Origin of the sequence: Coprococcus sp. AF38-1 (assembly GCF_003603945.1) — a bacterium.
Lineage (GTDB): Bacteria > Bacillota > Clostridia > Lachnospirales > Lachnospiraceae > Coprococcus > Coprococcus aceti.
On sequence record NZ_QVGO01000009.1, the window covers coordinates 57,672 to 173,014 of the forward strand.

The following is a 115,343-nucleotide window of genomic DNA, read 5'->3' on the forward strand; positions in this document are numbered from 1 at the left end:
GGCAACATTTGATGTAAATGATGAGAATAATTATGATTACGAAACTTTAATTGAAAGGGGAATCTTAAAACAATTGTTTTATAAGATAGATTCAAATAAGATTCCTCAAAGTAGATATAGAAAGATAAAGAATATATATTGGAGACAATATTTTATTATAATTACAATGACAGTAGTGTTATTATTGGCTGGTGTTATATTTTGTTATCCAGATGTAATTGATAAAGTATTAAACTTTTTTAATTATATTAGTCAATACTATGAAATATCTAAAATTTATGTAAGCGTGATCGTGATTATGTTCAGTTTATTATTTATTGCTGTGATTTCACATATATTGAAATGGTGTATTTCTAAATTTAGAATTGCAGAGATAAGTATTGCTGATAAAGCAAAGTTTACTGATGAGAAAAATGAAGATTCAATTTTTGATAAGGCTCTAGATGAAATAATATATTTCTTTGAAATGACTAAATATAATGTTGTTTTTATAGAAGATGTAGATAGGTTTAATACATCAGAAATTTTTGTGAAGTTACGTGAACTTAACACTTTATTGAATAACTATGATCTTATAAAAAGGAGAATAGTTTTTGTATATGCTATAAAGGATGATATGTTTAATGATCAAGATAGAACCAAGTTTTTTGATTTTATTATTCCTATTATCCCAATTATTAATTCAACAAATTCTGGTGAAAAATTACTAGAAAAACTTAAATTCGAGAAAAAAGAAGATGGTACAGAAAAAAGTACAATGTATGATATTTCTTCAAAATATATAAATTTAATATCTCCATTCATTGAGGATATGAGATTGTTAACAAATATTTGTAATGAGTTTTCAATATATAAACAAACGTTAGATAGCATAAAGCTACGTGATGAAGCCATGTTCTCAATGATGGTTTTTAAAAGTTTATATCCAAGGGAATTTTCAAAAGCGGAGGCAGAAAAGGGAATTATAAAACAGGCTTTTGAAGATAAGATAAAATTTGTAGAAACAAAGAAGAACGAATTAGATAATGATAAAGAAAAATTTGTAAAAATTCTACAGAATATAGAAAAGGATGTATTAGAAAATGAACAGGAAGTTAAGGCAGCTCTTATTCATTATTTAGAAGGAAATAATGGACAATTTAGATACTTTAATATTGGAAGATATAGCTATGATTATCAAGAAATAATGGATGATAGTTTTGATTTGAATTTACTAAAAAAAGATACTCAAATAGATATTTATTGTTATAATAACAACTGGCGAAGCATAGAAAGTATGAAAAATGATAAGAGTATTCAAAGGTATTTGAGTAGACTTAATTATATAAAATATAATAAAGACAGAGAAAACATTCAAAAAAATATAGATGATATAAACACGGTAATAGAGGAAATACATGCATTTTCTTTGCGAGAATTAATAGACAAATATGGTAGTGATATTATTTTCTCTGATGAAGTTCAAAATAATAAATTTTTGATATTTCTATTGAGTAAAGGTTTTATAAATGAAGACTATGCTGATTATATAAATTATTTCCATCCAAATAGTATTACTAAGGATGAAATGAATTTTATAAGAAAAGTTCGGATGCAGGAGACTGGAGAAGATTGGACACAAACAATTAAAAATGTTGCACAGGTGTGCGCGCGTATAGAAGACTATGAATTTAAACAAATACAAATATTAAATTTTGATATTGTTGACTATATTATAACTAAACAAAAAGATTCGGATAAATGTAGATTTTTGTTTGAAGGATTTTTAAATGGAAATAAAAAATACTATGAATTCGCTAAAAAATATATAGAACGAAATAAAAATATAGAAATTTTTGTTCCTCTGATTTGTTCTAAAAATTGTAAATTATGGCATGAGATTGTTAATGACAATTTGTTGACTAATGATAAGAAATTTGAATATTTAGCCTTAATTTTTGAATATGCTGATATGGAAGATATTTCACTGCAAAATAGCAATTCATATATTGATAAAAATAAGCTAATCATAGATGAAAATGGCACTCTTGCTGAACCTGAAAAAAGAGGTATAGCTGAGTTTATAGAAAATAATAAAAATGCATTAGTGAAATTATCAAGCGTTCCACAGGATATTATGAAAGCATTTATTAAAGAACAAAAAGTTTGTTTTTCAAATATAGAAATTGAGGATGCAGATAAAAATGTTTTAGATTATATATTTAACAATAATTATTATGAGTTAAATATGGATATGTTAATAAGTTTGTTTATGTTATATTTCCCAGATAGATTAAACACGTTTAAAACAGCAAATTATACAACCATAAAAGAGACCAATTTTATACCTTTGATTGATAGATTAGCGGGAAATGCTGAATTTAATTCATATGTAAGAAAATTTGTGGTAGAACAAAATGAAAACATACGTGAGAGTATTGAATCGGTAGAAGAAATTTTAAAAAGGGAGTTTGTTAATGATAATGAATTATGCAAAGCAGTAATAGATCATGAAAATATAATTTGGAAAGATTTTACTGGATGCTGTGTATGTGAAGAGAAATATAAGCAAGAAAGAAAACAAATCTGGGATTATATATTGGAAAAAGATAAAATAATGAATACATGGGAAACATTTGTCGGATATTACATGGAATATTCAATAACAAATGAATTATTAGAGTGGACTGAAAAAAATATAGCAGAATTAATAAAATACGATAGGCCTGATAACCTAACAGATATAATCATCAAAGACTTAATAATTAAAAATATTTCCTATGAAACATTTTCTTTGATTATTAGTACATACAATGTAGAATGCTTTGATTTGGATCTAGCTAAGTTTGAGTATGATAGAATAGAAGTCCTTGTAAATAATAGATATGTGCCATATTCACATGAATATTTAAAATCTATGTATAAAGTTGCGCCAGAGCAGGTCGTGAATTATCTTATATATAATAAGAACGAATTTATAAATGATATTGAAAATGTAGATTTAGAAATTGAGACAGTGAGTGCATTGATAGCTAGAAACTGTTTTAATGAATTAGAAATAAATAGTTTGTTGAGGCAGGTACCTATATCTAATGTGGATGAGGCACTTGCGATGGAAATTCGAAAATTGAATATTCCTGTAGAAAAAAGAATCGTTGATAGGGCCTGGGAATTGTTAAAAGTAGAGAATCGTTATCAGCTATTATTAAATCAAATAGATATATTTACTATTCAGGAAATATCAGAGAAATTGCATTCATTAGCTTTTGAATATAAACAACTAGCTGATATTTCGAGAAGACATAAAGAGTTTTTGCCTATTGATAAATATGGTTATAATGAAAAATTGCTAAAAAAGTTGTGGAATCTAGATTATATTTCTAGTTATCGGATTGACGAATATTATATAGAAGACACCCAAAAGCATGAGAAAATCAAAAAAACACGTTATGAAGTGTGGATAAGAAAAAAAGTAGCTTAGAAGCATGCTGTGGAAATTGAGCAAGATAACTTATAGGGGGAATAAATGGGATTATTCGAAATACTAAAAGGTGAACAGCCAGGCATAATAACCTCACTCCTGCATTACAGAAATGTAGGGCAGTACGGTGAGTATTTAACAGAATATGCACTTACACATGACAACATAGCTGGTGATCTTGTTGTCCTCAAGAATGTTTATGTTCCGACAGGCAGCAAGACTACGGAAATAGATATGTTGATGATACATGAGAAGGGCATATTTGTAATCGAGAGTAAGAATTACAGCGGGTGGATATTTGGCGATTACAATCAGTTGAACTGGACACAGAGCTTTCCGAATGGAGAGAAACATAAATTTTATAATCCAATAAAGCAGAACAGGACACATATAAAGGCGTTGGCAGAATATCTGGGAAAACCAGCGTCAGAATTTATGTCTTACATAGTATTTTCTGAGAGGTGCACATTGAAGAAAGTACCGCCAGATACATCGGATGTTATAATAGTGCGTAGACCACATATGCTTAATAGATTACGATCTCAGCTTAACGGTATGTCAGTTAAGTATACTCATGATGAGATAGTGGCGATGAAGGACAAGCTGACAAATCTGACCAATAAGAGCACCGCTGAAAAGAAACAGCATATTGAAAATATCAAGACAAAGTGTCCGTTTTGTGGTAGTGAACTTGTGAAAAGAAATGGTAAATATGGCATGTTCTGGGGATGTAGTGCATATCCAAAGTGCAAATTTACAAGACCAATAGACAAATAACATTTATTGCCTTGGATATGGAGATATTTATCCAGTTACAGTATTCGGTAAGCTGGTAAGTATGGTATCATCTATAGTGGGGATAGCAGTAGTGGCTTTGCCTGCAGAAGTTATAACTGGTGGATATATTGACGTGATAAAGAGCGAAAAAGGCAATGATGATGTATGTAGGGAGAAAGAAATATGAATGAAAAGACAAATACTCTAAAATCAGCCATCTACGGTCTCGCCGTAGGTGATGCGTTGGGCGTTCCGTATGAATTTAAATTCAGGGGCGCATTTGAATGTACAGATATGATAGGCTATGGTACGCACAATCAGCCGGAGGGAACCTGGTCGGATGATACCAGTATGGCGCTAGCCACTTGCGCCAGTATCAAAGCGTGTGGCAGAGTTGACGTGGATGATATCAGAGACAGATTCCGCAGATGGCTAAAAGAAGGAGCATATACACCGTTTGGAGAAGTGTTTGACTGTGGAAATACGTGCGCTGCGGCTATCAGATCTGGAAGAGGTTGTGATGACGAGTGGTCCAATGGCAATGGTTCGCTTATGAGGATCATTCCATTGGCATTTGTTGAAGGGATAACGGACGCGGAGATAGAGGCTGTGTCAGCTATAACACATGCACACAGCTTGTCAAAGCTTGCCTGTGTGTGTTATGTCAGGATTGCCATTGATCTTGTAAATGGTGTGCCGCTTGCAGAGTCGATAAAGAGACATGTGCCGGGCAATTCAAAGTTGTCGGGAGCTATCGGTATTGAAAATGTGTTGAGAAGTGATGGCATGGGATCTTCAGGCTATGTGGTTGATACGTTTGTGGCGGCTATGTGGTGCCTGCTTACGACTGATAACTACAGGGATTGCGTGCTTAAGGCGGTGAATCTGGGCAGCGATACGGATACGACCGCAGCGGTAGCCGGAGGACTTGCGGGAATCATGTATGGACTTGAAGGCATACCGGCTGAGTGGTTGTCGAAGATGAAGTCAATGGACATGATAGATCAAGAATTGTTTTCTTTGCTCCAATAATTGTAATCCCACGTCTCTGAGGATATAGCATCATTGAAAAGCCTCATAAAAACAGATATAATGATTAACAACGGCCCATCACATCAAACAAAGTAGTTGTGACGGGCTTTATCTTTAAAGGATAAAGGAGATACATAGAAAATGGCAGATTTTAAATACGAAATAGTAGAGCACATAGGAGTGATCTCGGAAAGTGCAAAGGGATGGACTAAGGAACTTAATAAGATATCGTGGAATGGTGGCACACCAAAGTATGATATCAGAGAGTGGGCACCAGAGCATGAGAAGATGGGTAAGGGTGTGACACTTACAGAAGAGGAGGCGTCTAAATTAAAGGCGTTGCTGTAGAGACAGCACGAGAAAGGACTAGGTCAATGAAGATATTTGTTGATGCTGATGCGTGTCCGGTGATTGATATAGTTGAAGACATAGCAACAAAATACAACATCCCAGTAACGCTTCTATGCGATACGAACCATGTCCTCACATCTGATTACAGTGAGGTTATCGTGGTCGGTGCCGGGGCGGATGCCGTGGATTACAAGTTGATAAGCATTTGTCACAGGGGCGACATAGTGGTTACTCAGGACTATGGCGTGGCTGCAATGGCGCTTGGCAAAGGTGCGTATGCGATCCATCAGTCGGGCAAATGGTATACGGATGAGAATATCGATCAGATGCTTATGGAGAGACATTTGAATAAAAAGGCGAGAAGGGCATCGAGCAGGAATCATATCAAAGGGCCGAGGAAGAGGACAGAAGAGGATGACCAGAGATTTGCGGAGTCTTTTGAGAAGCTGCTGCGAAAGGCAAATAATCTGTAGATACATATGAAAGTGGAGGGGGATTCGAACTCTCACCACATATGAACTGGAAGAGGTCAGATTTTAATGGATGATAAAAATACAAACAGAACAATAGAATACTACAACAAATATGCTGACAGATATTCCGAGGTAACCAGAAATGCTGACATGTCGGATATTTACAAGCGCTTTGAGGAAAATCTCAAGCCGGGCTGCAGGATACTTGATCTTGGCTGCGGCAGTGGCCGTGACAGCAAATATTTTCTGGACAAGGGATATAAGGTTGTGTCTCTGGACGCGTCTGAGGCGATGTGCAGGAAAACTCAGGAGCTGACGGGAAAAGCGGCTGTACATATGCGCATTGAGGACATGAATTATGAGAATGAATTTGACGCTGTGTGGGCATGTGCTTCACTGCTCCATGTTGCCAAGAGCGATATGCACAAGATCCTTGAGAAGGCTATGAAGGCGCTCAGGGTCGGCGGGGTATTGTATGCTTCGTGGAAGTACGGCAAGAGTGAACGGACGCGGGATGATGGAAGGACATTTGCCAATTATACTGAGGCCCGGGTTTGCGATATGGTGGCGTTGGTTTCAGGCGCATCGCTTGAGGATGTATGGACGAGTCAGGATGTCAGGCTTGACAGGATAGGTCAGGGACATTTGTGGGTAAATGTTCTGGTGAAGAAGACCAGAGTTGTCATAACTGAGAAGGAATTTCTGAACATTTTCTGGAAGCAATACCAGATCATTGAGAAGGATGTCAGGATCAGTTCGGAGTATGTGGACATTCACAAGAGCAACTTCCCGACATTTTCAAGCAGATACATAAATATGTTTCTGAACATCTGCAGCAATATTGATTCTCTGATTGAGATATATTGCAAGATGGTAGAGGAGGACGATTACAGGAAGAAGTACAATATACATGACAGGCTTACTCCTGTGCTTAGGAAATTCCCGGCTATCAGGCTTGACGCAGTGAGGACGATAGACACATTTGAAGATATCGAGTTGAAGCCGTTCAGCGCATTTGTGGATGGCAGGATCGCGGATTGGTGGAATGACTATAACCTGGTAAAACATGCCAGAAGCGAGAAGAATGAGAAGACGGGAAAGTACAATTTCCAGAGCGCAAATCAGAAGAATGTGCTGACTGCCCTGGCTGCGTATTTTATCGTGTGCAACCGCATATACGAGGAGATATGCGAGATCTCGGCAACGCCGAAGAAGCTGCTCAAGTCGAAATTATTCCTGTACGTGAAGAATGGTGAGTAGATAAGGAAAGGTAATAGACCATGGTAAAACAGATAGTAAGAGATCAGATGTTTCTCAGCCAGAAGTCATCTCCGATGACGACTATGGATGCGGGGATCATAGCAGATATGCAGGACACATTAGCGGCAAATCAGGCGAGGTGCGTCGGCATGGCGGGCAACATGATCGGATATAAGAAGAGGATAATCATCGTCAGTATGGGATTTGCCAATGTTGTCATGCTGAATCCGGTACTCCTGTCAAAGTCGGGGGCTTACGAGACAGAGGAGGGATGTCTGTCTCTGGACGGCACGAGAAAGGTGACAAGGTATAGAGACATAGAAGTAGAGTTTCAGGATGCATCATTTGCAAAAAAGCGTATGAAGTTCAACGGATATATAGCCCAGATAGTGCTCCATGAGATGGATCACCTTGAGGGGCGAATAATTTAGGAGAGTTTATGGAATCAAAAGACGGAACATGGATTATGTATGGCGTTTCAGAGGATGATCCGGAGTGCCTGCACACGGTGGACGAACTTATCGGATATATAGAGGAAGTGGGATTCCTGCCTCTTTTCCGCAATGAGATACCTGGATTTTCGGTGGAAGAGCGAACCACGGAGAAGTATTGGTGGAGTGAAGACCCGCAGAGGGATCCTTGGGTGTGGCGTGAGATCATAGCCAGAAGAGGCGACATCGCATACGGCAAATTTTTCCACAATAAGGCGGGATTTATCTCAAAGAAATGGTTCCCGTATTTTGCAAATTATAGAAGAGCTGGATATGATTTCGATGCCAGATGGGATGATGAGCTTGCATCATTCAGGCAGAAGAAGATCATGGATCTGTTCATGGATGACCGGATAGACGAGGAGAGCGATGCGGAATTTGCGGCAGAAAAGCTGGATAGTATGTACAATACAGAACTTTTTTCATTCGATATAAAGAAGCTTGCCGGATTTGGCAAGGGCGGAGAGAAAGGCTTTGAGGGTACGATGACACAGCTCCAGATGCAGACCTATCTGTGTGCATGTGACTTCAGAAAACGGTTGAACAAGAAGGGCGCGGAATACGGCTGGAATGTGGCTGTGTATTCCATGCCGGAGAAGCTGTGGGGATATGACCATGTGACGTCCGCATATGGTGAGAGCCCTGAGGAATCGTGGAAGAGGATAGTGAAGCATATGGATGATATTTACCCGATAGCTACAGAGAAACAGATAAAGAAAGTCTTAAAGTAGAGACTTATGGTGTGCATTATTTCGAAAACTCACATCAAAAAAGGTTTACATCAAAAGTTTACATATAACATTACATATATATTTACATATGTGTTTACATATGTTATGTTTATATGCAAGTCAGGTTATAAAGAATAATATGATGCCTACTTGAAGAGGAGAAATGATGAACACTGTATATGATGTTATTATTGTGGGAACTGGCGCTGCAGGCTTGTTCTGTGCGTTGAATTTTCCAGAGACAAAAAAGGTCTGTATTATCACAAAAAGACGGGCTGATGAGTCCGACTCTTTTTTGGCCCAGGGCGGCATATGTATGCTGCGGGGTGAGGAAGACTACGAAGATTATTTTGAAGACACCATGAGAGCCGGTCATTATGAGAACAATAAAAAGACAGTCGATCTGATGATCAGATCATCGAATCTTGTTATCAGAGAATTGATAAGGCTTGGAGTTAGATTTGAGAGAGATGAGAGCGGAAAGCTTGCCTTCACCAAGGAGGGAGCTCACAGCCAGCCAAGAATATTGTTCCACGAGGACATTACCGGCAAAGAGATTACATCCACTTTGCTGGAGTGTGCAAAGAAAAAATCCAATATCGAGATATATGAGTATACGACTATGCTCGACATCATCTGCAATGACAATGCCTGTGGTGGAGTGGTTATAGCTGATGAGGCCAAGAACATAAGCATACTTAGATCCAACAATGTTGTATTGGCGTGTGGTGGAATCGGAGGTATATATAAGAACTCAACGAATTTTGCCCATATAACAGGTGATGCCATAGCAATTGCTTTAAAACATGGTGTAGAGGTAGAGAATCTGAATTATGTACAGATCCACCCGACAACATTGTTTAGCCGGAATAAGGGAAGAAGATTTTTGATATCTGAATCTGTGAGAGGCGAAGGCGCATGGCTTCTTAACAAGGCGGGAGAAAGGTTTACAGATGAACTGCAGCCTCGTGATGTAGTCAGCCATGCAATATGGAAACAGATGGAGATAGATGGAACGGAGCATGTGTGGGAAGATCTGAGACCGCTTGGAAGAGATGTGATCTTGCAGCATTTTCCACATATATACAAGCAGTGCAAGGATGAGGGGTATGATGTGCTTGTTGAACCAATACCGGTTGTGCCGGCTCAGCATTACCACATGGGCGGAGTGAAGGCAGATCTCGCCGGAAGGACATCCATGGAAGGATTGTATGCGGTAGGAGAAGCTGGATGTAATGGAGTGCATGGCAGAAACAGACTGGCAAGCAATTCGTTACTTGAGTCGCTTGTATTTGCACAGAGGGCAGCAGATGATATCATGTTCAGCAGAGAGCACAGAGGCTGTGGAGAAGACAACATAGATCTGTCTGAATATGAAGATATAGATGGTTTGTTTAGAGAATATAAGAATATAGTTTTGACAGAAACGGAAAGAAGAGGCTGAGAATGAATCAGATAACAATGAAATTGAATGCGGACAAGCTTATAATGATGGCTTTACAGGAGGATATCACAAGTGAGGATGTATCCACAAATGCGGTGATGCCAAAGGCACAGAAAGGAAAAGTAGACCTGATATGCAAGCAGGATGGAATCATTGCAGGACTTGATGTATATGCAAGAGTATTTACACTCTTAGATGACAGCACTGAGGTTGAGTTCTTCTGCAAAGATGGCGATGAGGTGAAGGCTGGCCAGCTTATGGGAATTGTGACTGGTGATATCAGGGTTCTTCTCTCTGGCGAGAGGGTTGCGCTTAATTACCTGCAGCGTATGAGTGGTATAGCTACATATACCCATGAGGTTGCAGAACTTCTTAAAGGAAGCAAGACTACTCTGCTGGATACCAGAAAGACTACGCCTAATTGTCGGATATTTGAGAAGTATGCAGTCAGAGTCGGCGGAGGCTGCAATCACAGATACAATTTGTCGGATGGAGTATTGCTTAAGGATAATCATATAGGCGCTGCGGGAAGTATAAGCAATGCAGTGAGAATGGCAAAGGAGTATGCGCCATTTGTCCGCAAGATAGAGGTTGAAGTTGAGACACTGGATCAGGTAAAAGAGGCTGTTGAAGCGGGAGCCGATATCATTATGCTTGACAATATGACAACGGATCAGATGAGAGCTGCGATTGATTTGATCGATGGACGTGCGGAGACAGAATGTTCAGGCAATGTTACAAAAGAGAACATAGAGAGACTGATATCATTGGGAGTGGATTATATATCAAGCGGTGCGCTTACACACAGCTCACCTATAATGGATATATCGATGAAAAATCTTCATGCGGAGGAATAAAGTGAAGGCAAAAGAGAGAAGGGAAAGGATACTTGACATTGTGAAGAATTCAGATGTCCCTGTTCCGGCAAATAAGCTTGCGTCAGAATTCGATGTCAGTAGACAGATAATAGTGCAGGACATTGCAGTGATCAGGGCGGCTGATGATGGCATAATTGCAACTAACAGGGGTTATATATACAAGAATGAATCAAAATGTCAGAGAGAGTTTAAAGTAAAACACGGTTATGACAGGACTGAGGAAGAACTCACGATCATAGTTGATTATGGCGGTGTTGTAAAGAATGTAAGTATAAGTCATACGGTGTACAATCGTGTTACTGCAAAGATGAATATTGCTTCCAGATACGACGTGGCAAAATTTATGAAAAAATTGGAAAACAGCCAGTCGTCCCTGCTTGGAAATGCTACGAACGGATATCATTACCATCTGATAGAGGCTCCAAGTGAAGAGATCCTGGACAACATAGAGCAGAAGCTCGATGAGACAGGCTTCCTTGTTCCGTGGCAGGAGTGGGAGAAATAATACAAAATGATTTGGAGAGAATAAAATGACGATAAAAGAGATACAGGAAGAGATAATCAGACTGAAGAAAGAGAAAGATTTCTGCATACTGGCACATGCTTATCAGGGACATGAGATTCTTGAAGTTGCAGATTATATGGGAGATTCATATGGACTTAGCGTAGAGGCGAGCAAGGATTCCCGCAAAAATATAATAATGTGTGGTGTGCGTTTTATGGCAGAGACATGTAAGATATTGTCCCCTGATAAGAATGTGTATCTGCCTAACCCTGAAGCCGGATGTCCGATGGCTGAGCAGATGAATCTTGAAATGCTGGATGAGATGAAGAAGAAGTATCCGGGATATGCGGTTGTCGCCTATATAAATACGACATCTGAATTGAAAACTGCCTGTGATGTATGTGTGACATCCTCATCAGCAGTGCAGATCTGCAGCAAGCTTGATAACGACAAGATTCTTTTTATTCCAGATCCGAATCTTGGAAACTATGTTCAAAAGCAGATGCCGGAAAAGGAATTTGCATTTTTTAACGGCGGATGTCCTAGACATCTTGCGGTTACCCTAGATGATGCTTTGAAGGCAAAAGAGTTACATCCACATGCGGAACTTCTTGTCCATCCTGAGTGCAGGCCGGATGTAGTTGCAGAGGCTGATTATGTAGGTTCAACCACAGGAATTATGGCATATGCCAGAAAGTCAGAGAAAAAAGAATTTATCATCGGTACAGAGCACAGTATTGTGGAGCATCTTCAGTATGAGTGCCCTGACAAAATGTTCTATCCAATTTCTTCAAAGCTGATGTGCCATAATATGAAACTTACTACCCTGGTTGACATATTGAATGTATTAAAGGGCACAGGTGGCGAAGAGATAGTCCTTTCTGATGAGGTGATGGAGGGAGCTTCCCGCTGCATCAACAGAATGATCGCGCTTGGATAACGAGGTGCGGATGCCGAGAAACAGTATATAAAATACGGTTGCTTATTAGTTCATTAAGCGACCGTATTTTTTTGTACCTGTGTTATAATGTTATAAAAGTGTATAATATTATTTGCAAATTATGATCAGCCAGACTGGCTGGAGTATAGGAGGACATGATGGGTATTGTTGAATTAAAAAATGATAAGATCGCTATAAAGGTGAATACTCACGGCGCTGAGCTTGTGAGCCTGAAGAGTATCGAGACAGACAGAGAATACATGTGGTGCGGTGATGCTGAGTATTGGGGAAGAGTTTCTCCTGTGCTGTTTCCATTTGTGGGAAAGCTCGAAGGACAGCGTTACAGACATAACGGGGTGGTTTATGAGAATATACCTCAGCACGGATTTGCAAGGGACAGCGAGTTTGTAGTGGCTGGCCAGACTGGTGATACACTGCTGTTTGTGCTTGAGAAGAATGATACATGGCAGAAGAGCTATCCGTTTGATTTCAGTCTTTGTATAGGATACAGACTTGAAGGTTCATCTGTACATGTTATGTGGACCGTTGTGAATGAGGGAACTGACACGATTCATTTTTCTATCGGTGCTCATCCTGCATTTGCATGTGAGGGAGGCATCGGCGGTTATTCTCTGGATATGCACACAGGTAAGAACGAGATTGAATGTGGTCTTTTGACAGCAAATGGAGTTCTTGGAGATAGAACAGTTACGCACAGACTGACAGATGGAGTCTTAAAGCTGCGTGATGAGATGTTTGATGAGGATGCCCTGATCATGGATGGTAAGGGTATAAATACGATTACATTAAGGAACTCATCTGATGCGCCGGTTTTGCAGTTGAGATTTGATGTGCCGCAGATAGGCATATGGTCTCCTGCAAAGAAACATGCGCCATTTGTCTGCATAGAGCCTTGGTTTGGCAGGTGTGACCGCGAGGGATATGACGGAGATCTGGCGGACCGTGAGTATTCAAACAGTCTTGAGGCTGGCCATTCGTTCAGCAAGGAGTATGTCATCGACATACTATAATGGAAAACATATCATGTGTCAGATTAAGATATAGCAGAATATAATTTGTAAGCAGGGCGGGACATCCCATTGGTGGGATGTCCCGCCCTGTTTGTTATGTTTCATATACATTAATGTAAAATCTATGTAAAAGGTGCCTGACCCCATTGTTGTTCCTTTTTGTAGAGTGCTGAAAATACTACTTGACACACAATACTATGTGATGTATAGTATATCACGTTAGGAGGTATAGCGATGGATATACAATTAAAAAGAGGAATGCTCGATGTATGTGTGCTTGCGGCCATCAAGGACGAGGATTCCTATGGATATCAGATCATCAAAGATATGAAGCCGTATGTGACGATATCAGAGTCCACACTCTATCCTATCCTCAGAAGACTTGAGGCGGGAGCACTGCTCACGGTTCATTCCGTGGAGCACAACGGAAGACTCAGAAAGTATTATCATATTACGGATGCCGGAAGAGCCAGGATAGAAGAGTTCAAGGAAGAGTGGAAGGAACTGGAATCCATATACAGATTTATTGTGAAGGAGGAAGTCAGAGATGAACAAACAGGAATATCTTGAGTCGATAAGAAGCAGGATCAGTGCGATGCCGGCCGATGATGTGAACAGGTTTATGGATTATTACAGTGAGATGATAGATGACCGTGTGGAGGACGGCCTTTCCGAGGAGGAGGCTGTGGCGGATATGGGATCTCCGGAGGCTGCTGTGGAGCAGATACTTGAGGAGATGCCGCTCACGAAGCTTGTGAAGGAGAAGATCAAGCCAAAGCACGAGCTCAAGGCATGGGAGGTCATACTCATAGTACTTGGTTCTCCGGTGTGGATACCACTTCTCATTACAGCGGCGGTATTGTTGCTCACACTGTGGATAGTTGCATTTGCACTTCTTATATCATTCTATGCGGTAGTGCTCAGCTTTGTGGTTGCGGGAATAGGCGGATTGATATGTACCATACCTCTGTTCGTGGCCCACAGCCCTTATACAGCAGTTCTCATGCTCGGAGCAGCACTCATAGGAGTTGGTATAGCGATATTGTTTGTTGTATCGGTTAAACCTGTTACGGTTGGTATATTTAAGGTCTGCAAGGCCAGTGTGAATGGTATAAAGAGAATGTTTGTAAAGGAGAAATAGTCATGAGTAGAACAAAGAAAGCTGTTATTGTTGCATCGGTCATGATCGTGGCAGGCATTATCACTGTGATCTCAGCACTTGCTGTAAATGGATTCAGATGGCCAAATGTGACTGTGAATCTGGCACACATGACATCGGAGCCGGTTAATTACGTAAAGAAGACTGTTGATATAAAAGATAAATTCACTGCAATTGATGTAAAAAGCGCATCAGATGTGGATGTTGCCGTGAAGAAGGCGAGTGGAGATACAAGTTATGTGGAGTATTATGACTGCGAGAATCTGGCACATCATGTAGATATATCAGATGGCGTGCTCAGGATAACCGCAGACGACAGCAGGAACGCAGCATTTAACATTTCCATTGGTGTGTATTCTGGAGCATGGCCATCCGTGACGGTGTATCTGGCTGGTACGGAGTACGATGATCTGAAGATTGTGACCAGCAGTGGTGACGTGGATATGGAATATTATCTGGCAATAGGCAATATCGATATAGAGGCCGCCAGCGGCGATGTGATCGTAAAGGGGGTAAATGCAGATGCTCTGACAGTGGCGACCAGCAGTGGTGACATTAAGCTTGACAGTGTATCGTCAAAGGATACAAGAATATCAGCAAACAGTGGTGACGTCAGTCTTGGTGATGTGGTGATGGATAATATTGATCTGAAGACCGCCAGTGGCAATATCACATCTGGCAGTATAAAGACAAAACGTATAAACGGTCGTGCGTCAAGTGGTGACGTAATGATTAGAGACTGTGATGCTTCTGAGATCAATGTCGTGACAACCAGTGGTGATGTATCGATCGGTATTGGCTCAGAAATGAAGTATGAATACAATACAAAGACATCCAGCGGTGATGTAAATGTACCGGACTCGGTTGAGGGAGCAGATGGAAAGTGCAATATTGAGACTAGTAGCGGAGATATTGATGTCACACAGTAAGTCGTAACTGAATACATTTGAAAATTGGTTCAAGGCAGGTCTTCTGAAATGGAATGACCTGCCTTGAGTTGTATTTAGGCTAAATTAAAGTTAATTAATGAAATAAAATGTCGGTAAAGGCCTCTGCTTATTGTGGATTCACGCTAAAAATGGTATCTTTAATATGTATATATATCTATACGGAAGAAAATATCAGGGAGAGTAAAGGATGAGTGCATTTGCATTGAGACTTGCAGTATTACCTTCGGTGTTACTGCTGTTATTTGTAGTCAGAAGAAATAAGAATAGCAGGGATCCAATGAGTCTGCTAGTATGGCTTGCGGTTCTGGGAGCTGTCAGCACGATACCGGCAGTAGTCGTGGAGCTGGTTGGGGGCGTATTGTTATACTATATGGGATTGGAATCCGGAACGGCGGTTTATGAGCTGGTCAACTGCTTCTTTATAGTGGCGATGATCGAGGAACTGGGCAAATTCCTTGGAATGTTAATACTTACATGGAAAAATAAGAACTTTGACCACAGCTATGACGGCGTTATATATGGCGTGTGCTCGTCGCTCGGATTTGCAACACTGGAGAATATCCTGTATGTATTCCAGGGTGGAATAGGACTCGGAATCCTGAGGGCTGTGACAGCAATCCCACTTCACTGCTCATGCGGCGTTATCATGGGATATTTCTACTCAAAGGCGAGAGAGAATGCGAACAAGGGCGAGGGTGCCGCAGGCAATATGCTGATAGCGTATTTTAGCACCATGGGAATACACGGACTGTATGATTTTGTGTTGTCGATTGATGACACCAGCGTGATCCTGTGCATACTGGTTCTGATCCTGTCTGTGGTTTTGATGTTCCTGCTCATATCCCATGCGGCAAAGAACGATCATATCATAGCGGTAAATCCTATATGGGTGAATCCGTATAATTTCAGATATATACCTATGCGTGGATACAATCAGCCAAATATGTACGGGCAGAACATGCAGTACAATCAGCCAAATATGTACGGGCAGAACATGCAGTACAATCAGTCAAATGTATATGGCCAGAGGCAGAACACCATACGGACAAATGCATACGGCCAGACGGGACAGTACAATAATCAGCAGAGTGGCTACGGTCAGCAGACCCGGTATGGTCAGCAGTATAATCCGCAGAGCAGATACAGTCAGCAGAGCGGTTACGGTCAGCGGCCGGGGCAGTACAATCAGCCGGGCAGCTATACTCAACAGCCAGGACAGTACAATCAGCCGTCAAGTGGCTACAGTCAGCCACAGCGGTACGATCAGCAGAATGGCTACAGCCAGCAGACCCAGTATGGCTGGCAGTCACAGCAGAATAATCAGTATAGCGGCTACGGTCAGCAGCCACATTACGGTCAGTCATCACAGTATGATCCGCAGAACACATACAGACAGTAATAAAATATTTATATAGAGGAGAACAGGCAAATGTTATTGATAAAGAATGGAAGAGTCGTTGATCCGGTCACCCATACAGACGAGGTCATGGATGTGCTCATCGACGGCAATCACATAGTTAAGACAGGATACGATCTGGAGGCAGAGGGTGCGGAGGGCATCGATGCAGATGGACTTGTAGTTGCACCGGGACTGGTAGACACACATGTACACTTCCGCGATCCGGGATTTACGTACAAGGAAGACATCGAGACAGGTGCCGCCGCCGCTGCAAGAGGAGGCTTCACGATGGTGGTATGTATGGCGAATACAAAGCCGGCGGTGGATAACCTTGAGACTCTCAAGTATATACAGGATAAAGGTGCAAAGACCGGAATACATGTAGTTCAGACAGCCACAGTCACAAAGGGCCTTGCTGGCAAGGAACTCGTGGACATGGACAGTCTTGCGGCTGCAGGTGCAGCAGGATTTACCGATGACGGAATCCCAATCATGGATGAGAAGCTTCTTCTTGAGGCTATGGAGAAGGCAAGGGATCTTGATCTTCCGGTGAGTCTTCATGAAGAGGATCCGCTGTTCATTGTACAGCCGGGAGTGAATCAAGGAAAAGTATCAGAAAAGCTTGGATACGGCGGTGCATCCCGCACAGCGGAGGATATTATGGTTGCAAGGGACTGCGTCCTTGCACTTCACACAGGTGCATCAGTGTGCATACAGCATATAAGCTCAGGCAATTCCGTGGATATAGTGAGAACTGCAAAGAAGCTTGGAGCGGACGTACATGCGGAGGCAACTCCACATCATTTCACCCTTATAGAGGATGCTGTGCTGAAGTACGGAACCATGGCGCGTATGAATCCTCCACTCAGAACTGAGAAAGACAGAAGACAGATCATAGAGGGAATACAGGATGGCACAATAGATATGATAGTGACGGATCACGCTCCGCACAGCAGTGAGGAGAAGGCGAGAGCGTTTGACAAGGCGCCAAGTGGAATAACAGGGCTTGAGACATCTCTTGCCCTTGGAATATATTCCCTTGTACAGCCTGGATATATCTCACTCATGAAGCTCATGGAACTAATGAGCAGGAATCCTGCAGAATTTTACCGCATGGAACCGGGCAAGATAGCAGAGGGAGCTCCTGCGGATATAGTCATATTTGGCGAGAATGAGCAGTGGACAGTGAACAGCTTTGCGTCAAAGGCATCCAACAGTCCATTTGCCGGATGGACTCTCCCGGGAAGGGTTCACTATACAATCTGTGGTGGAAATATCGTGTATGACGCAGAAAAGTACGATGCTGAACATGATGTGTAAGATGCGGGCAGCAGGATATAAAATGTAAGATATGAGAAGATCATAACAGAGATGGGACATATAGATATGGACAAGATAAGACGACATTATACATTCAGAGGAAGAGTGCAGGGAGTTGGCTTCAGATACAGGGCGAGCTATGCTGCATCCATGTACGGAGTCACCGGCTGGGTGTGCAACAGATATGATGATTCTGTTGAGATGGAGGCTCAGGGGCTGCCTGAGGCTATAGACAAGGTGATAGCAGTTCTCAGAAATGACAGATATATATTTATAGAGGATATGGATGTCAGGGAGATACCTCTGGAGAATGACAGCGGATTTCATGTGAGATCAAGCTGGTAACGCGCGTAGATAAGGAGAGTGGACATATGGTAAAGATAGATTTGATAACGGGCTTTCTGGGCTCAGGCAAGACGACATTTATTAAGAAGTATGTGAGCTACCTTGTTGGCAAAGGATATAATGTCGGAATCCTTGAAAATGATTATGGTGCAGTCAACGTGGACATGATGCTTCTTCAGGATGTGATGGGCGAGAACTGTCATGCTGAGATGGTGGCAGGTGGCTGCGGCGAGGACTGTCACAAGAGAAGGTTCAAGACAAAGCTCATAGCGATGGGGATGAGCGGCTATGACAGAGTCATTGTTGAGCCGTCCGGAATATTTGATGTGGATGAATTCTTTGACGTCCTCCACGAGGAGCCACTTGACAGATGGTATGAGGTGGGAAGCATCATTTCCATAGTCGATGCCGGACTTGACCGGGACATGAGCAGACAGTCCAGATATGTGCTTGCGTCTGAGGTTGCGAACTGTGGAACTCTGGTGATGAGCAAGGTTCAGGATGCATCGGAGGATGAGAAGAGGAGCACAATAGAATATATCAATGAAGTGCTCACCGAATTTCAGTGTAAGCGTCAGTTCTGCGATGATGTTCTGGAGAAGAACTGGGATGATTTCACGGACGATGACTTTGAAGGTTTTATGTCAACCGGATACAAATTAAACGACTATGTAAAATTATGGTTCAAACAAAGTGATGTGTTTAACTCGGTATATATCATGAATAAGGTCATGCCTCAGGAGCGGCTTGAGACGATAGTCAGGGATATATTTGCGGATAAGGAATGCGGAGATGTCTTTAGAATCAAGGGTTTTCTCCCTGTAAATGACACCGGATGGATAGAGCTCAACGCCACGGCAAAAAAGACCGAGGTGAGACCTATAGAGAACGGGCAGGAGATCATAATTGTGATCGGCTCGAATTTGGTGGAGGACAAAATAAAACGGTACTTTGAGTAAAGAGGCTGATGGACAGGAGCGGATTTTCATGACAGACAGGGCTAAGAAATTGAACAGAGAAGAGAAGCTTCAACTTCAGGCTGAAAAGCTGAAAGAACAGGCACAGATAGATCTTGAGGGATACGTTATGTGCCGTTCTGCACTCAGGGCGACCAGAACGGATCTTCATGAGGAGTCGGAACGGTATGACAGACTTAGGGAAGAATATGAAGAGCTGAAGAACAGACGCGCACCGTACAAGGTGCTGTTCTATAAACGCAGAAGGATCAGAAAGTGTAAAAAGCACATAAAGGAGCTGGGAAGGGCGAAGAAACGTCTGCGCAAACAGATGAAGGAACATCGAGAGGGTGTCAGACGAAGAACTGTTACCAACACATTTGCATTTGTTGCAGCGCTTGCGATGTTCGCCATGATGGCGTGGAGGATATGGCAGCTCGCACAGGGTGTGTACTATATGGCATTTTACAGAAATGGTGAGGCCCTTGAGATAACTGCTGTTGCTGTGCTCAGGCAGCTCCTGCTTGTGGCGTGCATCGTATATGGCCTTGTGGTTGTATGGCAGTCACTGCAGGTGTGGGGCATGAAGCGGGAAGGCTGGAATGGCGTAATAAGAATTAAGGTGAAACAGAAGGCCTACTGGATTATGATAATAGGCGTACCGCTTCAGATAGTCAGCCATGGAGATATGCTGACGAATGCCATGATGCTTATAACGATTATCAGTCAGATGGTCATGGCGGCACTTTTGTCGACGGTCCAGTCGAGAAGGATACTTGTGAAGATATTTGCATGGTGCTATGTCGGGGGAATCTGTGTGATATGGCTGTATGGCGGAGTGTACTGCAGAAACTTCGAGATATCGGGAAATGATTCCGGAACCAGCACCTATGCGGTTGACAACAAGTCGAATTTCTCGCAGATATGGGAGATGTCGACTGAACCGGAATTCTATCATATGGGTATGTATGCCCAGAACAGGGATACCGATTATGGCATGATGATCATTCCGGGACTTGCGTATGCTGATACGATAGGCAGTGAGTCGAGGGAGATAGAGAACTGCACGTCCATGACGCCACAGGGGCTGGCGGTGACGAAGGAGTATACATTTGTCAGTGCTTACTGCAAGACGAAGAAACACAAATCTGTTATATTTGTTCTTGATACACAGACGGGGCAATATATTAAAACACTGGTTCTCAAGGACACGACACATGCCGGAGGACTTGCGTATGATACGAAGAATAATGTGCTGTGGGTTTCCTCGTATATGATCGATGAGGATGAGGACAGGAGCAGGAAGGCATCCATATCATGTCTTACGCTGGACTCCATAGAGAAATACGATGTGGCTCAGGGAAAGCCGATAAAATACAGGAACACATGTAGCGTCATGTTCCCTGCAACGTCATTTATCACGATATATGACGGACATATATATGCGGGCTACTGGCGAAAGGATAAGAACAGCTACAGCATGGCAGCCAGCTACGAGATTGTAAATGGCGGCACCGCCATATCCTCGGAGGAGGACGAGGCTTTCTATATACCAGGAAGGGTGCAGGGGCTTCAGGTGTACAAAAATGAGATAATATTCTCTATATCATATGGTATAGATGAATCCAGGATAGAGGTATACGATACAGATATAGGTAAGCTGTCCAGTGTGAATTACGGCACAGAGACACCGAGACAGGTGGTTAAGCTCCCGCAGAAGCTGGAGCAGATATATTCGTATAATGGCAAATTATACTGCCTGTTCGAGTCTGCAAGTTTTGCCTACAGGCTGACAGCACCGGTGTGTATGGACAGGATCGTGGGGCTTGATGAGATGGCACTTGTAGAGTAGCTAAAAGTGGTTCAAGGTGAAAAAATGGAGGGTTTGGGATGAACGAACAGAATATTAACAATGGAATGAATGGAGGCCCGGGGATGCCCCCGCCGCCACCGCAAGGGTATATGAACATGAATGGAGGCCCAGGGATGCCCCCGCCGCCACCGCAAGGGTATATGAACATGAATGGAGGCCCGGGGATGCCCCCGCCACCACCGCAAGGGTATATGAACATGAATGGAGGCCCGGGGATGCCCCCGCCGCCACCTCAGGGTTATATGAACATGAATGCCAGACCGCCGCAGAGGAGAAATCCTGCGGTGTCTCCGAACAGATTCAGGATGTTTGGTATTCCGGTACTGGTATATGCGATCATATGTGCGGCATGTCTGTACAGCAACTGGTCGAGTATATTGTCGGCTGTGCTTTCGATAGTATCAATAGTGTTTATCAGTACATGCATGGTACGATATGAGAAGAACATCGGTGCAGACCGTGAGGCCATGACCACTGGAGCTGCGTTGTCGAAACAGAGTATACTGATCCCATATTATATTCTTGTGTTCATGATGTCGGTTGCCCTGAGTCTCACAGACGAGGGATATATCATATTTGGATGTAATGTGGGAATAATCGCTACAGAGATGTATGCGGTTATGACATACTTCAATGACACTGAAAAGCATGGGATATTCAAGGGAATATTCTCATTTTTCGAGATGTTCTTTGGATCGATAGGGTATGTAAACATGCCATTTGCCGACAGAAAGGCGGAGCGTGAGATAACCGGCAAAAAGAGAAATTCCAAGCTGATGTACATACTTCTTGGATGTGTGATAGCACTTCCGATACTGGTGATCGTGCTCAATCTGCTGTCTTCGGCAGATCCTGTGTTTGCAAAGGTCATAAAGGACATATTTGGCAAACTGTTCTTCTCGTGGGATATAGTGAAGATAGTTCTGTTTGCCGCTGTGATATTCCTGTTTGTATATGGATTTATTGTCAAGGCGGGCCGCAGAGATCTTGGTGCAAATGCTCCGAAGGAGGGGCAGTACAATGCAGTGACAGGTATAACTATAACGATAGTGCTCACAGCGTTCTATCTGATATTTGCCGTTGTTCAGATAGTGTATCTGTTCATGAACAGCGCAGGACTTCCGGATAACATGACATACGCTGAGTATGCAAGACAGGGCTTCTTCCAGCTGCTCTTTGTAGCGGTTGTAAATGTGTGTATGGTGCTGATATTTAGTGCTATATTCAGAAAGAGTCTGGTGCTCAACGTGTCACTGCTCATGATGTGCATATGTACATATATAATGATTGCCTCATCAGCTGTGAGGCTGTCCATGTACATTGCGGAATATGATCTGACATACCTCAGAATAAATACCATATGGGCGCTGATAGTCACGTCTATAGTGATGCTCGGTGTTATCATAAGCCTGTTCTGGAGAAATATGCCGCTGTTCAGATACATATTTATGACGGTTCTTGTGATGTTCACGCTGTATGCATTTATCAGACCTGGCGCAGTGATAACAAAGTACAATATCAGTCAGGCGCACAGTGGAAAGAAGATAGATCTTGAGTATGTGATGGATATAGGTAATGACGGAGTTCCATATCTGATCGATTATTTCAGGACAAAAGACATTACGCCCGAAATGGTCATGGAGGAAGTGATGTCGAAATATAGCGAGGACACCTACTACTGGAGAGACGACACGGTGGGAGAGAGGCTTGAGAAGATGCTTGAGGAGAATGATGACAAGGGCTATATCAGAAGCTTTAACTTCTCCAGATACAGAGCTTCAAAGACTATAGAGGATTATATAAAGTAGTGTAATATAGAATTATAGATCATAATAAAGAAAGCCCCCTGCTTTCGGTTATTTACACCGGAGGCAGGGGGCTTTTCGCCATGTTAAATATTAGTCGTCTTCTTCAGGAACGTAATGTCTTGATGTGTAATACTCAAATATATCCTCGGACTTGTCGTATGGCAGGAACTGGGATCTCTCCCTTACAACCCACTCATCTCCATTGTGGAGAATCTCGCCGAATACATAGCAGTTATTGTGCTTTGCATCCTCACATGCCTTGAAGATGGCATCCTCACGAACATAGACCTTCTCGGTGTGCTTGCATTTGATCAGTGCAAATACGTTGTCCACCTCGGCCAGGCACTGCTTGTGAAGGTTACCGTTGTAGATGTAGAGGAAGAGGATGATCCTTCCAACGTTCTCACCTCTGTCAAGGTAGATACGCATCTCCTCATCGATTCCTTCCTTCTCACCGGTCCTGTCATCGCCCTTCAGAACAACAGAATCGCTTCTGCTGTACTTGTGGCCCCAGAATACCAGTTCGGGATCAGAGCCGTCATTGTGCTCAACGATCGCTGCAAGATTGAGGTCATATGTGTCCTCTGATGTAGCACTCATGATATTGTCTATGGCAATCTTAATCTTTTTCTTGAGGTCGACCTTCTTGGCATCCCAGCCAATACCGACCGTAAGTTTATTATCACTTTTTACAACATATTCGTTCATACAAAAACCCCCTTAGATTACAAGAAGAATAATAATGTGTCTATGAAGAATGTAGGTACAAGAATAGCAACTGACCATACGAGGTAGCCTACAAATGAAGGCATCTTGATACCATTTTCTTCGGCTATTGAACGTACCATAAAGTTAGGTGCGTTTCCTATATAAGTGTTGGCCCCCATGAATACGGCACCGCAGGAGATAGCCATCAGCATGACCTGAGGAACTACACCCATAGCAGTGCTTATACCCTCTGTAAATCCACTTGAAGCAGCGGTGGTGAAGAATACAAGGTAGGTAGGTGTATTGTCAAGGAAACTTGATAAAAGTCCTGTCATCCAGAAGAACTGTGCCGGATGTGTAAGTCCGAGCTCAGAACCACGTGCCTTGAGGATCAGGAGTGCTGGGATCATAGTGATGAAGATACCTATGAACAGTATGGCAACCTCCTGTATAGCATCCCATGTAAAGTTGTTGGCCTTACGGACTTTCTTGCTCGTTGTCTTGAATGAGAGGAAAGCCGCTGCTAGCATGATCACAATCTCGATGATAGCAGCCCATGAGAGTGTTACGCCCTCACAGAAATTGATACCCTTTGCAAATGCAGGGAACTTCATAGGAAGAACACCGCTGAGGATAACTGCGCCTACGATCATTACAAGAAATATAATGTTGTGAGCGCCCTTAAGTCTGATTGGCTTTTTGGTATCCGCATCGAATACCGGCTTCTGTCTGCCGTCTGCGATATCCTTCTTGTACGCTCTTGTGTCGAGAAAGAAGAATACAGTCAGCAGGATGATGAGATTGACAACCATGACCTTTGCAAGTCTGAGGCTCCAGAAGAAGTCAACACCATTCATGAATCCCATCAGAAGTGGAGGATCACCGACAGGGGTGAGACAGCCACCAATATTTGAAACGAGGAAGATGAAGAATACAATGATCTGAACCTTTCTTCGTCTCCATTTATTTGCCTTTATGATAGGTCTGATCATCAGCATACTTGCACCGGTAGTACCGATCCAGCTTGACAGCAGAGTACCTATCAGTAGAAGCAGAACATTGAGCTTCGGTGTTCCCACCAGGTCGCCTTCAAGAGATATATTGCCTGCCACACAGAACAGGGCAAAAAGCAATACAATGAAGGTGAGATAGTCACCGATCATTACCTCGAGCAATTGTTCGCCCATCGTACCAAAGCCATGGAATATGGCAAATGGAATTAAAAATAAAAGAGACCAGCCTGCAACAGCCCACTGTTTGTGTTTTTCCCACCACTCACCGGCGATAAGGGGCATAACAGCTATGCACAGAAGCATACACACAAATGGTATACACCATGTAAGTGGAAGCGTAGCACCGAGTGTTTCAGTACCGGATTCGCTGTCTGCCGCCAAGGCACTTGCCTGTGACAGTCCAAGAACTGATATGACTGTGCCGAGACCTAGAAATAACCTGTTTTTCATCGTTTTTGCCTCCTATTAATTATAATTGAAAAACCTTATCTATGCTAACAAAAATATGGTAAAAATTCAACGAAAAAAATCGAAACTTAACCATTTATTTTCCAGAACAAAAAAATAATAAGTATAGCCCAAAAGATGGATATGTGATAGAATGAAAAAGATTGAAAATTGAAATACTATGGCCTTAGGGCAGAACAGAGGTAATTGATATATTATGGAACATCAATGGTCAAAGGCATACAAACCAAAGAGAAAACTTTACGTGCTGAGGTCCAGAGAGTCAGAGGGGTTTGACGATTTTTGTCAGGAGAATGGCTATGACTGGTACAAGTGCTTTAGCAACATATACAGGCCGCTGGCAAACAGGGCTTTGTTTTATATGCCTGAGAAGATGATGGACGCCGGATATTCGCGTTTGTGTGGAGGAGTGGAGATAGGATACAGTGATATGGAGGTGGTTCCTCAGAACTGTGTGAGCATCACGGTTCCGGGATTCGACGTTGTGGATATAAAGGGATTTGATATATCTCTGATAGAGGATATACCGAGACTCATGACCATGGCGTATTCATATGCCAAGTTGTATATAGAGACGGAGAAGCTGCACATTGTTTCTAACCACAAGCTTCCATATATATGTTACATGGAGAGCGCAGACAGTCTGTGCGTGGAGATTCCGGTATGGTCCAAGAAGACCAAGACGGAGGAGATGCTGACTCTTGACAACATGAGTAAGAGAGATCTCTATGAGATAGCATACAGGGAGCCTGCCACCGGACATTACAACTGGACATGGCTCAAGGAGAAGCTTGAGCAGTGTGAATATATAGGACTGGATCAGTTTATATTTGCCAGATTCGACATAAAGGGCTTCAGGCTCATCAACAATGTTATGGGCCGTGAGGTGGCGAAGGATCTGTTCAGATATATATGTGACGCTATGACCAAGCAGGACTGGATATTGTACTCTGCAAAGTGTGAGAGTGACGATTTTGCCATGATTATAAAGTATATGCCGGAGGATGAGATAATGAACCGGCTATATACATTCTTTGAGGAGATAGGACAGCTTCCGTCGAACAGGAAGTATAAGATATTCTATAGCTGTGGTATCGTATTCTATGATGAATTCGAGAAACTCAACATGTCAATGCGCGTTGAGGACATGGCGCAGATGGCACACCTCCAGTGTATCAAGACCAATGTAAATGAGATAAAGATATACACATCGGAGATGAAGAAGGAATACATCATGGCACAGCAGTACAAGCTGGAGCTCCCGGATGCCATAGAGAATGAGGATCTCATGGTATATCTTCAGCCGAAGTACAATCCACAGAACGACACCCTGACCGGTGCTGAGGCTCTGATAAGATGGTTCTACAAGGGCGGAGATATTCTCTCGCCGAAGTATTTCGTGCCGCAGTTTGAGACTGACGGAACTATAGACATCATAGACAGATATGTGCTGAGACAGGTGTGCAAGAAGTTCAAGGAGTGGAAGGAGCTTGGCTACCCGCTCTACCCGATATCCTGTAACCTCTCGAGACACCAGATATCGAGACCGGATCTTATATATATACTGTGTGATATAGTCGATGAATACGGAGTGGATCACTCGCTTATAGACTTTGAGATAACTGAGAGTGCAGATTTCGCTGACGTGCAGTATCTGATAAAGGTGCTCAAGGATCTGAAGGCTGAGGGCTTCAAGATATCCATGGACGACTTTGGAACAGGATACTCCAGTATGGCACTTCTTAAGGATATGCCGCTGGATATAATCAAGATAGACAAGAGCTTTATTGACGGAATAGCCACCGGCGAGCCGAACAACAAGGACATGCTCATGACACAGGATATCCTTGCCATGTCAAGGCATCTGGGAATCAGAAGTCTTGCGGAGGGTGTTGAGACATTTGAGCAGAAGGAATACCTGAGAGAGTGGGGATGCCACTACATTCAGGGTTATTACTACAGCAAGCCTATACCTATCACGGGATATGAATATCTTCTCAAGAAGATAATGCTGGGACAGAGCTAGCCGGATAATGATGCTATATAGCGACATATAGAGAATATACAGAAGAGTATAAGAAGGATTGATATATGAATGTATCGATCCTCTTTTTCTATTTATATTGGACCTTAACAGGATGTAATCCCAATAATGTAATGTATATAATTTACAAGTCTTGTATATATAATCAACAACCTACTAAAAAAATAATTAAGAATCGTTCCCAATAGGGGTTGACTTTGATCAAAAAATAGGTATAATAAGATATAGTTGATAAATAAACATCAACAAAGAAGACAGAATATATTTTAACGATCAATGATGGATATTGATTAGATTATTTAAAAGAGAAAAGGAGAATTAAGTTATGGCAAAGTTTGTATGTACAGTATGCGGTTATATCTATGAGGGAGAGCAGGCACCAGCAGAGTGTCCTATCTGTCACGCAGGAGCAGATAAGTTCAAGAAGGTAGAGGGAGAGCTCACACTTGCAGCAGAGCATGAGTTTGGTGTATATGCTGAGACAGTTAAGAACAATCCAGAGATCAGCGATGAGGACAAGAAGTATATCTACGAGCAGCTCAAGGCTAATTTCGAGGGAGAGTGCTCAGAGGTTGGAATGTATCTCTGCATGGCTCGTGTAGCACATCGCGAGGGCTATCCTGAGATCGGTCTCTACTGGGAGAAGGCAGCGTACGAGGAGGCTGAGCATGCAGCTAAGTTCGCAGAGATGCTTGGATCAGACCTTGAGCAGAACATGACAGCTTCAACAGAGAAGAATCTTGCATGGAGAGTTGACTGCGAGTTCGGTGCAACAGCAGGAAAGGTAGATCTTGCAAAGTGCGCTAAGAAGAACAATCTGGATGCGATCCATGATTCAGTTCATGAGATGGCAAGAGACGAGGCAAGACACGGCAAGGCTCTCAAGGGACTTCTTGACAGATACTTCGGTAAGTAAGAAGAAGGTAAAGATTATTCATAAGGATAGTCAGTCTTACACATAAATCTAAAAAAGGTATATGCGGAAAGCAGTCAGGCTGCGATCCGTATATACCTTTTTTAGATTTATGTGTGCTATTTAATTGTTACTCATCTTTCTTGAGACTGAAGGAAGAGGAAGATGTAGTTGAGCTTGTTGTTGTATAAGGATTAGATGCGTGGGCATCCTGCTCTGAAGCTGCCGGCTGCTGTGAGTAGAACGGATCACTGTAAGACGTCTGCGGTGCCTGTGTCTGTTCTGCAGTGCCGTAGCTGCCACTGTTTGTAGTGCCGTACTGCTGTGTATAGCTGCCGTTATTTGGGCTGCCTGTGCTGCCCGGAGTGTACACGCCGTTGAAATCGCCTGTACCGTCATAGTAACCTGTGCCTGCTGGCTGTGCAGATGCGCTGATGGTGTTCTTGCTTCTTGTTGCCTTCAGGATCATGATCACTGCTGCCAGTAGGAATACAGCTCCGAGGACAAGCTTGAATATGTAATCTGAAGAGTCAACCATCTCTATATAGTAAGGAAAAGCTTCTGCCTTTGCGGTCGCATAGTCCTCACTTGTAGGAGTGTATCCATAATATTGTGCGTATGCGTCGACATACTTGGTGATGTAGTCGTCAAGGAAGCCCTGCACCTTGTCGCTGTTCTTGCGGATGACTCCTGTTATGTAGACTGGTTCTGCATCGTCAGCAGATGAGATCGCGTCAAATTTGGCGTCATCACTCTTGGAGATCGATATTCCGATCCACTTGGATGTGTCTCTTTTTGAGCCGTCTTCATTCTTGTCGCAGATATCAACGAGATAGTAGTATCCGTCGGTCTTGGTGACCACGTGATTGTACGTTGTAGTCTTCTCAATGTAAGCTCCGTATCCGTAGGTGAGTGTTCCCTCCACATACACTCCTGGTTTAACTTCCGATTCGTCACATGTAGTAACGTTTAGAAGCTTTCCGTGTAAACCGATAAATGTTCGTATACCCAGGAATAAAAGAACTATTCCGAATATACCGAAAACAACTGCTGATACGATGGGATTCCCCTTTTTCCTTGTTCTTGCCATAATGTTACCTCACTTTTTTTATTTGTTATGAATTATACATAACCACTTCAATACCTCACTTTTCTACAGTACAGGTAAAAAACAAATATTTCAAGTAAAAAAGGCAAAATCAAAAAAAATTAGACATTTTTTATGGTATACTCATTCATGGTGATGATTTTATGGCAAAGAAAACAAAAAAGAATGAGAAAAAGTACATATATATAATTCCGGCAGTGCTGTGGATGATATTCATATTTTACATGTCGTCCAGAACAGGAGATGACTCGTCGGCGGTGAGCAACCCCATGACAGACTTTATAGTGGGGTTGTTCCAGAAGGTGAGAAATGATTCCGCGCCCGTGGTTGACAGGATGACGGGAGTGGTGGAGATCATGGTCAGAAAGGGTGCACACATGACGGAATATGGAATCCTTCTGGCTCTGCTGGCCCTGGCGGTCAGAAAGGCCGGCGGAAGGATGACTTCGGCTGGCGTGTATATATGGTCAGTTGTGATAACATTTGTCTATGCGTGCTCCGATGAGATTCATCAGCTCTTTGTCGCTGACAGGGCAGGCAGGGGCACGGATGTGCTTATAGATATGTGCGGCGCACTGGCAGCTCTTCTTATTATATGGGGATCAAAGAGCACAAGGGGAAGGATAATAATGGGCTTTGTGATAGGGATAGTGCTGGTGGCAGCGGTTATGTTCCTTTTCCTGTGGCCTTTTTAGAGCGCATTTAGTATTGGCAGCCTTGAATTAGAGTGGGGCAGATGGTATATTAAAAAAGACTATGAGCATCACATTACCGATGCTGACTGGAGGATGCAGAATGACATTAGCAGATGTTAGAAAGAACATAGACCGGGTCGACAAGGAGATCAAGCAGCTCTTCAAGGAGAGAATGGTTCTTGCGGACAATGTTGCTCAGGTCAAGGCAGAGACCGAGGATGACATATATAAGCCAGACCGCGAGGAGGCCATCATATCCAATCTCACAGGGGATGTGGATGATAACATCAAGATGGAGTACACGGCGCTTATCAAGAGAATCATGGAGATAAGCAGAAAGTACCAGTATGGAAGGACTCTGGAGCTCAGGAACTGCCTAGATGTGGAGTATGATGTGAAGGAGCCTGACATAGATGCGGTGGCGATGATAAAGCCGGAGCTGTACATTTGTCAGGGATGCTCGAGGGACAAGGTCATTGCGGTGGACTCATACGATGAGGTGTATGAGCTCATAAAGACTGGCAAGGTAGACGCCGGAATGGGAATACTTGAGGACATAAGCTACGGAGTTTCGGATGCGCTTCACGAGGTGCTCACCAACAACAAGCTGTATATATACAGATGTAACATTGTAAATGAGAATGGACACAACAAGAAGGTTGTCACATTTGCAGACCACCTCATAGTGGAGGAGAACCACAACAGGCTGAAGGTGATGTTCGTATGTAAGAATAAGAGCGGAAGTCTCAGCAGCGTACTGTCCATGATCTCTGATTACGGGGTGAACCTCACAGAGATACACTCGGCGCCAAACAGGCAGGAGCATTGGAATTACAGATTCTATGTGGAGCTGTCTGCCAATTTACTGAAGAAGGATATACAGGCTTTAGTGTTCCAGCTCATGAACGAGACGGAGGAGTTTACGATCATCGGGAGCTATGCCTGTGACGAGGAACAGTTTTAGAGAAAAAATAATTTTTAAGGAGAAAATATCATGATAGACAAGTTAGTAAAGAATATCCAGAAGACAAATGCACCTATAGTAGTTGGACTTGATCCAATGCTCAACTATGTACCGGAGCATATCCAGAAAGCTGCATTTGCAGAGTATGGCGAGACACTTGAGGGCGCTGGTGAGGCTATATGGCAGTTCAACAAGGGAATAGTTGACGCTACATATGATCTTATACCTGCAGTTAAGCCACAGATAGCCATGTATGAGCAGTTCGGAATCGAGGGACTCAAGGCATTCAAGAAGACAGTTGACTATTGCAAGGAGAAGGGACTTGTCGTTATCGGAGATATAAAAAGAGGCGATATAGGTTCAACATCAACAGCATATGCGGTTGGTCATATCGGAAAGGTACAGGTGGGAAGCAAGACATATGCTGGATTTGATGAGGATTTCATCACAGTAAACCCGTATCTTGGAACAGACGGAATCAAGCCATTTGTGGATGTGTGCAAGGAGGAGAACAAGGGTATATTCGTTCTCGTCAAGACATCCAATCCATCATCAGGTGAGTTCCAGGACAGACTTGTGGATGGACGTCCACTCTATGAGATAGTCGGAGATATGGTTGACAAATGGGGCAGCGATGTTGTAGGTGAATCAGGATATTCAGCGGTTGGAGCTGTTGTCGGTGCCACATACCCTGAGATGGGAAAGGTTCTGAGAAAGGTTATGCCAAAGTCATTTATCCTTGTTCCGGGTTACGGAGCACAGGGGGGTAAGGCTGCAGACCTTGTACACTACTTCAATGAGGACAGACTCGGTGCGATCGTCAACTCATCAAGAGGAATCATAGCTGCTTACAAGCAGGACAAGTATGCACAGTTTGGTGCTGAGAACTATGCAGATGCCTCAAGACAGGCAGTAGTTGACATGATCGAGGATATCAACGGCGCACTTGATGCGTAATTAAGCCGGAATGTGTGCGGCGAGCCGGGCTTGTCCGCCGTACACTGATAATAGAATGATGATGGAGGAAGACTATGGGCAAACTTAAGATGACAGCAAAGGTGGCCAGCCAGGAGACTCTTGCCACTGATGTATACAGTCTGGTGCTTGAAGCTCCAGAGATAGCTTCACAGGCTATAGCAGGACAGTTCGTGTCTGTATATACTCACGATGGCAGCAAGATGCTCCCGAGACCTATCAGCCTCTGCGGAATAGACAGGGAGGCGGGAACACTCCGCCTTGTATACAGAGTGGTTGGATTTGGAACAAAGGAATTTTCACAGCTTGCGGCTGGAGATACGGTCGATATATTGGGACCTCTCGGCAACGGCTTCATGAAGTCGGACAAGAAGGCGATCCTGATAGGCGGAGGTATAGGAATCCCACCTATGTTACAGCTTGCAAAAGAGCTTGACTGTGAGAAGTCAGTCGTGCTCGGCTACAGGGATGAGATATTCCTGAACGAGGAATTTGAGCCATACGCACAGGTGTATATGTCATCTGAGGATGGACAGCACGGTGTGAAGGGCAACGTAATAGATGCCATAAAGGAATACGGCGTGGACGGTGCTGTCATATATGCATGTGGCCCTACTCCTATGCTTCGGGGAATAAAGTCATACGCCATGGAGAAGGGCATCGAGTGCCAGATATCCATGGAGGAGAAGATGGCGTGCGGCGTGGGCGCATGTCTTGCCTGCGTATGCAAGACAAAGGATATAGATGAGCACTCACAGGTGCACAACAGAAGGATCTGTAAGGATGGACCTGTATTCTACGCTGAGGAGGTGGAGCTGTAATGTCAGATAAGATCAATATGTCAGTGGATATAGCGGGTGTGACTCTCGAGAATCCAATAACAGTAGCTTCAGGAACATTTGGTTCAGGCATGGAGTACAGCGAGTTCGTGGATCTTTCACAGCTCGGTGCAGTAACCACCAAGGGCGTGGCAAATGTGCCATGGCCGGGCAATCCGACACCACGTATAGCTGAGACTTATGGCGGCATGATGAATGCCATAGGACTTCAGAATCCTGGAATCGATGTGTTCAAGAAGAGAGATATACCGTTCCTCAGGGATTATGATACAAAGATCATCGTAAACGTGTGTGGAAAGTCCAAGGAGGACTATGTTGACTGCGTTGAGAAGCTTGGCGATTGTGATGTGGATCTGCTTGAGATCAACGTGTCATGTCCGAATGTAAAAGAGGGCGGAATCGCATTTGGCCAGCAGCCGGATGCGCTCTACGATATAACAAAGGCAGTCAAGGCAGCGGCAAAGCAGCCTATCATCATGAAGCTGAGTCCGAATGTCACAGACATAACAGAGATGGCCAGAGCTGCAGAGGCTGGTGGTGCTGATGCGGTATCACTCATCAATACACTGACAGGTATGAAGATAGATGTGAACAGAAGAACATTTGCAGTGGCAAATAAGACTGCAGGTGTGTCAGGCCCTGCGATCCATCCGATAGCAGTCAGAATGGTATACCAGGTGGCAAATGCAATAAAGCTTCCTATCATCGGAATGGGCGGCGTGGCTACCACAGAAGATGCCCTTGAGATGATTATGGTCGGCGCAAGTGCGGTGGCAGTTGGAACGGCCAACTTCCACAATCCTTATGCAACAGTGGAGATCATAAAGGGTATTGAGGAGTATATGAAGAAGAATTCCATCAGCGATATCCATGAGCTGATAGGCTGTGTAAAATAGAACGATATAAGTCTTCTGTAAGAGTTTTAAGGGGTGTTGGGTTATGGAAGATAACATAGATATTGAAAAATATGCACAAAAACTCCGCATGGAACTGGATGAGGCGCTTGGCAGAAATGAGGAGCTCAGCGAGGAGATATCTGATCACGCAAGGATGCTGGAGAAGACTCTTGACAATCTGGCAGGCGGTGTGGGTATATTTGAACTTCACGGGAATAAGCCGGCTGTCAGGTACATGAGCAAAAGCTTTTATAAGCTGTTCAATGTGACCGAGGATCAGATGAGTGGATATGCCAGTGACTACGTGATGTTGGCCATTCCAGAGGATCGGTCTGCCCTTAAGAAGCAGATCCTGGAGACCATAACGAGTAACAAGACCACGGTGCGTGACATCCGCTTTACGGATGTGAATACCGGGGGATATTTCTGGATACAGGTCTGCCTTTCTGTCATGTCCATAAAAAAGGGAATCATCGCACTGTGTGCGGTGTTTATCGATGTGACAAGCAAGATGGAAGCGGAGCTGGAGAACAAGGCGCAGTCTGAGATGCTCAGGCTGATACTTCAGGGAAGCGGAGAATCCATAATCGTGTACGATGTCCCGACGGATACTCTGATAAATGAGAAGGTCGTGGATGGTGAGATGGTCACCACCATGAAATATGAGAATTTCTATAAGGGTATCGACACTAACAGGATAGTCCACGCTGACGACAGAGACGCCGTGACCGGCATGTTCAGAAAGATCCTTGATGCGGATGCGGATAGCTGTGACAGGCTGATGGGTGATCTGCGCCTTGATCTGGATGGCGGAGGCAAATGTGAGTGGTACAGAGTGCTCTTTGTTCCTCTCAGGGACTCCAAGAAAAAGGTTCGCAAGATATTCGGCAAATATTACTCCATAAACGATGAGAAGATAAAAAGTCAGGAGCTTCAGCTCAGGGCGGAGAGGGATTCTCTGACGGGACTTTACAATCATGTCACATTTCAGCACAAGATTACGGATATGCTAGAGTCTTTCCCGGGTGAACTGTGCGCTTTTTATATCATGGATATAGATGACTTTAAGCATATAAATGACGCATTTGGACATTATGCGGGAGATGATCTTCTGTGTGATGTTGCAGTGACGCTGGAGGAGGTTGCGTCGGCAGCCGGAGGATTCTCAGGACGACTGGGCGGCGATGAATTTGCACTGTTTATCCCGATAGTCGACAGAAGAGAGGACGTGTATAAGCTGGCTGAGAATATACAGACCAGACTCACCACGATCAATTGCAGTCTGCCGCATACTATGTCGATGGGAATAAGTATCCACAGGATAGAGGGTGGTATAGATTTTGACCTTCTATACAGTGAGTCGGATCAGGCGTTGTACGCAGCAAAGAGGGGCGGCAAGAACCGTTACTGTGACTATGCCGACTCAGCGGATATGCATTCATGTGATTCGCATCACAGCGGATATACATACAATGATGACGAAGGTCTTATGCTGGATGAGATATCTGATATAGCATATGTTGCTGACATGAAGACCCACGAGATGTATTTCCTCAACAAGGCGGCGAAGAGAAGTCTTGGAATTGCGGAGAACGACGATTCTTACAAGGGTAAAAAGTGCTTTGAGATAACCCAGGGCGGTGATGACCAGTGCCCATTTTGTTCTAATGAGATACTGGTTCCCGGACAGAGTTATGTATGGAATCACTACAACAGCAAGGCAAAGGGACTGTATGTGGTGAAGGATAAGATAGTTGACTGGCACGGAAGAAAGAGCCGGCTTGAGATTGCAGTTGACGTGTCTGACATAGATAAGACAACACAGGTTCTGGCGGACAGCTATGACATAGAGGATGCCCTTGTCAATTTCATGGCGAATATAACTTCAAAGCAGAGCAGTGAGGAGAAATATACCAGTCTGCTCGAGGTGATGGGAACTTTCTACAATTCCAAGAACGCCTGCCTTGTGGAGTATGGACAGGATGGCACAGGGGAGCTTTATTACTGGAAATCATCAGATGAGGAGTCGATAGAGGATGGTCTGAAGGCTCTTGTCACACAGAAAATGAGGGATGAACTGGAGAAGGAAGTCCTCAGGGACGAGGTTCTCATAGTGGACCGTTCCCATCCATTAAGGAATCCTGAAACAGAATTTGCACGGATGCTGAGTGACAGCAGGATATGGTCACTGTATGCGGTCCCGATCATAGTGGACGATGAACTGCTCGGCAGGGTATTTGTGTTCAATCCGGAGAAGCACAATGGAAACATAAGACTCATGAAGAACTTCGCTGCTTTTATCGGAAGTGAGATATATCAGAGACATCTGAAGGAGGACCAGCAGTTTGAGTTCACCCACGATAAGCAGACAAAATGCTTTAACAGGAACAGTTACATAGACTATATAAGAGGCAGAAAGAATCTGAGCAGTATTGGACTTGTGGCTGTGGATATCAATGAGATAAGGGGCATCGCGGAGATGTTCGGTCCGGATTATGCGGACGATGTGATCCTGCAGCTTGTCGGCAGGATAAGGAAGACGTTTCCGGACGAAAGGGTGTTCCGCATGGGTTATGACAGCTTTATCATCATATGCGAGAACATTGAGCAGTTGAAGTTTAACGTATATGCATCAAGACTGCGGGAAAACCTGCTCTACGGTGAGTTCACGGCATGTTGCGGGTATGTCTGGACAGATTATAACATTGACGTCCGCAGGATGGAGGATCATGCGGCAAATCTCCTGTATTCTGAGAAACAGCGTTGGTATGAACAGCAGGACTGTCATTCGGTGAAGTGGAATACGCTGAAAAAGGATATGGTGAAGAAGGAACTTGAGGAAGGACTGTTCTATGTCCTTTATCAGCCGAAGATGCTGTATCCGTCAGGAAAGATATGTGGGGCAGAGGCCCTTGTAAGATATTCCGGAAATGATGACTTAGCGGATGTTATCGACAGGCTTGAGAAGAGCAGGACTGTAAAATATGTGGATTTTTACGTGCTTGAGAATGTGTGCAGAGATCTGGCAAAATGGCATGAAGAGGGAATGCCATACATCCCGGTATCCTGTAACTTTTCCAGAATGTCGCTTATAGAGAGCAATGTGGCCAAGCAGATAGCAGCAGTGGTTGACAGGTACGGAATACCGCATGATGTGGTCGAGATAGAGATAACCGAATCGGTCAGCGAGCAGGAGCATGATACACTGGTGAACATATCAAACAATATACATGAGCTTGGATTCCGCATAGCGATGGACGATTTTGGAACAAAATACTCAAATGTCGCCATGCTTGCCCATATGGGATTTGACATTATCAAGTTCGACAAGAGCATGATAAATGACGTAACTGTCAATCCGGTGGATCGCACGGTTATGTGTCATCTCATAAACATGTGCAATGAACTGGGAATGTTCTGTATAGCTGAGGGTGTGGAGACCGAGGATCAGGCGGATGCGCTCAGCAGCATGGGACTGGCTTGTATACAGGGGTATCTGTGCAGCAGGCCGCTGGAGAAAGAAAAGTATGTGGAGATATGCAGGGAAAGAGGCATATCACAGCCGTACACCAATAAATAATTGAATCTTTATATGGATTATGGTAGTATGTGTAGGAAAAAGGGCAAAAAAGCCTGAAAACAGGAGGATTCGCAGAGACATGGAACAGTACAAGAAGGAATTTATAGAATTCTTGGCTGTCCTGTTTTGAAGACTCTCCCAAACCTCGAAAAACGCCGTATTTACAAGGCTTACAGCACTTTTACAGAAATCGCAAAAGTATCGTAACTTATCGTAAAAGTGTGTAGTTTATCATAAAAAGTGTGTAGTAAAGTGTGTAGTACAAACGAATAGGAATCATCAGATGAGGATGATAAAAGTATAAGTCCATGTACTTGTAGAAATGCAGGTATGTGGGCTTTTTTTATTATCAAAAATTCAAATGGATTATGGAAGGAGAGTTAAGATTATGAGTAATGAAATTTCATTGTTTGAGAAGCTGGGAGGTACTTATACAGAGGTGGATGGTATTTTGTATCCGAATATCGGTATGGATGATACTGATACGAAATCCGATACGGCTTCGGTTGTAGCAGCCGCCGATATCGGAAAATACGGTCATCTGTGGATTTGTTATATGAAGGAAAACCACCCTGACAGGTATCGTCATCATATTAGGCTGGGTCAGCTTCTGATTAGGGCAAAGGAAGTAAATGAGGAGGCTTATGAGATGTTAGATAGGATTGTAGAGAAGTATCTGGTGAAGCATAAGCCAAAGGATGCACATTCCACTATGGAAATGTGGAAAATAAGAGAGCAGGCAAAACAGCTTGCGGAGGAGGTTATTTATGGAGAGATTGTTTACAAGTATCACTAATGCAGGAGCGACTGCAACACAAAACAAAAATATTATGCAGACCGGTTATTATGCCGGAGAAAGAGAGGATTTTATGAGAGAAAATTTATTTATGACTGAAACAACTATGGCACCTGTTAAAATTGCACTGGATCATGGCTGGAGTTCCATTAAGGGCGAGCATACTTTTATGGAGACTTCTATAGTTCCGGTGGATTATGAGCCTCTTACCAAGAACGGACTTTTGGAGTATAAAGGGAAAAAGTATATCGTAGGACAGGGCAGACTTGGAAAGCAGGCAACCAAGACAGAGAATGAGAACTATTTTCTGCTGACCCTTGCAGGGATTGCCAAGGAATTGCAGTATCAGGGTAAGACAGCGGCTTCTCATGTGGAATTATATGCAGGTGTGCCTCTGACCTTGTTTGGTGCGGAGCGTAAGGAGTTTCGTGATTATCTGTGGCATAAGGAGCGTATTTCTTTTACCTTTGAGGGAGTGCATTATTCTTTCTTCATGGATAAGGTAAAGATTTATGCCCAGTGTTATGCAGCTATTGCGAACCGTATGGGAGATATGGACAGACTCAGATGTGTGGACTTGGGCTCCTGGACCTTGGATATATTAAGCGTCCGTGACAGAATCCCTATGGATAAGGATGCCTGTACTTATGAGCTTGGACTGATTACCACCATTGAGCGTATCAAAAAGGAAGCCCTTCCCAAGTTAAAGTGTGAAATGCCGGAGGATGACATTGTTGATGTTATCCGTGGAAAGCAGTCCAATGTAAATGCTGACTTTATCCCTTTTATTGAGAAGGGCTTACAGCAGTATGCAGACGAGGTGGAAGCGAAGCTTCGGGAGATTAAGGTGGATTTAATGCATGAGAATATTGTGTATGTGGGCGGTGGCACCTGTGTGATGAAGCGTTTTGGCAGAGCGCAGGGCAGAAACATCCAGTATGTAACGGATGTGAAAGCCAATGCCATCGGCTACCGTTATCTTGCAGAAAATCTGGGATAGGAGGCTTTTATGGGAAATGCAATATCTTTTCGGTTGAATCCGAAATGTGAAAGTGACAGAAAAATCCTTGCGTGGCTGGAGGCAAAATCCAGCCAGCCGGGATATCTGAATCAGACAGAGCTTATCAAGCAGGCATTGTTTTCTGCTATGGAAAGTGAGCAAAGGGGCATTCGGGAAAAGGAAACCACAGAATGGATGGAGCAGGCAATCAAAAGCATGGCAGAGGAATTTACCAAGGTGGTGCAGGAGTCCTCACAGAATATGGCTAACAATATGTTTGCCGGAGTTCTGGGAGCAATGGCTCAGCAGATGAATATGGGAGTTGTTCCTATGGCTACGTTGCCGATGTCTGGTGCAGTTCCTAATGGTATGACAGTTGCTGTACCGAATGTAATGCCTTCTGCTGTAGCAGCTAATGTGCCGGAGCCAACGGTTCCCGATAATGAACTTGCCGCAGATACTTCCAATGCTATGGATAGTGCCACAAAAGATATGCTTGGAAGTCTGTTTGATATGGATGATGAGTAAGAAAATGAAAAATCACAGTATGACGGACTGTCTTACAAAAAGGTGCCTTGTATGAGGAAATGACCTTATCTGTAAGACAGTTCTTTTTCTATGGGAAAAGCTGTGATACGAAATTCTTACGAAGCCAGCCAAGCCTTTGGCAAAAAATAAAGTCTGCTTGCAGGCTTTATTTTTATGTCCATAAGGCGAAAAAGCTAGGGCTTGGGGATGTCAAATCCCCAACAAGTTCCTGCCCGTGTATATACAGGGCGGAACTTGCTCTACCTTATGCGACGTATCCGGAGCCCATGCCGACTTAGGTCGGCACGCATCAGCGAAAGAAGGATTTCTTAAGGAAAATGATGCGGAGGCTATAGCAGGATTTCTTATGAGAAATGTGATTAGCAGATTTCTGTAAGACAGGTGTATGACACATTTCCATATATTCGGCGAGCGAATTATAACGAGCCGCAACAGACTGCTAAAGGAAATATCCGTGAGTGCAACGAGCGCATTGGTGAGCGACCTTAGGGGAGCGAGGCTATGCACGGGAGGGGAGATGCAGAATCTGCATCGGGGAAAATCTTCTGACGTATCCGGCAGTTTAATTATTCTATTGGAGTAGCAATTAAAAATTTATATTTTGTAGGTACGAGGGAGCAGGTATTTATTTACCTGCTTTTTTGTGTATCGGAATGGAGGAATTTATGAGAAATACAGATAAAAAGAAAGAGAATATGGTTCTGATGTCCATGCGTATTTCGGCAGAGGATAAGGAAGAGATTGAAGCGAAGGCAAGAAAGACCGGGCTTAGCACCTCGGAATATATCAGACGGTGTGCATTAGGAAGAAAGCTTCCTTGTTATGGTGATACCAGTCTGCTGAAGGAGTATTCCATGCAGCTGGGCAAGATTGGTTCCAACCTGAACCAGATAGCAAAGCACTTAAATGGTGGCGGAGATTTTTACAGCATTTATTATGAACTGAAGGAAGCCATAAGGGAGCTGTTGGATTTGAAATTTAAAATACTTCCTGCATTGGAGGATGTTGCCTGTGGAAAGAAGCGTAGGCGCAAAAGTGGAGAGGATGGTGAAGGTTAATGGCGATTTTGAAGCATATCTCAGTAAAGAACCGATTTTATTCTTCGGCGGTGGAGTATCTTACCTGCCAGTTTGATGAATATACCAACAAGCCTGTGTTGGATGAAAAAGGCAGAATACAAGAGCGTGAGAATTATCTGATTGTAGGTGTGAACTGTGATGTGGACAGCTTTGGTGCAGAATGTATCGAGGTCAATCGTCTGTATGGCAAGAATAATTCCGTAAAGGATGTAAAGGCGCATCACTATATCATCAGCTTTGAGCCAAATGATCCCATTACCATAGAGCAGGCGTTGGAATTTGGCAAGCAATGGCTTTCGGTATTCGCACCGGGGCATCAGGCAGTGGTGGCAGTTCATCCGGATGGTCACAATGGCAGTCAGAATATGCACGTTCACATGGTTATCAATTCTGTCAGAAAGTATGCCGGAAAGCAGAGCAGGTGGCATGAGAAACCCTGTGAATGGAAGCTGGGCTGTAAGCACAAAAGCACCGGGAAGATGATGTTCCATGCAAAAAAGTGGGTAATGGAGAAGTGTATCCGACTGGGTTTAGGACAGGTAGATTTGCTTGCTAAGAAGCACACGGACAACTACTGGGTGGAAAAGAATCTGATGAATCAGAATGCCAAGGACGGTGTTGGTGTCACTTCTAACAGAGAATTGATTCGGGATACCATAGACAAGCTGTTGCCTTTCGTGGATTCCTTTGAGCAAATGGTTGAATGTCTGCAATTTATGTATAACTGGAAGATTCGTGTTACGAATAAAACAGTGACATTTTCCACGTCGGGTATGAAGCAGGGTATTCGAGGAAATAAGCTGGGAGAAGGTTATGGCAAAGCTGACCTTGTAGAAAGAATTGCAAAGGTTGTGGCAGAGCGTAATGCGGAAAAAGAAGCCCGTCGCATTGCTGAGGAAGTAGCAAGGGTAAAAGCAGAGGCACTTGCCAGAGAAGAGGCTGCAAGGAAGGAGAAACAGCTACAGGAGGAGCAGAAGCAGAGAGAGCTTCTTGCGCGGAAAAGAAAACTGGCATTTGACAGAAATCGTATTTGTCAGGATTATTGTAGTGAAGAGCTTGCAAGAGAGGACTGGAATAAAGACTATGTGGATTATCTGCAATCACAGTTTATAAATGTAAATGATGCAGCCGGATTCATGGAAGGGGAGCTTACAGCACCGGTTATGACCAAAGATGAGTTTGAGCGACAGCAGGCAGTAGAACTGTATCATGAAAAAGCTGCCAGAGCAGTAGAACTTTGGGATATGGTGTTAAGCCAGCTTTCCAGTTCTACCCATAAGTGGAAGTGGGAGTATATGGATTATTTGGAAGATATCAAATACCAAGATACAGCAGATGTGACTTTGGAGATGGCAAAGGAAGATATTATGTCTTATGAGGAATTTGCGGAAGTGAAGGACGCAGAGAAAGCAATACAAGAGCAGATTTCTGAGACTGTAGAGGATTCTAAGATCGCAGCTATTCAGACTGCTTCAATAGACGAGCTACTGGCTATTGTAGTATCAGAGGAAGCAGATGTTGAAATTCCTGAGACAGAAGAAAAAGTATCAGAAGATACAGAGGTTTTTCCGGAAACGATTGATTATACTAAGCTGTCTATGGAAGAACGTGCTTCGCTTCTACCTGTGCCTACAGATGATTATACAGCAGAATATAATGCTTACTGTCAGCGTATGGGATATACGAGAGAGAAGATGAATAGTATCCGTTATAAGATGACTGTGTATGATGAATTTATGGCTGAATATCAGTATCGTAAGAAATACTATGGTGTAAGAGATGATTCGAGAAGTATCAGCGTACAGAAGAGTAGAGAAACAAGGTAGTAATTATTAAAACGTAATATTTGCTATATTGTTATGTTGTGGGCGAATTGTTGTAATTTACAGTTCGCCCTTTAATAAAAAATATAGAAAATATAAATGGAATGAACCTCCTGAACATGGTAAAATGTAGGTTGTACAAGTAGCGTAGTTGTATGTGTTATAAAGCTATTGATTGGTAGGTAAGATATGTTTGATAATTATGAAAGAAAATTGCATAAGTGTATTGCCAAATTTATAAAAAGAGCGAATAAAGACTATCCGGATTGGAGCGAAAGTCGCGACAATGGGGAATGGGAGATTGACTTAAATGAATTTGACGATATGTGTGATGTTATATTTGATATAATTAAGACCACGTCCTGTGATGAAGCTTCGAAGCAGATGCTTGATGATATTTTATTTGGGATTGCAAGGGATAACGAATGTAGCCGTATTGTAGCAATGTTATTAGATTATCCTGAGTGGTACGAATTATTATGCAAGAAAGTGTTGTCTACTGATTACATAAATGCAAAGTGGCAATTCGCAGAGAGTCTGAAGGATTGTAATGGTAAGGATGAAATAAGGGAGCTGATATTCGATTTTTTGCAGGTTGATAATGAGTATACACAGCGTCTTGCTTTGCAATCCTTAGCTTATATTTACCCGGACAAAGCCGAGGAGTATGCAATAGATTTTTGGTGGAGAGATAAATATAAGGATGATGCTTATGCATCAGAGTACCAAAAGATTGTGGTACTTCATGTGTTGCATATTATTCATTCGGCTGAACTTGAAAAATATTTGGATTTGGCGGATAAAAGTGAATATCGCTATTTGAAAGAAAATGCAGAGGAAATACGGAAAATAATGGAATAGGTGATGATATGGAGTTAGAGAATAACAATAATAAGCTGAACGTTGAAAATACAGATACCATAGATGGCTTGGCGTATGAACAGGAAACTTCAAGTTTGATACTTCTTCTTGCAGATGGAATGGACTGGTCAGATATGAATCGACATTTATTGTTGTTGCAGGAGAAACTCAATAATTATATTTGGTACATAGATTCCAAACAATATGAAGAAAAATATCCTGATGTAAAAAGAATAGAGTTGCGTGTAAGCTTTTTGTTTCAGGAACCGGAGGTATGTCATAAGCTTTTGGAAAGAGCAAAGCAGGTGTTTGTGGATGTGTTTGAAAATGTAGAGATGATTGTGGAGCAGGGACGGCCTTAGGGGGATTGATATGGGAAATTATATTAAGTTACAGCTGGAAAATATACTTACAGAAGGTCAAACCATTGCACCGGAGTATTGCGATAAGAAATATGTCATCTATTATAATCCCAAGGAAACCAGGCAGAAAGTACGCATAAATACAGATTATTATCAAAATGATAATGTAATGATGCTGTGTAAATCTTACGACAGGGGATTGTGTGATGCCATAGAGGAATATGAAAAGCTGAATTTAAAATACATTGAAAGTCAGGCATATGGTTCGTGGATGGATGGCGCCAGATAAGATACAGAAGGGAAAGCAAAATGTCAATATATATGATTCGAAGCAAATCCAGAGGACATCAGAGAAAATTTAAAAGACTGTTAAGATGGATGGATAAAATAGATCCATTTAAAAATGCAAATGATTTGCCCTTCAAAGATACAGAGGATTCATACGAGCATTTTCACGTACCATGCGGACCATGGCTTTCGAAACCTAAAACCTCTGGTAAGATTAAGACTGCATTTTGTAAGAAATGGCTTGAAAAGACCGAGGAAATTATCGGTAACAAGCCGAAGGATTTACCATTTTGTAAGGTAGTAGCAGCTATAACCTATCCGGATGTACGGGAATCCCAGATTATTATTTTCTATGATGAGGAGTATTATAATTCCTTTTGGGACAGGAAAGGACCTTATCAGATATGGACGAGAGTGGATGATAAGCGTTCCTTTGCGAAAGAAAGAGGAATCATGACAAAGTTGCCTGAGATTGGATATATAGAAGAACTCAATGATGAAGACTATTATACGAAATCGAATATATGGTTTTATGGAGAGTGGATATAATATGCAGATTTCAAAAACTGTTGTGAGGTGTGACAGATGAAGGACAATGAATGTAGAATCATTAAAATTGAAAAGGATGCATTATTTGAATTCATATATGAGAATTTTATAGCAAATCATGAGGAACTAATGGATTTAGATGCGGTTGGATGTATGAATACATTTGCTATCGACTGGGAAGCGGGAGAATTTATCTTCTGTGCACATAAGGACGAAAACGAACACGGGGATATTGTTTCGTTTCCGAAAGACATTGATGTGAATGAATTGCTAAAGGTGATTCCGGCAACGACAAATTCTATTCTGGAGCCGGGTGAAAATTATAGGGATTATACCTTTGATGAGTTAAAGAAATTGCAGAAAAAGCAGGTGATTATTTGAGTATTGAAGATTTCAAATATTATTGGAGATTTAGCGATGAAAAATATGCAGTACTATCTGAACAGGAACTATCTACAATAAGTGTTATATCCAAGGATGAAGTAGAGAAGGAATGGATTCGGATTTGTGAAAAGGAAATATTTCAAGAGAGTGCATACATAAACGATATCGTTCATCATAGTGCTCCAGTATTAATTAAAGATTGCCAGTGGGGAAAGAATGAAGATAAAACCAGAGAAGCTTTTGAAACATTTTTTAGTGAATTAAATGTGGACAAGATATTGGTATATTATGACTGTGAAAATGGCTTGCAATTGCCAATTAATCTTTTTTGTACAAAGTGGTCGGATTTTTGTTATCCATCTGATTTGGTTTTGATTTTGTTGCCGTCGGTGATGGTTGTTTATTATGAGGATATAGTATATGGACCATACAGAATATAATTTGAATGCAGTAGATTTTAACTATTTCTTGGCAGAATTGAGAAAAGGCGAAATTATGAATGAAACATCCTTCTATTTTGTTGGTGAAATAAGTGAACCAGAACACTATATAGGTTGCCTTCCACAGTACGATAAACCCTACTGGGCTGGATTGTGTGATATTCCTAATGGAACGGAATTTTTAACAGCAGATGAATTAGTGAATGCAACAATTTATAGAGGAAAATCATTAAAAGAAAGATGGGATGATGTACGAATTATCTGCATGGGTGGAATTCCGGTAGATGATTACATGAAGTTGAGTGATTAATGATAGAAGCTTTAAAAGTGCTATAAATAGCCTAAAACGGAGGTAAATACAATGAAGGATACAGCGCCTACAATAGAGGAAATGAGAGAGGTTATACATACATTTGAAATGTTATCATTTAAAGAATTACAGGCACAGGGTATATTTGATGACAAAAGAAAAATGATAATTACAAAGCCTATGACCTATATCCTTATGTCTCATACAGACGACACCAATAAGGAAAAGATCTGGAAGTATTGTAAGAAGATAGCTTCTTTTAGTCATGCGCTAATCAAATTAAAGGACTACCAGAGAATGTTACCTTTTTCAGAGGATGTGGAATCGTAGATGTGATTATGAAAGCATTGGAAGAAAATAGGTATCCGTTCTCTGATGGGAAGAATAAAGTGGAGCCGGTGGAAGGATATTATTACGCCATAGCGACTATATCACAATCCACATACCGAAGAGAGGAAATTCTTTCACTACTTCAAGTTATTACGGATTATTTTAAGAGTAATCAACCGGATAAACTATCGCTGCTAAAAAGGAATATGGATGTGCTTAAGAAGGGCTATCCGGACCTTGGAGAGATTGTGTTTTAAAATTTGAACTGGAGAAAATACGTGGATAAAGGAGAAAATTGTGATGAAAGGTTTTGAAGACGCGTTTACTGATTTACAGGCGGAGTTTGTATCTCTATGTATGGAGTATACAAACGGAAATGTTGATAAAATATATATCTACATTTACCAAGATACATCACAGAAAATGTTTAATGCCATTTTCGTGAAAGGAAACGATGTTATACCCGCGGGGAATTTTGCTGATGATGAAGCTTCTGACGAGTTTTTATCAATTGGAACAAAAGATATTAATAAGCTGGTTGAATTGTGTGATAGTTATCAACAAAAATGTCCCAATGAATATAAGCTGGAATTTGATGTTGCTACGCATAAATTCGATGCATCCTATCGTTATGACAACTATACCAAGAGTGGAATATCACCTGTGTCAGAGCTGATGAGCTGGTATGGAGAAATTAAAAAAATGGTTTAATAGGATTGGTGGTTTTGAGTATGGTTGCAAAGAAAGGGAAAAGAAAAATAGAATATGAAGGAAATATATTCTATTGGTTTGTGCGTGCTGATGATAATGGAAGATTAAGAATTCACATTTTGTCAGAAGATAAGAAGATAAATCTGGAATATCCACCGTTTGATTCGGAAGTACCTGTGACACCATCCTATATTAGAAGGCTATTGGATAATTATTTCATGAATCATACAAGGTAAAACTTATATACGAAGGGAAAATTCGAATATGTACAAAGAGAATTTACATACAGCCAGTGGCATGTGGGGACTATGGAACTATAATGAATATAAATACATTGACGATTATGATAAATGTTTATAACATAGATGATAGTGGGTGGACTTAACATGGCGATATGGCAGTTTCAATGCAATATTATACCGGCAAGATTAAATTTTGATAGATTAAGTCATGATGAAATGATTTCGTGGAAAGGGATACCTCAACCACCGCATAATCTTAAGTTTCTTGAACAGGAGGATAGTTGGTCAAAAGACATTATCCAGTATGGAAAATCGGATGAAACGTGTATAGAGTTCATATACATTGATAACATATTAGATGAAATAAGCTGTCGATTGGATTTGCGAAGTCTTACGAAAACCAACTTAATTTCAGTGATTGAATATGTACAAGAAATCGGTGCAATGTTTCTTGTGGGAGATAAGATTTACTCACCACGAATGGAAGAGATAATTGGGGTTATGAAAAAATCAAGAGCAAATCGGTTTTGCAAAAATCCAGTGGAGTACATTTTATCTCAAAATGAAAAATTAGAAATTTAGCAACACAATGCCGGGAGGGATCGATATGTATTTGAAACTGAATAATTATGAATATAAAATCACTGCTGCTAATGTAGGTTTTGAGATGTCAGAAGATAACAAATCATTAATCATGTTTCTGGATATAGACGGAAGCTATGAGGGTGAAGATTTGGATTATGAGCTTAGAACCATTAGATTGTATCATAATAATGGTTTTCATATCGGAGTAAAAGAACCAAATAAATTAATAGGAAAAAGCTTTGAATGGAATGAGGCTTATAATAACAAGGGCGAAGAGGCAGGAACTTTGTATGTGCTAGAGCACGAGGATGTCACATCAGGAAAAATTGATATTTTAGATGTTACGCAGGATTTGATTAAGGTAAAATGGTCCGGTCAGGCGAATGTGTTTTGGAATGAGGAATGTGGAGAAAACGTTTCTTTTGAAGCAGAAGTAGAAGCAAAAGTGCCATCTGTTCCAAAGGTAAAGGTGATAAATGGCTTTAAGAAGACAAAATTAAAAATAGATAAAAATACAGAAATCGAGCTGTTGAATTTTTCGGATATGGTAATGGAAGCAGAAAGGTGCAAGGAGTCATATCTGAAAAATGATTCGAATGCATGGTCTACTTTTGATAAAGCATTAAAGCTGAAGCTTACATATATGAAAAAGGAATATTACGGAGAGGCTGTATATCAGGGCTCGGGAACGAAATGTTATACGGTATTTGATGACCAGTGCCCTTTAAATGTGCAAATTACAAAGACTTCCATGTGGATTGAGAACGAGGAATATAAGTTTTATATTTTGGTAGAGGCTAAAATTGAGTAATATGGTTGAACAAAAAATAGTAAGGATGTAAAAAAATGATTGTAGAATTTCATGGCATGAAGTGTCGCTGCAGCACATACCGAACAAATGGAGAAGATAAGAATATTTTAACGCTTTTGAATGCAAAGGATTGGGAGAAATCATTGCAATATGATTTTACGGAGCCGCAATACGGTTTGTGGTGTCATTTCTTGACGGAAGAGGAAATGATGCTGTGAAAAACAGTTCTGTCAGACCGACTTTTGAGTATAATGGACAGTATTATAGAGTGGATGAAGTTTGTTTTTCGGATAAACCATTTATTGTGATAGAGTATGGAACATATGATGAACTTATGAATAATGCTATGGAGGATGCAGAGCCTTTTCCGTATAACTTAACTGAGGAAGAGCTATTGAATGAGGTAAAATATTCGTTGGGAATAGAAGTATGTCCGGGAGAGTATTAAGAAAAATTTATTAGTCGGAATGAAGGGATAAAATTATGAATAGAATAAAAGATGATTTTAAGTCAAAGGAATACTATCAGAAAGAATTAGAAAATCTTGAAAAAAGAATTAATCGATATAAAGATAATCTTAACCAAGAGAATGCCTCAAGACTTCATATTGCAATAGGCTTAAAGCTATTATCTGTTATTTTGATTAAATATCAATTGGGGTATGAAATTGATGAGATAAAGCATGATGTTTTGGAATATATAGAAAATGATAAACAGAAGGTTCTGTACTGTGAAGGGAACCTAACATATGACGATGTGGCTAATTTACTCTCATTAGCATATTTGTTTGATGTTGATTCTGAGCAAGTGGATTTTATTAAAACAAAAATGGTTGAAGAAAAATACATAGATATTCGTCTGGATATTATCCGTAATTTATATTTTGAAGGAAAGTGTTATTCTTCCAAAGGTTTTTATTATAGGGATAAGGGGTATTTCGGAGATTTTAGTAAAGAAAATGGAGGGATTGTAGATGTTTACAATGCTCCTGATGCAGAAAGAACTGACTTGTTTTTAAGGCATTTGAACACTGTAAAGGACAAGCATCACAGAAAGCTTGTAAAGTATTATGAGTCATTAGCGGAAGACAGATATACATATACCGGTGCTACTGATATTGTGCTGACAGCAGTTGCAAAAGCGCTAGCGCTTGATATGTCTGCACTATGCGATTCGAAATATATCGCCTCCGATTTATTGTAAGGAACTACAGGTTGGGTATGTTGCAGTGTTGTGATTTATGGATTGGAGTGATTAAATGTTCGGAATAGAATTTGGTAATCTTGCCTTTAATTGCGAGGTTTCAGAACAGACTTTATGTATAGTAGTTGCAGGAAAAAATGAAACATCAAGCATTGATGAATTTATTCAAAAAGCTTTGGACTATCAGATAAAGAATGATTTTTCTTGTGATGCTGAAGAATATAAAAACTGTGTTTTTGTAGATGCTACAGACGATGTTGTAAAATGGCTACATGAAATTATTGAGGGAATGAATCGAAAAGTATCCTTTGAAATAGGAGAACCCATAAAAACCTTAACAGGTACTATAACAGATTTTGACAATGCTTGGGTTATAGAAACAAAGGAAATGTTTTATTATATATTTTGGTGTACAACGGCATAAATAGATTTGATTATTGTGGAGGAGCGACTATGGATATACATGAAATCTATCAGGAAGATAATAAATTTGAGGGTGAGGAGAGCATATATTACGTTCTTGTTGGAAAAGGTGACTCGTCCAGATGGGACAAGAGTCACAAGTATTATATTATTACACGTTCTGCTGTTGCAATCTATGATATAAACGCTGCCAGTATGGTGAAGAAGATAAAGGTTATGACATGGCCTATACCTAACGAGGAACATGATGCACAGGAGAAAAACAGCGGATATTTTAACAGATTTAAAGAGGGTGTCATTTATAAGGTGGCAGGAAGATTACAGTATAGTTACTTCGGAGAACTTGCATTTCTGTACATCAGAGAGGTTTTGGAAGAAAATGCATCCGGAACAAAGCTTGATAAAAATCAGGAAAAGTATCTGGCACCAATTGTCTTAGAGGATGAGGTGCTGGGGAAATTAGTGTTAGAAAAATCGGAAGGTCTGTTTGAAGGTAAGTATGATTTTGCAGGTAATGACATCACAATTTATATTGAGGTAGAGTGGGACAGTAAGGCAACTTGGAAAAAGCCTTTGACTGTTGCCAGAGATTTTGCAGAGCATATTGCTTCAAAGGATGAGGTGTTTAGATCGTATATTGCATCTGATGAGGATCTGTATGATGCTGCATTGGAGTGCGTGGAAGAATATGAAGATGAATGCGAAATTCATTTTTCTACACCGGAAGAATTTGCAGACGCATTAAAGGGTCGAATGAAATATATATTTGTGAATCAGAATGGCTCTTATACTGTAGGATACGATGATGGTTATGTATTTGGTGGACATGAGATAGATGTGGATGTAAATTCTAAGGGTGAAATGGTGTGTGCCGAGATGAGATAAAACATAGGAGCATGAGAAATAAGATGAGTGAAAAATCTGTTTTTATAAACCATTGGTTATATTCAAAGCCTAATCCGGAACCAAATAAAGCTGGAAATGTTGTTAGACGTGATTAATTCCGAGATTCAGAAATTTAATGAATGCGGATTGGCTGAATGGAGCGGAATCTTGGATGAAGCGATTGCTAAATTTGATTTAGGAAATCCAAGAAGTTGATTTTGTTGCAAGCGGGCTGTTTAGGCCCGCCTGAAGTATTTTTGGGTATTTATTTCTTGTCGGAATCTGCAATCTCTTCCAATGTACCAATGCTTTTGATAAAGTCCTGTTCAACTGGGGAAATGGTGTTTTCCAAGCGGTTCTTGTACTTGGTGTATTCGGCATGAGCCTTATCAAGTGCCTGCTTGTGGCTGATGTGACCGCTACTGGTAAGAATATCACGGCGGGTCATTTTCAGGTAATCGTCAATGGTTTCCAGCCAGTCCTTCATATACATTGGTTCCTGATTGAGAGCGTGTACCTCGGCGATATCGAGATAGGCTGTAACTATCTTGTTTAAAGCATCCAATTCCTGCTGGGTAAGATAGTTTTTTGCAATTTCTACATCGGGGCGACGGATGGTGTCACTAGCCCATGAGGTAAGTCCCATATTATCTTTTTCAGCATCGGCACGCTGGTAAATAACTTCTGCAGCTGTGTGCTTGTGTGCTGCCCAGTGCATCTTATTCTGCACCTGCTTAAAGAATAGGATGGAGCTTTCTGCACTAGGATCGTAATCGATGCTGGTAGCATAGATTTCCAGAACTTTTCTCCAAAATACCTTTTCAGAGGAGCGGATGTCTCTGATACGGGCAAGCAATTCGTCAAAGTAATTGCCGCCGCCAAGTCTTTTTAAGCGGTCATCATCTAATGCAAATCCTTTTTTCATGTATTCTTTTAATATTCTCATAGCCCAGATACGGAACTGTGTACCACGGTGGGATTTTACACGATAGCCTACGGAGATGATTACATCGAGATTGTAGTAATCGACATTGTAGGTTTTTCCGTCGGCGGCAGTTGTTGCAAAATTTGCAACAACTGAAATGCGCTGTAATTCTCCCTCTTCAAAAATATTTTTGATGTGACGTGATATCGTTGATTTGTCACGCTGAAACAGCTCTGCCATTTGGTCAATGGAAAGCCACACAGTATCATCCTCAAAGGTAGTTTCTATTTTCGTCAAACCGTCTTCGGTTGTGTACATAATAATATTGGAATGATTCATATACGCAGTCCTCCTATGTTGGTGTATCGTTCTTTTTGGCTCTGCTTTTATACACATTGTATTGGTTTTTACACTGTGGTGAGCAGAATTCCATATTCGGTCTGGTGGCAACAAATGCTTTGCCGCAGTGCTTACATACCTTCATGGTGGAGTTTTCATCCGTCAGCATAAAGGAAAACATCATCTGTACACATAACAATAAGGAATTGAAGTCCCAGACAATGGTAGGGCGTTCCCGCAATTCTATGCGGTAGGTAGGTGCCACACCGCCGAAAGCAGCCATTCCCTGACGGTATAGGTTACGTTCATTCTTATCCAGTCTGTCGTAGTCCAGATAATAAAGAAAGCTGGAGAAGAAGGTAAATGCCCAGTCACGGAATACTTCCACAAGCCATTCATAGGGCTCGGCATATTCATTCTGAAAACTCATCATAACAGCCTGCGGCTTATTCTTCATGGTCATAATTAAAGCAATCATCTCTACGCAGTCAGTACTCCAACTTGATTCCACACTTTTCTTGCGAAAATCAATCTTGTCAAAAGGGAAAAAGTAGGACAGATACTTCTCTGTAGAGATGCTTCCTTCCTTGATAAAATGATTCTTTGGCAGATAGACTGCCTCATATGTAATAAAATCCGGTGTGGTAGGCAGGGCAGTCATTAGTCCCAGCATACCGTATTCGGATACAAAGCTCATAATGGCTTCTTTTAATTCAACTTCACTTGCCTTGTTCATGGCAGTAGTACCGATGTTAATTGCGGTCAGCACCAGCTTCTCATAATCCTTGATAGGATTGTAGATGGATGGCTTGGCATCCGCAGAAGGTGTAATATAACACTTTCCGTTTGCGGCTGTTCGCCATTCGTATTTATCATATTTCACCCAGTTGGAACTGGATTTCTGAAAGATATTCTTCATAGTAATTCCTTTCTGTGCAAAAACTATTACTATCATAGCACGTCTGTATGCATATTTAAACTTTTTTTTTACGATCCGATCGATTATTTTTCTTGCGTTTCTTGGTTTCTTCCTTTGCCTGGTTTTCCTGTTCTCTGGCAATTCTTCTTACCACTACACCGATTTCCTTTAGTAGAGCCAGCTTTTCTTTATCCAGTTTTTCCATAGTAGCCGGGATCTCTTCTTCATGTCTTAATAGGAAGTCCAGTTCTTCCATGGTAAGATTACCATTGGTAGAAGGAAAATCCTCTCCCTGCCTGTCCACCAGTATCATAAGAACCTTTTTCTCAATCTGACCAAGAATAGTAGAGCGGACACCACGGATATTTCTGTCGCTCTGATTACGTAAAGCAGCAAGCTGACTGGTAGTGAAATCTCTAAGATATAGGAAGTATATCAACTCCTTATGGTCGTCCTTTAAGTCATAAATAATCTTGGAATAGTCCTCATCGGAAAGGGAGTTGTGCATCTCAAAAGGACAGTTAGAGATAATGTCTATATAGTCCCCTTTCATAAGCTGTCGCCAGTAAGCATGATTGATGGGAGCCGGGATAACAATGGCAAGTGGTGCCACATCCTTCTTGCTGTCTAGGTTTTCTCTGCCGATTTCGTGATATCGCTCCTTGCGTTCTCTGTTGGAATCTAATAGGTCCCATTCCCTTATCACTTCCTCAAAATCCGAAACAGTGCGGGCACCGTCCTACAGTCGCTTTAAAGCAATGGCACGAAGCTCCTTTTTTAACATGGTCTTATTGGGGTGCTCATCCTTCGGCTGGAAATTATCATCTTTTATGGGATGTAATTCCTGTTCCAAATCCATTTCATTAAAATGCTCTAATTCAATTTGTAATTCCTGCTGGGATGCCTCAAAGGTAATATCCTCATCTATGGAAAAGGCTCCGTCTTCGCTGTCGAAGTTATGAGAATATTCCCAGAAGTCCATCAATTCCTGATGTTTTCTAATGTTCATTTATCCGTAAAACCTGCCTTGTATATACATATTTAAAATTTTTTGCAACTTTTTTTAAAAACACTTCCGCAAAACCCCTTCTAAATCTCCTATAAGTGAGAGAGTAATAGTTTTTGATAAGAAACGATTACTTTTGAAAAGAAATGGTATGCGCATAACCATTATAACATGACACAAACAAATGTTCTATATTTTGGAGAAAAAACAGAAATTTATTTGTGTTTGGCTTAGAAATAGGATTTTGAGGAGGTAGAAGAATGAAGGATAAGGCTTTATTGACTGTAAAAGAGTTTTGCTCTTATTTGGGGATTGGTCAGACAAAGGCACGTGAGTTGTTGGCTGAAAATGCTGATGTATTCGCGGTTCGCATCGGAAACAGACTGTATGCTCACAAGGGCAAGCTGGATGAATGGCTTTTGAATCAGATTGGATGCTAGGAAATTTGATTCATAAAAAGACAATGAATTTATTAAATAACCATGAAACTAATTGAAAATTAAGTGTGTATATGCTACAATTGGGTGGACTGATGGTTCCTTTCAACGTATATACACGCTGGAAGGAGGCAGATATGGGTAAATCCATAAAAGGTAAAGAACTTGGTAAAGGCATTACACAGAGAAAGAGTGATGGACTTTATCAGGGACGATTTGTGAATCGTTTCGGCAAGACGCAGACCATATACGCAAGCAATCTGAATGAACTTCGTAAAAGGATGCGTGAGGAACAGTATGAGGATGAGAAGGCACTGAATGTTGTCACCAAGGATGTAACCCTTGATGAGTGGTATGAGATTTGGATGAATACCTGTAAGAAGAATTGCAGGAATTCCACTAGGGAATCCTATGCCACACATTATAAGCGGATACAGAAGGAGCTTGGGTGGCGTAAGCTGACATCATTGAACCTGATTATCATGCAGAATGCACTCAATGAGCTTGTTTCTGATAATGCCAGAAAGAACACGAAAAAGATTCTGGTGGATATGCTGGAAAAAGCAATCGACTCTGATTTACTTACAAAAAATGTTGCAAAGCAATTAAACACGGTGATTTCCAAGGAAGATAAGAAGGAAAGACGTGTACTGACAGTAAGTGAAGCAGAGTTGTTTTTAGGTGAGGCACAGAGTAGTTTCTACTATAATCTGTTTGTGCTTGCCATAGAAACCGGAATGCGTATTGGAGAGCTTTGTGGTGTTCAGTGGAAGGACATTGATTTTGACAAGAAGGTACTGTATGTGCGTCACACATTGTGCTATTTTCAAAAAGATGGTAAGTACATTTTTGAGATGCATGATGCAAAGACCAAGAATGGAAGACGAACGATTCCATTAACCACGAGGGCGTTGGAGGCATTGAAACGACAGCGCATTCAAAAACAGAAGATTCTCTTTAAGGGAATCGAAACAGAGGAACAGTACAGGGACTTGGTGTTTGTTACGAAAAACAACAGACCTACACAACAGTTCATAGTGCAGGAGGCAATCGGTGCCATTGTAAACCGGATTCGAAAAGAGCATCCTGACTATGAGATGTTTTCACCACATTGCTTAAGACATACTTTTGCAACCAGAGCAATTGAGAACGGAATGCAGCCAAAGACATTACAGAAGATTCTCGGACATGGCTCCTTGCAGATGACAATGGATTTGTATTGTCATGTGACAGAGGATACACTGTTTACAGAGATGATGAAGATGGAAAAGGCTGTGTAAGCTCAAAAGTGTGTAGTAAGTGTGTAGTAAGGCTATTTTGAGAATAAGGGGTTCCCCGGAACCCCTGTAAATACAGGAGGTTTTATTAAAATGGAAGCATATAAGCAGGAATTTATCGAATTTATGATTGACTGTAACGTACTCAAGTTTGGAGATTTCGTTACAAAGAGTGGAAGAAAGACACCATTTTTTGTCAATACAGGCTTTTACAGAACAGGTGCCCAGCTCAAGATACTTGGCGAGTATTATGCTGAGGCTATAAATGCAGAGTTTGGTCTGGATTTTGATGTGTTATTTGGTCCTGCATACAAGGGAATACCTCTCACAGTTGCGACAACTATGTCCATAGCAGAGATGTACGATGAGGACATCAAGTATTGCTCAAACAGAAAAGAGGTAAAGGATCACGGCGACAAGGGAATACTCCTTGGAAGTCCTATAGAGGATGGCGATAAGGTTGTCATCATCGAGGATGTCACAACAGCCGGAACATCTATTCAGGAGACACTTCCTATCATCAAGGCACAGGGCGACGTGGATGTCATGGGTCTTGTGGTTTCAGTAGACAGAATGGAGAGAGGCCAGGGCGAGAAGAGTGCGCTGACAGAGATCGAGGAGAACTACGGAATCAAGACAACAGCTATCGTAACAATGGCAGAGGTAGTGGAGCATCTTTACAACAGAGAGTATAAGGGAAGAGTTATCATAGATGACACCCTTAAGGCCGCTATCGACGCTTACTATGATCAGTACGGTGTAAAGTAGATATAATATATCTTAAAATATTGTAAAAAGTCTTAAAATATTATATAAAATAAAGATATGGAGTTAAGGGCCATATCTTTATTTTTTTTGTTTATATGGGAGATTCCAACGTATGATAAAGTTTTTTAAGGCGATGTTTGGGGATGTAAGAGAATATTTCAGAAAATGGTCGGGGTGGATACTGTTCACTGTGTTGATCTTGTATTATGAATTGCTGTTTCACGGCATGAATTTCAGCCTGGATGATGGGAACATAGCCGCTATAATAGCATTTGCGGTGGTGGTTGGAGGCGTGTTCAGCGTGCTGACAGGATTTTTTCCGCCGGTCATCAATAAGATACTTGCAACGCTGTTCACGTTGTTTACGGGTGTGATCTTCATCGCCCAGTACGTATATCATTCGGTCTTCAACAACTATCTGTCTGTTATTGGAACCATAAAATTCGGAAATCAGGCTGTGGACAATGCGGACACGGTCATATCCAATATAAAGGCACAGATAGTGGACGTTATTCTTCTGGCTGTCCCGGTGCTCATAATGATCGTGTGCATATGGACATTTATGGCATTTGACAGGAGAAGGTGGTGGGTGAACCTCATAGGTGCCGCCGGAACAGCTCTGGTGTATGCCACAACACTGTTTGTGATGTGGGCTGTGGCCTCGGATGTGTACAGTCCGTACAATTTATACAAGGAATATACATCGGTTGATCTCTCTGTTGAAAAGCTCGGCGTCATGGAGAGTTTTGTGGTGGATGTCAGAGAGGGTATCGCAGGCAAGAGCTCAGCACAGAGCAGGATAAACTTTGCCTCGGGTGGTGAGGTCGATATCGACTCACTTGCCTCCACAGAGAGCACAACGATGCAGGAGATTACCACCGAGACGGTGGATGTCGCGGAAGCGACCACAGAGGAGGTTGTGATCGACACATCCCCGAATGTCCTGGATCTGGATTTTGATGCCATAAATGACCTTGCGGGAAATGATGCGGTTTCATCGCTCAGCGAATATTTTGCAAATATACCCCCGACAAATAAGAATGAATATACAGGTATGTTCGAGGGCTATAATGTCATATGGATAACTGCGGAGGGGTTCTCAGGCTATGCGCTTGATTCCGGTCTGTTCCCTACACTGTCAAAACTTGCGGACGAGGGCTTTGTCTTTGAAAATTACTATCAGCCGCTATGGTATGGTTCAACATTAGGCGGAGAGTATGCAAACCTGATGGGAAGCCCGACTAAGAACGGTTCATACCTCAGTATGTGCAGGGCTGCCGACAATGAGAATGGCATGCTGTTTTCCATGGCGAATACGCTCAAGAGACTCGGCTATAGCTGTTACGGATTCCATGACAACGACTATACATATTATGACAGGAATATCACCCATACGGCGCTGGGATACGAGTGGATAGCCAGCGGTAATGGGCTTGAGTACCAGACTGACGAGAACGGGCAGGACATGTGGCCTCAGTCGGATCTTGTCATGATGGAGGAGACATTTGACAAGTATACAGAGACGCAGCCGTTCCACCTGTACTACCTGACGGTCAGCGGTCATGTGCCATATGGATACGGTGCGGCAAATGCCATGGCGGAGAAGAACAAGGCTGTGGTCAGTAACCTTAACTATGTCCTGGATACGACAAAGGCATATCTGGCATCCCAGTACGAAATGGAAAAGATGCTTGAATATATGATGAAGAGACTTGAGAAGAAGGGGCTGCTGGACAATACTGTTATCGTCCTGGCGGGGGATCATGTACCGTATGACAATATGGACGTTGTGGACGAACTGGCAGGGGAGAACTTTGGAAACAGTCTTGATGCGTACAGGAGCAGACTTGTCATATGGTCGGCGTCGATGGAGAAGCCGGTGAGAGTTGACAAGGTGTGCAGCAGTATAGATATCCTGCCGACCATGCTCAATCTCATGGAAGCGGATTATGATTCGAGGCTCATCATAGGAAGGGATATCCTGTCAGACAGTACAGGCCTGGTGCTGTTCCCGGACAGAAGCTTTATAACGGATGCATTTGAATATAACGCAGTCACGGACACGCTGACATCCCACACGGGTGCGGAGATATCGGATGACAGTTTCAGTGCGATGCAGCTATATGTCGCGGATAAATTTACAGCAGCTGACAACATAACGGAGTCGGGGTATTATACATATGTTGCCAGGTATCTGGGGATAGACGAGGATAATTGACAATATTTATCATATTAAAATGTGGAATTATTCTCAAAAACGTATTATAGTATTTGTGGCTAATACCATAGGTATGTAATGAAAATATTATGCAATAAAGAAAGAGGTTAATTATGAAACTTGGTAGAAATGATATGTGCTGGTGCGGAAGTGGTAAGAAATACAAGACCTGTCACCTGGCTCTTGACGATAAGCTTGAGGATATGAAGAACAGAGGATTCAAGATCCCTACACATGCGATGATCAAGAACGCAGAGCAGATCGAGGGAATCAGGGAGGCTTCAAAGGTCAACACATCTGTGCTCGACTACATAACTCCATTTGTCAAGATAGGAGTGTCTACCAGAGAGCTGGATGACCTTATCTATAACTATACAAAGTCCATAGACGCTATTCCTGCATGTCTTGGATATGAGGGATATCCTAAGAGTGTGTGTATATCGGTAAATGATGTGGTATGCCACGGCATTCCAAGTGATGACATTATTCTCCAGGATGGAGATATAGTTAATATCGACTGTACAACAGAGTACAAGGGATATTTCGGAGACTCATCAAGAATGTTCATGCTGGGAAATGTTGATCCTGCATGGAAGAAGCTTGTAGAGGATACAAAGAAGGCTCTTGATATAGGTGTTGAGGTGTGCAGCAAGCCATATGTGACCATAGGAGATATAGGATATGCCATCAACAAATTTGCACAGGAGCAGGGCTATTCGGTTGTCCGTGAGATAGGCGGCCATGGAGTAGGTCTTGCAATTCATGAGGAGCCTTATGTAAGTCATATAGGACAGCCTGGCAAGGATTATGTGCTTGCTCCGGGAATGGTGTTCACCATTGAGCCTATGATCAACATGGGCGGCCCTGATGTATATCAGGATGCAGATGACGGCTGGACTATCTACACGGAGGATGGCTCACCATCGGCACAGTGGGAGTACACACTGGTTATGACAGAACATGGAGTGGAGATACTTGCCCACTAGGGAGTGGAATAGAATAAAAGAGCAGCAGCCTGATATGCTATCAAAGACATATCGGGCTGCTGCTTTTTGTTGTGTTAGTTATCCATTAGGATCTGCTGCCGTAAACCGGCAGACAGATTATATTACTTTGTAAGTATTCCAAGGATCTCGTTGCTTCTTGCGATGAACTTGGTCATTGCCTCTGCTGACAGTGGACGGTTGGCAAGTACGGCCAGATCATATAACTGGCAGCAGATCGTAGCTGTGTTGTCGCTGTCAGGGTTGTCCAGAACGTATTTAACAAGCTTGTTGTTGCTGTTCAGGATGAGTGTCTCGCCCTCGCCCTGACCGAACATTGATGGATCCATACCGGCCATGCCGTACATCTTCATCATTTCCTGCATACGTCTTGTCTCCTCAGGCTGGGTGAGGATAGAAGATGTGTTCTCGTCCTTCAGGGATTCAACCTTTACATTCAGGTTCTTCATGTCGAGAGCCTTCTCAAATGTAGCTGTGAGCTTATCCTTGTATTCCTTTGCAGTCTCCTCTGAGAGCTCCTCGCCGACAAAGTTGTCAGAGAGCTCAGCGTCTATTCTGTAGAAGTGAACATTCTCGTTCTTCTGCTCAAGCAGAGTGATGAATGGGCTGTCTATGGTCTGTGTCATGATCAGAGCGTCCATGCCCTCAGCCTTGAACATGTTGATGTACTGTGACTGAGCCTGCTCGTCGGTTACATAGAATACCTTGTTCTCGTACTTTTCTTTTCCTGCCTCAAGATACTCAGGGAGAGTTATATATTTGCCCTCGAGGTTCTTGTAGATGCAGAAGTCCTTCATCTTGTCGAGGAACTTGAGATCCTTCAGACAACCAAACTTGATAAATGGGTTGATGTCATCCCAGTACTTCTCGTAGTCCTCTCTGTGTGTCTTGTACATGCCGGACAGCTTGTCTGCAACCTTCTTGGTGATGTAGTCTGAGATCTTTTTGACAAATCCGTCATTCTGAAGCGCACTACGTGATACGTTCAGTGGGAGATCAGGACAGTCGATACATCCCTTTAAGAGCATGAGGAACTCAGGAATTACTTCCTTGATATTGTCGGCGACGAATACCTGGTTGTTGTACAGCTTGATCGTTCCCTCAAGGTTGTCATACTGTGTATTGATCTTAGGGAAGTACAGGATACCTTTCAGGTTGAATGGGTAGTCCATGTTCAGGTGTATCCAGAACAGAGGCTCCTTGTAGTCGTGGAATACCTTTCTGTAGAACTCCTTGTATTCCTCGTCGGTGCAGTCGTTTGGATGCTTTGCCCACAGTGGGGTAGTGGTGTTGAGTGGCTTAGGAGCTTCAGGCTTCTTCTCCTCGGTCTTTATATCGTCTGCGTCTGGGCCTTTGCTGTCAGTGCTGCCCTCAGCATTATCTGCTGTGTCGCTGACTTCCTTTGCATCCACGTCTACAGTAGCATCCTTAGGATCTTCCTGTGGCTCGTCTGCGTTGGTGTAGTAGATCTCAACAGGCATGAACGAACAATACTTGTCGATGACCTCCTTGATCCTGTATTCATTTGCAAATTCATAGCTGTCCTCGTTCAGATAAAGGGTGATGGTAGTACCTCGGTCAGCCTTAATGCACTTCTTCATGGAGTATTCAAGGCCGTCCTCGCACTCCCAGTATACAGCGTCCTCGCCGTCCTTGTATGACTTTGTCTCGATGGTGACCTTGTCGGCAACCATGAATGCGGAGTAGAAGCCCAGTCCGAAGTGGCCGATGATCTGTTCCTCTGTTGCCTTGTCCTTGTACTGCTCAAGGAATGCCTCGGCTCCTGAGAAAGCGATCTGGTTGATATATTTCTCAACCTCCTCCTCAGTCATACCGATACCGTTATCGGTAAATGTGATGGTCTTGTCGTTGGCACTTGTGGTCACATCTATACGATATGGCTCATCCGGCTCGTCAAATTCGCCCATGAGAGACAGCTTCTTAAGCTTTGTCACGGCATCACAGCCGTTTGATATAAGCTCCCTGACAAATATATCGTGGTCTGAATACAGCCACTTCTTGATGACAGGGAAAATGTTTTCACTGTTGATCGATAAATTTCCGTTCTTCATAATTGTATACATCTCCTTAAAATATAATGGTTTTCAATGAAAGATGTGTCATCCTCGATCTGTGTTCAATCTTAATAGAAATGTACACTGACACATCAGGCTAAAAGGTATGATAAATCAGCTGGGAACTAAAGTCAAGAAAAAATTAGCACTCAGACAAAATGAGTGCTAACAGGGGGCGGCGCGTAAAAAAATCCGGCATCAGATGAGGTGCCGGATCTTCAAAAATCATATTAAATTTCTTCAAAAAATCAGCTTTCGGTGAAATATATTCCGGCAGTCTTCAGGAAATCCCTGATCTCCGCATCCCACACATGCTCAAGGGTCTTATCCATGGTGAATATGTTCTGGGTCGCCATGGATGTGAGTTGTATGCTCATGCCGTCATAGTAGACGTTCAAGGTGAGATTTGCCACATCGGATACCGGTATGGTGAGATGGTTCTTCTCAAGCATATCCATGATGTCCGGCTGGGAGAGCACGAGCACTATCTTGAAGCTCAGTGGCAGCTTCTTTCCTCTTATAACATTATATACATGTGTTTTTATGGACTCCCATGAGGCGTAGGATGTGGAAGCCATGAGCTCCAGCTCCTCCTTGTCATAGAAATCCTTGTTTACCCTTCCGTCAAAGCTGTATGTTATCCCGCTTTTTACAAATGCTTCCATGGCGAGAAAACGGTCAAATGTATTGTCCATCAGAAGCTTCTTCACGAAGTCCCTGGTCTCGGTGATGGTGATGTCTAACATTGAAAATCTCCTGTTTTCTGGATTGTGATCGCAGCCGTATCTGCGTGCGGCTGCATGCTAAAAGTATATCAGCGGAATGTGGCAAATGCAACAATATAGATACACTGATTTATTGAATTATGGATACCCGTGTGATATAATATACAAGGATTTAATGTCTAAATGTCATGGAGGGTTTATTTGATGAAGAAGGTTGCATATATAGCATCAGAGTGTGTGCCATTTATAAAGACGGGTGGTCTTGCGGATGTAGTTGGAACACTGCCAAAGATATTTGATAAGAACGAGTATGATGTGAGAGTCATCATGCCGAATTATCTCTGTATTCCGAACAAGTACAGGGAGAAGATGCAGTATATAACGCATTTTTATATGGACATCGGTTACAAGAATGATTATGTTGGCGTTATGTATCTGGAGTATGAGGGTGTCAAGGTATATTTCATAGATAACGAGTATTACTTTAACGGATTTACACCTTATGGTGATGTAAAGTGGGATATCGAGAAGTTCTGTTATTTCTCAAAGGCAGCGCTTTCGATCCTTCCATCGATCGGTTTCCAGCCGGATATACTTCACTGTCATGACTGGCAGGCAGGACTTGTGCCTGTATATCTCAAGACTCTGTTTGCAGGAGATATGTTCTATACAAGCATGAAGTCTGTTATGACTATTCATAATCTCCAGTTCCAGGGCAAGTGGGATATAAAGACCATTCAGGAGTATTCAGGGCTCCCTGATTATGTATTTACACCGGACAAGCTGGAGATCCAGAAGGATGCTGCCATGCTCAAGGGCGGACTTGTATATGCAGATAAGATAACAACGGTAAGTAACACATATGCCAAGGAGATACAGACTCCATATTATGGAGAGGGACTTGACGGGCTCTTAAGTGCCAGATGGCAGTCACTCTGGGGCATTGTCAACGGTATAGATTACGAGGTATGGAATCCTGCAACAGATCCACAGGTATATAAGAACTACAGCGTGGATAACTTCAGACAGCTCAAGAAGATCAACAAGATCGAACTGCAGAAGGAATGTGGACTTCCTCAGGATGAGAATCAGTTTGTAATAGGAATCATATCCAGACTCACAGACCAGAAGGGTCTTGATCTGGTTGACAGGATCATGAACGATATATGCTGTGACGGAGTACAGTTCATCGTCCTCGGAACCGGTGACGGCAAGTACGAGAACATGTTCAAGTATTATCAGGGAATACATCCTGCAAAGGTATCAGCGAACATCTATTATTCAGATGAGAGATCTCATAAGATGTATGCAGGCTGCGATGTGATGCTCGTGCCTTCAAGATTTGAGCCATGTGGACTCACACAGCTCATGGCACTCAGATATGGCACAGTTCCAGTAGTAAGAGAGACAGGTGGTCTTGCAGATACTGTTGAGGCTTATAATCAGTTCGAGGGTACAGGAACAGGATTCTCATTTGCTAATTATGATGCATATGAGCTCCTCAATGCCATAAACTATGCAAAGGAAGTGTACTATAACAACAAAGAGGCATGGTATGGAATCCAGGAGCGTGGCATGAGACAGGATTACTCATGGTACAACTCAGCGAATATATATAAGGATCTCTACAATTCACTGTAGGATCAGGATAGCAGTAATGTGGTAGTAGATATGGAAGAGGCAGAGAATGAATTTGCATTTTCTGCCTTTTTTCAGGGATATAGGAGAGACAGATATGGCGTTTGACGGAATAGTGATATCCAATGTGGTAAGAGACATGAAGGAGAAGCTCATCGACGGAAGGATATATAAGATATATCAGCCGGAGAAGGACGAGCTCAACATAGTAATAAAGAATAACAGGGAGAATTACAGGCTGCTCATGTCTGCGGATGCAAGCCTCCCGCTTATATACTTTCAGCAGTCCGCCAAGGAGAATCCTATGACAGCGCCGAATTTCTGTATGCTCCTCAGGAAGCATATCAACAACGGAAGGATAGTTGATGTGTATCAGCCGGGCTTTGAGAGAATAGTTGTCATGGTCATCGAGCATCTGGACGAGCTTGGAGATCTAAAGAGAAAGAAACTCATCATAGAGATCATGGGTAAGCACAGCAATATCATATTTGCCACGGATGAGAATGTCATCATCGACAGCATAAAGCATATATCCCATATGGTGAGCTCAGTGAGGGAGGTTCTTCCGGGCAGGACTTATGAGTATCCTCCGGCGGGAGGAAAGGTATCCCCGCTTGAGATAGAGCGCGGGGACTTCATAGAGCGTGTGAGCTCGAGCCCTACGAATATCATAAAGGCGATATACCAGAACATAACCGGATTTTCACCGGTTGTGGCGAGTGAGATAACCTACAGGGCAGGACTTGACGGCAACATGCCTGTGGACAGCATGAGCGAGGCGGATGTCGCAAGGCTTTATGATGAATTTGCCGGGATAGTATCTGATATAAGGAACGGGAACTATACTCCTGAAATCATACTGGACGGTTACACTCCAGTGGAGTTCTCGTCGGTGCATCTGTCGATGTACAGCGACAAGACCATAGAATCAAGGGATGACATTTCAAAGGTGCTTGATGAGTATTTCTACAGAAAGAGTGCGGTCACAAGGATAAGACAGAAGTCATCGGATCTCAGAAAGATCGTCTCGAATGCCATTGAGAGAACGAGCAAGAAATACGACCTGCAGCTCGCTCAGTTAAAGGACACTGAATCCAGGGAAAAGTACCGTGTGTACGGAGAACTGATCAACACATATGGTTACAATATAGAACAGGGAGCGGACAGTTTTGAGGCTCTCAACTACTATACTAACGAGATGATAAAGATCCCGCTTGACAAGACCATATCTGTTATGGATAACTCCAAGAGATATTTTGCGAGATACAACAAGCTCAAGAGGACTTATGAGGCACTTACACAGCTCACTGTCGAGACGAAGAGTGAGCTGGAGCATCTTCAGTCGGTACAGACGTTCCTTGATATGGCGATAGATGAGAATTCACTGGCACAGGTCAAGGAGGAGCTCGTAGCCTGCGGATATGTAAAGGGACATTACGGACGCAAGGGCGACAGGAAAAAGGCAAAGTCGAAACCGCTGCACTACATATCCAGCGATGGATTCCATATGTATGTGGGCAAGAATAATATCCAGAACGATGAGCTCACATTTAAATTCGCAAATGGTGGGGATATGTGGTTCCATGCTAAGAAGATGCCGGGTTCCCATGTCATCGTGAGACTTGAGGGTGCGGGAGAACTTCCTGATTCTACATATGAGGAGGCGGCAAGACTTGCAGCGTATTATTCGTCTGGAAGGACGGCACCGAAGGTGGAGATAGACTATACCGAGCGCAGAAATATCAAAAAGCCTGCGGGGGCAAAGCCTGGATTTGTAATATATCATACGAATTACTCGATGATCGCAGAGCCGAGGATTGCGGGAATAGAGGAAGTACAATAAATAATTTGATTTTTAAACAGGTGTGAAGTATAATATATTATCTGTTATCAGGTAATTGAAAACAACATATAACCTGGGAATATTAGGAGACAGATATGGTAAAAAGCATGACAGGATTTGGCCGCAGCGAGAGGGTGACTGATGCATACAAGATAGTTGTAGAGATGAAGTCAGTCAATCACAGATTCTGCGACATCAATATAAAGCTCCCAAAGAAGATAAGCTTCTTTGAGACAAACATAAGAACATATCTCAAAAAATATATTGAGAGAGGAAAGGTTGACGTGTTCATCACATACGAGGATTTCTCGGATGACAATGTCAAGCTGAAGTACAACAAGGACGTTGCCGAGAAGTACATGGGATATTTCGAGGAGATGTCCAAGGATTTTGGAATTGAGAACAGCATAACACCTGCACAGCTTGGAGGCTTCCCTGACGTGTTCACGGTTGAGGAGCAGGCGGTTGACCAGGATGAGCTGTGGAAGATAATAGAGACATCCCTTGACGAGGCTGCGAAGGTGTTCGTGCAGTCGAGGATAACAGAGGGAGAGAACCTTAAGAAGGACATGATCGACAAGCTTGACGGAATGAGAGCTGCCGTTGATTATATAGAGGAGATATCACCTGAACTTGTGGAGGAGTACAGACGCAAGCTCACGGACAAGATCACAGAGGTTCTTGACAATCCTGTTATAGATGAGAACAGGATCGCCACAGAGGTCGTTATATATGCGGACAAGATATGTGTGGACGAGGAGACTGTAAGGCTTAAGAGCCATATCAGCAGCACGAAGAAGATTCTGGAGGATGGCGGAAGCGTCGGCAGGAAGCTGGATTTCATCGCACAGGAGATGAACAGAGAGGCGAACACGATACTTTCAAAGGCCAATTCACTTGATGTGTCAGACAAGGCGATACAGCTCAAGACTGACATAGAGAAGGTCAGAGAGCAGATACAGAATCTGGAATAGAATACATAATTTTTAGAGGTAATGATGATGGCAGATAAGAGTACAAAGCGTGGATCGCTCATAGTCATATCCGGTTTTTCAGGAGTTGGAAAGGGCACAGTTGTCAAGAGACTTGTGTCGGATTTTGGATATAACCTTTCAGTGTCGGCGACGACAAGATCACCGAGAGAGGGTGAGGTCGATGGAAGAGAGTATTATTTCATGGATCGCAAGGATTTTGAGAATCTCATTGACTACGGCGGATTTATCGAGTGGACACAGTATGTAGAGAATTATTATGGAACTCCAAAGAAGTATGTTGAGGAGAAGCTTGCTGATGGCAAGGACGTCATACTCGAGATAGAGGTCATGGGTGCACTCAATGTCAAGAAGCAGTTCCCTGATGCGCTTCTCATATTTATATCAGCTCCAAGCATAAGCGAGCTTAAGAGCAGACTGGCAGGAAGAGGAACAGAGTCGGAGGAGACCATAATCAAGAGACTCCGAAAGGCCACAGAGGAAGCTGAGGACATGGACAAGTACGACTACATCATAGTCAACGATGATCTGGACGAGTGTATACACACCGTGGATTCAGTCATCAGAAGCTATGGCTGCAGAAGAGATAATCAGCTTGGATATATAGCCGGAATAAAAGAAGAGCTTGCAGAGATAAAGAAACTCTGATAAATTAGACTGGATAACAGTGGACAGCAGTTTAGAAGAATATTTCAATAATCATATAAGAAAGGGGATATAATATCATGTTACATCCATCATACACAGACTTAATGTCAGTAGTAAATGCAGAGGTTGAGCCAGGTGAGCAGCCTGTAGTAAACAGCAGATATTCAATCGTTCTTGCAACAGCAAAGAGAGCAAGAGAGATCATTGATGGCCAGGAGCCTATGGTGGCAGCAGACCCAAAGAAGAAGCCATTATCCATCGCTGTAGATGAAGTTTACCATGGAAAGGTAAAGATCGTCGGAGCAGACGAGGATTAACAGACCGGAATATATAGCGGTAAGTGAGAAGAATGGAGGTTGGAGCTTTTAGCACAGCCTCCTATTTTTCTGATACACAACTGTGCCGGATGTGGCATATTCTAAATAAACAGGAATATGTCGACGGGAGGTGTATCATGAGGGCGTCAGATGTTCTAAAAGGCACGGTCTATGAGATCCTGGCAGGGGACATTGACTGTCAGATTACGGATCTGGCAGATGATTCCAGAGATGTCACACAGGGAACTCTTTTTGTGTGCCGGAGAGGTGCGAGAACAGATGGACATCGCTATATAGATGATGCCGTGGCAAGGGGCGCAGCGTGTATAGTCATGACAGATGATATCGGCATACCTGCGGAGCGGTCAGCCGGACGCTGGGGGGATACCGATTGTGTACTGATCGTGAGACTGTATGACTATCGCCACGGTATAGGAATGATATGTAATAATTTCTGGAATTTTCCGTCACGAAGTATGAAGGTTATAGGTGTGACCGGGACAAAGGGAAAGACCACGGTCGCATGTATGATAAAGTCTATGCTGGACAGATGGGGGCGTAGAACCGGTCTTGTGGGAACCATAGAGATCGATGACTGTATCCGGAAGATACCATCTGTGAACACCACTCCGGGAACGATATATCTCCATCGCAAGCTTGCAGACATGGTGGCAAATGGTGCGGAATACTGCGTCATGGAGGTATCGTCACAGGGGCTTATGCACGGCCGTGTGTCAGGGATAGAATTTGATATATGCGTATATACAAATCTTGCTCCGGATCACATTGGGCGGAATGAACACCGCACATTTGCCGAGTATGGGAGATGGAAGAGAAGCCTGTTCTCAAAGTGTAAGACTGCGGTGATAAATGCAGATGACATGTATTCTGGGTGTATTGCTGCCGAGGCTGTGAATGCAGGGGCTGAAGTGGTATATTATGGTGTGAGGAATCACACTGCAGCCGGGGATGGCAATGTGTGTATGGCGGGAGCGATACACAGGCTCATTCTCCATAGAGTTATGGGGATAGGCTATGAGTGTGAGAGAACGGACGGGGAGAGCACTTACATGACTGTTGGCATACCGGGAGAGTTCAATGTGTACAATTCTCTTGCTGCGGTAACCACTTGCGGGATCATCGGGATACCGATGGAGGTAATGCAGGATTCGCAGTCGGATATGAAGGTGAGGGGCAGACTCGAGCCGGTGGAGATTCCGGGATACGCAAGGATATTCATCGATTATGCCCACAATGCCGTGAGCCTGGAAAATGTACTGACCACCCTCAGACAGTACAGGCCGAAGAGGCTTATATGTCTGTTCGGATGCGGCGGCAACAGATCAGCCGGGCGCAGAAAAGGCATGGGATTTGTGTCGGGCAGGCTGGCGGATATGACGGTCATAACAAGTGATAACCCGAGGTTTGAATCCCCGGAGGCGATAATGACGGATATTGAGACCGGGGTTCTCGAGGGCGGAGGAGAATATGTAAAGATATGCAGCCGTCTGGATGCTATAAGATACGCTCTGGAGATTTCGGACAGGGATGATATAGTCCTTCTGGCCGGCAAAGGCCATGAGACATATCAGGATATAGAGGGACGCAGGACACAAATGGACGAGAGAGAAATGATACGGCAGATATTGGAGGAGAAAAATGCGGGGATTGTACGCAGATGTGATAATTGATATATCCCATGAGGCGATAGACAGAACATTTCAATATGCTATTCCTGACGATATTGCCGGCAGGATACAGATAGGAAGTCAGGTCAACATTCCATTTGGCAAGGGAAATAATCTGAGAAAAGGCTATGTCATAGGGATATCGGATTCCACGGAATATGATGAGAGCAGGATAAAGTCTATAGATTCTCTGTGCGAGGACGGCGTGGCAGCTCCGGGAAGGCTCCTTGCCCTTGCGGCGTGGATAAAGGAGAACTACGGCTCCACCATGATAAATGCCATCCAGACGGTGATGCCGGTGAAAAAAACGGTTAAGTCCGTGGTGGTCAGATATGTTGTCCTTTCATGCGAGGATGTGGACACATGGGAATACAGATATATGAAGAAGAATGCCAGGGCAAAGCTCAGGCTCCTCCGCGAGCTTATGGTGAGACATGAGCTCCCAATGACGGAGGCCACCGGGACTTTGAATGTGTCACATCAGGCGGTTAAGGCCATGGAGGACGAAGGTGTCGTTCGTATCGTTGAGGACAGCAGATACCGGGATGTGGTGTCTGACGCGGTGAGGCAGCAGGCATTTGAGGCTCCTGATATAGAGCTTAACAGTGACCAGCAGAGGATAGTCGATGATTTCGTAAGTGATGCAGATCAGGGTATACACAGGACTTATCTTCTTCATGGCGTGACGGGAAGCGGCAAGACTGAGGTGTATGTGAGGTGTATCCGTGAAGTCGTCCGCGCGGGCAGACAGGCGATCGTGCTGATACCTGAGATAGCACTCACGTATCAGACACTGACATATTTCTCCAGATACTTTGGTGACCGTGTGACCATGGTCAACTCAAAGCTCAGCAGCGGGGAGAAGTATGATCAGTTTGAGCGCGCAAGGAAGGGCGATGTGGATGTGGTGATAGGCCCGAGGTCTGCGCTGTTTACCCCATTTGAGAAGCTGGGGCTGATAATAATAGACGAGGAGCATGAGAGCAGCTATAAGAGTGACAGCCCGCCAAAATATCACGCAAGGGAGACTGCCATAGAACGTGCAAGGCTTGAGGGGGCGAGTGTCATACTCGGTTCCGCAACTCCTTCCGTGGAGAGCTACAAGCGTGCACTGGCGGGTGAGTACAGGCTGTGGACCATGGACAGCCGTGTTGAGGGCAGAGCCATGGCAGAGACAAGCATAGTAGATCTCAGGGATGAACTCCACCGGGGCAACAGATCCATAATAAGCGACGAGCTTGCAAATGATATAGCGGACAGGCTCAGCAAGCGGGAACAGATCATACTGTTCATCAACAAGCGGGGATATAACAGCTTTGTATCCTGCAGGAGCTGCGGAGAGGCAGTGAAATGTCCGCACTGTGACGTGTCCATGGCACTGCACTCTGGAAATAATACACAGAAGGGCGTGCTTGTGTGCCACTACTGCGGATTCAGAATGCCGGAGCCGGACAAATGTCCGGCGTGCGGTTCAAAGCTCATAGGAGGCTATGGAGTCGGAACCGAGAAGGTCGAGCAGGAGGTACACAGGTTGTTCCCGGAGGCCAGGACTTTAAGGATGGACAGGGATACGACCTCGAAGAAGAATTCTCATGAGCAGATACTTGAGAGCTTCGGAAGAGGCGATGCGGACATACTCATTGGAACCCAGATGATAGTCAAGGGACATGACTTTTCCAGAGTGACACTTGTGGGTGTGCTGCTGGCGGATCTCACACTGTTCAGCGGAGACTACAGAGCCGGTGAGAGGACATTTGACCTGCTGACCCAGGCTGCGGGAAGAGCCGGAAGGGGTGATGTGCCCGGAAAGGTTGTGATACAGACCTACAAGCCGGACAACTACGCCATAACTGCGGCAGCGTCCCAGAATTACAGGGCATTCTACGATATCGAGGAGGCGTACAGATCACTCATGAGGTATCCGCCGGAGTGGAATATGATGGTCATAATGGGCACGGGCATGGACGAAGAACAGCTTGCCAATATAATGGATAGGATGTATTCTCTTATAAGGGGAAAATATATAAATGCAGGACATCTGTCTGTGATCGGTCCTTCGGAACCGGCCATATCAAAGATAAAGGATGTGTACAGGCGGGTGTTGTATATAAAACACCGGGATTACAGGATGCTGGTGGATGTCAAGGATTATGTCGAGGAATGGCTTAAGGAGAACGGAGAGAACGATGTGAGCGTATTCTTTGACCTGAATCCGGTAAATATGTATTAGTGAAAAGGAGATTTGTGGACATGGCGATAAGAAATATAAGATATGACGGAGATGACATACTCAGAAAGGTGTGCAGACCGGTTGAGAAGATGGATGACAGAACACTTACACTCATAGATGACATGTTTGATACCATGTATGAGGCAAATGGAGTTGGACTTGCCGCACCTCAGGTTGGAATCCTCAAGAGGATAGTTGTTATTGATGTCGGCGATGACAATCCACTCTGTCTTATAAATCCTGTGATAACAGAATCAGACGGAGAGCAGACAGGTGAGGAGGGATGCCTCAGCCTTCCTGGAAAATTTGGAACAGTTACAAGACCTATGCATGTAATATGCAAGGCATTTGACGAGAATATGGAGGAGTTTACAGTCGAGGGAGAGGGACTTCTGGCGAGAGCTATCTGCCACGAGCTTGATCATCTTGACGGAAAGCTCTACAAGGATCTTGTCGAGGATGGCCTTCACGAGGTAGAGCAGAATTAAGAGATACTTAACCTATAACAAGGAGGACATGCAGATGAGAGTTATATATATGGGAACCCCTGATTTTGCCGTGCACGCACTTGTATCCATAGTGGAAGCGGGACATGACGTTGTGGCATGCTTTACGCAGCCGGACAAGGCAAAGGGAAGGAGCAAAAAGCTTCAACCGACACCGGTGAAGGTACAGGCAATGGAATATGATATTCCGGTATATCAGCCGGTGAAGCTCCGTGAGCAGGAGAACGTGGACATCATCAGAGCGTATGCACCTGATGTGATAGTTGTGGCAGCATATGGCCAGATACTTCCTGAGAGCATACTCAATATTCCGAAGTACGGATGTGTCAATATCCATGCATCGCTGCTCCCGAAGTACCGCGGTGCGGCACCTATCGAGTGGGCGATCATTGACGGCGAGAAGGAGACCGGAGTCACCACCATGTACATGGCAAAGGGACTTGATACCGGAGATATGATAGAACATTCGATTGTGTCTATCGGTGACGATGACACTGGAGAGACATTGACGGACAAGCTTGCGGCAAGCGGTGCGCAGCTTATACTGTCAACCCTTGAAAAGCTTGAGAATGGAACTGCGGTCCGGACCCCTCAGGATGACAGCCTGAGCTGTTACGCTTCCATGTTGAACAAGGGTATGGGAGATATAGATTTCAGTGAGCCGGCAGAGAAGATAGAGAGACTTGTGAGAGGTCTTCAGCCATGGCCTTGTGCATACACAAGGATAGGCGGCAAGAATGTCAAGATATATGGGGCAAAGGTAGTGAGCCGTGAGGATGGCATTGCACCGGGTGAGATAACCATGGTGACCAAGAAGACATTTGCCATAGCGTGTGGACAGGATGCACTCCAGATAACAAGATTGCAGCCTGAGGGCAAGAAGCCTATGGATGCGGCGGCGTTCCTTGCGGGCAATAAACTCACAGCCGGAGAGCACATCTGATCAAATATATCTGATGAAGAATGGACAGAGGTAGAATGGATACAAAGACTCGAGAGGTGGTTCTGACCACATTACTGGACATAGAGAAAAATCATACATTTTCAAATATAGCACTTGGAACGGCACTCCGCGCCAACCAGTTCATGAGCAAACAGGACAGGGCGTACATCACGAGAATGGTCGAGGGAGTCACAGAGCAGAGGATAAAGCTGGACTACATAATAAACCAGTTCTCCAAAACAAAGGTGAACAAGTGCAAGCCGCTCATAAGATGCGTCCTCAGGATGGGAACTTACGAGCTGTTCTTTATGGACTCTGTTCCGGATTCGGCTGCCTGCAACCTGTCGGTGAAGCTGGCGGTGGATCATGGATTTGGAAGCCTCAGAGGCTTTGTCAACGGAGTGCTCAGAAATATCGCAAGAAACAGGGATGGTATAAAATACCCTGATAAGAACACATCACCTTTGGAATACTATTCGGTTGAATATTCAGTTCCTGTGGAGCTTGTGGAGATACTGCTGCAGGACTATGACAGAGAAACGGTGGACAGGATACTCGGAAGCAGCTACGAAATGCGTCCGACATCCATAAGGGTGAATACAGACAGGATAAGCGTTGATGAAGTCGAGAGGAAGCTGGAGGCCGCTGGAATAGAGACAGTGCGAGGAAGCCTGAATGACACATCACTTCTTATAAAGGGATATGATTATGTCAGAAGGATCCCAGGATTCATGGATGGAGAATTTGTTGTACAGGATCAGAGTTCGTGTCTGGCTGTAAGGGCAGCAGGTATACAGAATGGAGATCTGGTGGTGGATGTGTGTGCAGCACCGGGCGGCAAAACCATGTATGCCGCAAGTCTTGCGGGACAGACAGGAAGGGTTATCTCAAGGGATCTCACCGAGAACAAGACGGAGCTCATAGAGGAGAACGTGGACAGACTTGGACTGACAAATGTCACTGTCGAGGCATGGGATGCGAGAGACCTTGATGAGAACCTTGTCGGAAAGGCTGATGTGGTAATAGCAGACCTTCCGTGTTCGGGACTTGGCATAATGGGCAGGAAGAACGATATCAAGTACAATGTGACAGGTGACAGCATAGACGAGCTGGCACAGCTTCAAAGGGATATTCTTGACACTGTATCCAGATATGTGAAAACGGGTGGAACACTGGTGTATTCGACATGTACTATAGACAGCAGGGAGAATCAGAACAATGTTAAGTGGTTTGTGGAAAATCATGATTTTGAGACTGTGAGTATAGATGAGATTGTACCGGGGCACGGCGGCGATAAAGGATATGTAACTCTGTTACAGGGAGTCGATGAGTGTGATGGATTTTTCATATCGAAGTTCGTGCGTACAAAATAGATAGAACATGTATAAAAGATTGGACAGAGTATGGAAGTAAAGGATAGAGAAGATAAGGATATTAGACAGCCGGATCTGAAATCAATGAATATGGAAGAACTCAGGAACTGGGTCACCGGTGCCGGTCAGCCGGCATTCAGGGCGAAGCAGATATATCAGTGGTTTCATGTGAAGCTTGCGGACGGAACGGAGGAGATGACCAATCTGCCGAAAAGCCTCAGAGAGAAGATGGATGAATATGGAATATATGGTGTGAGCGTTGTCACCAGACTCATTTCAGAGGATGACGGCACAAATAAATTCCTGTTCAGACTCCATGATGGGAATGTCATAGAGAGCGTGCTCATGAAGTACAAGCATGGCAATTCCGTGTGCATATCATCCCAGGTGGGCTGCCGTATGGGCTGCAGGTTCTGTGCATCGACCATAGGCGGGCTGGTGAGGAATCTCACAGCGTCCGAGATGCTGTCACAGATATACAGCATCCAGAAGATAACAGGTGAGCGTGTGTCAAATGTGGTCGTGATGGGAACAGGAGAGCCGCTGGATAACTTTGACAATCTTGTCAGGTTCATAGAGATGCTGACGGACGAGAATGGACTGAACATAAGCCAGAGAAATGTCACAGTGTCGAGCTGCGGTTTAGTGCCTGAGATAAAGAGGCTTGCGGATATGGGGCTTTCCATTACATTTGCATTGTCGCTTCACGCGCCAAATGACGAGGACAGAAGGGCACTCATGCCGATAGCCAACAGATACAGCATTGCAGAGGTTCTGGACGCCTGTGATTATTACTTTGATAGGACGGGCAGGAGGATAACATTTGAGTATTCTCTTGTAAAAGGGCAGAATGACAGCCCTGAGAAGGCATGCGAGCTGGCGCGTCTCATAAGGGGAAGAAACTGCCATGTGAACCTCATCCCCGTAAATCCGATCAAGGAGAGGGATTACGAGAGGGCGGATAACAGCGCCATTGAGAATTTCAAAAATATTCTGGAGAGAAACCAGATAACAGCTACGGTGCGAAGAAGCATGGGGCGTGACATAGACGCAGCGTGCGGACAGCTCCGCCGTAAATATGAGGAGGAGAACAAGACGGATAAATAGTTCGTCTTGTTCTTTTTTATGTGTTGTGCTAAAATAGGCAAGGTGGCGTATCAGATAATATTTTAGGCTGATGGAGAGAATATATGAAATCATTTGGAATAACAGATGTTGGAAAAAAGCGTTCCATGAATCAGGACAGCATATTTTATACAGATGAGCCAATAGGGGCTATCAGCAATCTGTACATAGTTGCGGATGGCATGGGCGGTCATAAGGCCGGGGACGTTGCATCCAGAACGGCGATTGAAGCCGCAGTTGAATATATAAGTGAAAGCGAGATAAGCAATCCTGTATCGCTGCTCAAGAGGGCGATAATATATGCCAATGACAAGGTGTATAAGCTTGCGCTCAGCAATCCGGAGGATTACGCAGGTATGGGAACGACATTTGTAGCTGCAGTGATCGATGATGGAATCATGTATGTCGCGAATATAGGTGACAGCAGATTATATATAGTTAACAATGAGATAAGACAGGTCACACTTGATCACTCATTGGTTGAGGAGCTGATAAGGAATGGTCAGCTCGACAGGAATAAGGGACGGAATCATCCAGAGAAGAACATTATAACCCGAGCACTTGGAATAGGTGATGATGTGGTTCCGGATTTCTTTGAAGTAGAACTTTCAGCGGATGATAAGATCCTTCTATGTTCTGATGGTTTGTCGAACATGATAGAGGACGACGAGATTCGGGACATTGTATCAGAGTCGGATGATCTTAAGACAGTCGGTGAGAAGCTGGTGGAGAGAGCGAATTACTACGGCGGCAAGGACAATATATCTGCCGTTGTAGCTGCGATAGATTGGGAGGAATAAATTGGTATGTTAAATCCGGGAACGATGCTCAGCGGTCGTTATGAGATCATAGAATTGGTTGGATCTGGCGGTATGTCAGAGGTATATAAGGCAAAATGTCATGTGTTAAACAGATATGTTGCCATAAAGGTGCTTAAGCCTGAGTTCAGCTCAGACGTTAATTTTGTTACAAAGTTCAGGATAGAGGCCCAGTCTGCGGCGGGGCTGTCACATCCTAATATTGTGAATGTATACGATGTCGGTGAGGACAACGGAATATATTATATAGTAATGGAGCTTGTGGAGGGAACCACCCTCAAGGAATATATACAGGCCCACGGCAGAATAGAGCCTATGCAGGCGATCGATTTTGCCATACAGATAGCCCAGGGACTTCAGGCAGCCCATGAGCATCACACGATACACAGAGATATAAAGCCTCAGAACATCATCATGTCGAACAACGGCACGCTGAAGGTTACTGATTTCGGAATCGCAAGAGCCGCATCGTCAAGCACGACCACGACAAATGCGATGGGTAGTGTTCACTACATATCACCGGAGCAGGCAAGGGGCGGATTCTCAGATGAGAGAAGTGATATTTATTCACTCGGTATCACCATGTATGAGATGCTCACAGGACATGTTCCATTTGAAGGCGAGAACAATGTGGCTATAGCGCTGATGCACATTCAGGGCGAGATGGTATCACCTAGGGAGTATTACCCGGATATACCTACAAGCCTTGAGAAGATCATAAGAAAGTGTACACAGAAGAAGCCGGAGAGACGATATCTCACAGCAAATGCGCTTATAGCTGATCTCAACAGAGTAAAAGAGAATCCTAATATAGATTGTATAGTGGTGCCTAAGACCAGCGTTCCTACATCCCCTACCATTGAGATGACAAAGCAGGAGATGGAGATGATCAAGACCGGAAGACAGGTCGATAAGGCAGATACTACGGAGATTCCACCTGTAAGTCCGAGAACGTCAGAGATCAAGGCTAACGTGCCAGTTATGCCGCCGTCACAGTTCGACGATCTGTTCCCAGATGACGACGATGAAGAGGATGATACGGACGAGTCAGTGGCAGATGATGGAGAACAGGAGCAGGAATACGATGGAGAAGAGGAGCTTGATCCAAGACTTAAGAAGATAATCATGGTATCAAGTATTGCCATCGCGGTGGTTCTTGCCATACTTGCCATACTTCTCATAGGCAAGATAGCCGGCTGGAATATTCTGGGCGGTAAGGGTAAGACGGAGGAAAGCACCGATGTCATAACCACAGAGGGAGCGAACGACACAACTGCACAGGAGACAGTACCTATGGTCAATGTAGTAGGTCTGTATAAGACTGCGGCTGAGGAGCAGATGAAGAAGAATGGCTTCACCAACTATACATTTGTGGAGAAGACAGATGCCACAGTTGAGAAGGGCTATGTAATATCACAGAGTATAGATGATGGAACATCCATAACAAAGGATACACAGATAACTATTTACGTGTCATCGGGCAAGGAAAAGACCAAGGTGCCGGATGTTTTCGGATATGAGGACAGTCAGGCCACAACATTGCTCGAGGAGGCAGGACTTAAGGTGACACATGGCTATGCGTACGATGATAATGTTGAGAAGGATCATGTAATATCCTCAGATCCTGTTGCCGGAACAGAGGTTGAGGAGGGCTCAACAGTCAAGATAATCATCAGTAACGGTAAGGAGACGAAGAAGATCGCAGTTCCTAACCTCAAGGGTATGTCTGAGGCAGATGCAGCAGATAAGCTTCAGGAGGTCAACCTGGTAGGCAATCCAAGCTATGAGTACAGCGATGATGTGAAGGAAGGCCAGGTAATATCACAGGATCCTGAGGTCAACACTGAGGTTGACGAGGGAACTACCGTGTCATATGTTGTCAGTAAGGGACCTCAGAAGGTTACATACTCTGTATCTTTCAGCGGTTCAATATCGAATATAGAGTTTGATTTTGATACATTTGGAAGTGTGACAGTTGACATCTCATACACAATAGGCAGACAGACATTCTCTGTATACAGCGGCAAGGCTGGTGCAGGAGACTTCCCTATCAATATAGATGGAGTTGAGGGTCCTACAGGACTTGAGAGCAACCAGGGATCATTCTCTGTGACCATCACGGATTCAGAGGGAATAGATGTCACATCAAGCTTTAACACGGGCGGTTTGTCCGCTACATTTACACAGGAGAGTAATTAGTAGTGGCAGAGATCATATCAGGAAAGATAATCAAAGGAATCGGTGGATTCTATTATATAGACGCCGAGGATGGACATTTGTACGAATGTAAGGCGAAGGGCATCTTCAGAAACAAAAAGGTCAAGCCCCTTGTCGGAGATAATGTGAATATAGAGATACTTGATCCTGAGAACAATCTAGGTAATATCGTTGAGATATTGCCTAGATTTAACTCTTTAATAAGACCTGCTGTGGCAAATGTGGATCAGACGATCATAATATTTGCCGTGAGCGAGCCTGAGCCGAACTTTAACCTACTTGACAGATTCCTTGTCAGCATGGAGAAAAGCGGTGTTGAGACTATCATTTGTTTTAACAAGACGGATCTTTCGCCGGACAATATGGAGGCTTGCAGATCATACAGCAAGAGCGGGTATGAGACAATCTTCATAAGTGCCAGGGAAGGCGAGGGCATAGACAGGCTCAGGGAGATCATAAAAGACCGCACAACGGTGTTTGCGGGGCCATCGGGAGTCGGCAAGTCGTCTACTCTCAATGCGATCAAGCCAGAGGCGGAGGCCCAGACAGGCGCTATAAGTGACAAGATAAAGCGTGGCAAGCACACCACGAGACATTCTGAGCTCATGCACATTGGCGGCAGGACATATATTATGGACACCCCGGGCTTTTCATCGCTCTATGTTGATTCCATAGAGGCGGAGGATCTCAAGGAGTATTTCCCGGATATTGCGGCATATACGGGAAAGTGCAGATTCAACATGTGCAATCATGTCAGTGAGCCGGATTGTCTGGTAAAGCAGGCGGTTGCGGACGGAGAGATAAGCCGTATAAGATACGAAGATTATGTAATGATATATAACGACTTAAAAGAAAAGAGGAAATGGTAATGATAATTCTTTCACCTTCATTATTGTCAGTTGATTTTGCACATATTGCGGACGGCATTGCGGAGCTTGACAGAGCGAAAGTTCCTGCGCTGCACCTTGACGTTATGGACGGTGCGTTTGTTCCGAACATATCATTTGGTGCGCCTGTCATAAAGTGTCTCAGAAAAGAGACGAACATGATATTTGACGTGCATCTCATGATAGAGGAGCCGGACAGATATCTTGAGGATTTCAAGAAGGCAGGTGCTGACTGGGTAACCGTACATGCAGAGAGCTGTAAGCATCTGCACAGAACCGTTGCCAGGATACATGAGCTTGGAATGAAGGCCGGAGTGGCACTCAATCCGGCAACTCCTGTATCAGTGCTTGACTATGTGATAGACGATCTGGATATGGTACTTGTTATGAGTGTCAATCCGGGATTCGGCGGACAGTCATTCATTCCTTCAGCACTCAGAAAGGTGGCTGAGGTCAGAAAAATGGCAGATGACAGAGGCCTTGAGCTCAATATAGAGGTGGATGGTGGAGTCAATTTGAAGAATGTGGGTGACGTCATAGAAGCCGGTGCAAATGTCATAGTTGCCGGTTCTGCGGTATTTGGCGGAGATGCCTACGAGAACAGCTGCAGCTTTCTCAAAGTATTTGAGAAATATGAGGCATAGATAATAAAGGGCAAATAGTGATATGAAAAGTTATATTATAATATCCGGAGGCAGAGTTGATCTGTATTCACTTCAGGGAATCATGGACAGACACCTTGAAAGCAGCAGAGTGATAGCTGTGGACAAGGGTATAGAGACCTGCAATAAGATAGGAATAGTACCAGATGTGATCGTGGGTGACTTCGATTCAGCCAGCAAGGTGACTGTGGGCGTGTACAGGAAGATGGCTAAAAAGATGCACTCCATACAGTTTGTTGATCTGGACACACACAAGGACTTCACGGATACTCATGTAGCCATCATGCATGCCATGGAGGAAGGTGCTACGGATATTTATATATCGGGGGCCACAGGAACGAGACTTGACCATACGATGGCAAACATAGGACTGCTCAAGGAGTGTGCAGATAAAGGCGTAAATGCGTATATAGAGGATGACCATAATGTAATAACCATGATAAATTCCAGTGCCGGAATAAGCCGGCTGGAGGGATACGATTATATATCTTTTATACCGTACGGTGGATGCGTCACGGGGGTAACACTTACAGGGTTTGAATACAACGTGGAGAATCGTACATTTGAGATAGGAGACAGCCTTGGAGTGAGCAACCGGGTTGTATCGGAGGATGCAAGGATAGAGATAGAAGATGGCTATATGATCGTCAATTACAGCCGTGACTGATATGGTTTAAAAGACCAGGCATATAAACTACAATATAAATATAACGAAAAAGCTCTGCACAGTGTATTATCTGTGCAGAGCTTTTTCACATAGCAGTTTGTTATATTCCTTTACTTTTTCTTGGAGTTCTTTTTACCCTTTTCAGGATATTTCTCATTTATCTTTTCTTTTATCTTTTCGTGCCTGTCGGCTACTTTGTTTTTTGCTGATGACTTTTTCTTCAGGTCGGACTTCTGGTTGTTCCTTGACTCATTCTTTTGCTCGTCGCCGGAAACCTTAGCTTTGTTATCAGGTTCATCAGGTGTTGTTAACTCACGGAGTTCGCGGATGCTTGCATCAAAGCCTTCTGTTATCGGATCGGCATACATGGATGAATAATATGCATACAGAGCCTTGTATTCCTCAGATGTCTTGTATCCGGTGATGTAGATGTGTCCGTGCATCTCGTCCATATGGATACCCCTGATCTTCTTGGCAATGTGAAGGCCGATGTTCTTACAGTGGCTTCCGATCCTGTCAAGACTTGTGAGAATGTCAACCAGTGCAAATCCTCCAGGGATACCACATTCGCCCATCTGAAGTCTCACAACGTGGTGATCCTTTATAAGCTCTGTTATCTCGCTGATGGTCTGTGCAAGTGGCTCTATTCTTGATATTGCCTGAAGATCGTCCTCCTTGAAGGCGTTCAGAGTCATATCAATAATATTGTTAGTCGCCTTGAGCGCTGTATGGATCTCCTTCATTCCCTGATCTGAGAAGTTTATCTTCTGATCTATTATATTTCTCGATACAACGAGAAGATTCTCACAGTGGTCACCAATCCTTTCCATATCACTCAGACTGTTCAGAAGCTCAGACACATCAAGTCGTTCGGATCTGGACATGTTGTTCTGTGATGTTACCTTGAGGAGGAAGTTGTTGAGTGAGCTCTCACATTTGTCTATGAAATCCTCATTCTCCTCGAGTTTGGCGGCATCTTCTTCATTGAAATCACTGATGAGTCTGCATGCTATTGCAAAGTTCTCTCTTATGCAGTCAGCCATGGCAAACATGACATTTCTTGCCTGTGAAATAGCGATGGAAGGGGTAGCGATAAGTCTCGGATCCAGTGTGGCGAGCTCTTTGTCGATCTTGGACTCCTCGTCGTCCCTGATGATCTTTCCTGTAAGTTTTGCCACCTGATTGGAGAATGGCAGAAGTATCAGGCTTATGATAAAGTTGAACAGGAAGTGGACGTTTGCAATGTTACCACGGTTTACGACCTTGTCCATGAAAGGCATGTCTATGAAAAGCTGAAGTCCGTATATGACAATAACAAAGAACACAGCTCCGAATATGTTAAAGAGAAGATATGAGAGAGAAACTCTCTTTGCCTTCTTGTTCGCACCGATTCCCCCGAGGATAATGGTCATACACTTACCGATGTTCTGACCGATAATGATAGGAATGGCTGTTCCGTATGTAACGACGCCTGTGGACGAAATGGCCTGGAGTATACCTACTGATGCAGATGAACTCTGTATGATGGCTGTGAGCACAAGTCCTATTAAAATACCAAGTAATGGGTTATTAAACGATGTGAACAGATTCTGGAAGCTCTCTGATTCCTTGAGTGGCGCAAATACACCCTCCATGGTATTCATGCCGAGAAAGAGGATTCCAAGACCAACAAGAATACTTGCAATATCACGTTTCTTGTTGTTATTTGTAAATAGTATGATAAATGCACCTATACATATAAGGATAGGAGCAAATGATGACGGTTTTAAAAGTTTAAGAAGAATATTAGTCTCCGCAAGATCTCCGAGACGAAGGATCTGTGCGGTCGCGGTACTACCGATGTTGGCACCAAACACGACAGGTATGGCCTGCCCAAGCTTCATGATTCCGGCATTTACAAAGCCGATGAGCATGATGGTCGTTGCTGCCGAACTCTGAATGATGGCTGTTACGGCTGTACCGAGTGTAAAACCCTTGATAGTTCCCGTGAACTGATTTTTTCCGGTTGTAAGTTTCTCAAGAACCTTTTCCAGACTGCCACCGGCGAGATTCTTCAGCGAGGCACCCATGAGATTCATTCCGAACAGAAATAAACCTACGCCTCCGAGCAATGTTAAAATAGAAAATAAATCCAAAATTATAGCCCTCCTGAGTAAAATGAATTTTACCTGTGTTTCTGACAGGTAAAAAATATGTAATAAATATGTAAAAGCCCATACGGTTCAAATTATAACACATCACTAGTTTTTGTACTATTGAAAAAATAATGCAATTGATGGTAACATTTCGGCAAATGTCACAATAAATATGATGGTGGCGGCAAAACTTCAACTGTGGTAGAATGAGCAGGGTATATTATATAAAAATGATAACGAAGATTCAGATAAAAGAATGGAGTGGCTGATACATGTCTGTTTTTAGTGATAAGAGAGTATTTGGAATCAAAAGGCAGAACTGTGGCGGTGTGTCCACCGCAGGGCAGGTATGCGCCAATGATGTAATATTGTGGGTCATATTTCTGCTACCTATTAATATAGTAATACATGGTGCAGGACAGTGCCTTGTGGCCATGGGATTGTTCGTGGGCAATGTTGTCGGATGGATATTTCTGTCAAAGCGTATGAATTCGTATGCTGAGATATCCCCTAAAAAGATACACAATGCTCCGGAGCTGTTCGCAGCAAGATATGGGTCATGGAAGTTGAAAGATCTGGTGTCCGTCATATGGATAGTGACGCTTTGCCTGATACTGGTGTCTGTTCTCAAGGTTATCGTATCGGTTGTCGCCTATTTTATGGACATGCCGGAGAGCATAAGCCTTGCCATCATAGTGTCATTTCTCATCCTTGCCACCATACTGGTTGACAATAAGCTGATGGGAATAATCAAGACAATAGTGTTCATAATGGTTATAATCGTATGTCTGACGATGATCGGACTGGTATTTTACAGGATGGATGCGAGGGAGATACTTGACAATTACAGGAGATCAAGGCTTGCAGGGGGAACCAGCATTTATCTGAATATACTGTATTACGATGGCAAAACAGTGGATATAGGAAGTGCGATATCCATGACGGGAGTAGGACTTGGATGTATAGCCATGCCGCTGATGTACAAGGGTGTCTTAAATATCCGGGATATCAAGGAGCTCGATGTCGGAAGAATATGGGCTGTAATCTTTGAAGGGTTCACAATACTTTCAAGCTGTATACTGGCACTTCTGGTCGTACCGGTGCTCTATCCTGAGAAGGCATGGGCAAATATGAACTCATTCCAGGTGTACAACCTGATGCTCAAGAAGCTGCTTGGAACGGGAACCTATGCGTATGTGTTCAGATTTGCCGCGCTTATGGTGTTTATAGCGGCGGTTGTCGTAATGCTGGAATCGTTCATGAGAAATATATGCGAACATATAAGAGGGCTTGTTCCTGCAATCTCAAGAGCCGGTGGAATCGCAAAGCTTCTTATAGATATAGGTGTTGTTGTGCTGACCGGATGCTGCGTTTTCCTGGTGGCAGAGTTTGTTGAATTCAACAGAGAGCATATGATCGCCGAAAACTGGGGATTGTGTGCGGCGGCACTTGCGGCTCCTCTTTTCTGTACACTGACGTACAGGCATGCGACCGGAAAAGGCATGTATGCTGGAATAATAGCAGGAATACTCACATTTGTTATGTGGAAATATCTCCCGTTTGTGAACGGAGGCAGCCTGGCGGCATACTCGGGTATCAGCGGTGACGTGGTTGGATTTGCAGTGAGTCTGCTGTTCACCATTGGAGTAAGTGTGTGCACGCAGAAAAATACAGAGGAAGAACTGAAGATATTTGACAGGATGAGGGCTGATCAGGCCTGATCTGAAGGAGTTCATATGATATACAGGATTGCCTGCGTCGGCAGGATAAAGGAACAGCATTTTACGCAGATGTTAAATGAATATAAGAAGGAGATCGACAAGAGAGGACGTCTGGAGATATGCGAGGTTCCTGACGAGAGGATACCTCAGAAGGCTGGCGACAAGGTAAATGCCATGATCATTGAGGCCGAGGCGGACAGGCTGAGACATGTGATCGGGAGAGACGACTATGTTATAGCACTGTGTATAGAAGGAAAGAAGACGACCACGGAAGGACTTGCCGATCAGGTCCGCAGGGCATCGGAGCGCGGACATGACACGGTTACATTTGTGATAGGGGGATCTCTTGGACTTGCTGCAGATATAGTGAGGAGGGCTGATTACAGGATGAGCGTGTCGGATATGACATTTCCGCATCAGCTCATAAGGGTGACGCTGGCGGAGCAGCTTGCGATCATAAGCCGGAGCTGACAGGGATTATTTGTGGTAGGTTATGTTGTTCAGGATAGTGTATGCCCTGTAGGTCTGCTCGGACAGCAGGAGGGCAGTCATCTCGGCGGACGGCTGTACTGAACAGAGAGAGAAATTTTCCATATCAGCTGTGAGTGATTCATCGTACCCTATGTAGAAGTTTATCTTTGAGGTACCGCTTGAAGTCAGACTGTTGATGCGGGCTGCGTAGTCCTCAGATGAGATGGTATCGGAGCCGGATATGCAGTAGTTTGTGGTGTTTTTCCCTGATGTGCATTTAATTTTCCCTGCAACACATACTATAGACAGAGTACAGTATGGAGAAAGTCTCTTGACGTACTCGGCGATGGCTTTCTGATACAAAGGGTTGATTTTTTTCTGATTAACGTATATGTTTATATCCATGTGATTTCTCCTAAAGTCAGAAATGGGCGGCAGGATGACGTAACGGCATCCTAACTATGACATTATATAGCATCAAGGAGAAAATATATAGCAAATTATGTTATAACATTATGGAGGATAAAATGAGTAAAAAATTACTGGCACTTGATATTGACGGAACGCTGACAAATACTCAGAAGGATATTACTCCGGCAACGCTGGAGAAAATAATAGAGGCACAGGAGAAGGGGCATATCGTTGCGATAGCATCGGGACGTCCACTGCCTGGAATAAGGAAGATAGCAGACACCATAGAGCTTGACAGATTTGGCGGATATGTGCTTGCTTTCAACGGCGGAAGGATCGTCGATTACAGTACCGGTGAGGTGGTATATCAGGCTGTGCTTGACAATGATGTGGTGAGGGATATATATGATTACTGTCTGAAAGCGGGCTGCGGAATGGTGACATACGATGGAGACCGAGTTATAACCGGAACTGATATAGACGGATACATGACATTTGAGGCAAGTATCAATCATATGGAGATCATGAGGATAGATAACTTCAGGGAATATATCGATTTCCCTCTCAACAAATGTCTTCTTACCGCAGATCCTGACAAGGCGGAGAAGATAGAGCAGGAGCTTGCAGAAAAGTTCGGTGATCAGCTTAACATATTCCGCTCGGAGCCATATTTTGTGGAGATCATGCCGCCAAATGTTCACAAGGCAACATCCCTTGAGAAGCTTCTTGAGGTCCTTGATATGGACAGAAAGGATCTTGTGGCGTGCGGTGACGGATATAATGACCTCACGATGATAGAGTATGCCGGGGTGGGAGTCGCCATGGCAAATGCACAGGACATAGTGAAGGAACATGCCGATTATATAACATTGTCAAATGACGAGGACGGACTTGTGCCGGTGGTGGACAAGTTTATCCTGGCTGACTGATCAAGTATAAAAATGTGTGAATTATGTGTATCCCGTTGAATTGATGAGATATTTGTAGTAAAATGTATTGCTATATGAGTTAAATTTTGACAGATACATTCGATATTTAGGAGAAAAATATGGGAAATAAAATGAGTGGTCATGATGACGATGATATGAAGCGTGTTAAGGGCAGATATGCCGGAGAGATGCTTTTTGACGATGAAGATGATTACGATGACGATGCCGATGATTATTCAGATGATCATGGCAGAACCGGTATTGCAAAGGATGATTATTCCGACAGCGCATTTGGACCGGGCGCAGACGATGAAGAGGATGCGGCATCAGAAGAGGAAGCTTATACATCGGATGATGAATATTATGAAGATGAATATGCGGAAGAAGAGCAGGATATGAAGGATCAGAAGAGAAAGAAAAAGAACAGAGTATGGGGAATCATACTTGCAATCGAGGTTGTTGCAGCCATAGTCATAGGCGTTCTGTTTGTGAAGTCGTACATCAACAACACATATAACAAGATGCAGTACAAAGAGCTGAAGGACACTCATATAAATGAGGATCTGGATGAAGAAACAGTCAAGAAGATGACAGGATACACCAACATCGCATTGTTTGGTATAGATACCAGAGATGCAGGCATGGTTGACGAAGGAGTGCGTTCAGACAGTATAATCATCTGTAGCATCAACAATGATACACAGGAGGTCAAGCTTCTCTCACTGTACAGAGATACTTACCTTGAGCTCTGTAATGACAGCCAGTCATACGAGAAGGCAGCTCATGCATACGCATACGGCGGAGCACAGGGCGCTGTCAATATGATAAATAAGAACCTTGACCTGAATATAACAGATTACGTTGCGGTCAATTTCACAGCCCTCACAGAAGCCATCGATGCCCTGGGTGGAATTGATATAGAGCTGAAGGAGGAGGAGCTTTATAAGCTCAACCAGTGTATTGACGAGCAGATGGGTGTAAATGGTATTTATTCAGATTATGTATATGACACAGGTGTCGTTCATCTGAACGGTGTGCAGGCTACAGCCTACTCAAGAATCAGAAGTACAGATGAGGGTGATATAACAAGAACATGGAGACAGAGAACAGTTATCTCCAAGATGATAGAGGCGGCAAAGACAGCAGGAATCTCCAAGCTGCTTGATTGTATCAACGTGGTTGTGGATGATGTTGCATCAAGCCTTACAGAGGAAGAGATCATTGATATGGCAAAATCCTGCTTCAACTACAAGCTGTCTACTACAACAGGATTCCCGTTTACCATCGCCAGTCCTACCATGGATGAGGTGAGCTATGTCGTTGCCTGTGATCTCGCAACGAATGTCACAGCACTTCACAGATTCCTGTTCGACGACATGAATTATACACCGTCAGCTACCGTACAGAATATAAGCTACAACATCATCAATGATTCAGGCTGTGAGAATCAGCTTGATCTTGATACATTTACAGTTCAGGATGATGTGGATTCCATTGTATCGACGGAGTCAGATTATTCTGATGGCTATTGATGATATCTGGGATCTGAAAGCAGGATGTCGGGTGACATATAACAGAAATAAGCATAACAGCAAGGCACATATCATATGCACGTGTACACAGTGATATGTGCCTTTCTTTTTTACTTTGAAATGTAAAGGGTATGTGCTATAATGAATCAGGTCGTCAGGCAGATGTCTGCATGGGTTATCATGCTAGGATATGACGATATATAATATGAATAATAAAATATGAACACAAAGGATGGATCGCGATATGAAGATGGACAGAATTCTGCTCAAGATGAGCGGTGAAGCTCTTGCCGGTGATAAGAAACATGGTTTTGACGAGGAGACAGTCAGAGATGTGTCCAATCAGGTAAAGCAGATAGTAGACAAGGGAATACAGGTATGTGTAGTAATAGGAGGAGGAAACTTCTGGAGAGGAAGAACTTCAGACAACATGGACAGAGTTAAGGCGGATTCCATAGGAATGTTGGCAACTGTCATGAACTGTATCTACACAGCGGACAGCTTCAGAAGCTGCGGAATAAAGACACACATCATGACACCATTTGTATGTGGTAATATGACTGAGCTTTTTGACAAGGACAAGGCAATCGCATATATGGAGCAGGGAGATGTCGTATTTTTTGCAGGTGGAATCGGCCATCCATATTTCTCAACAGATATGGCGACAGTGCTTATGGCAATAGAGGTTCAGGCAGATGTCATTCTTTCAGGTAAGGCCATCGATGGAGTATATGACAGTGATCCAAAGACCAATCCGAACGCTAAGAAGTATGACAGCATGAAGATGAGCGATATAGTAGATAACAAGCTCGGAGTAATAGATCTTGCCTCAGCAGTTCTTGCTATGGAGAACAAGATGCCTATGATGCTGTTTGGCCTGAATGATGAGAACAGCATAGTGAAAGCCGTTACAGGCGGTTTCACCGGAACATATGTGAATGCGGAATAAAAGGGAAAATAATAAGAAAAATATATAATCCAGGAGGAATGAATCATGTTAACACAGTACGAAGAGAAGATGCAGAAGTCAGTTGAGAATCTTGAGGCTGAGTATGCTACCATCAGAGCAGGAAGAGCGAACCCTAACATCCTCAACAAGATCAAGGTTGAGTATTATGGAGTTCCAACACCTATGCAGCAGCTTGCAAATATAACTGTTCCAGAGGCCAGAACACTGGTCATCGCACCATGGGAGCCATCACTTGTCAAGGAGATAGAGAAGGCTATCATGAATTCTGATCTTGGAATCACACCTAACAACGATGGAAGAAACATCATCCTCAACTTCCCAGAGCTCACAGAGGACAGAAGAAAAGAGCTCGTCAAGGATATCAAGAAGAAGGGTGAGGGCGCAAAGGTCGCTATAAGAAACATCAGACGTGATGCCAACGATGCCATCAAGAAGATGGAGAAGAACGGAGACATAAGCGAGGATGAGCTCAAGGACAACGAGGACAAGATCCAGAAGCTCACAGATAAGTACGTTGGTCAGATCGACAAGGCTGTTGAGTCAAAATCCAAGGAGATCATGACAGTATAATAATCATGGATATGATGTATCCCTAAAATGGAATGCGGAGATAATATGAAGAGAGAGATTAACGGAGAATTACTTAATGTGCCGGAGCACGTGGCTGTGATCATGGATGGAAATGGCAGATGGGCAAAGAAGAGATTTCTTCCCAGGAACTATGGACACGCAGAGGGTGCGAAGGCTCTTGAGGCTATATGTGAAAATTGCGATAGGCTTGGAATAAAGTATCTCACAGTGTATGCTTTTTCCACGGAGAACTGGAAGAGGTCTGTTGAGGAAGTCACAGGTATCATGAATCTTTTCAGAAAGTACCTGGTTGACAGTATAGAGAGATCTAACAACGCCAACATGAAGGTTAACCTCATAGGTAAGCGCGAGGGCCTCCCGGAGGATATAGTTCAGAAGATGGATGATCTGGAGAGGGAGACTGCGGGGAATACAGGACTTCAGTTCCATATAGCGATAAACTACGGTGGACGTGATGAGATTGTCAGGGCGGTGAAGAAGATCATGAAGGATGCCGATGCGGGAAAGATCAGTGCGGATGACATTGACGAGAGCCTGTTTGCGGAATATCTCGACACAAAGGGTGTGCCTGATCCTGATCTGCTAATAAGGACAAGCGGTGAGGAGAGAACATCCAACTTCCTCCCATGGCAGCTTGCATATTCTGAGTTTTATTTCACAGATACACTGTGGCCTGATTTTGACATGGATTCTCTGATAGAAGCCGTGAGGTACTACAATAAGAGAGAGAGAAGATTCGGAGATGCAAAATAGTTATCCGGAGGATATTAGTTAATGAAACAGAGAGTGATAAGTGGTGCGGTTCTGGTAGTGATACTGGCCATCACATTATATTTTGGAGGGATAGTAACATGCGGCCTTATGGCTCTGGTATCCCTTGTGGGCAATATGGAGCTGCTCAGAGTATACGGAGTGAACAAGAAGACTCCGGGAATCGTGTGTTACCTGGCGACAGTTCTGTATTATATAGCCATATACCTGGATCGTATGGACATTATTGTTCCTATGATGGTCGTATATTTATTGGTTATGCTTGCTGTGTATGTGCTGACATTCCCAACATACAGCGATAAACAGATCATGGCGGCATTTATGGATTTCTTCTATGTAAGTGTCATGCTGTCATTTGTATATCTCATAAGAAACATGGAGCATGGACTGGTACTTGTCCTGTTGATATTTGTCAGCTCATGGATAAATGATACATGTGCTTACTTCGTGGGAAGAGCCTTCGGAAAGCACAAGATGGCACCTGTGCTCAGCCCTAAGAAGAGCATAGAGGGTCTTATCGGCGGTATCGTTGGAGCAGGTGTATTCGGAGCAGTGTTTGGCATACTGTTTGATAAGTATGTAGACACCATGAACTATGCGCCATTACTTTTTGCAGTTGTCGGCGCTGTCGGTGCACTTCCGGCGGTTATTGGAGATCTGGCAGCATCTGCGATAAAGAGAAATAACGACATCAAGGACTACGGAAAGCTGATTCCGGGTCACGGAGGAATATTGGACAGATTTGACAGCATAATATTTACAGCACCGATAATTTATTATCTGCTTGTATATCTGCTGTAGGATACATGATGGGCAGTGCCCAGTGGGTTCACTGGATACTGCCTATTATATTCGGATAGATGATCCGGTAAATCCGGATACAGGAGGATAACATGAAGAATGTAGCGATAATTGGCTCTACAGGTTCAATTGGAACACAGACCCTTGAGATAGTTAGGGTTCAGGAAGATCTGAATATAGTGGCGCTTGCCGCCGGAAGTAATATAGAGCTCCTGGAAAAACAGGCGAGGGAGTTTTCGCCTGAGGTTGTGGGAATATGGAGCGAAGAGAATGCTGCGAGACTCAGAGAGTGCCTTGCGGACACTGACATAAGAGTTGTTGCGGGCATGGACGGATTGATAGAGATAGCAGAGCTTTCATCATCAGACATCCTTGTCACGGCAATAGTTGGCATGATCGGAATAAGACCGACTATAGCAGCCATAAATGCGGGAAAGGACATAGCACTTGCCAATAAAGAGACTCTGGTGACAGCGGGACATATCATCATGCCGCTGGCGGCGGAGAAGAATGTAGCGATACTGCCTGTTGACAGCGAACATTCCGCTATATTCCAGTCCCTTCAGGGAAATGTGCACGGCGATGTGGAGAAGATACTGCTCACAGCGTCAGGTGGGCCTTTCAGGGGAAAGGATACCGCATTTCTTGAGAATGTTCAGGTGGAGGATGCGCTCAAGCATCCAAACTGGAGTATGGGAAGAAAGATAACAATAGATTCAGCAACCATGGTCAACAAGGGACTTGAGGTTATAGAGGCAAAGTGGCTCTTTGATGTGAAGCCGGAGAATATCCAGGTGGTAGTCCAGCCACAGAGCATAATCCACTCGATGGTTGAGTACAGGGATGGCGCAGTCATAGCACAGCTTGGAACTCCGGACATGAAGCTTCCGATACAGTACGCTTTGTGTTATCCGGAGAGAAGATACATGGCCGGTGACAGACTGGACTTCTGGACTATGAACTCGATTCTTCTTGAGAAGCCGGACATGGATACATTTAAGGGATTAAAGTATGCGTATTCTGCCATAGCAGATGGCGGTTCAATGCCGACTGTATTCAATGCGGCAAATGAGTGCGCAGTGGCAAAATTCCTTGACAGGAAGATACGCTTCCTCGATATATACAGGATAATAGAGGAGTGTATGGCGAGTCATACAGTTATAGAAAACCCTGACGTGTCACAGATACTTGACACTGAGCGCTGGGTATATGATTTTGTAGAAAGCAGGTGGTAGATTGAACATAATTCTCATAATTCTAGTATTTGGTGTGATAATATTTTTTCATGAGCTTGGACATTTTATTGTCGCAAAGATCAATCATATATCGGTAATTGAGTTTTCCATGGGACTTGGCCCAAAGCTCTTCTCGTTTACCAAGAAGGATACACAGTATTCACTGAGACTCATACCTCTGGGCGGTTATTGTATGTTGCTAAGCGAAGGCGAGGAAGGTCATGAGGATGACGAGAACGCATTTGAGAAGAAGTCCATATGGGTGCGTATGGCGGAGGTCCTTGCCGGTCCGTTCATGAACATAGTTATAGCATTTATCTTTTCAGCGGTCATAATCCACTTCTGTGGTACAGATCCTGCGACTATCGGCAGGGTGTACGACAGCGGGATGGCGAAGGAAAGCGAGTATGCGGATGTTGTCAAGGAGTTCAATGGAGTTTATCCTGCGGAGCAGGCCGGGATAGAGGATGGAGATACCGTCCTTGAGATCGGCGGAAGCAAGATCAAGAACTTCAGGGAGCTTCAGATATATCTTGAGATATACGGGGACGGTTCTCCTATAGACCTCAAGATGCAGAAGAAGGATGGCACGGTGTACGATACGACTGTATATCCGGTGGAGACAAGTGCAGGTTATAAGGTGGGAATCGTAAGCTGCGGTTATGTCTTGCCACAGAATTTTGGCGAGCTGATGAAGTATTCTGCCTATGAGGTCAGATACTGGGTCAAGGCCACGTTCCTGAGCCTTAAGCTCATAGTCACCAGACAGGTCAGCTCAGATGAGGTGTCCGGCCCTGTGGGTGTGGCAAAGTCCATGAACGATACGTTCAATGAGGCTGCAAAGGTCGATGTCCTTACGGTTCTCCTCAACTGGATGAACTATATAGTGCTTCTCTCGGCCAACCTTGGAATCATGAATATGCTTCCGATACCGGGACTTGACGGAGGACGTTTCCTGTTCCTGCTGATCGAGCTTATAACCAGGCGGAAGGTTCCGAAGGACAAGGAAAACATAGTCACATTTGTGGGATTTGTGCTGGTCATGATCCTCATGGTCGTAATATTGTTCAATGATATAAAGAATGTATTTTTCAGTTAAAGACAATTAAAGAAGGAGGAAAGGCGCCAGTGCTTATGTACTGGCGCTGTGAGTATATATGAAGACAAGAGAGATCCACATAGGTGACAGGGTTATAGGCGGAGGCAATCCGATACTTATACAGTCCATGACCAACACAAAGACGAGCGATGTGGAGGCTACGGTTGCACAGATACTCCAGCTTGAGAAGGCCGGATGTGACATAATCAGATGTACGATAAACGATGAGGCTGCAGCAGATGCAATCCCGGCTATAAAGAAACAGATCCACATTCCGCTTGTGGGCGACATACATTTTGACTACAGGCTTGCCATAAAGGCCATAGAAAATGGTGTGGACAAAATCAGGATAAATCCGGGAAATATCGGAGGACAGGAGAAGCTGGCAAAGGTAGTCGAGGCTGCCAGAAAGAGAAATATTCCTATAAGGGTCGGTGTAAACAGTGGTTCTCTGGAGAAGAATCTCGTGGAGAAGTACGGCGGAGTGACCGCAGAGGGAATAGTTGAGAGCGCTCTTGACAAGGTGCGCATGATCGAGGAGCTTGACTATCACAACATAGTCATAAGCATCAAGTCGTCTGATGTTATGATGTGCGTGAGAGCCCATGAGCTCATCGCGGACAAGACAGATTACCCTCTGCATGTGGGAATCACGGAGTCAGGAACCGTCACAAGAGGAAATATCAAATCATCGGTGGGACTTGGAATCATACTCCATGAGGGAATAGGCGATACGATAAGAGTGTCCCTGACAGGAGATCCGGTGGATGAGATCCTGTCAGCAAAGCTTATTCTCAAGGCTCTTGGACTCAGAAAGGGCGGAGTAGAGCTTGTGTCATGTCCGACCTGTGGACGTACTGAGATCGACCTTATCGGACTTGCAAACAAGGTGGAAAAGCTTGTGTCAGACTATGACCATCTCAATATTAAAGTCGCAGTTATGGGTTGTGTGGTGAACGGCCCGGGAGAGGCTAAGGAAGCCGACCTTGGAATTGCAGGAGGCAAGGGCTGCGGACTGCTCATCAAGAAGGGTGAGATAGTTGGCAGACTCAGTGAGGATGAATTTATACCAGCGTTGAAGCGCGAGTTAGATAATTGGAGTGAATAGGATTGAACAACGAAGATCGTATTTTGGAACAAGAGAATATAGATCAGATGTATGCCGATGAGATGCAGACTCAGATGGATTATGAAGCCCAGATGGCTGAACAGGAGATGTATGAGAGCCAGATGTATGCTGATATGCAGCAGGAGAGCGCATCGTACACCCAGGCGGATGTTCACGACTCGGACTGGCATATCGCAGATGATATGGAGGAAGATGCCGAGGACGAAGACGTGGTCAGTGATGGCACTGGTGGCGATATGGTCGAGGGGTGCGAGGCTGATGCTGATACACCGGAAGGCTCAGTGAGTGGAAATGAGAGTAATGATGGCTCTGCAACGGCGGTTTCAGATGCCGGAAATGAGCAGGCGGAGCTCTTCATGACGGTGTTCCCCGGAGTGGAGATGACTAAGGAGCTTGCAGGTCTGTTCACCGAGGTGTATGTGACAAAAGTCACGATATATGACAGTAAAAATATCCTGCAGGTTGACATAAGATCGAGACATATAATAAGCAGACCGAATATAGAAAAGGCGGAGGAGTGTATCCGTAAGTTTGTATTTGGCAATAAAAGGTATACGGTCCAGATACGGGAGCACTATACACTTTCTACACAGTACAATCTCGAAGCAATAGTCAAAGCATATCAGGACAGCATACTCTACGATATAAGATCATTCAGCAATGTGGGCTACAGGCTTATATCCAGATCGATAGGAGAACTGTACTGTGACGGAGACGCGATAACCATAGCTATAGAGGACAGTAAGATAGCGCATATACACGCTGAGAAAATAAAGGCGTATATGGAGGAGATGTTCCAGGAGAGATTTGACCTGAATGTCAATGTTGCATTTGAGTACAGTGAGGCGGACAAGGAGAAGTTGAGGAGAGCCAGTGCACTTGTTGAGCAGCAGAAGATAGATGCCATATTGAACAACCTCAGGGATCATGGCGACATCATCGTGGACGGAAAGGCCGTGGACAAGGATAAGCTCGGAGTGTCGAAGAAGGAAGATAAGAATAAGAAGAGCGAGGGACACAAGCCTGATGAGAATAAGGCTGCTCCTGCATCTTCCGGCGGCGATTCAGGCCAGAAAAATGGCGGTGAAAAGGAGAAGTTCGGAAGAAGGCGAAGATATTCAGATGATCCAGAGGTGTTCATAGGAAGAGATGTGGAGGGCAGGCTGCTTGAGATATCCAGCATCAACGATGGTATCGGAGAGGTCGTCATCCACGGACAGATCATGAGCACTGAGGAGAGAGAGCTCCGAAATGGCAAGATCATACTGACGGGATATATAACAGATTTCACAGACACCATAGGCTTCAAGATGTTCTGCAGCCCTGAGGATATGGAGGTCTACCGCGAGGAGATACAGAAGGGTAAGTTCTATAGGATGAAGGGCCTTGCCGAGTTCGACTCGTATGCCAAGGAGGTTATGATATGCCGAGTGCTCGGTATGAAGCACATTCAGGACTTCCGTGTACCTCGTATGGATACATATCCTGAGAAGCGTGTCGAGCTTCACATGCATACCAAGATGAGCGAGATGGACAGTGTGGTCGATATAGAGACCATCGTGAAGCGTGCCAGCGACTGGGGACACCCTGCCATAGCGATCACGGATCACGGTGTTGTTCAGGCTTTCCCTATAGCAAACCATACAAAGGGACTCAGAAAAGATTTCAAGATCATATATGGTGTCGAGGGTTACTTTGTCGATGACCTGAAGGATCTGGTCAAGAACTCAAGGAATCAGAGCCTTGATTCGGAATACGTGGTATTTGATATAGAGACAACGGGACTTTCCAAGAAGCACAACAAGATCATAGAGATCGGTGCGGTCAAGGTGAAGGACGGAGAGGTCGTAGATACATTCTCGGAGTTTATAAATCCGGGTGTGCCTATCCCATACCAGATAGAACAGCTCACATCCATCAATGATGATATGGTAAAGGATGCGCCGATGTTCGATGTGATCGTTCCGAGATTTGTGGAGTTCTGCGGTGACGATATCGTGGTTGCCCACAATGCGTCATTTGATACGGGATTTGTGAGAATGAATGCGGAGGAGCTTGGACTTAAGTTCGACAACACGGTTCTGGATACCATGACGCTCAGCCATATACTGCTGCCGGAGCTTGGAAAATTCACTCTGGACAGAGTGTGTAAGGAACTCAAGGTCGTGAATGCGCATCACCACAGAGCCATAGACGATGCGGAGGCCACGGCGAAAGTATTCTTCAAGCTGCTCGACATGCTGAAGGAGAGAGATGTTAAGACCATGGATGATCTAAATGTCCTTGGAAGCACCTCACCTGATGCGATCAAAAAGGATAAGACATATCACGGAATTATCCTGGCAAAGAACGAGATAGGAAGAGTTAATCTGTACAGGCTCATATCTGAGTCTCATCTGACATATTTTGCGCGAAGGCCGCGTATGCCGATGAGTCTCATCAACAAATACAGAGAGGGTCTGATAATAGGCTCTGCCTGTGAGGCGGGAGAGCTGTTCCGTGCCATAGTTGATGATGCGTCGGATGAGGAGATAGTGAGACTGGTCAACTGGTTTGACTACCTTGAGATACAGCCGCTTGGCAACAATGAATTCATGACGAGGGATACAAGGAATCCAAAGACCATGGACGATCTGATCGGATACAACAAGAGGATCGTGGAGCTCGGAGAGATGTTTAACAAGCCAGTGGTCGCAACCTGTGATGTGCATTTCCTTGATCCTGAGGATTATATATACAGGGCGATCATCATGAAGAGCAAGGGTTTTGACGATGCTGATATGCAGCCACCGCTGTATTTCCGTACCACGGAGGAGATGCTGGCAGAGTTCCAGTATCTTGGAAGTGACAAGGCCAAGGAGGTCGTCATCACAAACACGAATATGATAGCGGACATGATAGAGAGGATAGAGCCGGTCAGACCGGACAAGGCGCCTCCTATCATCGAGAATTCGGATCAGACACTTACGGATATATGTTATACCAAGGCACATGAGATATATGGCCCAGACCTGCCACCTCAGGTTCAGGAGAGACTGGACAGGGAGCTGCACTCCATCATTTCAAATGGATTTGCGGTTATGTACATCATCGCACAGAAGCTTGTGTGGGATTCCAATGACCACGGATATCTGGTTGGTTCCCGAGGTTCGGTTGGATCTTCATTTGTCGCAACAATGGCCGGTATCACGGAGGTAAATCCGCTGTCGGCTCACTATATCTGTCCGAAATGCCACTTTGTGGATTTTGATTCAGAGCTTGTAAAGTCGTATTCGGGAATGAGCGGATGTGATATGCCGGACAGAGACTGTCCGAATTGTGGAACACCGCTTATAAAGGAAGGACACGATATACCATTCGAGACATTCCTTGGATTCAACGGAGACAAGGAGCCTGATATCGATTTGAACTTCTCGGGTGAGTATCAGTCGAAGGCACATGCATACACCGAGGTACTCTTCGGCAAGGGCAAGGCATTCAAGGCGGGAACCGTAGGTGGTGTTGCGGAAAAGACAGCATTTGGATATGTGTATAATTACTTCAAGGATCACTCCAAGGAGGATCTCATGGCGGAGGCCAAGGCGTCCGGAATGGATGAGAAGGCCGCGAAGAAGTACGCTGAGGAGAATGCAACGGTCACAAAGAGAAGATGCGAGATGGAGCGTCTGGCTCTGGGATGTACCGGTGTCAGAAGAACCACGGGTCAGCATCCGGGTGGTATGATAGTTCTTCCGAGACATGAGGAGATATATTCATTTACACCTATACAGCACCCGGCAAATGATGTGACATCGGATATCATAACGTCACATTTTGAGTACCATTCAATCGATCATAACCTGCTGAAGCTCGATATTCTTGGACACGATGATCCGACCATGATCAGGCGACTTGAGGATCTGACGGGACTTGATGCCACGAAGATAAGACTTGACGACAAGGATGTCATGGAATTGTTTCACAGCACAAAGTCGCTGGGGATCACACCGGAGGATATCAATGGGATACCTCTTGGAAGCCTGGGGGTGCCGGAGTTCGGAACGGACTTTGCTATGCAGATGCTTATAGATGCCAAGCCGACATGTTTCTCAGATCTTGTGCGAATAGCGGGTCTGGCGCATGGAACCGATGTATGGCTGGGCAACGCGCAGGAGCTCATCAAGTCGGGCAAGTGTACCATATCGACAGCCATTTGTTGTCGTGACGATATTATGGTTTATCTGATACACATGGGACTTGATGCCGGACTTGCCTTCAACATCATGGAGAAGGTTCGTAAGGGAATAGTTGCCAAGGGCAAATGTGACAAATGGGATGACTGGAAGGCGGAGATGGCTGCCCACGGAGTACCGGACTGGTACGTATGGTCATGTCAGAAGATCAAGTACATGTTCCCGAAGGCCCATGCGGCGGCCTATGTCATGATGGCGTGGAGAATTGCCTGGTTCAAGGTCAATTATCCGCTTGAATACTATACAGCATTCTTCAGTATCAGAGCTGATGACTTCAGCTATGAGATGATGTGCTTTGGCAAGGAGAGAGTTCTCTTCCATATCAATGAGATAAGCAAGGTGGACAAGAACAAGAGATCAGCCAAGGACGAGGGCAAGCTCAAGGATCTGAAGATAGTTCTCGAGATGTACGCAAGAGGCTACGACTTTGTTCCAATAGATATATATAAGGCAAAGGCTGACCGGTTCCAGATAATAGACGGCAAGATTATGCCATCCTTCGCATCCATAGAAGGAATGGGAGAGAAGGCTGCACAGCAGCTCTACGATGCCGCCCAGAAGGGGCCGTTCCTCTCCAAGGAGGAGATCAATGAGCGTGCAAAGATCGGCAAGGGAACCATCGAGAAGATGAGTGAGCTGGGCATCCTGGACGGAATGCCGGAGACAAATCAGCTTTCGCTGTTTGACTTTATGTAGGCTGGCGGAACAAATTAAGTCAATAATCTGAAAAAAGTTTGCAATTTTATAAAAAAAGTGCTTGCATTCTGCTTTCGTTTCTGTTATATTAAACAGGTCGCAAGCGAAGCGGCAGGATACAAGCACTTATGGTTCGTTGGTCAAGCGGCTAAGACGTCGCCCTCTCACGGCGAAAACAGGGGTTCGATTCCCCTACGAACTGCTAAGAATCGAAAGATTCAATAATTAGATAACAAGACCTATGGTTCGTTGGTCAAGCGGCTAAGACGTCGCCCTCTCACGGCGAAAACAGGGGTTCGATTCCCCTACGAACTGCTAAAAGCTGAAATCATTATGATTTCAGTTTTTTTGTGTTTTCATGCCATAGTGTGTGAAGCGGTGCTACACATTCTCCGCAATCTTCGTAACTCCCACATATATCTGTGAAATTTTATACCACGTTTTATAGTCGGTGACTCCGGTAACCGGAAGATTGAATATCTGCTGGAACTTTCTCACAGCATCAGCGGTTTCCTGACCATATATGCCGTCGACGGTTACGGTACCGATGGCGGGATAGTTGAGTGCGATCCTGGCGAGCTGCCTCTGGAGCTGGGAGACCTTGTCGCCGCTTGAGCCGATGGTCAGCTCGTAGCCCGGATATGATGAAGGTATACCGGATATGGTCTCCGAGGTGTTGATGTATATTGTATCTCCGTAATAGTATCTGAGAATCTGGATGGCGGTGAGACCGTCGTCTGCCAGGGATTTTGACCCCCACTGGGTCATCCAGCCCGGACAGGATACACGTTTGCCATCGCAGTATTGGGTGAATAGTGGCTGTGTAACGTTGGGCTTTGAGAGATAGTTGGCGAACATCTCATCGACGATCTGGGAGACATTTTCAAATATGGTTGCATTGTAGACCCACTTTTGGTCGAACGCGGTATTGCTCGTGATAGTAAAGTCGTATCCTTTTCCCCTGTACCACTCGGTATAGACCCTATTAAGGGTAAATGACTGTATCGCCAGTACATTTGCGCGGATGGCTGCATCAGGCCAGGTGGAATATATCTCGTTGCAGGCAACATTCTTTATGTAATCCTTATATGGAACATAGTAGTCCCTGGCGGTGGAATCCGTTGGGGCGCCGTCATGGACAACGATGGTCTCAGGGACAACGACGCGGCTCAACACTATGCCGCCTGATGGATTCACCGGCTTTATCATGTCCTCGGCGATCTTGGGCGGATACTGTTCCCAGAGGGTGTGAGCGTCGAGAACAGTAGGGTTTGTATCGCTTCCATCGGATGGTGTCAGCTCTATGTTCTGGATACCATTCTCACCGGAGAATATCTGGACCCCGGAGATGAAGCGTTCATTGTACCCTGGCGCGTTCACAAGGACGTTGTATTCTGCGTATGGCTGGTTGTCGCCAGGCTCCAGACTGTAGGCGACATCGGGGGCGGGAAGCTCTTCATCGATGACGATACCATTTTTATCGGTGACAAATTCCTCTGAGGTGGAATCGGGCATTCCCGTAGGGCTTATGTATACGGAAGCACCCTCGACGGGAAAGAAATTATTGTTCGTTATCTGAATTTTTAGTGAACCAACGTTATTTGTAATTGCCATTTCTTAATTCCTCATTTATAATTTGCTGTGAAAGTTTTTTAAGCAGCTTTCACAGTAAGTATATGACTAGATTTATAGAATATTCGGAGGAGATAAGATATGGCATACTTTCCAATGTACATCGATCTTGAGGGCAAGAAAGTAATAGTTGTAGGTGGAGGTAAGGCAGCACTTAGAAAGATCAATTCGCTGCTGTATTTCGGAGCGAAGATAGCGGTCATTGCGCCGAAGGTGTGCGATGATATAAAAGCGATAAAGGGGATAAATGTACATGAGAGCAACGTGGCACTTGACATACTGCAGAATGCAGACATTGTTGTGGCGGCAACCAGGCGCCCGGAGATCAATGCCAAGATAGGTACATATTGTAATGACAGGGGCATCATGGTAAATGTGGCTGATAACAAGGAGCTCAGCAGCTTCCTGTTTCCAGGCGTTATCGTCCGCGGAGATCTTGTGGTGGGAGTCACAACAGGCGGCAACAGCCAGGCGGTATCCAAGCAGATCAGGAATATGATAGACAGGATGCTTCCAGAGGAGTACGAGGCGCTCACAAGAAAGATGGGAGCGTACACAGAGCTTGCAAATGTCAACATCAAGAGCACGGCACTTAGGGAGGAAGCACTGGATGAACTCGTCAAGGTTGCACTGTCCAACAAATGCGTTCTTGACGACAAGAAGGCGAACAAGGTGCTTGACAAATATTACCGTGAGGACGCAGCCAGAAGAAACGCATAAATATTTGTTAATATTTGTACTTGAATTATTTGATAATTATGATACAATAAATGAGATTGTTATAGATTGCAGCATGAGAGTGGGCCTTGGCCCACTCTCAATTGTTGTGGGGATAATATTTTACAGAAAGGTGGTCGTATTTACGAAGAGAGCGGATATTGAAGCAAAGACGGAGGCACTTGTGATGCCGATCATTGAGGCGAACAATCTGGAGCTTGTTGATGTGGAGTACGTCAAGGAAGGCAGTGATTATTACCTCAGAGTGTATGCAGACAAGGAAGGTGGCATCACGATCGGTGATTGCGAGATAGTGAACAGAGCACTTGGAGACCTGCTTGACCAGGATGATTATATAGGAGATGCCTATATACTGGAGGTCAGCTCACCGGGGCTTACGAGACCACTGAAGAAAGAGAAGGATTTCAAGAGAAGCATAGGTAAGGTCGTGGAGATCAAGACATTTGCCAAGGTAAATGGTGCAAAGGAATTCGAGGGTGTGCTCAAGGCATATGATGAGAATACAGTTACCATTGAGCTTGAGGATGAGACAGAGATAACAATAACGAGAAAAGATATTTCCATGATACGATTAGCATTTATATATTAGGAGGATAAAAAGGTGTCAGAGATCATTGAAGCATTGAATCAGCTTGAGAAGGAGAGAAACATTAGCAAGGATGTTCTGCTTGAGGCTATAGAGAGATCACTCAAGACAGCCTGCAAGAAGGATTTCAATACAGACGAGAACATTACAGTTTCACTGGACAGAGAGACTGGTGAGTGCCATGTATATGCAGCCAAAGAGGTTGTTGAGGAAGTTGAGAATCCTGCATGCCAGATAACACTGGAGCAGGCCAAGATGATAAGCAGCAAGTACGAGATAGGTGATACAGTAAATATAGAGATCACAACTAAGAACTTTGGAAGAATCGCAGCCCAGCGTGCGAGAAATGTCATCGTTCAGGCGATCAACGAGAACGAGAGAGCAGCTATATACGATCACTTCCATATGAAGGAGAAGGATATCGTAACAGGAATCGTTCAGAGACAGGTTGGAGACAGCGTGAATGTGAGCCTTGATGACAAGACAGAGGCACTCTTAAAGCCATCAGAGATGATCGAGGGAGAGAGCTACGAGAGAGGCGACAGAATAAAGCTTTATATCACAGAGGTCAAGAAGACAAACAGAGGACCAAGGATCACTGTATCAAGAACTCATCCAGAGCTCGTCAAGAGACTTTTTGAGAAGGAAGTAACAGAGATCGCAGACGGAACAGTTGAGATCAAGAGCTTCTGCAGAGAGGCAGGATCAAGATCTAAGATCGCAGTATGGTCAAACGATGAGAACGTCGATGCAGTTGGAGCATGCGTAGGAATCAATGGTGACAGAGTAAATGCTGTCGTTGCAGATCTGAACGGTGAAAAGATCGACATCATTCCTTGGAGTGAGAACCCTGCTGAGTTTATTTACAATGCGCTCAGTCCTTCAGATGTTGAGGACGTATCCGTTGATCTTGATGAGAAGACAGCATTTGTCGTAGTACCTGATACACAGCTTTCACTTGCAATCGGTAAGAAGGGTCAGAATGCCCGCCTTGCAGCAAAGCTGACAGGATACAAGATCGATATCAAGAGCCATTCAAAGGCTGAGGAGATGGGTTACTTTGATGAGCAGCCAGAGGATGAGTACGATGAGAACTTTGATTCTTATAACGACGATGAATATTATGATGAAGTAAGCGAAGATAAAGATGTCGATGCTGCTTCATTTGACATAGATGAAACAGTAGACACAAACGACGAAGAGTAATCATTTGCATTGATGTAGTGGCACATGATAGAGAATAGGGAGTGATGAGATGGCAAAGAAGGTACCTCTGAGGCAATGCCTTGGATGCCGTGAGATGATGCCGAAGAGTGAGCTGATAAGGATAGTCCGAAGCAATGACGGGCAGTTCGCAGTTGATGCAACCGGCAAGCTCAACGGAAGAGGCGCTTATATATGCAAGAGATCCGAGTGCCTTAAGAAGGCGGTTGGAAGCAAAGCACTTGAGAAGGCTTTCAAGGTCAGCATACCTGCTGAGGTGTATGAACAATTAGACAAGGAGCTGCGTGACATTGAAGAATAACAAGATCTACTCGTTAATTTCTCTGTGTGCCAGAGCCAGAAGGCTGTGCAGTGGCAATTTCTCAGTAGAGAAAGCAGTTAAGAATCAGAGCGCGTACGTGGTCATTGTGGCGAAGGACGCTTCTGACAATACGAAGAAACTTTTCGACCAGAAATGTAATTATTATGGGATTCCTTATTATGAGTACGGGACAAAGGATGAGCTTGGCAAGTACAGTGGCAATGAGATGAGAACATCCATTGCGATACTTGACGAGGGATTCGGGAATCAGATCATAAAGTACATGAATGTAAATGAAAACATGGAGGTGTAACATTTGGCTAAAATCAGAGTACACGAATTATCAAAACAGTTAAACATTTCAAATAAAGATATCATAGATACACTTGGCGCAAAGGGAATAGAGATCAAGAGTCATATGTCCAATCTGGACGATTCGATGGTTGGAATAATTAAGGCTAAGTTTGGAGCAAAGACTGCGCCAAAGGCCGAGGCTCCAAAGGCTGAGACCCCAAAGCCTGCAGCACCAAAGCAGGAGGCTCCAAAGGCAGCGCCTAAGACAGAGCAGCCAAAGCCTGAGACAGCAAAGCCTGCTGCAGCTCCAAAGGCGGACGCGCAGAAGCAGAATCCTTCAAGGGATGACAATTCAGCAGCCAGACAGGGTTCTGGCAATCATGTAAGATTTGCCAGGGAGGACAGAAACGGCGGCAAGATGAATAACAACGGTAACAGAGTCAGATTTAACAACGACAGACAGGGCGGTTCAGACAGAGCCAGATTCAGCAACGACAGGAACCAGGGCGACAGAAATCAGGGTGACAGACCAAGATTCGGCAGAGATGGCCAGGGCGACAGAAATCAGAGTGACAGACCAAGAGTAGGCAGAGACGGTCAGGGCGACAGACCAAGGTTTAACAGAGATGGCGACAGAAACCAGGGTGACAGACCAAGAGGAGGCAGAGACGGCCAGAATGACAGACCAAGGTTTAACAGAGATGGTGATAGAAACCAGGGTGACAGACCAAGATTTAACAGGGACGGCCAGGGTGACAGACCAAGGTTTAACAGAGACGGAGACAGAAACCAGGGTGGCGGACGCTTCGGCAATGGAGATAGAAACCAGGGCGGAAGAGGCTTTAACAGAGATGGTGGCAACCGTTTCAGCAACCGTATCAATATGCCATTTGGCAAGGATGACGAGGATGACAGCCCAGCTCAGAAGAGAGCACCATTCAAGAGAGACCGCAAGGACTTCGATGCGAAGGAGATGCCGGGTAAGGATTTAAAGAGCCAGAACAGAGATAACTACAACAGAGATAAGAACAAGCCACGTAAGGGCAACAGAAGATCACCTGAGGAGGTCGAGGCTGATATCAGCAGACTTGCGAAGAATGTGAAGAACAAGCCACAGAAGAAGCAGCAGACTGTGCAGGAGGATCCGGATGCAATCAGAACCATCACACTTCCTGAGGTTGTAACACTCAAGGAGCTGGCTGATGCGGTAAAGACTCCTGTAACAGCACTTATCAAGAAGCTGTTCCTCGCAGGTAAGATGGTCAATGTGAACTCAGAGCTTCCATTTGACGAGGCTTCAGAGATCGCACTTGAGTACAACTGTATAGCTGAGGAAGAGGAGAAGGTAGATGTGATCGAGGAACTCCTGAAGGAGGACGAAGAGGACGAGAAGGACATGGTTCCAAGACCTCCAGTAGTCTGCGTTATGGGACACGTTGATCACGGTAAGACATCACTCCTTGATGCGATCAGACAGACAAAGGTTACATCGGGCGAGGCTGGTGGAATCACACAGGCGATCGGTGCATCTGTTGTCGATGTAAATGGCCAGACCATCACATTCCTTGATACTCCTGGACATGAGGCGTTCACAGCGATGCGTATGCGTGGTGCACAGAGTACAGATATCGCTATCCTTGTTGTAGCTGCCGATGATGGAGTAATGCCACAGACTATCGAGGCTATCAACCATGCAAAGGCTGCCGGAATCGAGATCATAGTAGCGATCAACAAGATCGATAAGGAAAGTGCCAATATAGAGAGAGTTAAGCAGGAGCTTACAGAGTATGAGCTTATCCCAGAGGATTGGGGTGGTTCAACAATATTCTGTCCTGTATCTGCACATACTAAGGAAGGTATTGACAATCTCCTTGAGATGATCCTCCTCACAGCGGATGTGCTCGAACTTAAGGCAAATCCTAACAGAAAGGCAAGAGGTATCGTCATCGAGGCTGAGCTTGACAAGGGACGTGGACCTGTTGCAACAATGCTTGTACAGAAGGGAACACTCCATGTTGGAGATTACATCGCTGTCGGAGCGTCACATGGTAAGGTACGTGCCATGACCAACTCAAGAGGTGAGAGAGTTACAGAGGCTCTTCCATCAACACCTGTACAGATCCAGGGTCTCAACACAGTTCCTGATGCAGGCGAGATATTCATGGCAGTTGACAATGAGAAGGAAGCAAGAACCATATCAGAGACATATATCTCGCAGGGTAAGGAGAAGCTTCTTGCAGATACAAAGCAGAGAATGTCACTTGACGATCTGTACAGCCAGATCCAGGCCGGCAACCTCAAGGAGCTCAAGATCATCATCAAGGCAGATGTACAGGGTTCAGTTGAGGCCGTTAAGCAGAGTCTCTTAAAACTCTCAAATGACGAGGTCGTTATCAAGTGCATACACGCAGGTGTAGGTGCGATCAATGAGTCAGATATAATTCTTGCATCAGCATCAAATGCCATCGTAATCGGTTTCAATATCAGACCGGATGCGAGAGCAAAGGATATGGCTGACAGCGAGGGTGTAGATGTTCGTCTGTACAGAGTCATATACAATGCAATAGAGGATATTGATTCAGCAATGAAGGGTATGCTTGATCCTATATATGAGGAGAAGATCATCGGCCACGCTGAGATCAGACAGACATACAAGGCTTCTGGTATCGGTGTCATTGCCGGTTCATATGTTCTCGACGGAACAATCAACAGAAACTGCAGCGTAAGGATTACCAGAGAGGGCAATCTTATATTTGAAGGAAAGCTTGCTTCACTCAAGAGATTCAAGGATGATGTCAAGGAAGTTAAGTCCGGCTTTGAGTGTGGTATGGTATTCGAGAACTTCCAGGACGTTGCAGAGGAAGATCAGATAGAGGCATACGAGATGGTAGAGGTGCCTAGAAAGTAGTAATAGATATGAGAAAAAACAGTGTAAAGAATAACAGGATCAACGGTGAGGTCCAGAGAGAACTCAGCAGGATCATCAGCCGTGAGATCAAGGATCCAAGAATATCACCTATGACTTCGGTCGTTGATGTGGTTGTCACACCTGATCTCAAGTTCTGTAAGGCATATATCAGTGTCCTGGGTGACCAGGATGCTGTTGATTCCACATTTGCAGGGTTGAACAGCGCAATGGGATATATCAGAAGAGAGCTTGCTCATTCTGTAAATCTGCGCAATACACCGGAGATAACATTTATCATGGACCAGTCCATAGAGTATGGTGTCAGTATGTCCCACAAGATAGATGAGGCTCTCGGAAAGCATGGCGATGCTGACGAGAGTACAGATGAAAACTCAGAGAGTGAAGATGAGTTTGAAGAGTAGGATATAATATGAGAATTTAAAAGGAGGTATATCATGAACGATCTTATAAGGGAGATAGAGAACGCAGACAGCATAGCCATAACAGGACATATCAATCCTGATGGTGACTGTATAGGTTCAACACTTGGAATGTATAACTATATTACAAGCAATTACCCTGACAAGAGGGTTCAGGTATATCTTCAGGAATTCCCGGATGTATTCATGTTCCTGAATGGTGCATCTACTGTAAAGCATGAGGCAGATGACGAGACCTATGATCTGTTTATGTCGCTTGACTGCGGAGATATGGACAGATTCACACCATTTGTCAGATATTATGAGACTGCGAAGAGAACCTTGTGTATAGACCACCATGTGTCCAATAAGGGTTTTGGAGATGTATGTTATGTGGAAAGTGGTGCGTGTTCTGCTGCGGAAGCCATATTCAAGCTCCTTGACGCTGATAAGATCAATCAGAAGTGTGCAGAGTGCCTGTATACCGGAATAGTCCACGATACGGGAGTGTTTAAGCACAGCAATACAACAAGGGCAGCCATGACTATAGCGGGAATTCTTATAGAGAAGGGGGCAAGACCAAGCTTTGTCATAGATGAAACCTTCTACAAGAAGACGCTCATACAGAACAAGCTTCTGGGCTATGCTCTTCTCAATATGAAGCAGTTTGCGAATGGTAGGATAACCTACACTCTTCTGACAAAGGAGGACTTTGACAGATTTGGTGCCAGCAAGATGGATACGGATGGAATAGTGGATCAGCTCAGACTGACATCAGGTACTGAGGTTGCTTTCTTCATGTATCAGGCTGGTGAGGATAATTACAAGATATCCCTCAGGGCAAATGATATCGTGAACGTGAGTGAGGTCGCGTGCAGCCACGGCGGTGGCGGCCATGTGAAGGCTGCGGGATGCAATATGTCAGGTGATCCGGAAAAGATAGTTGCGGAGATAGTTGCGGATATAGAGAAACAGCTTGGATAGGATTGGTAACAGTTATGATAGATGGATTTATCAATATATATAAGGAGCAGGGGTTCACGTCATTTGATGTGGTGGCAAAGCTCCGTGGTATATTAAAACAGAAAAAGATAGGTCATACCGGAACTCTCGATCCCATGGCGGAGGGAGTTCTTCTTGTGTGTCTGGGAAGTGCTACGAAGATGTGCGATCTGCTCACTGAGAAGAACAAGACATACACATGTACCATGCTTCTCGGAAAGACCAGCGACACCGAAGACGTGACAGGAGTCATGACAGACGTGACAGATGTATATCCTGATGAGAAGACAGTCAGGGCTGCGGTGATGAGTTTTGTAGGCGATTACATGCAGATCCCGCCTATGTATTCAGCCATCAAGGTAAATGGTAAGAAGCTCTATGAGCTGGCGAGGGCCGGACAGGTTATAGAGAGAGAGCCGAGACCGGTCACGATACATGGTATCACCATACAGTCGGTAGAACTTCCGAGGGTGACATTCGATGTGAGCTGTTCCAAGGGAACATATATCAGAAGCCTGTGCAGGGATATAGGAGAGAAGCTTGGCTGCGGTGCGGTGATGGAGAAGCTTGTCAGAACCGAGGTGAAGGGCTTTACTATAGAAGAAAGTCTGACGCTTGATGAGGTGGAGAAGGCAAGGGATGACGGGACACTCATGCAGCATATATTAACAACGGATAAACTCATGCCGGATATACCGGAGCTTCATATAGCTGAGAAGGGTGTTAAGCTTCTGGCAAATGGAAATAAGCTCAGTGCGGATGCATTTGCCGAGAATAAGATACACAGGGATACCTATGTCAAGGTGTTCGATGAGAATGGAAGATTTGCGGCACTGTATGAATACAGCGATGAGAAGAGGCAGTATGTGCCGTTCAAGATGTTTCCGGTGAGCAATTAAGGACAGACAGTTATGATTCATATAAAGGACACGAAGAAGGTAAAACTGAATAGCACAGAGCGCACGGCGGTTGCCCTGGGCAAGTTTGATGGTATCCATCAGGGACACATGCTGTTGATAGAGCAGGTGTTGATGCTTCAGAGACAGGGATATATGGGCGTTGTGTTCACATTTGACATGAGGGAGAATCATGTGTTTGATGTGAGCAATATGAAGACCATATACACATCTGACGAGAAGGCACAGGTGGTATCGGATACCGGAGTTGACGTCCTGGTTGAATATCCGTTTGACGATGCATTTGCGGCTACAGAGCCGAAGGCGTTCATCAGATATGTTCTGGTGGACATGATGCGGGCCGGATATGTCGTGGTTGGAAGCGATTACAGATTCGGCAGAGACAGAAAGGGCGATGTGGATACCCTCAGAAGCTATGCGGACGAGTATGGATATAAGGTCATAGTCATAGACAAGCTGAAACAGGATGATGAGGTGGTCAGTTCCACAGTCATCAGGAAGAATATATCTGAGGGAGATGTGAGATCTGTCATCCCGATGCTCGGAAGACCATACAGCATGACAGGTGAGGTGGTGTCCGGCAAGCAGCTTGGAAGAACCATAGGAATACCAACGGCGAATATGCTGCCAGAGGAACGCAAGCTGTACCCGCCGGCTGGTGTGTATGCTTCAAGGATCAGAATAGTTCAGGGAGAGCATGCGTGTCATGTGGATCCGTTCAGAGTCTATAATGGAATCACCAACATAGGTGACAACCCAACAGTGAACGACAAAGGAAACATTACTATAGAGACTAATATCTTTGACTTTGACAGGGATATATACGGACAGATCATCAAGGTGGAGCTTATAGAGAAGATCCGGGGCGAGAAGAAATTTGGAAGCCTGGATGAGCTCAAGGCCCAGATGACAAATGACATAGAGAATTCAAAGAGAATACTTGGAAACAAGGTGTTGGTAAAATAGCACAGAAAACATTGGTAATTATGCGGATAAATAATGACGGATTATTGGGTCGCATGAAGATGTTTTCTGTGCTATATTTTTAATAATAGGGTATTTTTTTCTGGTAGAAAAGGAAGTACAAGGAGGAAAAGGGAAATGAGAAAGAAAGCAGCGAGCAGGATCCTGGCATATGTTCTCACCTTATGCATGATCATCGGCAATATAACATGGCCGGAGATCACAGCTAAGGCGGAGACCATAACGCTGGATCTGAAACCGGACACCGGTTGGAAGACGGTGACTGCAAAGTCGGATACTTATAGTAAGAAGCCTAAGGCAGAGATGAGGCTTTCTCCACCGAGTGAACTCGGCTCTATGAAAGCGATTGCTGATGCCGGGTATAAGACACTCAAGATCACATATGCGGTGGAGGATTTCACTGAACTAAGTGGGGAAAGTTCAGGAGTTATGCCATTTGTATCATATGGGCCATCGTGGTCCAATAATGATGTATGGATTAATCTGGAAAAAGCCGGACAGTTTGAGGCTACACTTGATCTGGCATCGATCAATACTACCAGCACAGAGAGCGTGGCATTTGGAATACAGGTTGCCAATCTTCAGGAAAACAGCACGATCAAGTTCAGGATCGTGTCAGCGGTTCTCTCAGGAACAAAGAGCACCTCTGGTGGCTCATCAGGCGACAGCGGATCAGGCAGTGCAGATCTTGATTCAATTGGAAACACAAGTTCAAGCGTAACCGCAAGTCTTGCCGATGGAGATGGAACAGCCAAGGGAGATGGCTACTACGAGACAGAGATAACGATAAATAACAAGAGCAATTCATACATAGCTGACTGGATAGCGGTTGCTGATGTGAATGGTTCGGTAACTGCAGTTAAGGATTACAGCAGCTGGTCGGATCTCAAGGGTGTATTCAGTGATGGAAAGCTGTACATATATCCAAACACATCCAAGAAGTCAGGTGCAGTAAATGCAGGTTCGAGCGTGAGATATTCAAAGCTTGGCTACAAAGGTACGGCAAATGGTGTGTCTATAACAGGTGTTAAGGTGTACTACAGCTCACAGTCAGGTGCATTTGACTCATTTATCGGTTCACTTTCATCATCATCTGGCGGAGCCGGGGACAACACAGGTGAGATAAATACAGATGTTGAGTACAATTATGCAAAGCTTCTTCAGGAGTCACTGTATCTTTATGATGCGAATATGTGTGGAAGTGATGTATCTGCCAAGAGTGAGTTCTCCTGGAGATCAAACTGCCATACTGAGGATGCAAAGACAACATATAATGGAAAAACTGTGGATGTCAGCGGTGGATACCATGATGCGGGAGATCATGCCAAGTTTGGTCTGCCACAGGCATATTCGGCTACAGTTCTAGGAATAGCGCACATGGAGTTTGCTGAGGCATTTGCGGATACTGCTACAGAGGCACACTATAAGAGGATCATGGACAGATTCGTTGATTATTTCGAGAGATGCACAGTCCTTGGAAGTGATGGCTCGGTTCAGGCTTTTTGTTATCAGGTCGGTGATGGAAATGTCGATCATGGATACTGGGGAGCTCCGGAAAATCAGCCTTCCAGAAGTGGCCAGGCAACATTTACATCTGATTCAGATACATGTACAGATATTGTCTCAGAGACAGCGGCTGCACTTGCGGCATATTATATAAATTACAAGGATAAGAAAGCACTTTCCTATGCGGAGAAGCTTTTCACATATGCGGATACGAAGGCCAAGAAGAACAGCTCGGGTCCGGCATCAGGTTTCTATAGCTCAGATTCGTGGGAAGATGACTATGCCCTTGCGGCAGCTCTTCTGTACAAGGCTACAGGTAAATCAGCATATGCAACAAAATACAATAATGTATATGGTGGTAGAACAAATCCTAACTGGGCTCTTTGCTGGAATAATGTGGCTCAGGCGGCTCTGCTCTACAGTCCTAACTCATCCAAGAAGAGTGTGTTCGTGGAGAACCAGTCAGGGCTTATAGCAAGCAAGACGCAGTCAGGGGATAACAATTTCTGCCTGATAGACAGCTGGGGATCGGCGAGATATAACACTGCTCATCAGATGACAGGTCTCATGTATGATACTATATATGGAAAGAATGATTATTCATCATGGGCAAATGGTCAGATGAAGTACATACTTGGCAACAATGCAGGTTCAAAGTGTTTTGTTGTCGGTTACAACAAGTATTCATCAAAGTACCCTCATCACAGAGCCTCAAGCGGATATCAGGGTTCTGTAACTGGAAATGCATATACAAAGCAGGCACATGTACTTGTCGGCGCTTTGGTTGGCGGCCCGGCGGGTTCGAGTACATCCTATGTAGATAGCTCAGAAGATTATAACCAGAACGAGGTTGCACTGGACTATAATGCAGGCCTTGTGGGTGCAGCAGCAGGACTTTATCTGTATGTGAAGAACAGCGGAACAGATGAGGAGAAGGCAGTACAGAAGGTAGTTCCAAAGAGCGAGGTGTCGTCAGAGCTCAGGACGATAAGCGGGGAGTCAGGTGGAAATGTCACCACTGAGACTACAACAAAGACAACTACCACAGAGAAGGCAACAAAGAATCCTTCATCTGGATCCAGCACGGGTTCGACAGGATCAACAACAGGTTCATCAACAGAAAAGACTACAGAGTCTTCTACGGAAACTCAGGTTATACCAGTCAAAGGAATCACATTTGACCAAACGGCACTTACTATGAAGGTAGGTGAGAGTGGACAGATAAAAGCCACAGTCACACCAGCGGATGCGACAGACAGCTCACTCGTGTGGACAAGCTCTGACAGGACAAAGGTATCAGTTCAGAATGGCAAGATAACGGCACTTACAGCTGGAACGGCCACCATCACCGCAAAGGCAAAGGATGGTTCAGGCGTTAAGGCTGTGTGCAAAGTCATGGTTCTTGAGCCGGGAAAACTGTCATGCGAAACTTCTGGAAAGGCATGGAATGCTCTTGTCTATGGATACGGGGATGTTTCTTCAGAACGCATAGGCTTAAGTAATTGTGGCGAGACTGAGCTGAGCGATGTGAAGGCGAGTCTCAAGACCGGAAGTAATTTCCAGATCACAGTATATCCTGCAGGTCAGATAGCAGCCGGACAGGAGACCTCTGTTGAGGTGAGACCTGTGACAGGCCTTGCTGCAGGAAGCTATAGCGATACACTTGTGATCACAACAGCAAATGGAACAGCGAATATACTTCTTAAAGCGAAAGTCGCAAAGTCTGAGAACACAGCTAGTGTGTCACTTGCCAAAAAGGCAGTTTCATCATCATCTGTAACAGTTGAGAGCTATGTATCAGGTACAAATACAGGAGTTGAATATGCAATATCTACAGTTCCTGTCGATGATGCGGATAGTCTCACATGGCAGGACGGCGCATATTTTGCAGGACGCAAGGCATTTACAAAGTATTATGTATATGGACGAATGAAGGCAACTTCAAATCTGAATGCCGGTGCAATGAGTAAGGCACTTGAGATTGTGACACTTGTGTCAGATCCATACACAATAGATGTTGGACGACTTGGCGACAGTGAATATGTTGGAGCTTTGGTAGATGGCAATGGCAATCCAACTGTAAGAGTGTCTGAGTCTGGTGAAAATATACTGGTTTCATTTACACAGAGCGGTGATTATACTGTGACGGGCGATGGCGCAGATGTGGCGGTTGATACCGGAAAAGCAGGCAGTATCACGATAGACAGTGCTGTGTTAAAGAAACTCACAGTAGATCCAGGCAATTCTGGAACATTCGTGATCAGTGTGCTTGGAAACAATATCGTCTCAGATGGAATCAAATGTATGGAGAATTCTGCGGGATCAGGTGTTGTGAAGATAAATGGAAATGGCGATTCATCAGTGATAGTCTCATCAACACCGGATGCTCCGGCGGTAAAGGCTGACGGAGATGTTGAGATATCAGGCATAAAGATAAAGTCTGAGGGCAAGGGCGTTGAATCAGCTGGCACAGTGAAGATATCCGGTGGCAGCAACAAGATAGAGGCAGTGTCGGAGGCCGTTGCAGCGAAGGATGTCGAGATGACAGCTGGCTTGCTTGATGCCACATCCACAGCTCTTGGCGAGGATGAGTCGGTTATATCAGCGGATAATTCTATAAAGCTTGTAGGCGGAAAGATCACAGCAGATGCATCAGGTTCAAGTACAGGTGGATCATTTGGTGTCAGATCAGACGATGGAAAGATCATAGTTGACGGAGATGCCGTTATAGGCGGAGATCCGACGTATTCAAAGGATCCTGTAGACAGCACGGGTGAGAGCATTGTTATGGTCAAGGTGACATTTGTCGATGAGAATGATGATCAGATCTGTGTATCGTCATTCA

At 44.0% G+C, this 115,343-nt stretch carries 110 protein-coding genes and 2 tRNA genes (2 of these 112 cut by a window edge); 100 read left to right on the plus strand and 12 right to left on the minus strand.

Annotated features, from left to right (window positions below):
- From DW025_RS13520 to DW025_RS13630, 23 genes are all read left to right on the plus strand, one after another.
- On the plus strand, positions 1-3,460 hold the 3' portion of the coding sequence (locus DW025_RS13520) for a YobI family P-loop NTPase (RefSeq protein WP_120000369.1). 326 nt of this gene lie to the left of the window's left edge; only the last 3,460 of its 3,786 coding nucleotides appear in the window; its start codon lies beyond the left edge, outside the window; it ends in the stop codon at positions 3,458-3,460.
- Positions 3,461-3,505: 45 nt separating this feature from the next.
- On the plus strand, positions 3,506-4,237 hold the full coding sequence (locus DW025_RS13525) for a nuclease-related domain-containing protein (protein ID WP_120000371.1): 732 nt from the start codon (positions 3,506-3,508) through the stop codon (positions 4,235-4,237).
- Position 4,238: 1 nt separating this feature from the next.
- Positions 4,239-4,424 carry an ion channel gene (locus tag DW025_RS13530; RefSeq protein WP_120000372.1) on the plus strand — a complete coding sequence of 62 codons (186 nt, stop codon included), beginning with the start codon at positions 4,239-4,241 and terminating at the stop codon, positions 4,422-4,424.
- Positions 4,421-5,269: an ADP-ribosylglycohydrolase family protein gene (locus DW025_RS13535; RefSeq protein ID WP_120000374.1), complete on the plus strand. Its 849-nt coding sequence runs from the start codon at positions 4,421-4,423 to the stop codon at positions 5,267-5,269. Before DW025_RS13530 ends, DW025_RS13535 begins: the two co-directional genes overlap by 4 nt.
- A 141-nt stretch (positions 5,270-5,410) precedes the next feature.
- On the plus strand, positions 5,411-5,617 hold the full coding sequence (locus DW025_RS13540; RefSeq protein WP_117549116.1) for a YdbC family protein: 207 nt from the start codon (positions 5,411-5,413) through the stop codon (positions 5,615-5,617).
- A gap of 26 nt (positions 5,618-5,643) precedes the next feature.
- The gene (locus DW025_RS13545) at positions 5,644-6,093 is read left to right on the plus strand and encodes a YaiI/YqxD family protein (protein WP_117549115.1); all 450 of its coding nucleotides are present in this window, start codon (positions 5,644-5,646) and stop codon (positions 6,091-6,093) included.
- A gap of 66 nt (positions 6,094-6,159) precedes the next feature.
- Entirely contained in the window at positions 6,160-7,353 is a 1,194-nt protein-coding gene (locus tag DW025_RS13550) for a class I SAM-dependent methyltransferase (RefSeq protein ID WP_117549114.1), read from the plus strand.
- 20 nt (positions 7,354-7,373) lie between these two features.
- On the plus strand, positions 7,374-7,784 hold the full coding sequence (locus tag DW025_RS13555; protein WP_015534796.1) for a peptide deformylase: 411 nt from the start codon (positions 7,374-7,376) through the stop codon (positions 7,782-7,784).
- An 8-nt stretch (positions 7,785-7,792) separates the two neighbouring features.
- Entirely contained in the window at positions 7,793-8,575 is a 783-nt protein-coding gene (locus DW025_RS13560) for an AlkZ-related protein (RefSeq protein ID WP_117549113.1), read from the plus strand.
- 163 nt (positions 8,576-8,738) lie between these two features.
- Entirely contained in the window at positions 8,739-10,019 is a 1,281-nt protein-coding gene (locus tag DW025_RS13565) for an L-aspartate oxidase (protein WP_055144816.1), read from the plus strand.
- 2 nt (positions 10,020-10,021) lie between these two features.
- Entirely contained in the window at positions 10,022-10,876 is an 855-nt protein-coding gene (nadC, locus tag DW025_RS13570) for a carboxylating nicotinate-nucleotide diphosphorylase (RefSeq protein WP_118649068.1), read from the plus strand.
- A gap of 1 nt (position 10,877) precedes the next feature.
- On the plus strand, positions 10,878-11,402 hold the full coding sequence (locus DW025_RS13575) for a transcription repressor NadR (RefSeq protein WP_022058290.1): 525 nt from the start codon (positions 10,878-10,880) through the stop codon (positions 11,400-11,402).
- Between the two features lie 25 nt (positions 11,403-11,427).
- The gene (gene nadA, locus DW025_RS13580; protein WP_118017434.1) at positions 11,428-12,342 is read left to right on the plus strand and encodes a quinolinate synthase NadA; all 915 of its coding nucleotides are present in this window, start codon (positions 11,428-11,430) and stop codon (positions 12,340-12,342) included.
- Positions 12,343-12,500: 158 nt separating this feature from the next.
- The gene (locus DW025_RS13585) at positions 12,501-13,373 is read left to right on the plus strand and encodes an aldose 1-epimerase family protein (protein WP_117549108.1); all 873 of its coding nucleotides are present in this window, start codon (positions 12,501-12,503) and stop codon (positions 13,371-13,373) included.
- A 234-nt stretch (positions 13,374-13,607) separates the two neighbouring features.
- Positions 13,608-13,943, plus strand: coding sequence for a PadR family transcriptional regulator (locus DW025_RS13590; protein ID WP_022216808.1), 336 nt, complete (start codon positions 13,608-13,610; stop codon positions 13,941-13,943).
- A complete protein-coding gene (locus DW025_RS13595; RefSeq protein WP_120000376.1) occupies positions 13,921-14,514 on the plus strand; it encodes a DUF1700 domain-containing protein in 594 nt (197 codons plus the stop codon). Before DW025_RS13590 ends, DW025_RS13595 begins: the two co-directional genes overlap by 23 nt.
- A 2-nt stretch (positions 14,515-14,516) precedes the next feature.
- Positions 14,517-15,461 (plus strand): DUF4097 family beta strand repeat-containing protein, encoded by a 945-nt coding sequence (locus tag DW025_RS13600; protein ID WP_120000378.1) that lies wholly within the window; start codon positions 14,517-14,519, stop codon positions 15,459-15,461.
- Positions 15,462-15,669: 208 nt separating this feature from the next.
- Positions 15,670-16,881: a PrsW family intramembrane metalloprotease gene (locus tag DW025_RS13605; RefSeq protein WP_117549104.1), complete on the plus strand. Its 1,212-nt coding sequence runs from the start codon at positions 15,670-15,672 to the stop codon at positions 16,879-16,881.
- Positions 16,882-16,911: 30 nt separating this feature from the next.
- Positions 16,912-18,201, plus strand: coding sequence for a dihydroorotase (locus DW025_RS13610; protein ID WP_120000380.1), 1,290 nt, complete (start codon positions 16,912-16,914; stop codon positions 18,199-18,201).
- Between the two features lie 51 nt (positions 18,202-18,252).
- Complete coding sequence (locus DW025_RS13615; RefSeq protein ID WP_015534784.1) at positions 18,253-18,546, plus strand: acylphosphatase; 294 nt, start codon at positions 18,253-18,255, stop codon at positions 18,544-18,546.
- Positions 18,547-18,572: 26 nt separating this feature from the next.
- Complete coding sequence (locus tag DW025_RS13620; RefSeq protein WP_117874284.1) at positions 18,573-19,505, plus strand: GTP-binding protein; 933 nt, start codon at positions 18,573-18,575, stop codon at positions 19,503-19,505.
- A gap of 28 nt (positions 19,506-19,533) precedes the next feature.
- Positions 19,534-21,354, plus strand: a complete 1,821-nt coding sequence (locus DW025_RS13625; RefSeq protein WP_120000382.1) for a hypothetical protein — start codon at positions 19,534-19,536, stop codon at positions 21,352-21,354.
- Between the two features lie 236 nt (positions 21,355-21,590).
- Entirely contained in the window at positions 21,591-23,183 is a 1,593-nt protein-coding gene (locus DW025_RS13630) for a DUF4153 domain-containing protein (RefSeq protein ID WP_165854797.1), read from the plus strand.
- Between the two features lie 90 nt (positions 23,184-23,273).
- On the opposite strand, the gene DW025_RS13635 is transcribed toward DW025_RS13630, so the two are convergent.
- A complete protein-coding gene (locus tag DW025_RS13635) occupies positions 23,274-23,891 on the minus strand; it encodes a TerD family protein (RefSeq protein ID WP_120000386.1) in 618 nt (205 codons plus the stop codon).
- 17 nt (positions 23,892-23,908) lie between these two features.
- Positions 23,909-25,354: a sodium:proton antiporter gene (locus DW025_RS13640; protein WP_117549098.1), complete on the minus strand. Its 1,446-nt coding sequence runs from the start codon at positions 25,352-25,354 to the stop codon at positions 23,909-23,911.
- Positions 25,355-25,568: 214 nt separating this feature from the next.
- Between DW025_RS13640 and DW025_RS13645 the strand changes: the two genes are divergently transcribed.
- Together DW025_RS13645 and DW025_RS13650 are read left to right on the plus strand one after the other, a co-directional pair.
- Positions 25,569-27,398, plus strand: a complete 1,830-nt coding sequence (locus DW025_RS13645; RefSeq protein WP_117549097.1) for a GGDEF domain-containing phosphodiesterase — start codon at positions 25,569-25,571, stop codon at positions 27,396-27,398.
- Between the two features lie 343 nt (positions 27,399-27,741).
- Positions 27,742-28,332, plus strand: a complete 591-nt coding sequence (locus DW025_RS13650; RefSeq protein WP_055224152.1) for an NADH peroxidase — start codon at positions 27,742-27,744, stop codon at positions 28,330-28,332.
- 127 nt (positions 28,333-28,459) lie between these two features.
- Here DW025_RS13650 and DW025_RS13655 read toward each other — a convergent pair whose 3' ends face one another.
- Complete coding sequence (locus DW025_RS13655; RefSeq protein ID WP_117874278.1) at positions 28,460-29,419, minus strand: DUF6709 family protein; 960 nt, start codon at positions 29,417-29,419, stop codon at positions 28,460-28,462.
- A gap of 161 nt (positions 29,420-29,580) precedes the next feature.
- Between DW025_RS13655 and DW025_RS13660 the strand changes: the two genes are divergently transcribed.
- The 29 genes from DW025_RS13660 to DW025_RS13800 all read left to right on the plus strand — a co-directional run bounded on the left by DW025_RS13660 (position 29,581) and on the right by DW025_RS13800 (position 51,017).
- Complete coding sequence (locus tag DW025_RS13660) at positions 29,581-30,132, plus strand: VanZ family protein (RefSeq protein ID WP_055273512.1); 552 nt, start codon at positions 29,581-29,583, stop codon at positions 30,130-30,132.
- A 100-nt stretch (positions 30,133-30,232) separates the two neighbouring features.
- Complete coding sequence (locus DW025_RS13665; RefSeq protein WP_117549095.1) at positions 30,233-31,096, plus strand: chorismate mutase; 864 nt, start codon at positions 30,233-30,235, stop codon at positions 31,094-31,096.
- Positions 31,097-31,126: 30 nt separating this feature from the next.
- Complete coding sequence (pyrF, locus tag DW025_RS13670; RefSeq protein WP_015534777.1) at positions 31,127-32,053, plus strand: orotidine-5'-phosphate decarboxylase; 927 nt, start codon at positions 31,127-31,129, stop codon at positions 32,051-32,053.
- A 74-nt stretch (positions 32,054-32,127) separates the two neighbouring features.
- On the plus strand, positions 32,128-32,892 hold the full coding sequence (locus DW025_RS13675; protein ID WP_118649076.1) for a dihydroorotate dehydrogenase electron transfer subunit: 765 nt from the start codon (positions 32,128-32,130) through the stop codon (positions 32,890-32,892).
- 11 nt (positions 32,893-32,903) lie between these two features.
- Positions 32,904-33,806, plus strand: a complete 903-nt coding sequence (locus DW025_RS13680; RefSeq protein ID WP_199669316.1) for a dihydroorotate dehydrogenase — start codon at positions 32,904-32,906, stop codon at positions 33,804-33,806.
- 43 nt (positions 33,807-33,849) lie between these two features.
- Positions 33,850-37,386, plus strand: coding sequence for an EAL domain-containing protein (locus DW025_RS13685; protein WP_118649078.1), 3,537 nt, complete (start codon positions 33,850-33,852; stop codon positions 37,384-37,386).
- A gap of 388 nt (positions 37,387-37,774) precedes the next feature.
- A complete protein-coding gene (locus DW025_RS13690) occupies positions 37,775-38,182 on the plus strand; it encodes a TnpV protein (protein ID WP_015534773.1) in 408 nt (135 codons plus the stop codon).
- Positions 38,154-39,182, plus strand: a complete 1,029-nt coding sequence (locus DW025_RS13695; RefSeq protein ID WP_118017454.1) for a ParM/StbA family protein — start codon at positions 38,154-38,156, stop codon at positions 39,180-39,182. The genes DW025_RS13690 and DW025_RS13695 overlap by 29 nt, the downstream gene beginning before the upstream one ends.
- A gap of 9 nt (positions 39,183-39,191) precedes the next feature.
- Complete coding sequence (locus DW025_RS13700) at positions 39,192-39,710, plus strand: hypothetical protein (RefSeq protein ID WP_015534771.1); 519 nt, start codon at positions 39,192-39,194, stop codon at positions 39,708-39,710.
- Between the two features lie 686 nt (positions 39,711-40,396).
- A complete protein-coding gene (locus DW025_RS13705) occupies positions 40,397-40,789 on the plus strand; it encodes a plasmid mobilization protein (protein ID WP_015534770.1) in 393 nt (130 codons plus the stop codon).
- Complete coding sequence (locus tag DW025_RS13710; RefSeq protein ID WP_015534769.1) at positions 40,789-42,636, plus strand: relaxase/mobilization nuclease domain-containing protein; 1,848 nt, start codon at positions 40,789-40,791, stop codon at positions 42,634-42,636. The genes DW025_RS13705 and DW025_RS13710 overlap by 1 nt, the downstream gene beginning before the upstream one ends.
- Before the next feature lie 186 nt (positions 42,637-42,822).
- A complete protein-coding gene (locus tag DW025_RS13715; protein ID WP_055144775.1) occupies positions 42,823-43,494 on the plus strand; it encodes a hypothetical protein in 672 nt (223 codons plus the stop codon).
- Positions 43,495-43,502: 8 nt separating this feature from the next.
- Entirely contained in the window at positions 43,503-43,856 is a 354-nt protein-coding gene (locus tag DW025_RS13720; protein ID WP_117874275.1) for a DUF6572 domain-containing protein, read from the plus strand.
- Between the two features lie 10 nt (positions 43,857-43,866).
- The gene (locus DW025_RS13725; RefSeq protein WP_055144769.1) at positions 43,867-44,145 is read left to right on the plus strand and encodes a hypothetical protein; all 279 of its coding nucleotides are present in this window, start codon (positions 43,867-43,869) and stop codon (positions 44,143-44,145) included.
- 20 nt (positions 44,146-44,165) lie between these two features.
- Positions 44,166-44,693 carry a DUF3916 domain-containing protein gene (locus tag DW025_RS13730; protein ID WP_055144767.1) on the plus strand — a complete coding sequence of 176 codons (528 nt, stop codon included), beginning with the start codon at positions 44,166-44,168 and terminating at the stop codon, positions 44,691-44,693.
- 36 nt (positions 44,694-44,729) lie between these two features.
- Positions 44,730-45,074, plus strand: coding sequence for a hypothetical protein (locus DW025_RS13735; RefSeq protein ID WP_118017456.1), 345 nt, complete (start codon positions 44,730-44,732; stop codon positions 45,072-45,074).
- Positions 45,071-45,517 carry a hypothetical protein gene (locus DW025_RS13740; protein WP_158564587.1) on the plus strand — a complete coding sequence of 149 codons (447 nt, stop codon included), beginning with the start codon at positions 45,071-45,073 and terminating at the stop codon, positions 45,515-45,517. The genes DW025_RS13735 and DW025_RS13740 overlap by 4 nt, the downstream gene beginning before the upstream one ends.
- Positions 45,498-45,827: a hypothetical protein gene (locus tag DW025_RS13745; protein WP_243003549.1), complete on the plus strand. Its 330-nt coding sequence runs from the start codon at positions 45,498-45,500 to the stop codon at positions 45,825-45,827. Before DW025_RS13740 ends, DW025_RS13745 begins: the two co-directional genes overlap by 20 nt.
- A 51-nt stretch (positions 45,828-45,878) precedes the next feature.
- The gene (locus DW025_RS13750) at positions 45,879-46,157 is read left to right on the plus strand and encodes a hypothetical protein (RefSeq protein ID WP_117549086.1); all 279 of its coding nucleotides are present in this window, start codon (positions 45,879-45,881) and stop codon (positions 46,155-46,157) included.
- A gap of 8 nt (positions 46,158-46,165) precedes the next feature.
- Positions 46,166-46,414: a hypothetical protein gene (locus DW025_RS13755; protein WP_133300871.1), complete on the plus strand. Its 249-nt coding sequence runs from the start codon at positions 46,166-46,168 to the stop codon at positions 46,412-46,414.
- A gap of 43 nt (positions 46,415-46,457) precedes the next feature.
- Positions 46,458-46,868 (plus strand): hypothetical protein, encoded by a 411-nt coding sequence (locus tag DW025_RS13760; protein ID WP_055144752.1) that lies wholly within the window; start codon positions 46,458-46,460, stop codon positions 46,866-46,868.
- A gap of 20 nt (positions 46,869-46,888) precedes the next feature.
- Entirely contained in the window at positions 46,889-47,104 is a 216-nt protein-coding gene (locus DW025_RS13765; RefSeq protein WP_118649080.1) for a hypothetical protein, read from the plus strand.
- Positions 47,105-47,254: 150 nt separating this feature from the next.
- The gene (locus DW025_RS13770; protein WP_055144743.1) at positions 47,255-47,692 is read left to right on the plus strand and encodes a hypothetical protein; all 438 of its coding nucleotides are present in this window, start codon (positions 47,255-47,257) and stop codon (positions 47,690-47,692) included.
- Between the two features lie 25 nt (positions 47,693-47,717).
- Complete coding sequence (locus DW025_RS13775; RefSeq protein WP_055144741.1) at positions 47,718-48,506, plus strand: hypothetical protein; 789 nt, start codon at positions 47,718-47,720, stop codon at positions 48,504-48,506.
- A gap of 35 nt (positions 48,507-48,541) precedes the next feature.
- Positions 48,542-48,724 carry a hypothetical protein gene (locus tag DW025_RS13780; RefSeq protein WP_055144738.1) on the plus strand — a complete coding sequence of 61 codons (183 nt, stop codon included), beginning with the start codon at positions 48,542-48,544 and terminating at the stop codon, positions 48,722-48,724.
- On the plus strand, positions 48,721-48,954 hold the full coding sequence (locus DW025_RS13785; protein WP_055144735.1) for a hypothetical protein: 234 nt from the start codon (positions 48,721-48,723) through the stop codon (positions 48,952-48,954). The genes DW025_RS13780 and DW025_RS13785 overlap by 4 nt, the downstream gene beginning before the upstream one ends.
- A 35-nt stretch (positions 48,955-48,989) precedes the next feature.
- A complete protein-coding gene (locus DW025_RS13790) occupies positions 48,990-49,709 on the plus strand; it encodes a PoNe immunity protein domain-containing protein (protein WP_055144732.1) in 720 nt (239 codons plus the stop codon).
- Positions 49,710-49,764: 55 nt separating this feature from the next.
- Positions 49,765-50,133 (plus strand): hypothetical protein, encoded by a 369-nt coding sequence (locus tag DW025_RS13795; RefSeq protein WP_055144730.1) that lies wholly within the window; start codon positions 49,765-49,767, stop codon positions 50,131-50,133.
- Positions 50,134-50,162: 29 nt separating this feature from the next.
- On the plus strand, positions 50,163-51,017 hold the full coding sequence (locus tag DW025_RS13800; protein WP_015534800.1) for a DUF2262 domain-containing protein: 855 nt from the start codon (positions 50,163-50,165) through the stop codon (positions 51,015-51,017).
- 265 nt (positions 51,018-51,282) lie between these two features.
- On the opposite strand, the gene DW025_RS13805 is transcribed toward DW025_RS13800, so the two are convergent.
- Genes DW025_RS13805 through DW025_RS13820 form a run of 4 tightly spaced genes read right to left on the minus strand, consistent with a single transcriptional unit; the run spans position 51,283 to position 54,209 of the window.
- Complete coding sequence (locus DW025_RS13805) at positions 51,283-52,281, minus strand: virulence RhuM family protein (protein ID WP_055144727.1); 999 nt, start codon at positions 52,279-52,281, stop codon at positions 51,283-51,285.
- Positions 52,282-52,294: 13 nt separating this feature from the next.
- A complete protein-coding gene (locus DW025_RS13810; RefSeq protein ID WP_055144724.1) occupies positions 52,295-53,200 on the minus strand; it encodes a hypothetical protein in 906 nt (301 codons plus the stop codon).
- A gap of 55 nt (positions 53,201-53,255) precedes the next feature.
- Complete coding sequence (locus DW025_RS13815) at positions 53,256-53,906, minus strand: hypothetical protein (RefSeq protein ID WP_118649083.1); 651 nt, start codon at positions 53,904-53,906, stop codon at positions 53,256-53,258.
- Between the two features lie 33 nt (positions 53,907-53,939).
- Positions 53,940-54,209 carry a hypothetical protein gene (locus DW025_RS13820; RefSeq protein ID WP_118649084.1) on the minus strand — a complete coding sequence of 90 codons (270 nt, stop codon included), beginning with the start codon at positions 54,207-54,209 and terminating at the stop codon, positions 53,940-53,942.
- Positions 54,210-54,466: 257 nt separating this feature from the next.
- Between DW025_RS13820 and DW025_RS13825 the strand changes: the two genes are divergently transcribed.
- From DW025_RS13825 to DW025_RS13845, 5 genes are all read left to right on the plus strand, one after another.
- A complete protein-coding gene (locus tag DW025_RS13825; protein ID WP_015534801.1) occupies positions 54,467-54,646 on the plus strand; it encodes a helix-turn-helix domain-containing protein in 180 nt (59 codons plus the stop codon).
- Positions 54,647-54,780: 134 nt separating this feature from the next.
- Entirely contained in the window at positions 54,781-55,923 is a 1,143-nt protein-coding gene (locus DW025_RS13830; protein WP_117549079.1) for a tyrosine-type recombinase/integrase, read from the plus strand.
- Positions 55,924-56,013: 90 nt separating this feature from the next.
- Positions 56,014-56,688 (plus strand): orotate phosphoribosyltransferase, encoded by a 675-nt coding sequence (pyrE, locus tag DW025_RS13835; RefSeq protein WP_120000388.1) that lies wholly within the window; start codon positions 56,014-56,016, stop codon positions 56,686-56,688.
- 112 nt (positions 56,689-56,800) lie between these two features.
- Positions 56,801-58,906, plus strand: a complete 2,106-nt coding sequence (locus DW025_RS13840; protein ID WP_118649085.1) for an LTA synthase family protein — start codon at positions 56,801-56,803, stop codon at positions 58,904-58,906.
- A gap of 113 nt (positions 58,907-59,019) precedes the next feature.
- Positions 59,020-59,892, plus strand: coding sequence for a methionyl aminopeptidase (locus DW025_RS13845; protein WP_015534804.1), 873 nt, complete (start codon positions 59,020-59,022; stop codon positions 59,890-59,892).
- A 122-nt stretch (positions 59,893-60,014) separates the two neighbouring features.
- On the opposite strand, the gene htpG is transcribed toward DW025_RS13845, so the two are convergent.
- Both htpG and DW025_RS13855 read right to left on the minus strand, forming a co-directional pair.
- Positions 60,015-61,982, minus strand: a complete 1,968-nt coding sequence (gene htpG, locus DW025_RS13850; protein WP_117549077.1) for a molecular chaperone HtpG — start codon at positions 61,980-61,982, stop codon at positions 60,015-60,017.
- Between the two features lie 251 nt (positions 61,983-62,233).
- Positions 62,234-62,731, minus strand: a complete 498-nt coding sequence (locus DW025_RS13855) for a DUF5721 family protein (protein ID WP_120000390.1) — start codon at positions 62,729-62,731, stop codon at positions 62,234-62,236.
- Positions 62,732-62,914: 183 nt separating this feature from the next.
- Between DW025_RS13855 and glgA the strand changes: the two genes are divergently transcribed.
- The 16 genes from glgA to DW025_RS13935 all read left to right on the plus strand — a co-directional run bounded on the left by glgA (position 62,915) and on the right by DW025_RS13935 (position 81,264).
- Positions 62,915-64,351 carry a glycogen synthase GlgA gene (gene glgA, locus DW025_RS13860; RefSeq protein WP_055224132.1) on the plus strand — a complete coding sequence of 479 codons (1,437 nt, stop codon included), beginning with the start codon at positions 62,915-62,917 and terminating at the stop codon, positions 64,349-64,351.
- Between the two features lie 94 nt (positions 64,352-64,445).
- The gene (locus tag DW025_RS13865; RefSeq protein WP_117549458.1) at positions 64,446-66,191 is read left to right on the plus strand and encodes an Rqc2 family fibronectin-binding protein; all 1,746 of its coding nucleotides are present in this window, start codon (positions 64,446-64,448) and stop codon (positions 66,189-66,191) included.
- A 95-nt stretch (positions 66,192-66,286) separates the two neighbouring features.
- Positions 66,287-67,165 (plus strand): YicC/YloC family endoribonuclease, encoded by an 879-nt coding sequence (locus DW025_RS13870; protein ID WP_117549075.1) that lies wholly within the window; start codon positions 66,287-66,289, stop codon positions 67,163-67,165.
- A gap of 27 nt (positions 67,166-67,192) precedes the next feature.
- A complete protein-coding gene (gene gmk / locus DW025_RS13875; RefSeq protein WP_117549074.1) occupies positions 67,193-67,831 on the plus strand; it encodes a guanylate kinase in 639 nt (212 codons plus the stop codon).
- Positions 67,832-67,908: 77 nt separating this feature from the next.
- Positions 67,909-68,148, plus strand: coding sequence for a DNA-directed RNA polymerase subunit omega (gene rpoZ / locus DW025_RS13880; RefSeq protein WP_015534811.1), 240 nt, complete (start codon positions 67,909-67,911; stop codon positions 68,146-68,148).
- A gap of 137 nt (positions 68,149-68,285) precedes the next feature.
- A complete protein-coding gene (locus DW025_RS13885) occupies positions 68,286-69,839 on the plus strand; it encodes a UDP-N-acetylmuramoyl-L-alanyl-D-glutamate--2,6-diaminopimelate ligase (RefSeq protein WP_120000391.1) in 1,554 nt (517 codons plus the stop codon).
- The gene (priA, locus tag DW025_RS13890; protein ID WP_120000393.1) at positions 69,808-72,066 is read left to right on the plus strand and encodes a replication restart helicase PriA; all 2,259 of its coding nucleotides are present in this window, start codon (positions 69,808-69,810) and stop codon (positions 72,064-72,066) included. The genes DW025_RS13885 and priA overlap by 32 nt, the downstream gene beginning before the upstream one ends.
- A 20-nt stretch (positions 72,067-72,086) precedes the next feature.
- Positions 72,087-72,554 (plus strand): peptide deformylase, encoded by a 468-nt coding sequence (gene def / locus DW025_RS13895; RefSeq protein WP_015534815.1) that lies wholly within the window; start codon positions 72,087-72,089, stop codon positions 72,552-72,554.
- A 34-nt stretch (positions 72,555-72,588) separates the two neighbouring features.
- A complete protein-coding gene (gene fmt / locus DW025_RS13900) occupies positions 72,589-73,515 on the plus strand; it encodes a methionyl-tRNA formyltransferase (RefSeq protein ID WP_118649089.1) in 927 nt (308 codons plus the stop codon).
- Positions 73,516-73,550: 35 nt separating this feature from the next.
- Positions 73,551-74,888, plus strand: a complete 1,338-nt coding sequence (gene rsmB / locus DW025_RS13905) for a 16S rRNA (cytosine(967)-C(5))-methyltransferase RsmB (RefSeq protein ID WP_120000414.1) — start codon at positions 73,551-73,553, stop codon at positions 74,886-74,888.
- A 30-nt stretch (positions 74,889-74,918) separates the two neighbouring features.
- Entirely contained in the window at positions 74,919-75,995 is a 1,077-nt protein-coding gene (gene rlmN / locus DW025_RS13910; protein ID WP_015534818.1) for a 23S rRNA (adenine(2503)-C(2))-methyltransferase RlmN, read from the plus strand.
- An 83-nt stretch (positions 75,996-76,078) separates the two neighbouring features.
- The gene (locus tag DW025_RS13915) at positions 76,079-76,813 is read left to right on the plus strand and encodes a Stp1/IreP family PP2C-type Ser/Thr phosphatase (protein ID WP_015534819.1); all 735 of its coding nucleotides are present in this window, start codon (positions 76,079-76,081) and stop codon (positions 76,811-76,813) included.
- A gap of 6 nt (positions 76,814-76,819) precedes the next feature.
- Positions 76,820-79,030, plus strand: a complete 2,211-nt coding sequence (pknB, locus tag DW025_RS13920; RefSeq protein ID WP_120000395.1) for a Stk1 family PASTA domain-containing Ser/Thr kinase — start codon at positions 76,820-76,822, stop codon at positions 79,028-79,030.
- Between the two features lie 14 nt (positions 79,031-79,044).
- Positions 79,045-79,917 carry a ribosome small subunit-dependent GTPase A gene (rsgA, locus tag DW025_RS13925; RefSeq protein WP_118649327.1) on the plus strand — a complete coding sequence of 291 codons (873 nt, stop codon included), beginning with the start codon at positions 79,045-79,047 and terminating at the stop codon, positions 79,915-79,917.
- On the plus strand, positions 79,917-80,579 hold the full coding sequence (gene rpe / locus DW025_RS13930) for a ribulose-phosphate 3-epimerase (protein WP_117549067.1): 663 nt from the start codon (positions 79,917-79,919) through the stop codon (positions 80,577-80,579). Before rsgA ends, rpe begins: the two co-directional genes overlap by 1 nt.
- A gap of 22 nt (positions 80,580-80,601) precedes the next feature.
- A complete protein-coding gene (locus tag DW025_RS13935) occupies positions 80,602-81,264 on the plus strand; it encodes a thiamine diphosphokinase (RefSeq protein ID WP_055224121.1) in 663 nt (220 codons plus the stop codon).
- A gap of 110 nt (positions 81,265-81,374) precedes the next feature.
- Here DW025_RS13935 and DW025_RS13940 read toward each other — a convergent pair whose 3' ends face one another.
- Positions 81,375-83,399, minus strand: coding sequence for a Na/Pi cotransporter family protein (locus tag DW025_RS13940; RefSeq protein WP_242992612.1), 2,025 nt, complete (start codon positions 83,397-83,399; stop codon positions 81,375-81,377).
- Between the two features lie 272 nt (positions 83,400-83,671).
- Here DW025_RS13940 and DW025_RS13945 point away from each other — a divergent pair, with 272 nt between their 5' ends.
- Complete coding sequence (locus DW025_RS13945; protein ID WP_117549066.1) at positions 83,672-85,120, plus strand: hypothetical protein; 1,449 nt, start codon at positions 83,672-83,674, stop codon at positions 85,118-85,120.
- A gap of 15 nt (positions 85,121-85,135) precedes the next feature.
- Entirely contained in the window at positions 85,136-85,591 is a 456-nt protein-coding gene (locus DW025_RS13950; protein ID WP_015534824.1) for a 23S rRNA (pseudouridine(1915)-N(3))-methyltransferase RlmH, read from the plus strand.
- 6 nt (positions 85,592-85,597) lie between these two features.
- Here the strand turns inward: DW025_RS13950 and DW025_RS13955 are convergent, their stop codons facing one another.
- The gene (locus DW025_RS13955; RefSeq protein ID WP_015534825.1) at positions 85,598-85,996 is read right to left on the minus strand and encodes a 23S rRNA (pseudouridine(1915)-N(3))-methyltransferase RlmH; all 399 of its coding nucleotides are present in this window, start codon (positions 85,994-85,996) and stop codon (positions 85,598-85,600) included.
- 122 nt (positions 85,997-86,118) lie between these two features.
- Here DW025_RS13955 and DW025_RS13960 point away from each other — a divergent pair, with 122 nt between their 5' ends.
- From DW025_RS13960 to DW025_RS14015, 12 genes are all read left to right on the plus strand, one after another.
- Complete coding sequence (locus tag DW025_RS13960) at positions 86,119-86,931, plus strand: Cof-type HAD-IIB family hydrolase (protein WP_055224117.1); 813 nt, start codon at positions 86,119-86,121, stop codon at positions 86,929-86,931.
- Positions 86,932-87,050: 119 nt separating this feature from the next.
- Complete coding sequence (locus DW025_RS13965) at positions 87,051-88,463, plus strand: LCP family protein (RefSeq protein ID WP_117549064.1); 1,413 nt, start codon at positions 87,051-87,053, stop codon at positions 88,461-88,463.
- 250 nt (positions 88,464-88,713) lie between these two features.
- On the plus strand, positions 88,714-89,412 hold the full coding sequence (gene pyrH, locus DW025_RS13970) for a UMP kinase (RefSeq protein WP_055145001.1): 699 nt from the start codon (positions 88,714-88,716) through the stop codon (positions 89,410-89,412).
- Between the two features lie 45 nt (positions 89,413-89,457).
- Positions 89,458-90,003, plus strand: a complete 546-nt coding sequence (frr, locus tag DW025_RS13975; RefSeq protein ID WP_015534829.1) for a ribosome recycling factor — start codon at positions 89,458-89,460, stop codon at positions 90,001-90,003.
- A gap of 45 nt (positions 90,004-90,048) precedes the next feature.
- Positions 90,049-90,777, plus strand: coding sequence for an isoprenyl transferase (locus DW025_RS13980; RefSeq protein WP_117549063.1), 729 nt, complete (start codon positions 90,049-90,051; stop codon positions 90,775-90,777).
- Between the two features lie 21 nt (positions 90,778-90,798).
- Complete coding sequence (locus DW025_RS13985) at positions 90,799-91,596, plus strand: phosphatidate cytidylyltransferase (RefSeq protein WP_117549062.1); 798 nt, start codon at positions 90,799-90,801, stop codon at positions 91,594-91,596.
- 92 nt (positions 91,597-91,688) lie between these two features.
- Positions 91,689-92,831: a 1-deoxy-D-xylulose-5-phosphate reductoisomerase gene (dxr, locus tag DW025_RS13990; RefSeq protein ID WP_117549061.1), complete on the plus strand. Its 1,143-nt coding sequence runs from the start codon at positions 91,689-91,691 to the stop codon at positions 92,829-92,831.
- A 1-nt stretch (position 92,832) separates the two neighbouring features.
- Positions 92,833-93,930 carry a M50 family metallopeptidase gene (locus DW025_RS13995; RefSeq protein ID WP_117549060.1) on the plus strand — a complete coding sequence of 366 codons (1,098 nt, stop codon included), beginning with the start codon at positions 92,833-92,835 and terminating at the stop codon, positions 93,928-93,930.
- A 58-nt stretch (positions 93,931-93,988) separates the two neighbouring features.
- Complete coding sequence (gene ispG / locus DW025_RS14000) at positions 93,989-95,038, plus strand: flavodoxin-dependent (E)-4-hydroxy-3-methylbut-2-enyl-diphosphate synthase (protein WP_117549059.1); 1,050 nt, start codon at positions 93,989-93,991, stop codon at positions 95,036-95,038.
- A gap of 47 nt (positions 95,039-95,085) precedes the next feature.
- A complete protein-coding gene (locus DW025_RS14005) occupies positions 95,086-99,987 on the plus strand; it encodes a PolC-type DNA polymerase III (protein WP_120000416.1) in 4,902 nt (1,633 codons plus the stop codon).
- A 130-nt stretch (positions 99,988-100,117) separates the two neighbouring features.
- A tRNA-Glu gene (locus DW025_RS14010) sits at positions 100,118-100,189 on the plus strand.
- Positions 100,190-100,230: 41 nt separating this feature from the next.
- Positions 100,231-100,302, plus strand: a tRNA-Glu gene (locus DW025_RS14015).
- Between the two features lie 66 nt (positions 100,303-100,368).
- Here the strand turns inward: DW025_RS14015 and DW025_RS14020 are convergent.
- Positions 100,369-101,601 (minus strand): peptidoglycan-binding domain-containing protein, encoded by a 1,233-nt coding sequence (locus tag DW025_RS14020; RefSeq protein WP_120000397.1) that lies wholly within the window; start codon positions 101,599-101,601, stop codon positions 100,369-100,371.
- Positions 101,602-101,700: 99 nt separating this feature from the next.
- Here DW025_RS14020 and DW025_RS14025 point away from each other — a divergent pair, with 99 nt between their 5' ends.
- From DW025_RS14025 to DW025_RS14075, 11 genes are all read left to right on the plus strand, one after another.
- Complete coding sequence (locus DW025_RS14025) at positions 101,701-102,339, plus strand: precorrin-2 dehydrogenase/sirohydrochlorin ferrochelatase family protein (RefSeq protein ID WP_015534836.1); 639 nt, start codon at positions 101,701-101,703, stop codon at positions 102,337-102,339.
- A 184-nt stretch (positions 102,340-102,523) separates the two neighbouring features.
- Positions 102,524-102,946, plus strand: a complete 423-nt coding sequence (rimP, locus tag DW025_RS14030) for a ribosome maturation factor RimP (protein WP_055144996.1) — start codon at positions 102,524-102,526, stop codon at positions 102,944-102,946.
- Between the two features lie 12 nt (positions 102,947-102,958).
- Complete coding sequence (nusA, locus tag DW025_RS14035; RefSeq protein ID WP_120000398.1) at positions 102,959-104,149, plus strand: transcription termination factor NusA; 1,191 nt, start codon at positions 102,959-102,961, stop codon at positions 104,147-104,149.
- 49 nt (positions 104,150-104,198) lie between these two features.
- Complete coding sequence (rnpM, locus tag DW025_RS14040; RefSeq protein WP_015534837.1) at positions 104,199-104,468, plus strand: RNase P modulator RnpM; 270 nt, start codon at positions 104,199-104,201, stop codon at positions 104,466-104,468.
- Positions 104,452-104,781 carry a L7Ae/L30e/S12e/Gadd45 family ribosomal protein gene (locus DW025_RS14045; protein WP_082418050.1) on the plus strand — a complete coding sequence of 110 codons (330 nt, stop codon included), beginning with the start codon at positions 104,452-104,454 and terminating at the stop codon, positions 104,779-104,781. The genes rnpM and DW025_RS14045 overlap by 17 nt, the downstream gene beginning before the upstream one ends.
- A 3-nt stretch (positions 104,782-104,784) precedes the next feature.
- Positions 104,785-107,670 carry a translation initiation factor IF-2 gene (infB, locus tag DW025_RS14050; RefSeq protein ID WP_120000400.1) on the plus strand — a complete coding sequence of 962 codons (2,886 nt, stop codon included), beginning with the start codon at positions 104,785-104,787 and terminating at the stop codon, positions 107,668-107,670.
- Positions 107,671-107,678: 8 nt separating this feature from the next.
- A complete protein-coding gene (gene rbfA, locus DW025_RS14055; protein ID WP_015534838.1) occupies positions 107,679-108,092 on the plus strand; it encodes a 30S ribosome-binding factor RbfA in 414 nt (137 codons plus the stop codon).
- A 33-nt stretch (positions 108,093-108,125) separates the two neighbouring features.
- Complete coding sequence (locus DW025_RS14060; RefSeq protein ID WP_120000402.1) at positions 108,126-109,073, plus strand: DHH family phosphoesterase; 948 nt, start codon at positions 108,126-108,128, stop codon at positions 109,071-109,073.
- A gap of 14 nt (positions 109,074-109,087) precedes the next feature.
- Positions 109,088-109,990 (plus strand): tRNA pseudouridine(55) synthase TruB, encoded by a 903-nt coding sequence (truB, locus tag DW025_RS14065; RefSeq protein ID WP_120000418.1) that lies wholly within the window; start codon positions 109,088-109,090, stop codon positions 109,988-109,990.
- A gap of 12 nt (positions 109,991-110,002) precedes the next feature.
- Complete coding sequence (locus DW025_RS14070; RefSeq protein ID WP_120000404.1) at positions 110,003-110,974, plus strand: bifunctional riboflavin kinase/FAD synthetase; 972 nt, start codon at positions 110,003-110,005, stop codon at positions 110,972-110,974.
- 135 nt (positions 110,975-111,109) lie between these two features.
- On the plus strand, positions 111,110-115,343 hold the 5' portion of the coding sequence (locus DW025_RS14075) for a glycoside hydrolase family 9 protein (protein WP_120000406.1). Its footprint extends 1,100 nt past the window's final position; the window shows 4,234 of its 5,334 coding nt (coding positions 1-4,234); the start codon lies at positions 111,110-111,112; its stop codon lies beyond the right edge, outside the window.

What these genes read in the sequence shown, in the direction of transcription:
- DW025_RS14005 (WP_120000416.1), top strand. Translation starts at nt 95,086, where the DNA reads ATGTATGCCGATGAGATGCAGACTCAGATGGATTATGAAGCCCAGATG.
- DW025_RS14060 (WP_120000402.1), top strand. Translation starts at nt 108,126, where the DNA reads ATGAACGATCTTATAAGGGAGATAGAGAACGCAGACAGCATAGCCATA.
- DW025_RS13830 (WP_117549079.1), top strand. Translation starts at nt 54,781, where the DNA reads ATGGGTAAATCCATAAAAGGTAAAGAACTTGGTAAAGGCATTACACAG.
- DW025_RS13665 (WP_117549095.1), top strand. Translation starts at nt 30,233, where the DNA reads ATGACATTAGCAGATGTTAGAAAGAACATAGACCGGGTCGACAAGGAG.
- DW025_RS13540 (WP_117549116.1), top strand. Translation starts at nt 5,411, where the DNA reads ATGGCAGATTTTAAATACGAAATAGTAGAGCACATAGGAGTGATCTCG.
- DW025_RS13655 (WP_117874278.1), bottom strand. Translation starts at nt 29,419, where the DNA reads ATGGCAAGAACAAGGAAAAAGGGGAATCCCATCGTATCAGCAGTTGTT.
- rimP (WP_055144996.1), top strand. Translation starts at nt 102,524, where the DNA reads ATGCCGATCATTGAGGCGAACAATCTGGAGCTTGTTGATGTGGAGTAC.
- DW025_RS13735 (WP_118017456.1), top strand. Translation starts at nt 44,730, where the DNA reads ATGAAGGACAATGAATGTAGAATCATTAAAATTGAAAAGGATGCATTA.
- DW025_RS13620 (WP_117874284.1), top strand. Translation starts at nt 18,573, where the DNA reads ATGGTAAAGATAGATTTGATAACGGGCTTTCTGGGCTCAGGCAAGACG.
- DW025_RS13725 (WP_055144769.1), top strand. Translation starts at nt 43,867, where the DNA reads ATGGGAAATTATATTAAGTTACAGCTGGAAAATATACTTACAGAAGGT.
- pyrH (WP_055145001.1), top strand. Translation starts at nt 88,714, where the DNA reads ATGGACAGAATTCTGCTCAAGATGAGCGGTGAAGCTCTTGCCGGTGAT.
- DW025_RS13825 (WP_015534801.1), top strand. Translation starts at nt 54,467, where the DNA reads ATGAAGGATAAGGCTTTATTGACTGTAAAAGAGTTTTGCTCTTATTTG.
- DW025_RS13820 (WP_118649084.1), bottom strand. Translation starts at nt 54,209, where the DNA reads ATGAACATTAGAAAACATCAGGAATTGATGGACTTCTGGGAATATTCT.
- DW025_RS13600 (WP_120000378.1), top strand. Translation starts at nt 14,517, where the DNA reads ATGAGTAGAACAAAGAAAGCTGTTATTGTTGCATCGGTCATGATCGTG.
- DW025_RS13650 (WP_055224152.1), top strand. Translation starts at nt 27,742, where the DNA reads ATGGCAAAGTTTGTATGTACAGTATGCGGTTATATCTATGAGGGAGAG.
- DW025_RS13965 (WP_117549064.1), top strand. Translation starts at nt 87,051, where the DNA reads ATGGGAAATAAAATGAGTGGTCATGATGACGATGATATGAAGCGTGTT.
- DW025_RS13675 (WP_118649076.1), top strand. Translation starts at nt 32,128, where the DNA reads ATGGGCAAACTTAAGATGACAGCAAAGGTGGCCAGCCAGGAGACTCTT.
- DW025_RS13590 (WP_022216808.1), top strand. Translation starts at nt 13,608, where the DNA reads ATGGATATACAATTAAAAAGAGGAATGCTCGATGTATGTGTGCTTGCG.
- DW025_RS13745 (WP_243003549.1), top strand. Translation starts at nt 45,498, where the DNA reads ATGGACCATACAGAATATAATTTGAATGCAGTAGATTTTAACTATTTC.
- glgA (WP_055224132.1), top strand. Translation starts at nt 62,915, where the DNA reads ATGAAGAAGGTTGCATATATAGCATCAGAGTGTGTGCCATTTATAAAG.
- DW025_RS13585 (WP_117549108.1), top strand. Translation starts at nt 12,501, where the DNA reads ATGGGTATTGTTGAATTAAAAAATGATAAGATCGCTATAAAGGTGAAT.
- DW025_RS13700 (WP_015534771.1), top strand. Translation starts at nt 39,192, where the DNA reads ATGGGAAATGCAATATCTTTTCGGTTGAATCCGAAATGTGAAAGTGAC.
- DW025_RS13760 (WP_055144752.1), top strand. Translation starts at nt 46,458, where the DNA reads ATGAAAGGTTTTGAAGACGCGTTTACTGATTTACAGGCGGAGTTTGTA.
- rsmB (WP_120000414.1), top strand. Translation starts at nt 73,551, where the DNA reads ATGGATACAAAGACTCGAGAGGTGGTTCTGACCACATTACTGGACATA.
- DW025_RS13755 (WP_133300871.1), top strand. Translation starts at nt 46,166, where the DNA reads ATGAAAGCATTGGAAGAAAATAGGTATCCGTTCTCTGATGGGAAGAAT.
- fmt (WP_118649089.1), top strand. Translation starts at nt 72,589, where the DNA reads ATGAGAGTTATATATATGGGAACCCCTGATTTTGCCGTGCACGCACTT.
- DW025_RS14025 (WP_015534836.1), top strand. Translation starts at nt 101,701, where the DNA reads ATGGCATACTTTCCAATGTACATCGATCTTGAGGGCAAGAAAGTAATA.
- def (WP_015534815.1), top strand. Translation starts at nt 72,087, where the DNA reads ATGGCGATAAGAAATATAAGATATGACGGAGATGACATACTCAGAAAG.
- pyrF (WP_015534777.1), top strand. Translation starts at nt 31,127, where the DNA reads ATGATAGACAAGTTAGTAAAGAATATCCAGAAGACAAATGCACCTATA.
- DW025_RS13750 (WP_117549086.1), top strand. Translation starts at nt 45,879, where the DNA reads ATGAAGGATACAGCGCCTACAATAGAGGAAATGAGAGAGGTTATACAT.
- DW025_RS13645 (WP_117549097.1), top strand. Translation starts at nt 25,569, where the DNA reads ATGGAACATCAATGGTCAAAGGCATACAAACCAAAGAGAAAACTTTAC.
- DW025_RS13625 (WP_120000382.1), top strand. Translation starts at nt 19,534, where the DNA reads ATGACAGACAGGGCTAAGAAATTGAACAGAGAAGAGAAGCTTCAACTT.
- DW025_RS13960 (WP_055224117.1), top strand. Translation starts at nt 86,119, where the DNA reads ATGAGTAAAAAATTACTGGCACTTGATATTGACGGAACGCTGACAAAT.
- dxr (WP_117549061.1), top strand. Translation starts at nt 91,689, where the DNA reads ATGAAGAATGTAGCGATAATTGGCTCTACAGGTTCAATTGGAACACAG.
- DW025_RS13720 (WP_117874275.1), top strand. Translation starts at nt 43,503, where the DNA reads ATGGAGTTAGAGAATAACAATAATAAGCTGAACGTTGAAAATACAGAT.
- DW025_RS13955 (WP_015534825.1), bottom strand. Translation starts at nt 85,996, where the DNA reads ATGGATATAAACATATACGTTAATCAGAAAAAAATCAACCCTTTGTAT.
- DW025_RS13810 (WP_055144724.1), bottom strand. Translation starts at nt 53,200, where the DNA reads ATGAAGAATATCTTTCAGAAATCCAGTTCCAACTGGGTGAAATATGAT.
- DW025_RS13730 (WP_055144767.1), top strand. Translation starts at nt 44,166, where the DNA reads ATGTCAATATATATGATTCGAAGCAAATCCAGAGGACATCAGAGAAAA.
- DW025_RS13840 (WP_118649085.1), top strand. Translation starts at nt 56,801, where the DNA reads ATGATAAAGTTTTTTAAGGCGATGTTTGGGGATGTAAGAGAATATTTC.
- DW025_RS14020 (WP_120000397.1), bottom strand. Translation starts at nt 101,601, where the DNA reads ATGGCAATTACAAATAACGTTGGTTCACTAAAAATTCAGATAACGAAC.
- rnpM (WP_015534837.1), top strand. Translation starts at nt 104,199, where the DNA reads ATGGCAAAGAAGGTACCTCTGAGGCAATGCCTTGGATGCCGTGAGATG.
- DW025_RS13630 (WP_165854797.1), top strand. Translation starts at nt 21,591, where the DNA reads ATGCCCCCGCCGCCACCTCAGGGTTATATGAACATGAATGCCAGACCG.
- DW025_RS13525 (WP_120000371.1), top strand. Translation starts at nt 3,506, where the DNA reads ATGGGATTATTCGAAATACTAAAAGGTGAACAGCCAGGCATAATAACC.
- DW025_RS13560 (WP_117549113.1), top strand. Translation starts at nt 7,793, where the DNA reads ATGGAATCAAAAGACGGAACATGGATTATGTATGGCGTTTCAGAGGAT.
- DW025_RS14070 (WP_120000404.1), top strand. Translation starts at nt 110,003, where the DNA reads ATGATTCATATAAAGGACACGAAGAAGGTAAAACTGAATAGCACAGAG.
- DW025_RS13775 (WP_055144741.1), top strand. Translation starts at nt 47,718, where the DNA reads ATGTATTTGAAACTGAATAATTATGAATATAAAATCACTGCTGCTAAT.
- DW025_RS13885 (WP_120000391.1), top strand. Translation starts at nt 68,286, where the DNA reads ATGAGGGCGTCAGATGTTCTAAAAGGCACGGTCTATGAGATCCTGGCA.
- DW025_RS13945 (WP_117549066.1), top strand. Translation starts at nt 83,672, where the DNA reads ATGTCTGTTTTTAGTGATAAGAGAGTATTTGGAATCAAAAGGCAGAAC.
- DW025_RS13545 (WP_117549115.1), top strand. Translation starts at nt 5,644, where the DNA reads ATGAAGATATTTGTTGATGCTGATGCGTGTCCGGTGATTGATATAGTT.
- DW025_RS13555 (WP_015534796.1), top strand. Translation starts at nt 7,374, where the DNA reads ATGGTAAAACAGATAGTAAGAGATCAGATGTTTCTCAGCCAGAAGTCA.
- DW025_RS13795 (WP_055144730.1), top strand. Translation starts at nt 49,765, where the DNA reads ATGTTCGGAATAGAATTTGGTAATCTTGCCTTTAATTGCGAGGTTTCA.
- DW025_RS13615 (WP_015534784.1), top strand. Translation starts at nt 18,253, where the DNA reads ATGGGACATATAGATATGGACAAGATAAGACGACATTATACATTCAGA.
- nadA (WP_118017434.1), top strand. Translation starts at nt 11,428, where the DNA reads ATGACGATAAAAGAGATACAGGAAGAGATAATCAGACTGAAGAAAGAG.
- DW025_RS13985 (WP_117549062.1), top strand. Translation starts at nt 90,799, where the DNA reads ATGAAACAGAGAGTGATAAGTGGTGCGGTTCTGGTAGTGATACTGGCC.
- gmk (WP_117549074.1), top strand. Translation starts at nt 67,193, where the DNA reads ATGGCAGATAAGAGTACAAAGCGTGGATCGCTCATAGTCATATCCGGT.
- DW025_RS13865 (WP_117549458.1), top strand. Translation starts at nt 64,446, where the DNA reads ATGGCGTTTGACGGAATAGTGATATCCAATGTGGTAAGAGACATGAAG.
- DW025_RS13705 (WP_015534770.1), top strand. Translation starts at nt 40,397, where the DNA reads ATGAGAAATACAGATAAAAAGAAAGAGAATATGGTTCTGATGTCCATG.
- DW025_RS13950 (WP_015534824.1), top strand. Translation starts at nt 85,136, where the DNA reads ATGATATACAGGATTGCCTGCGTCGGCAGGATAAAGGAACAGCATTTT.
- ispG (WP_117549059.1), top strand. Translation starts at nt 93,989, where the DNA reads ATGAAGACAAGAGAGATCCACATAGGTGACAGGGTTATAGGCGGAGGC.
- DW025_RS13870 (WP_117549075.1), top strand. Translation starts at nt 66,287, where the DNA reads ATGGTAAAAAGCATGACAGGATTTGGCCGCAGCGAGAGGGTGACTGAT.
- pyrE (WP_120000388.1), top strand. Translation starts at nt 56,014, where the DNA reads ATGGAAGCATATAAGCAGGAATTTATCGAATTTATGATTGACTGTAAC.
- rbfA (WP_015534838.1), top strand. Translation starts at nt 107,679, where the DNA reads ATGAGAAAAAACAGTGTAAAGAATAACAGGATCAACGGTGAGGTCCAG.
- DW025_RS13980 (WP_117549063.1), top strand. Translation starts at nt 90,049, where the DNA reads ATGAAGAGAGAGATTAACGGAGAATTACTTAATGTGCCGGAGCACGTG.
- DW025_RS13715 (WP_055144775.1), top strand. Translation starts at nt 42,823, where the DNA reads ATGTTTGATAATTATGAAAGAAAATTGCATAAGTGTATTGCCAAATTT.
- DW025_RS13595 (WP_120000376.1), top strand. Translation starts at nt 13,921, where the DNA reads ATGAACAAACAGGAATATCTTGAGTCGATAAGAAGCAGGATCAGTGCG.
- DW025_RS13605 (WP_117549104.1), top strand. Translation starts at nt 15,670, where the DNA reads ATGAGTGCATTTGCATTGAGACTTGCAGTATTACCTTCGGTGTTACTG.
- DW025_RS13640 (WP_117549098.1), bottom strand. Translation starts at nt 25,354, where the DNA reads ATGAAAAACAGGTTATTTCTAGGTCTCGGCACAGTCATATCAGTTCTT.
- DW025_RS13710 (WP_015534769.1), top strand. Translation starts at nt 40,789, where the DNA reads ATGGCGATTTTGAAGCATATCTCAGTAAAGAACCGATTTTATTCTTCG.
- rlmN (WP_015534818.1), top strand. Translation starts at nt 74,919, where the DNA reads ATGGAAGTAAAGGATAGAGAAGATAAGGATATTAGACAGCCGGATCTG.
- DW025_RS13685 (WP_118649078.1), top strand. Translation starts at nt 33,850, where the DNA reads ATGGAAGATAACATAGATATTGAAAAATATGCACAAAAACTCCGCATG.
- DW025_RS13770 (WP_055144743.1), top strand. Translation starts at nt 47,255, where the DNA reads ATGGCGATATGGCAGTTTCAATGCAATATTATACCGGCAAGATTAAAT.
- frr (WP_015534829.1), top strand. Translation starts at nt 89,458, where the DNA reads ATGTTAACACAGTACGAAGAGAAGATGCAGAAGTCAGTTGAGAATCTT.
- DW025_RS13660 (WP_055273512.1), top strand. Translation starts at nt 29,581, where the DNA reads ATGGCAAAGAAAACAAAAAAGAATGAGAAAAAGTACATATATATAATT.
- rpoZ (WP_015534811.1), top strand. Translation starts at nt 67,909, where the DNA reads ATGTTACATCCATCATACACAGACTTAATGTCAGTAGTAAATGCAGAG.
- DW025_RS13800 (WP_015534800.1), top strand. Translation starts at nt 50,163, where the DNA reads ATGGATATACATGAAATCTATCAGGAAGATAATAAATTTGAGGGTGAG.
- DW025_RS13935 (WP_055224121.1), top strand. Translation starts at nt 80,602, where the DNA reads ATGAAAAGTTATATTATAATATCCGGAGGCAGAGTTGATCTGTATTCA.
- DW025_RS13855 (WP_120000390.1), bottom strand. Translation starts at nt 62,731, where the DNA reads ATGTTAGACATCACCATCACCGAGACCAGGGACTTCGTGAAGAAGCTT.
- htpG (WP_117549077.1), bottom strand. Translation starts at nt 61,982, where the DNA reads ATGAAGAACGGAAATTTATCGATCAACAGTGAAAACATTTTCCCTGTC.
- DW025_RS13790 (WP_055144732.1), top strand. Translation starts at nt 48,990, where the DNA reads ATGAATAGAATAAAAGATGATTTTAAGTCAAAGGAATACTATCAGAAA.
- DW025_RS13535 (WP_120000374.1), top strand. Translation starts at nt 4,421, where the DNA reads ATGAATGAAAAGACAAATACTCTAAAATCAGCCATCTACGGTCTCGCC.
- DW025_RS13565 (WP_055144816.1), top strand. Translation starts at nt 8,739, where the DNA reads ATGATGAACACTGTATATGATGTTATTATTGTGGGAACTGGCGCTGCA.
- pknB (WP_120000395.1), top strand. Translation starts at nt 76,820, where the DNA reads ATGTTAAATCCGGGAACGATGCTCAGCGGTCGTTATGAGATCATAGAA.
- DW025_RS13550 (WP_117549114.1), top strand. Translation starts at nt 6,160, where the DNA reads ATGGATGATAAAAATACAAACAGAACAATAGAATACTACAACAAATAT.
- rpe (WP_117549067.1), top strand. Translation starts at nt 79,917, where the DNA reads ATGATAATTCTTTCACCTTCATTATTGTCAGTTGATTTTGCACATATT.
- DW025_RS13765 (WP_118649080.1), top strand. Translation starts at nt 46,889, where the DNA reads ATGGTTGCAAAGAAAGGGAAAAGAAAAATAGAATATGAAGGAAATATA.
- DW025_RS13915 (WP_015534819.1), top strand. Translation starts at nt 76,079, where the DNA reads ATGAAATCATTTGGAATAACAGATGTTGGAAAAAAGCGTTCCATGAAT.
- DW025_RS13780 (WP_055144738.1), top strand. Translation starts at nt 48,542, where the DNA reads ATGATTGTAGAATTTCATGGCATGAAGTGTCGCTGCAGCACATACCGA.
- DW025_RS13690 (WP_015534773.1), top strand. Translation starts at nt 37,775, where the DNA reads ATGAGTAATGAAATTTCATTGTTTGAGAAGCTGGGAGGTACTTATACA.
- DW025_RS13845 (WP_015534804.1), top strand. Translation starts at nt 59,020, where the DNA reads ATGAAACTTGGTAGAAATGATATGTGCTGGTGCGGAAGTGGTAAGAAA.
- DW025_RS13805 (WP_055144727.1), bottom strand. Translation starts at nt 52,281, where the DNA reads ATGAATCATTCCAATATTATTATGTACACAACCGAAGACGGTTTGACG.
- DW025_RS13610 (WP_120000380.1), top strand. Translation starts at nt 16,912, where the DNA reads ATGTTATTGATAAAGAATGGAAGAGTCGTTGATCCGGTCACCCATACA.
- DW025_RS13695 (WP_118017454.1), top strand. Translation starts at nt 38,154, where the DNA reads ATGGAGAGATTGTTTACAAGTATCACTAATGCAGGAGCGACTGCAACA.
- nadC (WP_118649068.1), top strand. Translation starts at nt 10,022, where the DNA reads ATGAATCAGATAACAATGAAATTGAATGCGGACAAGCTTATAATGATG.
- truB (WP_120000418.1), top strand. Translation starts at nt 109,088, where the DNA reads ATGATAGATGGATTTATCAATATATATAAGGAGCAGGGGTTCACGTCA.
- priA (WP_120000393.1), top strand. Translation starts at nt 69,808, where the DNA reads ATGCGGGGATTGTACGCAGATGTGATAATTGATATATCCCATGAGGCG.
- DW025_RS13635 (WP_120000386.1), bottom strand. Translation starts at nt 23,891, where the DNA reads ATGAACGAATATGTTGTAAAAAGTGATAATAAACTTACGGTCGGTATT.